General features: G+C 70.3%; 110 protein-coding genes and 14 pseudogenes (2 of these 124 running past the window's edge). 64 read left to right on the forward strand and 60 right to left on the reverse strand.

The window, feature by feature from the left end:
- A protein-coding gene (locus ACX25U_RS40530; protein ID WP_454387565.1) for an SgcJ/EcaC family oxidoreductase crosses the window boundary here: on the reverse strand, positions 1-111 show its beginning. Its footprint begins 894 nt before the window's first position; the window shows 111 of its 1005 coding nt (coding positions 1-111); its start codon is at positions 109-111; its stop codon lies beyond the left edge, outside the window.
- 26 nt (positions 112-137) lie between these two features.
- Positions 138-488, reverse strand: coding sequence for an ArsR/SmtB family transcription factor (locus tag ACX25U_RS40535; protein WP_454387567.1), 351 nt, complete (start codon positions 486-488; stop codon positions 138-140).
- A 693-nt stretch (positions 489-1181) separates the two neighbouring features.
- Here ACX25U_RS40535 and ACX25U_RS40540 point away from each other — a divergent pair.
- From ACX25U_RS40540 to ACX25U_RS40550, 3 genes are all read left to right on the forward strand, one after another.
- A complete protein-coding gene (locus ACX25U_RS40540; protein WP_454387569.1) occupies positions 1182-1442 on the forward strand; it encodes a hypothetical protein in 261 nt (86 codons plus the stop codon).
- Between the two features lie 290 nt (positions 1443-1732).
- A complete protein-coding gene (locus ACX25U_RS40545; RefSeq protein ID WP_454387571.1) occupies positions 1733-2266 on the forward strand; it encodes an RNA polymerase sigma factor in 534 nt (177 codons plus the stop codon).
- Position 2267: 1 nt separating this feature from the next.
- Complete coding sequence (locus ACX25U_RS40550) at positions 2268-3005, forward strand: hypothetical protein (RefSeq protein ID WP_454387573.1); 738 nt, start codon at positions 2268-2270, stop codon at positions 3003-3005.
- 222 nt (positions 3006-3227) lie between these two features.
- On the opposite strand, the pseudogene ACX25U_RS40555 reads toward ACX25U_RS40550, so the two are convergent.
- Positions 3228-3728 (reverse strand): annotated as a pseudogene (locus tag ACX25U_RS40555) (GNAT family N-acetyltransferase); the annotation flags it as partial.
- Between the two features lie 281 nt (positions 3729-4009).
- Between ACX25U_RS40555 and ACX25U_RS40560 the strand changes: the two are divergent.
- Both ACX25U_RS40560 and ACX25U_RS40565 read left to right on the forward strand, forming a co-directional pair.
- The gene (locus ACX25U_RS40560; RefSeq protein WP_454387575.1) at positions 4010-4558 is read left to right on the forward strand and encodes a DUF1062 domain-containing protein; all 549 of its coding nucleotides are present in this window, start codon (positions 4010-4012) and stop codon (positions 4556-4558) included.
- Between the two features lie 600 nt (positions 4559-5158).
- Positions 5159-5629 (forward strand): GNAT family N-acetyltransferase, encoded by a 471-nt coding sequence (locus ACX25U_RS40565; protein WP_454387577.1) that lies wholly within the window; start codon positions 5159-5161, stop codon positions 5627-5629.
- Positions 5630-5636: 7 nt separating this feature from the next.
- Here ACX25U_RS40565 and ACX25U_RS40570 read toward each other — a convergent pair whose 3' ends face one another.
- On the reverse strand, positions 5637-6065 hold the full coding sequence (locus ACX25U_RS40570) for a DUF6262 family protein (protein WP_454387579.1): 429 nt from the start codon (positions 6063-6065) through the stop codon (positions 5637-5639).
- 339 nt (positions 6066-6404) lie between these two features.
- On the opposite strand from ACX25U_RS40570, the gene ACX25U_RS40575 reads away from it, so the two are divergent.
- Positions 6405-7448 (forward strand): IS4 family transposase, encoded by a 1044-nt coding sequence (locus ACX25U_RS40575; RefSeq protein WP_454387581.1) that lies wholly within the window; start codon positions 6405-6407, stop codon positions 7446-7448.
- Positions 7403-8050, forward strand: a complete 648-nt coding sequence (locus tag ACX25U_RS40580; RefSeq protein ID WP_454387583.1) for a hypothetical protein — start codon at positions 7403-7405, stop codon at positions 8048-8050. Before ACX25U_RS40575 ends, ACX25U_RS40580 begins: the two co-directional genes overlap by 46 nt.
- Before the next feature lie 50 nt (positions 8051-8100).
- Here ACX25U_RS40580 and ACX25U_RS40585 read toward each other — a convergent pair.
- A protein-coding gene (locus tag ACX25U_RS40585) for an IS3 family transposase (RefSeq protein ID WP_454387585.1) occupies positions 8101-9332 on the reverse strand; the annotation gives its coding sequence in 2 pieces (ribosomal slippage) (positions 8101-9002 and positions 9002-9332; 1233 coding nt in all).
- On the opposite strand from ACX25U_RS40585, the gene ACX25U_RS40590 reads away from it, so the two are divergent.
- A complete protein-coding gene (locus tag ACX25U_RS40590) occupies positions 9261-9767 on the forward strand; it encodes a transposase (protein WP_454387587.1) in 507 nt (168 codons plus the stop codon). The genes ACX25U_RS40585 and ACX25U_RS40590 overlap by 72 nt on opposite strands.
- Positions 9768-9804: 37 nt before the next feature.
- Here the strand turns inward: ACX25U_RS40590 and ACX25U_RS40595 are convergent, their stop codons facing one another.
- Entirely contained in the window at positions 9805-10182 is a 378-nt protein-coding gene (locus ACX25U_RS40595) for a hypothetical protein (protein ID WP_454394865.1), read from the reverse strand.
- Positions 10183-10266: 84 nt separating this feature from the next.
- Between ACX25U_RS40595 and ACX25U_RS40600 the strand changes: the two are divergent.
- Positions 10267-10658, forward strand: a pseudogene (locus ACX25U_RS40600) (transposase); the annotation flags it as partial.
- 147 nt (positions 10659-10805) lie between these two features.
- Here the strand turns inward: ACX25U_RS40600 and ACX25U_RS40605 are convergent.
- Entirely contained in the window at positions 10806-11153 is a 348-nt protein-coding gene (locus ACX25U_RS40605; RefSeq protein WP_454387589.1) for a DUF1330 domain-containing protein, read from the reverse strand.
- Positions 11154-11460: 307 nt separating this feature from the next.
- Here ACX25U_RS40605 and ACX25U_RS40610 point away from each other — a divergent pair, with 307 nt between their 5' ends.
- Positions 11461-11688 (forward strand): hypothetical protein, encoded by a 228-nt coding sequence (locus tag ACX25U_RS40610; protein ID WP_454387591.1) that lies wholly within the window; start codon positions 11461-11463, stop codon positions 11686-11688.
- A 30-nt stretch (positions 11689-11718) separates the two neighbouring features.
- A pseudogene (locus ACX25U_RS40615) lies at positions 11719-11850 on the forward strand (DUF1259 domain-containing protein); the annotation flags it as partial.
- Positions 11851-11982: 132 nt separating this feature from the next.
- On the opposite strand, the gene ACX25U_RS40620 reads toward ACX25U_RS40615, so the two are convergent.
- The 5 genes from ACX25U_RS40620 to ACX25U_RS40640 all read right to left on the reverse strand — a co-directional run bounded on the left by ACX25U_RS40620 (position 11983) and on the right by ACX25U_RS40640 (position 17112).
- The gene (locus tag ACX25U_RS40620) at positions 11983-12573 is read right to left on the reverse strand and encodes a hemerythrin domain-containing protein (RefSeq protein WP_454387593.1); all 591 of its coding nucleotides are present in this window, start codon (positions 12571-12573) and stop codon (positions 11983-11985) included.
- 11 nt (positions 12574-12584) lie between these two features.
- Positions 12585-13784, reverse strand: coding sequence for a hypothetical protein (locus ACX25U_RS40625; RefSeq protein WP_454387595.1), 1200 nt, complete (start codon positions 13782-13784; stop codon positions 12585-12587).
- A 76-nt stretch (positions 13785-13860) separates the two neighbouring features.
- The gene (locus ACX25U_RS40630; protein WP_454394728.1) at positions 13861-14271 is read right to left on the reverse strand and encodes a Mu transposase domain-containing protein; all 411 of its coding nucleotides are present in this window, start codon (positions 14269-14271) and stop codon (positions 13861-13863) included.
- Positions 14272-14730: 459 nt separating this feature from the next.
- Positions 14731-16326, reverse strand: a complete 1596-nt coding sequence (locus ACX25U_RS40635; protein ID WP_454387597.1) for a tyrosine-type recombinase/integrase — start codon at positions 16324-16326, stop codon at positions 14731-14733.
- Positions 16327-16404: 78 nt separating this feature from the next.
- Entirely contained in the window at positions 16405-17112 is a 708-nt protein-coding gene (locus tag ACX25U_RS40640; protein WP_454387599.1) for a hypothetical protein, read from the reverse strand.
- Here ACX25U_RS40640 and ACX25U_RS40645 point away from each other — a divergent pair.
- Positions 17111-18363 (forward strand): IS3 family transposase gene (locus tag ACX25U_RS40645; protein WP_454387486.1). Its coding sequence is split into 2 segments (ribosomal slippage): positions 17111-17393 and positions 17393-18363, totalling 1254 coding nucleotides; the frame shifts between segments, so codons are not numbered across the junction. The genes ACX25U_RS40640 and ACX25U_RS40645 overlap by 2 nt on opposite strands.
- A 156-nt stretch (positions 18364-18519) precedes the next feature.
- On the opposite strand, the gene ACX25U_RS40650 is transcribed toward ACX25U_RS40645, so the two are convergent.
- The 3 genes from ACX25U_RS40650 to ACX25U_RS40660 all read right to left on the reverse strand — a co-directional run bounded on the left by ACX25U_RS40650 (position 18520) and on the right by ACX25U_RS40660 (position 20874).
- Positions 18520-19695, reverse strand: coding sequence for a tyrosine-type recombinase/integrase (locus tag ACX25U_RS40650; RefSeq protein WP_454387601.1), 1176 nt, complete (start codon positions 19693-19695; stop codon positions 18520-18522).
- Between the two features lie 74 nt (positions 19696-19769).
- A complete protein-coding gene (locus ACX25U_RS40655) occupies positions 19770-19937 on the reverse strand; it encodes a hypothetical protein (RefSeq protein ID WP_454387603.1) in 168 nt (55 codons plus the stop codon).
- Positions 19938-20559: 622 nt separating this feature from the next.
- A complete protein-coding gene (locus ACX25U_RS40660; RefSeq protein ID WP_454387605.1) occupies positions 20560-20874 on the reverse strand; it encodes a terminase gpP N-terminus-related DNA-binding protein in 315 nt (104 codons plus the stop codon).
- Positions 20875-21455: 581 nt separating this feature from the next.
- Here ACX25U_RS40660 and ACX25U_RS40665 point away from each other — a divergent pair.
- Positions 21456-22733, forward strand: coding sequence for a vanadium-dependent haloperoxidase (locus ACX25U_RS40665; protein ID WP_454387607.1), 1278 nt, complete (start codon positions 21456-21458; stop codon positions 22731-22733).
- Between the two features lie 229 nt (positions 22734-22962).
- Here ACX25U_RS40665 and ACX25U_RS40670 read toward each other — a convergent pair whose 3' ends face one another.
- A complete protein-coding gene (locus ACX25U_RS40670; protein ID WP_454387609.1) occupies positions 22963-23403 on the reverse strand; it encodes a transposase in 441 nt (146 codons plus the stop codon).
- A gap of 36 nt (positions 23404-23439) precedes the next feature.
- A complete protein-coding gene (locus ACX25U_RS40675; RefSeq protein WP_454387611.1) occupies positions 23440-23670 on the reverse strand; it encodes a transposase in 231 nt (76 codons plus the stop codon).
- Positions 23671-24001: 331 nt separating this feature from the next.
- Between ACX25U_RS40675 and ACX25U_RS40680 the strand changes: the two genes are divergently transcribed.
- The gene (locus ACX25U_RS40680) at positions 24002-24748 is read left to right on the forward strand and encodes a PP2C family protein-serine/threonine phosphatase (protein WP_454387613.1); all 747 of its coding nucleotides are present in this window, start codon (positions 24002-24004) and stop codon (positions 24746-24748) included.
- 155 nt (positions 24749-24903) lie between these two features.
- Here ACX25U_RS40680 and ACX25U_RS40685 read toward each other — a convergent pair whose 3' ends face one another.
- Positions 24904-26043 carry a site-2 protease family protein gene (locus ACX25U_RS40685; protein WP_454387615.1) on the reverse strand — a complete coding sequence of 380 codons (1140 nt, stop codon included), beginning with the start codon at positions 26041-26043 and terminating at the stop codon, positions 24904-24906.
- A 137-nt stretch (positions 26044-26180) separates the two neighbouring features.
- Between ACX25U_RS40685 and polX the strand changes: the two genes are divergently transcribed.
- Positions 26181-27908: a DNA polymerase/3'-5' exonuclease PolX gene (polX, locus tag ACX25U_RS40690; RefSeq protein ID WP_454387617.1), complete on the forward strand. Its 1728-nt coding sequence runs from the start codon at positions 26181-26183 to the stop codon at positions 27906-27908.
- Between the two features lie 31 nt (positions 27909-27939).
- On the opposite strand, the gene ACX25U_RS40695 is transcribed toward polX, so the two are convergent.
- Entirely contained in the window at positions 27940-28275 is a 336-nt protein-coding gene (locus tag ACX25U_RS40695; RefSeq protein WP_454387619.1) for an archease, read from the reverse strand.
- Positions 28276-28824: 549 nt separating this feature from the next.
- On the opposite strand from ACX25U_RS40695, the gene ACX25U_RS40700 reads away from it, so the two are divergent.
- The 3 genes and pseudogenes from ACX25U_RS40700 to ACX25U_RS40710 all read left to right on the forward strand — a co-directional run bounded on the left by ACX25U_RS40700 (position 28825) and on the right by ACX25U_RS40710 (position 29271).
- Positions 28825-29034 (forward strand): CBS domain-containing protein, encoded by a 210-nt coding sequence (locus ACX25U_RS40700; RefSeq protein ID WP_454394730.1) that lies wholly within the window; start codon positions 28825-28827, stop codon positions 29032-29034.
- Positions 29016-29120, forward strand: a pseudogene (locus tag ACX25U_RS40705) (hypothetical protein); the annotation flags it as partial. The gene ACX25U_RS40700 and the pseudogene ACX25U_RS40705, both read left to right, overlap by 19 nt.
- Before the next feature lie 19 nt (positions 29121-29139).
- Entirely contained in the window at positions 29140-29271 is a 132-nt protein-coding gene (locus tag ACX25U_RS40710) for a hypothetical protein (RefSeq protein WP_454394867.1), read from the forward strand.
- Between the two features lie 89 nt (positions 29272-29360).
- Here ACX25U_RS40710 and ACX25U_RS40715 read toward each other — a convergent pair whose 3' ends face one another.
- Complete coding sequence (locus tag ACX25U_RS40715) at positions 29361-30476, reverse strand: baeRF2 domain-containing protein (RefSeq protein ID WP_454387620.1); 1116 nt, start codon at positions 30474-30476, stop codon at positions 29361-29363.
- 304 nt (positions 30477-30780) lie between these two features.
- Between ACX25U_RS40715 and ACX25U_RS40720 the strand changes: the two genes are divergently transcribed.
- Positions 30781-32286: an AAA family ATPase gene (locus tag ACX25U_RS40720; protein ID WP_454387622.1), complete on the forward strand. Its 1506-nt coding sequence runs from the start codon at positions 30781-30783 to the stop codon at positions 32284-32286.
- Positions 32287-32314: 28 nt separating this feature from the next.
- Here ACX25U_RS40720 and ACX25U_RS40725 read toward each other — a convergent pair whose 3' ends face one another.
- Positions 32315-33628, reverse strand: a complete 1314-nt coding sequence (locus tag ACX25U_RS40725; RefSeq protein WP_454386051.1) for an IS701 family transposase — start codon at positions 33626-33628, stop codon at positions 32315-32317.
- A 500-nt stretch (positions 33629-34128) separates the two neighbouring features.
- Between ACX25U_RS40725 and ACX25U_RS40730 the strand changes: the two genes are divergently transcribed.
- The 5 genes and pseudogenes from ACX25U_RS40730 to ACX25U_RS40750 all read left to right on the forward strand — a co-directional run bounded on the left by ACX25U_RS40730 (position 34129) and on the right by ACX25U_RS40750 (position 37067).
- Positions 34129-34794 (forward strand): CBS domain-containing protein, encoded by a 666-nt coding sequence (locus tag ACX25U_RS40730; RefSeq protein WP_454387624.1) that lies wholly within the window; start codon positions 34129-34131, stop codon positions 34792-34794.
- Between the two features lie 163 nt (positions 34795-34957).
- The gene (locus tag ACX25U_RS40735; protein ID WP_454387626.1) at positions 34958-35623 is read left to right on the forward strand and encodes a lysophospholipid acyltransferase family protein; all 666 of its coding nucleotides are present in this window, start codon (positions 34958-34960) and stop codon (positions 35621-35623) included.
- Positions 35624-35682: 59 nt separating this feature from the next.
- Positions 35683-36168: a DUF6448 family protein gene (locus ACX25U_RS40740; RefSeq protein ID WP_454387628.1), complete on the forward strand. Its 486-nt coding sequence runs from the start codon at positions 35683-35685 to the stop codon at positions 36166-36168.
- 73 nt (positions 36169-36241) lie between these two features.
- Positions 36242-36369: pseudogene (locus ACX25U_RS40745) on the forward strand (regulator); the annotation flags it as partial.
- Between the two features lie 44 nt (positions 36370-36413).
- Complete coding sequence (locus ACX25U_RS40750; RefSeq protein WP_454394732.1) at positions 36414-37067, forward strand: CBS domain-containing protein; 654 nt, start codon at positions 36414-36416, stop codon at positions 37065-37067.
- Positions 37068-37593: 526 nt separating this feature from the next.
- On the opposite strand, the pseudogene ACX25U_RS40755 reads toward ACX25U_RS40750, so the two are convergent.
- Positions 37594-38471: pseudogene (locus ACX25U_RS40755) on the reverse strand (GAF domain-containing sensor histidine kinase); the annotation flags it as partial.
- On the opposite strand from ACX25U_RS40755, the pseudogene ACX25U_RS40760 reads away from it, so the two are divergent.
- From ACX25U_RS40760 to ACX25U_RS40770, 3 genes and pseudogenes are all read left to right on the forward strand, one after another.
- Positions 38466-38693, forward strand: a pseudogene (locus ACX25U_RS40760) (putative PEP-binding protein); the annotation flags it as partial. The pseudogenes ACX25U_RS40755 and ACX25U_RS40760 sit on opposite strands and share 6 nt — an antisense overlap.
- Positions 38694-38877: 184 nt before the next feature.
- Positions 38878-39336 carry a pyridoxamine 5'-phosphate oxidase family protein gene (locus ACX25U_RS40765; RefSeq protein WP_454387630.1) on the forward strand — a complete coding sequence of 153 codons (459 nt, stop codon included), beginning with the start codon at positions 38878-38880 and terminating at the stop codon, positions 39334-39336.
- A gap of 105 nt (positions 39337-39441) precedes the next feature.
- The gene (locus tag ACX25U_RS40770) at positions 39442-40014 is read left to right on the forward strand and encodes an Rv1733c family protein (RefSeq protein ID WP_454387632.1); all 573 of its coding nucleotides are present in this window, start codon (positions 39442-39444) and stop codon (positions 40012-40014) included.
- Between the two features lie 111 nt (positions 40015-40125).
- Here ACX25U_RS40770 and ACX25U_RS40775 read toward each other — a convergent pair whose 3' ends face one another.
- On the reverse strand, positions 40126-41031 hold the full coding sequence (locus ACX25U_RS40775; protein WP_454387634.1) for a universal stress protein: 906 nt from the start codon (positions 41029-41031) through the stop codon (positions 40126-40128).
- A gap of 217 nt (positions 41032-41248) precedes the next feature.
- Here ACX25U_RS40775 and ACX25U_RS40780 point away from each other — a divergent pair, with 217 nt between their 5' ends.
- Positions 41249-41905: a CBS domain-containing protein gene (locus tag ACX25U_RS40780; RefSeq protein WP_454387636.1), complete on the forward strand. Its 657-nt coding sequence runs from the start codon at positions 41249-41251 to the stop codon at positions 41903-41905.
- Between the two features lie 124 nt (positions 41906-42029).
- Positions 42030-42754 (forward strand): annotated as a pseudogene (locus tag ACX25U_RS40785) (response regulator).
- A gap of 20 nt (positions 42755-42774) precedes the next feature.
- Here the strand turns inward: ACX25U_RS40785 and ACX25U_RS40790 are convergent.
- Positions 42775-43641: a CBS domain-containing protein gene (locus ACX25U_RS40790; RefSeq protein WP_454387638.1), complete on the reverse strand. Its 867-nt coding sequence runs from the start codon at positions 43639-43641 to the stop codon at positions 42775-42777.
- Here ACX25U_RS40790 and ACX25U_RS40795 point away from each other — a divergent pair.
- Positions 43630-44109 carry a V-type ATP synthase subunit D gene (locus tag ACX25U_RS40795; RefSeq protein WP_454387640.1) on the forward strand — a complete coding sequence of 160 codons (480 nt, stop codon included), beginning with the start codon at positions 43630-43632 and terminating at the stop codon, positions 44107-44109. The two genes, ACX25U_RS40790 and ACX25U_RS40795, sit on opposite strands and share 12 nt — an antisense overlap.
- A gap of 127 nt (positions 44110-44236) precedes the next feature.
- Here the strand turns inward: ACX25U_RS40795 and ACX25U_RS40800 are convergent, their stop codons facing one another.
- The gene (locus tag ACX25U_RS40800) at positions 44237-44659 is read right to left on the reverse strand and encodes an Hsp20/alpha crystallin family protein (protein ID WP_454387642.1); all 423 of its coding nucleotides are present in this window, start codon (positions 44657-44659) and stop codon (positions 44237-44239) included.
- A gap of 173 nt (positions 44660-44832) precedes the next feature.
- Between ACX25U_RS40800 and ACX25U_RS40805 the strand changes: the two genes are divergently transcribed.
- Positions 44833-46227, forward strand: coding sequence for a nicotinate phosphoribosyltransferase (locus tag ACX25U_RS40805; RefSeq protein WP_454387644.1), 1395 nt, complete (start codon positions 44833-44835; stop codon positions 46225-46227).
- Between the two features lie 76 nt (positions 46228-46303).
- The gene (locus tag ACX25U_RS40810) at positions 46304-47293 is read left to right on the forward strand and encodes an Acg family FMN-binding oxidoreductase (protein WP_454387646.1); all 990 of its coding nucleotides are present in this window, start codon (positions 46304-46306) and stop codon (positions 47291-47293) included.
- A 49-nt stretch (positions 47294-47342) separates the two neighbouring features.
- Here ACX25U_RS40810 and ACX25U_RS40815 read toward each other — a convergent pair whose 3' ends face one another.
- Positions 47343-48551: an RNA-guided endonuclease InsQ/TnpB family protein gene (locus ACX25U_RS40815; protein ID WP_454387648.1), complete on the reverse strand. Its 1209-nt coding sequence runs from the start codon at positions 48549-48551 to the stop codon at positions 47343-47345.
- A gap of 182 nt (positions 48552-48733) precedes the next feature.
- Here ACX25U_RS40815 and ACX25U_RS40820 point away from each other — a divergent pair, with 182 nt between their 5' ends.
- The 5 genes and pseudogenes from ACX25U_RS40820 (at position 48734) to ACX25U_RS40840 (ending at position 52045) form a co-directional block, all read left to right on the forward strand.
- Entirely contained in the window at positions 48734-49192 is a 459-nt protein-coding gene (locus ACX25U_RS40820; RefSeq protein WP_454387650.1) for a CBS domain-containing protein, read from the forward strand.
- Positions 49182-49400: pseudogene (locus ACX25U_RS40825) on the forward strand (hypothetical protein); the annotation flags it as partial. The gene ACX25U_RS40820 and the pseudogene ACX25U_RS40825, both read left to right, overlap by 11 nt.
- Positions 49401-49425: 25 nt before the next feature.
- Positions 49426-50739, forward strand: a complete 1314-nt coding sequence (locus ACX25U_RS40830; protein ID WP_454387652.1) for a cation-translocating P-type ATPase — start codon at positions 49426-49428, stop codon at positions 50737-50739.
- A gap of 41 nt (positions 50740-50780) precedes the next feature.
- On the forward strand, positions 50781-51818 hold the full coding sequence (locus ACX25U_RS40835) for an HAD-IC family P-type ATPase (protein ID WP_454387654.1): 1038 nt from the start codon (positions 50781-50783) through the stop codon (positions 51816-51818).
- Entirely contained in the window at positions 51740-52045 is a 306-nt protein-coding gene (locus ACX25U_RS40840; RefSeq protein WP_454387656.1) for a TrkA C-terminal domain-containing protein, read from the forward strand. Before ACX25U_RS40835 ends, ACX25U_RS40840 begins: the two co-directional genes overlap by 79 nt.
- Positions 52046-52075: 30 nt before the next feature.
- Here the strand turns inward: ACX25U_RS40840 and ACX25U_RS40845 are convergent, their stop codons facing one another.
- On the reverse strand, positions 52076-52519 hold the full coding sequence (locus ACX25U_RS40845) for a universal stress protein (protein WP_454387658.1): 444 nt from the start codon (positions 52517-52519) through the stop codon (positions 52076-52078).
- A 124-nt stretch (positions 52520-52643) separates the two neighbouring features.
- A complete protein-coding gene (locus tag ACX25U_RS40850) occupies positions 52644-53135 on the reverse strand; it encodes a hypothetical protein (protein ID WP_454387660.1) in 492 nt (163 codons plus the stop codon).
- 350 nt (positions 53136-53485) lie between these two features.
- On the opposite strand from ACX25U_RS40850, the gene ACX25U_RS40855 reads away from it, so the two are divergent.
- Entirely contained in the window at positions 53486-53698 is a 213-nt protein-coding gene (locus tag ACX25U_RS40855) for a hypothetical protein (RefSeq protein WP_454387662.1), read from the forward strand.
- Between the two features lie 65 nt (positions 53699-53763).
- Here the strand turns inward: ACX25U_RS40855 and ACX25U_RS40860 are convergent, their stop codons facing one another.
- The 7 genes from ACX25U_RS40860 to ACX25U_RS40890 form a co-directional block, all read right to left on the reverse strand.
- On the reverse strand, positions 53764-54639 hold the full coding sequence (locus ACX25U_RS40860; protein ID WP_454387664.1) for a universal stress protein: 876 nt from the start codon (positions 54637-54639) through the stop codon (positions 53764-53766).
- Between the two features lie 122 nt (positions 54640-54761).
- Entirely contained in the window at positions 54762-55241 is a 480-nt protein-coding gene (locus tag ACX25U_RS40865) for a hydrogenase maturation protease (protein WP_454387666.1), read from the reverse strand.
- Complete coding sequence (locus tag ACX25U_RS40870; RefSeq protein WP_454387668.1) at positions 55238-56581, reverse strand: Ni/Fe hydrogenase subunit alpha; 1344 nt, start codon at positions 56579-56581, stop codon at positions 55238-55240. The genes ACX25U_RS40865 and ACX25U_RS40870 overlap by 4 nt, the downstream gene beginning before the upstream one ends.
- A gap of 24 nt (positions 56582-56605) precedes the next feature.
- Positions 56606-57454 carry an NADH-quinone oxidoreductase subunit B family protein gene (locus ACX25U_RS40875; RefSeq protein ID WP_454387670.1) on the reverse strand — a complete coding sequence of 283 codons (849 nt, stop codon included), beginning with the start codon at positions 57452-57454 and terminating at the stop codon, positions 56606-56608.
- Position 57455: 1 nt separating this feature from the next.
- Positions 57456-58274, reverse strand: coding sequence for an FAD/NAD(P)-binding protein (locus ACX25U_RS40880; protein ID WP_454387672.1), 819 nt, complete (start codon positions 58272-58274; stop codon positions 57456-57458).
- Positions 58275-58335: 61 nt separating this feature from the next.
- Positions 58336-59520 carry a 4Fe-4S dicluster domain-containing protein gene (locus ACX25U_RS40885; protein ID WP_454387674.1) on the reverse strand — a complete coding sequence of 395 codons (1185 nt, stop codon included), beginning with the start codon at positions 59518-59520 and terminating at the stop codon, positions 58336-58338.
- Between the two features lie 50 nt (positions 59521-59570).
- Positions 59571-60305, reverse strand: coding sequence for a hypothetical protein (locus tag ACX25U_RS40890; RefSeq protein WP_454387676.1), 735 nt, complete (start codon positions 60303-60305; stop codon positions 59571-59573).
- Positions 60306-60498: 193 nt separating this feature from the next.
- Between ACX25U_RS40890 and acsA the strand changes: the two genes are divergently transcribed.
- The 4 genes from acsA to ACX25U_RS40910 are packed head-to-tail and all read left to right on the forward strand — an operon-like array spanning position 60499 to position 65981.
- Positions 60499-62331 (forward strand): acetate--CoA ligase, encoded by a 1833-nt coding sequence (gene acsA / locus ACX25U_RS40895; RefSeq protein ID WP_454387678.1) that lies wholly within the window; start codon positions 60499-60501, stop codon positions 62329-62331.
- Positions 62328-63353 (forward strand): pyruvate dehydrogenase (acetyl-transferring) E1 component subunit alpha, encoded by a 1026-nt coding sequence (gene pdhA / locus ACX25U_RS40900; RefSeq protein WP_454387680.1) that lies wholly within the window; start codon positions 62328-62330, stop codon positions 63351-63353. Before acsA ends, pdhA begins: the two co-directional genes overlap by 4 nt.
- On the forward strand, positions 63350-64429 hold the full coding sequence (locus ACX25U_RS40905) for an alpha-ketoacid dehydrogenase subunit beta (RefSeq protein WP_454387682.1): 1080 nt from the start codon (positions 63350-63352) through the stop codon (positions 64427-64429). Before pdhA ends, ACX25U_RS40905 begins: the two co-directional genes overlap by 4 nt.
- A 1-nt stretch (position 64430) precedes the next feature.
- The gene (locus ACX25U_RS40910) at positions 64431-65981 is read left to right on the forward strand and encodes a 2-oxo acid dehydrogenase subunit E2 (protein WP_454387684.1); all 1551 of its coding nucleotides are present in this window, start codon (positions 64431-64433) and stop codon (positions 65979-65981) included.
- Position 65982: 1 nt separating this feature from the next.
- Here ACX25U_RS40910 and ACX25U_RS40915 read toward each other — a convergent pair whose 3' ends face one another.
- Complete coding sequence (locus tag ACX25U_RS40915) at positions 65983-67212, reverse strand: RNA-guided endonuclease InsQ/TnpB family protein (RefSeq protein WP_454387686.1); 1230 nt, start codon at positions 67210-67212, stop codon at positions 65983-65985.
- A gap of 182 nt (positions 67213-67394) precedes the next feature.
- On the opposite strand from ACX25U_RS40915, the gene ACX25U_RS40920 reads away from it, so the two are divergent.
- Positions 67395-67670, forward strand: a complete 276-nt coding sequence (locus tag ACX25U_RS40920) for an acyl carrier protein (RefSeq protein ID WP_454387688.1) — start codon at positions 67395-67397, stop codon at positions 67668-67670.
- Between the two features lie 35 nt (positions 67671-67705).
- Here ACX25U_RS40920 and ACX25U_RS40925 read toward each other — a convergent pair whose 3' ends face one another.
- The 5 genes and pseudogenes from ACX25U_RS40925 to ACX25U_RS40945 form a co-directional block, all read right to left on the reverse strand.
- Positions 67706-68017 (reverse strand): hypothetical protein, encoded by a 312-nt coding sequence (locus tag ACX25U_RS40925; RefSeq protein ID WP_454387689.1) that lies wholly within the window; start codon positions 68015-68017, stop codon positions 67706-67708.
- On the reverse strand, positions 68007-68363 hold the full coding sequence (locus tag ACX25U_RS40930) for a hypothetical protein (RefSeq protein ID WP_458633796.1): 357 nt from the start codon (positions 68361-68363) through the stop codon (positions 68007-68009). The genes ACX25U_RS40925 and ACX25U_RS40930 overlap by 11 nt, the downstream gene beginning before the upstream one ends.
- A 20-nt stretch (positions 68364-68383) precedes the next feature.
- Positions 68384-68635, reverse strand: coding sequence for an alcohol dehydrogenase catalytic domain-containing protein (locus ACX25U_RS40935; protein ID WP_454394734.1), 252 nt, complete (start codon positions 68633-68635; stop codon positions 68384-68386).
- Positions 68636-68803: 168 nt separating this feature from the next.
- Positions 68804-70372 (reverse strand): bifunctional aminoglycoside phosphotransferase/ATP-binding protein, encoded by a 1569-nt coding sequence (locus tag ACX25U_RS40940; protein ID WP_454387692.1) that lies wholly within the window; start codon positions 70370-70372, stop codon positions 68804-68806.
- Positions 70373-70451: 79 nt separating this feature from the next.
- Positions 70452-70670 (reverse strand): annotated as a pseudogene (locus tag ACX25U_RS40945) (universal stress protein); the annotation flags it as partial.
- A gap of 196 nt (positions 70671-70866) precedes the next feature.
- On the opposite strand from ACX25U_RS40945, the gene ACX25U_RS40950 reads away from it, so the two are divergent.
- Together ACX25U_RS40950 and ACX25U_RS40955 are read left to right on the forward strand one after the other, a co-directional pair.
- Positions 70867-71685 carry a universal stress protein gene (locus ACX25U_RS40950; RefSeq protein ID WP_454387693.1) on the forward strand — a complete coding sequence of 273 codons (819 nt, stop codon included), beginning with the start codon at positions 70867-70869 and terminating at the stop codon, positions 71683-71685.
- 238 nt (positions 71686-71923) lie between these two features.
- A complete protein-coding gene (locus tag ACX25U_RS40955; RefSeq protein ID WP_454387694.1) occupies positions 71924-72211 on the forward strand; it encodes a DUF1876 domain-containing protein in 288 nt (95 codons plus the stop codon).
- 35 nt (positions 72212-72246) lie between these two features.
- Here ACX25U_RS40955 and ACX25U_RS40960 read toward each other — a convergent pair whose 3' ends face one another.
- Entirely contained in the window at positions 72247-73473 is a 1227-nt protein-coding gene (locus tag ACX25U_RS40960; protein ID WP_454387696.1) for an RNA-guided endonuclease InsQ/TnpB family protein, read from the reverse strand.
- A 14-nt stretch (positions 73474-73487) separates the two neighbouring features.
- On the opposite strand from ACX25U_RS40960, the gene ACX25U_RS40965 reads away from it, so the two are divergent.
- Positions 73488-73646: an Arc family DNA-binding protein gene (locus ACX25U_RS40965; protein WP_454387698.1), complete on the forward strand. Its 159-nt coding sequence runs from the start codon at positions 73488-73490 to the stop codon at positions 73644-73646.
- 103 nt (positions 73647-73749) lie between these two features.
- On the opposite strand, the gene ACX25U_RS40970 is transcribed toward ACX25U_RS40965, so the two are convergent.
- Positions 73750-74427: a CBS domain-containing protein gene (locus ACX25U_RS40970; RefSeq protein ID WP_454387700.1), complete on the reverse strand. Its 678-nt coding sequence runs from the start codon at positions 74425-74427 to the stop codon at positions 73750-73752.
- Between the two features lie 116 nt (positions 74428-74543).
- On the opposite strand from ACX25U_RS40970, the gene ACX25U_RS40975 reads away from it, so the two are divergent.
- A complete protein-coding gene (locus ACX25U_RS40975) occupies positions 74544-75464 on the forward strand; it encodes a pyridoxamine 5'-phosphate oxidase family protein (protein WP_454387702.1) in 921 nt (306 codons plus the stop codon).
- Here ACX25U_RS40975 and ACX25U_RS40980 read toward each other — a convergent pair.
- Positions 75445-76141: pseudogene (locus tag ACX25U_RS40980) on the reverse strand (CBS domain-containing protein). The gene ACX25U_RS40975 and the pseudogene ACX25U_RS40980 overlap by 20 nt on opposite strands.
- A gap of 193 nt (positions 76142-76334) precedes the next feature.
- On the opposite strand from ACX25U_RS40980, the gene ACX25U_RS40985 reads away from it, so the two are divergent.
- From ACX25U_RS40985 to ACX25U_RS41005, 5 genes are all read left to right on the forward strand, one after another.
- Positions 76335-77210 carry a universal stress protein gene (locus ACX25U_RS40985; RefSeq protein WP_454387704.1) on the forward strand — a complete coding sequence of 292 codons (876 nt, stop codon included), beginning with the start codon at positions 76335-76337 and terminating at the stop codon, positions 77208-77210.
- Between the two features lie 54 nt (positions 77211-77264).
- Positions 77265-79664 (forward strand): glycoside hydrolase family 65 protein, encoded by a 2400-nt coding sequence (locus ACX25U_RS40990; protein ID WP_454387706.1) that lies wholly within the window; start codon positions 77265-77267, stop codon positions 79662-79664.
- A gap of 959 nt (positions 79665-80623) precedes the next feature.
- A complete protein-coding gene (locus tag ACX25U_RS40995) occupies positions 80624-85156 on the forward strand; it encodes an HAD-IC family P-type ATPase (protein ID WP_454387710.1) in 4533 nt (1510 codons plus the stop codon).
- A 521-nt stretch (positions 85157-85677) separates the two neighbouring features.
- Positions 85678-86682, forward strand: coding sequence for an anion permease (locus ACX25U_RS41000; protein ID WP_454387712.1), 1005 nt, complete (start codon positions 85678-85680; stop codon positions 86680-86682).
- Between the two features lie 21 nt (positions 86683-86703).
- Positions 86704-87306 (forward strand): hypothetical protein, encoded by a 603-nt coding sequence (locus ACX25U_RS41005; protein WP_454387714.1) that lies wholly within the window; start codon positions 86704-86706, stop codon positions 87304-87306.
- A 69-nt stretch (positions 87307-87375) separates the two neighbouring features.
- Here ACX25U_RS41005 and ACX25U_RS41010 read toward each other — a convergent pair whose 3' ends face one another.
- Positions 87376-87498 carry a hypothetical protein gene (locus ACX25U_RS41010; protein WP_454387716.1) on the reverse strand — a complete coding sequence of 41 codons (123 nt, stop codon included), beginning with the start codon at positions 87496-87498 and terminating at the stop codon, positions 87376-87378.
- Between the two features lie 42 nt (positions 87499-87540).
- Positions 87541-88053 (reverse strand): hypothetical protein, encoded by a 513-nt coding sequence (locus ACX25U_RS41015; protein WP_454387718.1) that lies wholly within the window; start codon positions 88051-88053, stop codon positions 87541-87543.
- Between the two features lie 211 nt (positions 88054-88264).
- Between ACX25U_RS41015 and ACX25U_RS41020 the strand changes: the two genes are divergently transcribed.
- Together ACX25U_RS41020 and ACX25U_RS41025 are read left to right on the forward strand one after the other, a co-directional pair.
- Positions 88265-89566 carry a magnesium transporter MgtE N-terminal domain-containing protein gene (locus tag ACX25U_RS41020; RefSeq protein WP_454387720.1) on the forward strand — a complete coding sequence of 434 codons (1302 nt, stop codon included), beginning with the start codon at positions 88265-88267 and terminating at the stop codon, positions 89564-89566.
- Positions 89563-91497 carry an Nramp family divalent metal transporter gene (locus tag ACX25U_RS41025; RefSeq protein WP_454387722.1) on the forward strand — a complete coding sequence of 645 codons (1935 nt, stop codon included), beginning with the start codon at positions 89563-89565 and terminating at the stop codon, positions 91495-91497. The genes ACX25U_RS41020 and ACX25U_RS41025 overlap by 4 nt, the downstream gene beginning before the upstream one ends.
- Before the next feature lie 57 nt (positions 91498-91554).
- Here the strand turns inward: ACX25U_RS41025 and ACX25U_RS41030 are convergent, their stop codons facing one another.
- Together ACX25U_RS41030 and ACX25U_RS41035 are read right to left on the reverse strand one after the other, a co-directional pair.
- The gene (locus ACX25U_RS41030; protein WP_454387724.1) at positions 91555-91830 is read right to left on the reverse strand and encodes a hypothetical protein; all 276 of its coding nucleotides are present in this window, start codon (positions 91828-91830) and stop codon (positions 91555-91557) included.
- 5 nt (positions 91831-91835) lie between these two features.
- Positions 91836-92000: a hypothetical protein gene (locus ACX25U_RS41035; protein ID WP_454387726.1), complete on the reverse strand. Its 165-nt coding sequence runs from the start codon at positions 91998-92000 to the stop codon at positions 91836-91838.
- 173 nt (positions 92001-92173) lie between these two features.
- Here ACX25U_RS41035 and ACX25U_RS41040 point away from each other — a divergent pair, with 173 nt between their 5' ends.
- A complete protein-coding gene (locus tag ACX25U_RS41040; protein ID WP_454387728.1) occupies positions 92174-92464 on the forward strand; it encodes a hypothetical protein in 291 nt (96 codons plus the stop codon).
- Between the two features lie 297 nt (positions 92465-92761).
- Positions 92762-92937: pseudogene (locus tag ACX25U_RS41045) on the forward strand (IS5/IS1182 family transposase); the annotation flags it as partial.
- Positions 92938-93046: 109 nt separating this feature from the next.
- On the opposite strand, the gene ACX25U_RS41050 reads toward ACX25U_RS41045, so the two are convergent.
- The gene (locus ACX25U_RS41050) at positions 93047-93346 is read right to left on the reverse strand and encodes a hypothetical protein (RefSeq protein WP_454387730.1); all 300 of its coding nucleotides are present in this window, start codon (positions 93344-93346) and stop codon (positions 93047-93049) included.
- Positions 93347-94143: 797 nt separating this feature from the next.
- On the reverse strand, positions 94144-95160 hold the full coding sequence (locus tag ACX25U_RS41055; RefSeq protein ID WP_454387732.1) for a DNA-directed RNA polymerase subunit alpha: 1017 nt from the start codon (positions 95158-95160) through the stop codon (positions 94144-94146).
- 218 nt (positions 95161-95378) lie between these two features.
- Between ACX25U_RS41055 and ACX25U_RS41060 the strand changes: the two genes are divergently transcribed.
- On the forward strand, positions 95379-95600 hold the full coding sequence (locus tag ACX25U_RS41060; RefSeq protein ID WP_454387734.1) for a hypothetical protein: 222 nt from the start codon (positions 95379-95381) through the stop codon (positions 95598-95600).
- Positions 95601-95872: 272 nt separating this feature from the next.
- Here ACX25U_RS41060 and ACX25U_RS41065 read toward each other — a convergent pair whose 3' ends face one another.
- From ACX25U_RS41065 to ACX25U_RS41075, 3 genes are all read right to left on the reverse strand, one after another.
- Positions 95873-96175 carry a transposase gene (locus ACX25U_RS41065; RefSeq protein ID WP_454387736.1) on the reverse strand — a complete coding sequence of 101 codons (303 nt, stop codon included), beginning with the start codon at positions 96173-96175 and terminating at the stop codon, positions 95873-95875.
- A 602-nt stretch (positions 96176-96777) separates the two neighbouring features.
- Positions 96778-97746 (reverse strand): hypothetical protein, encoded by a 969-nt coding sequence (locus ACX25U_RS41070; protein ID WP_454387738.1) that lies wholly within the window; start codon positions 97744-97746, stop codon positions 96778-96780.
- Positions 97743-99158, reverse strand: a complete 1416-nt coding sequence (locus ACX25U_RS41075) for a phenylacetate--CoA ligase family protein (protein WP_454387740.1) — start codon at positions 99156-99158, stop codon at positions 97743-97745. The genes ACX25U_RS41070 and ACX25U_RS41075 overlap by 4 nt, the downstream gene beginning before the upstream one ends.
- 881 nt (positions 99159-100039) lie before the next feature.
- On the opposite strand from ACX25U_RS41075, the gene ACX25U_RS41080 reads away from it, so the two are divergent.
- The 4 genes and pseudogenes from ACX25U_RS41080 (at position 100040) to ACX25U_RS41095 (ending at position 102906) form a co-directional block, all read left to right on the forward strand.
- Positions 100040-100213 carry a hypothetical protein gene (locus ACX25U_RS41080; RefSeq protein ID WP_454387742.1) on the forward strand — a complete coding sequence of 58 codons (174 nt, stop codon included), beginning with the start codon at positions 100040-100042 and terminating at the stop codon, positions 100211-100213.
- 370 nt (positions 100214-100583) lie between these two features.
- Positions 100584-101342, forward strand: a complete 759-nt coding sequence (locus ACX25U_RS41085; protein ID WP_454387744.1) for an SDR family NAD(P)-dependent oxidoreductase — start codon at positions 100584-100586, stop codon at positions 101340-101342.
- 184 nt (positions 101343-101526) lie between these two features.
- Positions 101527-102623, forward strand: a pseudogene (locus tag ACX25U_RS41090) (NAD(P)/FAD-dependent oxidoreductase).
- Positions 102624-102720: 97 nt separating this feature from the next.
- On the forward strand, positions 102721-102906 hold the full coding sequence (locus tag ACX25U_RS41095; protein ID WP_454387746.1) for a hypothetical protein: 186 nt from the start codon (positions 102721-102723) through the stop codon (positions 102904-102906).
- Positions 102907-103098: 192 nt separating this feature from the next.
- Here ACX25U_RS41095 and ACX25U_RS41100 read toward each other — a convergent pair whose 3' ends face one another.
- On the reverse strand, positions 103099-103968 hold the full coding sequence (locus ACX25U_RS41100; RefSeq protein ID WP_454387748.1) for an alpha/beta fold hydrolase: 870 nt from the start codon (positions 103966-103968) through the stop codon (positions 103099-103101).
- 26 nt (positions 103969-103994) lie between these two features.
- On the reverse strand, positions 103995-104387 hold the full coding sequence (locus tag ACX25U_RS41105; protein ID WP_454387750.1) for a hypothetical protein: 393 nt from the start codon (positions 104385-104387) through the stop codon (positions 103995-103997).
- A gap of 155 nt (positions 104388-104542) precedes the next feature.
- Here ACX25U_RS41105 and ACX25U_RS41110 point away from each other — a divergent pair, with 155 nt between their 5' ends.
- Positions 104543-105115, forward strand: coding sequence for a LysR family transcriptional regulator (locus ACX25U_RS41110; protein WP_454387752.1), 573 nt, complete (start codon positions 104543-104545; stop codon positions 105113-105115).
- Here ACX25U_RS41110 and ACX25U_RS41115 read toward each other — a convergent pair.
- Positions 105045-105317, reverse strand: coding sequence for a PfkB family carbohydrate kinase (locus ACX25U_RS41115; protein WP_454387754.1), 273 nt, complete (start codon positions 105315-105317; stop codon positions 105045-105047). The genes ACX25U_RS41110 and ACX25U_RS41115 overlap by 71 nt on opposite strands.
- A gap of 98 nt (positions 105318-105415) precedes the next feature.
- Here ACX25U_RS41115 and ACX25U_RS41120 point away from each other — a divergent pair, with 98 nt between their 5' ends.
- On the forward strand, positions 105416-105877 hold the full coding sequence (locus tag ACX25U_RS41120) for an HIT family protein (protein ID WP_454387756.1): 462 nt from the start codon (positions 105416-105418) through the stop codon (positions 105875-105877).
- A 263-nt stretch (positions 105878-106140) separates the two neighbouring features.
- On the opposite strand, the pseudogene ACX25U_RS41125 reads toward ACX25U_RS41120, so the two are convergent.
- The 4 genes and pseudogenes from ACX25U_RS41125 to ACX25U_RS41140 all read right to left on the reverse strand — a co-directional run.
- Positions 106141-106614 (reverse strand): annotated as a pseudogene (locus tag ACX25U_RS41125) (gluconokinase); the annotation flags it as partial.
- Positions 106615-106846: 232 nt separating this feature from the next.
- Positions 106847-108010, reverse strand: coding sequence for an ISAs1 family transposase (locus ACX25U_RS41130; protein WP_454387758.1), 1164 nt, complete (start codon positions 108008-108010; stop codon positions 106847-106849).
- A 155-nt stretch (positions 108011-108165) separates the two neighbouring features.
- Entirely contained in the window at positions 108166-108519 is a 354-nt protein-coding gene (locus ACX25U_RS41135) for a helix-turn-helix domain-containing protein (RefSeq protein ID WP_454387759.1), read from the reverse strand.
- Positions 108516-108899 (reverse strand): type II toxin-antitoxin system RelE/ParE family toxin, encoded by a 384-nt coding sequence (locus ACX25U_RS41140; RefSeq protein WP_454387761.1) that lies wholly within the window; start codon positions 108897-108899, stop codon positions 108516-108518. Before ACX25U_RS41140 ends, ACX25U_RS41135 begins: the two co-directional genes overlap by 4 nt.
- Before the next feature lie 439 nt (positions 108900-109338).
- Here ACX25U_RS41140 and ACX25U_RS41145 point away from each other — a divergent pair, with 439 nt between their 5' ends.
- A protein-coding gene (locus ACX25U_RS41145) for a multicopper oxidase domain-containing protein (RefSeq protein ID WP_454387763.1) crosses the window boundary here: on the forward strand, positions 109339-110063 show its 5' portion. It continues 28 nt past the right edge of the window; 725 of the gene's 753 nt are visible here — the first part of the coding sequence; the start codon lies at positions 109339-109341; its stop codon lies off the right edge, out of view.

Below are 110063 nucleotides of genomic sequence, written 5' to 3' on the forward strand. Positions count from 1 at the left end.
GGTGACCAGGGCCCAGACCCTGGCGATCGGGTGGTCGTAGACCCGCTCGAAGCGGACGGCGGAGCGGCCGTCGTCGAGTTTGAGGTAGGTGCCGGGGTTCGTGGTGGTCACGGTTGATCAAGCCTTTCAGTTGCTCTTTAGTCCGGCGCTGTGCTGCCGGGTTGGTCATTGCGCTGCTCTGCGCTGCGGGCGTCAAGGCGGCGGCCCAGCGCGTCAAGGCTGCTGTTCCACAACCGCCGATAGGGCGCCAGCCAGGCGTCCAACTCGGCCATCCGGCCGAGTTGGAGGGCATACAGCCTGCGCTGTGCGTCCACCTCAACGCGGACCAGGCCAGCCTCGCGCAGCACCCGCAGATGCTTCGACGTGCTCGGCTGGCTCAGGCCGCACCCCTCCACCAACTCGCTGACCGGGCGTGGGCCGTCCAGCAGCAGGTGGAGGATCACGCGCCGGTTCGGATCGGCCAGCGCGGTCCACACTGCGGTCTCCATGCAACGAGCATGCCTCATGGAGAATATAACCGTCAAGGAATATTCGTTGTCGTGCCGTCGACTCAGCAGCCAGCGCGGTGGAGGCGCCGGCAGGGTATGGGATCCGGGACCATCAACCCGTCGTCACGACGCCGACCACCGGGATCTGGCGACGGTGACTGACGAGGCGAAGGGCCCGCACGGGCGGACGCCTCTGGGACCACACGGCCCAGCAAGCGGCAGCGCACGATGAGTACCCGCTGCGACGAGCGCGCCGCCGGGTGCCCTAGCACGGATGCGATGCGTACCGGTCACCGACAGGCCGGAAAGACGCATCTGCTCCCCTTCGGGGACAAAGTGCCTTGGCGGTTACGGCCTGGTCCGCGAGTGATGGCGACCCGCAACGCAGTTCGCCTGTATGGGGTTGGCCCGGCATGCGCAATGACCCGGTCAAGCGGGAGGAGTTCGTATCCGGCGCCGAGCCGGTGGCCGCCCGCTGCCTGGACAGCGACCGACGCGGGGACCCGCGGGAGCGGACCGCCCCTGGTGCCGATCACTGCAACGGGCCCAAGAGGCGGCTGCCGTCAACCGGCGAATCGATCCGCCCGCCGCGCCAGAAGGCCACACCCCGTAGAGAGCCAAGCACGCAGGACATGCCAGGCGCGGGGCGGCGCGATTCGTGAAAAGGACCCACACACAGAACGGAGCACGATCATGCAGACCTTCACCGCAGCAGCCGATCAAGCGTGGGACCGAGCCCCGGCGTGTGACTCCCTGCTACCGCCGCCCCATCCCGCCAACCGCATTGCCTGCCGCATCGATCCGCGCGACCTGCGCCGCCTGGACCTGTACGCGGCGCTGACCGCGGCTGGGACCGCCCCCTGCCCAGGAGACCGGGAGGCGATCGAAGCACTCAGCGCACTGCCCGACAGCGTGCACGAAGCCCTGCACCGCTGGCTCAGCTCCGGCAGGTGACGCGCCGGACGCCGACACGGCCTGCCCTGCCGGCGTCTGTCGGCTGAATCGTGACCCACTTCGGGGCGCTTGAGAACCCAAGCGGCCCAAGTGGGGCACGATTCACCGCTGTGGCGGTCCAGCGTTCCCTCCCGGTCGGCGCACGCCTGGACGAGAGCGCACACCGACTCGAGGGCCTGGCCGTACAGTGCGGCCGTCTTCGGGGTGGAGTACGCGCCCGCGTCGAACGTTCCGCGCGGCTGGCGCGTCGTAGGGCAAGACGTGGGGCAGGGGCGGGAAGGGAGGGCGTGTTGCTGCGCAGAAGGACGAGCCGCGGCCGGGGACCGGACCACGGCGTGGGCGATCCGCTGGACGCGGCCCAGGAACGCCGGGTGCGGGCGGTGCTCGCACTCGGTGGAGTGCCGCAGGCGGACCTGCCGGACGGAGTACAGCAGGTCCGCCTGCGGCTGCTGGAGCGGGCCGCGAGCGGCCAGGAGGCGCCGCGCGACGTCTCCGCGTGGGCTGCGGTCGTCGCCTCCAACCTCGCCATGGACTGGCACCGCGCCAAGCACCGCCAGCAACGCCTCGGCGAGCGGCTGGCCTCGCTGCGGCAGGGGGAAAACCCCTCGGGTGAGGACACCCGGCTGCTCTCCCTCGCCGTCGCCCAGGGCCTGGACGAGCTGCCCGAGGCCCAACGCCAGGTCCTCATCCTGCGCTTCTACGCCGACCTGCCCGTCCGGGTGATCGCCGAACAGCTCGGCGTCCCCGAAGGCACGGTCAAGAGCCGGCTGCACACCGCCGTCCGCGCCCTGCGCGAACGGCTACACGAGGACGAGGTGGTGTGACGTGAGGGCCGAACACACGCGGGCCGACGGCCACGGCGAGGTGGACCCGCTGCTGGCCGCGATCCTGGACGAACCGCTGCCCCGCACGGCGTACTGTGACGCCGACCGCATGACCGAGTACCGCGCGGCCCGCGCCGACCTTGCCACGCTCCGCCGAGAGCTCACCTTCATCGCGGACGCGCTCACCGCCGAGGAGCCGGCGCAGCCCCCCGGCAGGGGAGCCGCCGGGCACCCGCAGCGGCCGAGGCCGCCCCGGCGGGCGCGTCGCGGCCGGGCCGTCGCGGTGGGCGGCCTTGCGGCGGCCCTTGTCGTCTGCGCAGTGTTCGGGCTGGTATGGCTCCTGGCCGTGGGCCGGACTGGGACGGGTTCGGCTGGTGGCACCGCCGACGCCAAGCTCACCCCCGGCGGGTACGTGGCCTGCGCCCGGCTGATCGCCGAGGGCACGGTCACCCAGGTCGCCCCCGAGCCCGGCACCGCACAGGACCGGATCAAACTTGCCGTTAACCACCGCTACAAGCCCCAGGCGGGCCCCGACCGGATCACCTTCCTGATGGACCACGACGTCTCGCCTCGCCTCCGCCCCGGTGACCGCGTCCTCATCGCCATCCCGGAACACGCAAGCAGCCCCGACCTCTGGAGCACCGGCGAAAAGCGGATCGCCCACGACCGCGCCTGGATCCTCGCAGGGCTCAAGGAGTCCCGCACGCTCACCTGCGACCAGGACCCCTCCTCCGACTGACCACCTTCCCCGCACAGCGCTCGGCACGATCCACACACAAGGGCGGGCACCCGCCGTCACCGGCGAGCGCCCGCCTCCCACTTTTGGGTGGGCCGCCTGGTGGTGGCAGAGCCGATGATCCGTGCTGGTGCGGTCCGTGTCGGCTCGCCGCACCAGCTTCCGGAGCCGTTCAACAACCGATCGGTTGTTGAACAGGCGTCTCGCTCGACCCTGCGGGCTGCGAAGGAGTACCTCGTCCAGGAACTCGCCCAGCACCCACGCCGAGGAGCGCAGTACGCCCTCGCGGATGAAGCCGTTGTGTTCGGCGGAGCGCAGCATGGCGTGGTTGTCCGCCAGCGTCTCAATCTGCAGCCGCTGCAGGCCGCGGACCACGAAACCGTAGTAGCAGAGCGTCGCGACCACGTCCGTGCCGTAGCCCTTGCCGCGTGCCGCCGACAGCAGCCCGAGTCCGATGTGGGCGGACCGGTGGTGGTTGTCGATGCCCCACAGCGTCGCGGTGCCGGCCAGGGCGCCTCCTTCCAACTCCACCACGGAGAACGCGACGCTGCCTTGCGCCGTGTCGTCCACCACGAGCCGCGGGTCCTTCGAACCGGGTGAGATCGGCCGCCACGGCCCGGCCTCGGCCCGCGCGGAGTTGACCACGTCGTCGTAGAGCTCGGTCCGCAGAGTGGGGATGTCGTCCTCGTGCCGGGCCCTCAGCCCGATCTTGCTGCCCTTTAGCATGCGGGCTTCCTATCCGGCTTGACTCGCCTACGACAAACGAATACATGGACAGCCCGAGTTGACGCGGTGGCGGCGGCAGCAGTCGTTGGGCGAGACGCCCGAAAACCGGTGGCACGGCCCCGTTGCGCGTCATTACCGTGCTGTCGGACCAAGTCGTCGAAGCGAGGATGAGCCCTTGTACACCCTGTGAGACCTCCCAAGCGCTGATTCGTCGCGCGTCGCGCACTGCGCGCCGTGCTGCTTCTTGCTGCGGACTTTCTCACTGAAACCGGTGTACTTCTTTGCTCACCAACTGGGTGGTCGCACCCACCTGCCTGCCCATCGTTCTCCGCCGTTGCCACACGTGCGCTTCCGGACGTTTCCGAACAAGCGGCAAGTTCCGTGTCAACGCCAACCACAAGCTCATCGACGCCTGGCTCCTCGCGCTCTGTTCCGACTGTGGGGACACCACGAAGATCACGGTCCTGGAGCGCATGAACGTCCGCTCCGTACGGCCTGATCTGCTGGAGCGGATGCACGACAACGACCCGGGTCTGGCAGCCGAGTTGCTGCAGGATCCGGTCGTGCGGCGCCGTAACCGCATCGCCCTCGACTGGGACGGAGCCTGGCGTCTCGACACGGACAGACCGGATCACTTGGACCACGAGGTGATCGATGTCTCGGTCCGCTTCGCGGCGCGGATTCCTGTCCGGCCGGTGCGGCTGATCGCCGAAGGGTTTGGTCTGTCACGGACCGAGGTCGAGAGGCTGATCACGGGGGGCGCACTCGTCTCGGCCGTGCGGCTGAGCGGCAAACGCTCCGGCGACTTCACCTTCCTGCTCAAGCGCTGAGCCCGGTCGGGGCCAGGGCCTGTTCGGCGGGTCCCGCCGAACAGGCCCTGGCCCCCGCTCACAGCAGACCGTCCAGCCGTCACACAGACGAGTGGCCGCCCATGCGCCGACGGGCAACGAGGGCTGCCTCCCAGCGGTCTGTGAGGCCGACCAGAAGGCGTCTGCACACCCCGGGGCACATGGGCATACCGCGCGGAGACGCTCGGGGTGCGGGCGTGAGTAGTTGAGGTGCAGGAAATCCCGGTGGGATTGATCTTGGTCGGCCGGCACACCGGGTGCGGGCACCGCCGGGGTTCGCGGAAAGCTCGCCGGACGGGCGTCGGTGCTGGTTACGGTCCCGCCGTGCCGGTGGAGTTTCTGACTGATGAGCAGGCTCTTATCTGTACTCATCAAGATCGTCTCGCTCGGTTAGCTTGAGCGGTACGTGGCTGACAGTGTCAGCAACGGGACTTCATACTGGCAGTTCAAACCGATGATCTGGCCAGCCTGTTGTAGGGCGATGAGCGTCGCCTGCCAGCCAGGCAGCCGACCCTGCACGGTGCGAGCGCTGGTTTCCGACGTGCGAAAAAATCACTTGATCCACCGGCTTATGGTTTCTGCATGACGTCTACGCTCCGCCTGGAGAAGATCACTGCCGACAACTTCGACGTAGCGATCGGCCTGAAGGTGCGTCCCGACCAGGAACATCTGGTTGCGCCGGTCGTGAAGTCGCTTGCTGAGGCGTACGTGTACCCCGGCATAGCTTGGCCTCGTCTCATCTTCGACGGCGACCGGCCTGTGGGCTTCCTCATGGCCTTCTTCGACATCGACTTCGCAGGTGACGGCAAGAACACCGACATCCGCTCGGGCCTCTGGCGCCTCAACATCGCGGCGGGTGAGCAAGGCCGCGGCTACGGCCGTTTCGCGGTCGAGTCCGTAGCCGTTGAAATCCGCCGCCGCGGCGGCACCCGGCTCACCGCCACGTGGCACCCAGGTGAGGACGGACCCGAGGGCTTCTATCTCGGGCTCGGGTTTCGGCTGACGGGAGAGATGAGCGGGGATCAAAAGGTAGGGGAGCTGGCACTGGGTTAGGCCCTGATCAGGGTCTCAGGGGCACCTGATCGGCAATCGGAGTGATGCCTCTTCGAAGGTCGCGGAGCTGCCCGAGCGTGACTGCGAGTTCGTTGCGGAGCCGTTCGTTCTCCTCACTCAGTTTCCGGTTGGCGTCCCGCAGGGCCTTCACCACCGTCTCGTGTGACTTGGTGGTGATCCGTTGCTGGTCGGGCAGGGCGGGTCGTCCCGTGGTGGGCTGCTTGTCGGCGAGGTCGCGCAGTCTGGCGAGCAATGGCGCCTGGGCAGCGTCGTAGAGAAAGGTCCGGGAGACTCTTGCCCGGGTGGCAACGCCGGCGACGGTCACCGCTCCGCCGTCGCGCTCCAGGGCGTCCAGGACGGCGTGGACACGCTCGATGCAGGCCAGACGCCGCCGTTGTGCGGCTTCGGCCAGGTGCGCCGAGTTGTCAGCCCGCATCGGCAGTCCTCTCCGTTCCGTCGCGGCTTGCCCCGGCGTCGTTCGGTGCCAGGGACAGCTCGTCGTGCTCCTGGTCGGTGATGCGCGTGATGACGTGCTCGACCGCGGCCGCCAACCGCTCGTTGACCTCGGCGGCGTGGGACCGGCCGGCTGCCGTGGCGTCGGCCTGCAGTTCGCGTGTGCGGGCGAGGGTGTCGCGGTGGATGGCACTTCCCCCAAGGCCGGGTAGTTAGCGCTTGGGCAGGTCATGCAACCCCGTTGAAGACGGGCCCGGCGTAGAGCAACGGAGCTCGTTGGTACAGGCAGTCGACCAAGACAGCTTGTATCCGAGGAGCTCCGTTGCCGTCTCATCATGTCCTGCCCGTCCCGGTGACGGCCATCACCCGTACGGTTACCGTGGCCGCCGGGAGGTTCGTTGCCGGGCATCTGGGTGGTCTGACCTCGTTTCTGCCCTTCGAATTGGTGGATGCCGTTCTGGAGGAGACCCGCGCGGTGCAGCATCGGCTGCGGGACCTGCCGTCCCGGGTCGGGGTGTACTTCCTGGTGGCGATGTGCCTGTTTCCGGAGGTCGGATACCGGCTGGTGTGGGACAAGCTGATCTCCGGGACCGGCGGCGTCCTGCCCGCCCCCAGTGCGAAGGGTCTGCGCGATCTGCGCCGCCGAGTGGGCTGTGCCCCGATGAAAGCCCTCTTCGAGGTGGTGGCTGGGGCGCTGGCTCAACCACGGACGCCGGGAGTGCGCTTCGGTCCTTACCGCACGGTCTCCTTCGACGGCTGCAGCTCGATCAAGACGCCCGACAGCGAGCGCAACCGAGGCTGGCTAGGGCGGTGCCCGCACGGCGGTTATCCCCAGATCGAGTTGATGACGCTGGTCGAGACCGGGACGCGCGCGGTGATCGGTGCAGTGTTCGGCCCCACCCGAGAAGGCGAAACCTCCTACGCCACCCGACTGTTGCATCACCTGAGCCCCGAGATGCTGGTGCTGTGGGACCGGGGCTTCGACGGCAACGACTTCCTCGCCGCCGTGCACGCCACCGGCGCACGCGTCGTTGGCCGCATCAGCCAGCGCCGCCGCCCACCGGTCCTGCAACCTCTCGCAGACTCCTCGTATCTCTCGGTCATCGGCGGTGTCGCCGTGCGCATCATCGAGGCCCAGGTGCGCGTCGCCTGCACGGACGGCAGCGGCTTCGACGGCTCCTACCGGCTGGTGACCACCCTGCTGGACTCCCAGCGCTACCCCGCCGACCGTCTCGTGCGCCTCTATCACGAACGCTGGGAGCACGAGAGCGCCTACTACGCCCTGCGTCACACCATTCTGCAGGGGCGAGTCCTGCGTTCGTGCGACACCCGGTCGGTGTCGAGCAGGAGATGTGGTCCCTGCTGACCCTCTACCAGCTGTTGCGCCGGGCCATGGTCGAGGCGGCGGAGTCCCGGCCGGGGACCGACCCCGACCGCTGTGGCTTCACGATTGCTCTCCAAACAGCCCGCGATCTGCTGGTACGTGCGGAAGGAATCGTCGAGCAGGGGATCGGGGCGATCGGACGGCGAGTTCTGTCGGCGCTGTCGCCGGAGCGTCGGCCTCGCGTCAGTACCAGGAAGGTGAAGTCGCCCATCTCGCGCTATGCGGAAAGGAAGATGGACGGCCGCCCCGACGGGAGCCGGACCGTGGCCTCCGTGACGATTGCCCTCCTGCAACCTCCGCCCTCTCCGCCCGCGCTGCCGACCACCATGGTCCGGGAGTACGTCGGCGCCGGCCAGGCCGGCCACCGCATGACACGCGTCCTCGCCGTGCTGCAGGCAGAGCCCGAGCGGCAGTGGCGGGCCAGAGAGATCGCCGAGCTCCTCGGTGACGTCACCCTCGTCACCACCTATCGACAACTTGCTCGCTGGACCGAAAGAGGACTGATCAGAAGAGTCCGAACGGGCCGCTACGCGGCAGCCGCCCCGACGAGGACCACGGCCTTGCGCCCCCGGCCCAAGCGCTAACTACCCGGCCTTGGCACTTCCCCCCGAAGGGTGGACACCAGTTCGTGTCGTTATGCAGCAAGCGTCATGCTACGTGATGCTTCGTAGGCGATAGGACTGAGCTGCCCGTTCGCCGAGTGGCGACGCCAGGTGTTGTACCGCGTCAGCCAGCGGAAGACCGTGCGTCGGCAGGCGTCGGACCCGCTGTAGCGGCGGGCGCCCTGGAGGGTCTCCCGTTTCAGGGACGCGTGGAAGGATTCGCAGGCGGCGTTGTCCGCGCTGGTGCCGACGGCGCCCATGGACTGTGTCACTCCCAACTCGCCGCACAGGCCCACGAATTCACGTGACGCGTACTGCGCCCCGTGATCGCTGTGAAAGACGGCGCCGTTCAGGCTGCCACGGATGTGGGCGGCCATCCTGAGCGCGTCGGCGACCAGAGAGGTGCGCATGTGGTCGGCGATGGACCAGCCGACCACTCGGCGGGAGAAGCAGTCGATGACGGTGGCGAGGTAGAGGAACTCACCGTCGCCGACGGGGAGATACGTCACATCGCCCATGTACTTCAGATTCGGCGCGGGGGCGGTGAAGTCCCGCTTGAACAGGTCCGGCACGGGCGTGGCGGACGGCTCCGGGACGGTGGTGCGGACCTTCCTGCGCGGGCGGAAACCGGCGATGCGGAACTTGCGCATCACGCGCGCGACCTTCTTCTCGTTGATCTTCATGCCGTGCGTGTCACGGAACTCGGCCGTGATGCGCGGGGCGCCGTAGGTGCCGTCCGACTCGGCATGGACAGACCGGATCTTCTCGGCCAGGGCCTCGTCGGCCCGCTCACGCTCAGCGCGGGCCGCCCGGCCCGCCCGCCACTTGTAATAGCTGGAGCGGGCGACGTCGAGTACCTGGCACAGCCGCTGGACCGGGTGGGTCGCACGGTGATCCTCAATGAACTGGCAGCGACTCACCAGGTCATCTCGGAGGCGAAAAACTTCGTCGCCTTCCGCAGGATGTCCCTCTCCTCGGCGAGCGTCGCCTTCTCCTTGCGTACCGCCTTCAGCTCCGCACGCAGGGCCGCGATCTCCGCCTCCAGCTCCTCCCGTGACTTCGTGGCCTCGCTCACCCTCGTGCTGCCCTTCACTCCCACGTCGCCGGCACCGCGGCGGGCCCGCTCAGCCCGCACCCAGTTACGCAGCGTCTCTCTGCTGATACCGAGGTCCTTGCTCACGCCCTCCAGCGTGTGGCCCGGATCCGACAGGTACAGCGCGACGGCGTCCGCCTTGAACTCCGCCGGGTACACCTTCATCACCATCGGGAACATCTCTTCCTCTGGACCTCACAGTCCAGTGTCCAGGATGTCCACCTACCAGGGGGAAGTGCCGACCTCCTTTCCCAGGCCACAAGGCGGCATCACCGGCTCCGCCGCGTGTGGGCGGACAGCGGATACACCGGCATGCTGGTGGGCTGGTGCGCGACCGTCCTGAACCTGATGCTGACCGTCATCCGCCGCAGCGACGACCACAAAGGCTTCGTCGTACTGCCCAAACGGTGGATCGCCGCGCGGGCCTTCGCCTGGCTCATCCGCTCCCGAGGCCCGGCCCGCGACTACGAGCGACTGCCGGCGAGTTCGGAGGCGATGATCCTGCGGTCGATGACCATGGTCATGACCCGCCGTCTGTGCCGTCGTGGCAGGCGAACCGGCCCGGCACCGGCTCGTGCGCCCATCCCCGCGCAGCGAGCCGCTTGAGCTTCACCCGCACGCCCTCGGTCTTCGCCGGAACCACTTACAGCCCCAACAGGCAAGTGATCTCACGGCAGTTCAGTGGCCCTGCGCCGGTGGCGCAGCGTTCGGCCAGCAGGCCCATGACCTGCTGATACTCCGGCGCCAGCACCTCGGCCGACAGCCCCTCCCGCCAGGGCGGAACCACCGACTCACACCTCGCCGCCGACGGCGCCGTGGCCTCGTTCCCGCCCGGCGCCCTGGCCGCCTCACCGTCTCGGCCTGCGGTTTCGCCCCCGCCCCACACCTCGTTGACCCGCCTGCGGGCGATCAGCCACTCGTCCCATTCCGACTGCGCGGCCTCCAGTTCGGCCTGCAACTCCTCCACCCGCTTCCGAGCCGCACGCTCCCGCTCCTCCAGCCGCCCCAGCACCGACGCCATCACGCACCTCCAGCACGCCACCACCACAGACGCACCGGACCTGCCTCACCCACCCCGGCACCATGCCTGACCAGCACAATCCCAAACACGCTGGCCGCGCTGAAGTCGATCCGCGCCGCCCGGCCCGACGGCGCCCCCATCTACGTGATCCTGGACAACCTGTCCGCCCACAAGGGCACCGACATCCGCCGCTGGGCGAAGAAGAACAAGGTCGAGCTGTGCTTCACCCCGACCTACGCCTCCTGGGCGAACCCCATCGAGGCCCACTTCGGCCCGCTGCGGCAGTTCACCATCGCCAACTCCCACCGCCCCAACCACACCGTGCAGACCCGGGCCCTGCACACCTACCTGCGGTGGCGCAACACGCCAACGCCCGCCACCGCGACGTCCTGGCCGCCGAACGCAAGGAACGTGCCCGCATCCGAAGCGAGAAAGGCATCCGCTGGGGCGGACGCCCCCTCGCAACCGCAGCCTGAACCCGGCGAACCTATGCGGTCACAGCACTAGCTGCGCGCTTGCAGCCGGGTTGTCACCGTGTGTGCCATGACGTGCTGACCGCACCTCCTCTGGCCCCTTGAGCGATGGGCCGGATTCTCTGCTGGGGCCCGGCCCGAGCCCGAGAGCTACTCGGCAGGCAGGGCCTCCCGCATCGCCTTTGCGGTGGCGGCCGGGTTGTAGTCCTCGGGGACGCCCGAGACCAGGATGATGTCGCCCTCGATGTGCCGCGAGCGCAGCGGTGCGATCTCCTGGTATGCGGGCGAGTCCCACCAGGCCCGCGCCTCGGCGATGCCGGGGAAGGAGATCACCACGACATGCCCGGGCCAGCTGCCCTCCTTCACCTCGTGCTGCGTGGCGTGCACGAGGAAACGGCCACCATACGGCTCGAAGGTGGCAGTGATGCGCTCGATGTACTCAGCGATCTCCGGGTGCGGAGCGGCCTCCTGCAAGTGTGCTATGGCGTAGGCGGGCATGGCGTCCTTCCGATCGATCGGGCTCCGTACACCGACGACCATGGCATGCGGGCCTGCTGGGGTCGATGACCTGACAGGTAAGCGCCCTCGGCACACGGCGCGGACCTGCCACCGCAAAGCGCGCCGGAGCCCTGCGGCCGGACCAGGGCGCTTTCACGCGTGGCTTCGCGATGGACCTGCGGTCACCCCGGGCAGGCTGCGCCTCTCCCGAGAGACGGTTTCAGCAGCCGGCCGTGGACCGTGGCCGGTAGCCCCCCGTTGGGTGCGGGCCTCCTTATGCAGGCCCGCCGCCTGTACGATGATCGACGTGACCGTCCGCCGCACCCTTGGCGCCGGCCCCGAGGCCCCCGCGCACAGCCTCCGCGCCGCCCAGGCCGACCTTCTCGACGAACTCCCCGGGGTCCGCCTCCCCGACCTTGACGAGTTGCGGGCCCGTGGAGTGCTCGGAGCCCACCCGGCGACGCCCCCGGCCCCGCGGCGGACCCTCGGAGCCGGTGGCTGCGCCGACGAAGAACCGCCTCGCCTCTCCACCTGATCTGCCCTCAGCACCAGTCTCCATTCCCCCCGCCGGGACACCGTCACCGACCGTCGGCACATCCTGCCCCCGGCCCTGGGCATCACCACCGCGGTCAACTTCCAGCCCCTCGGAAACCGCAAGGCCGCAATCAACGGCGACTTCGTCAAGCCCACCACCTGACGGGGTCGCGGCGCAGGAGACGCGATCCGCAATCTGTGTGCACCTTCGTGCAGCACGGGCCTGCCTTCAGAGCACGGAGCAAAGCCCGTGTCTGCTCCTGAAGGCAGGCCTCGGAAACCCAGGTCGTGAGGTTCAGTCCTTGCCCATGGCCTTGCGCACGGCGTCCCGGGTGCGGTCCATGACTGCGGCGAGCGGTCCGAGCGCTACATTGGCCGCGGCTGATTCGACACCCGGGTGGGGGCGGGTGGGTGCCATGGCCTCGGCGGCCTTGATGGCCTTGGCCATGGAGGCGAGGGCCGCGGTGGCGGCGGTGCGCCGGATGTGGATGAACTCGTACCGTTCTTCGGCCCGCGCGTGCTCTTGGACACCGGTGCGCAGGGCCAGGAGCCGGGGCATGAACTCGGGGTCGTCGGTGTCCATGTCGTCGAGGGCGGCGAGTGTCTCCTTCGCCTCGCGCTCCTCGGCCAGCCGGTCGTCCACGACCTGCTCACCGCCCGGCATGTTGCGGCGCGCGTAGGGGTGGATCACCTCCTCCTCCGCTGTCTCGTGCACCGCGAGGAGGCGTACCAGGCGGCGGAAGGCGTCGCGGCGTTCCTCGCCCGTGTTCTGCTCGACCTCGTCGAAGAGGGTGCGGATGTCTCCGTGCTGACGCATCAGCAGGGAGACGACGTCGGTGTCCTGGGCCTGGTCGTCGCCGGCCTGGGGGATGTGCAGCTCGGACATGGGCGACCGCCTCACTTCTCGCGCATGGCCGGGCTGGGGTGCTCGCCCTCGGACTCGACGCGGTACTCGCGGCCGAACATGTCGTCGTGCTCGGCCATGACCCGCTCGTTCGGCGGTTGTTCGCCGCCGTGGATCTGCTCCTGCATTTTCTCGAACCGTTCGTGCGCCTCCCGCACGTAGCCGGCGCCCAGCGTGGTCAGGTCGATCTGGGTGGCCAGCAGTTCGCGCAGGTAGGCCTTGTTCGGCTCGAAGGTGAGTACGTTCGGCAGCTCGGGTGCCAGGATCTCCTGCGGCTCGCGGCCGTCGTGGCGGCGCATCAGGTCGCAGGCGGTGTGCAGGTGCTCCAGCTCCATGTTCAGGTGCAGCTCCCAGATCGCCTTGACCTTCGGGTCGCTCTCCTGCTCCATGAACGAGTAGTACAGGTAGCACTCGTTGTACTCGTGGTTGACCAGCTGCTCCCACCAGGTCTCGCCCGGGTCCACGAGCGACTCGTAGTGGGTGACGTGCTCCTCCTCGATCAGCCCGATCTGCTGGTACAGCTGGCGGGCGATCGGTTCCATGTAGGTGGGGCCGGTGTTCAGGCAGAAGTTCATCGTCTGCTGCTCCGCGGACATGACGGTCAGTGCGTGCAGCTTCGACAGCGGGTTCGCCGTGTTCCTGTCGTAGGGGTCGCGGACGTTGTCGTACGGGTCGCGGTGGTGGAATCTGGTCGGTCGGCCCGGCATGACCTCGGTGAGGTTGTCGACGATCGACTCGGCCTTGCGGTGCTCGATCATCTCGTACAGGTTGGCGTACCGGTACAGGTGGTCGAAGTCCTCCAGCACGCCGAACTCGTAGGCCTGCTTCAGGTACGGGTCCGGCTCCATCCGCGCGATCCACGCGGTCAGGTCCACCGCCACCTGCTCGTAGGCGGTCGTGGTCTCCAGCACCGACGACACCCCCGGTAGCAGCCAGTTCACGGCTTTCTGCTGCTGTGCCTCGATGTATCTCGTCCGGGCCAGCTGCCGCTTGATCTCGGGATCGGCCGTGTGGCGGGCGAGGTGGTGGCTGAAGAGGATCGCCTCGATCTCGATGCCGTTCATGGTGATGATCCGGCACCGGGCGTACGGGGCGCAGTGGTCCGGGTCGATCGGCTGCACGTTCAGCTCACGCCAGTTGCGGACCTGACGCTCCAGCGGGATGCCACGCTGTTCCAGCGGATTGAAGGTCACATGCTGTCTCCTCGCAGACAGGGATTGATGAAGTACCCTCATGCCGGGCACGATGCAGAACCCGCTGGGCCGCCAGTCATGCTCTGTATGGCACGAGCCGCTCATCCCACCCCCACGCCGCACCGCTCCTGTTGGGTGCGGCTCCTCCGGTGGCGATGCTGACCACCTCCTCGCCCAGGCGGTGGACGACAAGGAGTCTTGCGCCGGGCAGGCCGGGCGGGACGGAGTAGAAGTTGCCCTCAAACTGGACCAGGCCCTGCGCACTCACGGTCCGCTCGACCGTCAACTCGGCCGGGAACGGTACGGAAGGAACCTCCAGCAGCCGCTCAGCCGCGGCCAGTTCACCCACCGTCGTCCGGGCCCCACCGACGGTGCGGCGGCGCTCGTCCACCCTCACAGCGAGCTTGTCGACGCCGGACTGGGCCTGCTCGACGGTGAGGTGATCGGGGACCGTGCGCCACCACCGCTGAGCGGCAGCGTGGTTCATCTTCTCCACGACCCCCTTGCGGTTGCCGCGGCGCGGCGGGCAGATGTCGACGCCGACGCCGTATTCTCTGAACTTGCGCTTATGGGGCCGATGTTGAGGGTATGGTCCGGGCAGTCTCTGGATGTCGGCTCTGGCCGGAGATTCCATGCGCTCGTGCGCTTGGGATGCCCAGTTTGCGTCGCCATCCAGCACAGTTCCCTCTCGGGGGATGAGCCTGGAGGTTGACGCATGCCCGTGTGGCTGCTGCGCCCGTTTCTCGTTGTGTTGTTCCTGCTCCCTCTCCTGGCAGTCGTATTACTGTCCGCGCCTGCATGGTTGACGTGGCCTTTTCTTCCGTCTCGGCGCCAAAGGATCGTGTTGGAGTTCCTTGACGGCCTTGTCCGGTGGACTCGGGCAGCGATGCCTCGTGCAGGTCGCGAAGCCGCCGATCCCGGCCGAACTGCCATTCTCTGAACTCGATCAACACGGTGTCCATGAGTCGGTTGGTGGCTCTGCGGGTGCTTTGGCCGGGGCAGGAATGCCCAGGTCGACGACGGTGCGGTTGTCGCGGCGGCGGTCGATCTGGGCAAGTTTGTCTTCTGCCCCGGCGAGGCTGACCCGCAGTCCCTCGACCTCGCCGAGCCAGCCTTCGCGGTCGGCTTCGGCGATGCGGGCGATGAGGTTGTCGCGGATCTCGACCAGCCGGTCGCGCTGGGCGGGGTCGGGCCAGAGCATCGGGCAGCGGACGCAGGCGTGTTCGTGGATGCAGGGGGTGCTGAAGGAGCGGCCGCAGGTGCCGATGGAGACCTTGCGCCGTTCGAAGTGGCCGAGGAACTCGGTCCACTCCTCGTCGGTGGGGACGCGATATTCATCGGTTGGCCGCATAGCTCGTCGGCGGGCCAGGAAGGCCAGGTGGGCTTGGACGGCCTCGTCGGGATAGACCGCCTTGTAGCCGAGAGTGACGTTGATGTCCTGATGTCCGGCGATGACCTGAGCAATGTGCGGGGGCAGGCCGCCGAGGACCGCGTCAGTGATGAACAGCCGGCGGAAGTCGTGCGGCGTGAAGTGCAACGGGCCGCCGGTGACGGAGTCCGTCAGCCCGGTGTGCGCGAGCGCAGTGGTGAGCATCTTCCGGATGGCGCCCGAGCTGATCGCCCGGTTCTCGTAGCCGCGGTGTCGCTGAAACAGCAGTGGTGCAGGCGGCAGCCAGGTGCGCTCGTAGTGGTCGTAGGCAGGGACCAGGGGAACTCGGCCGTTCTTGTCGCGGACCCGGCGGATGATCGTGGAGAGGACCTCGGCGAGCTCGGGGCTGACGACCAGGAGCCGTTCCGTGTCGGTCTTCGACGGAACGATCTGCAGCAACGGGATGAGCTCGCCGGTGGTGGGCAGCCGGTATTGGATCAGGCTGTGGTGGGAGAGCTCGGTGAGTTCCTCGACCCGGATGCCGGTGGCCCGCAGAACCTCGACGATGGCGAAGGCCCAGAAGGCGTGGTCCTCCTCGCGTCCGAGATCGCGGCGGTGCCCGGTGACGGGGTCCTCGGCCAGCACTTTGGCCGCTGCCGACCGCCGCGGGGCGACGCGTACCAATGTCTGCCCGGCGGCGGTGAACGTCTCGCCCGGTGCCGCCTCCTGGGCGGCGGCCAGCACGGTGGCGGCGTCCTTGCGCCGCCGGTCGACACTGCGGACCAGGACCGGCAGTACTGGCAGACGCTCGCGGGTGCGGGCGTCCATCCGTGATTTGCGGCGCCGCTTGTCCTTCTTGCGGTTGATCTCCTCGCTGCCGATCGGGCAGGGGGCAACCCAGTCGGCCCAGCGCGCGGGATCTTCGACGGCCCAGTGCGCCAGGTCCAGGTAGAAGGCTCGCACCGGGGTGAGGCACTCGCGGTAGTTGATCCGAGGTGCTTCGGTGGTGACCCGGCGGCCGTCCGGGGTGCGGACGGTCTTGGTGGTGGTGCGAAGCCGCTGCTTCCAGGCATCGGCGACATCGCTCGGCAGGTGCAGGCTGTCGATGCCTGGGTGGTGCCGTTCCAGGTCGGACCAGAACAGCTTAGCCAGGTAGTAGGACAGCGCATCCAAGCTGTTGTAGTCCAGTGCCGGCTGGCGTTCTCGCAGGTAGTCGACGAGAAGGTCGCGGACGGGGCGGCAGGCAATGCCCTAGCGGTCGATCAGCTCCTCGGGCGTGCGCTGTCCGCCCGTACGTAGTTCGCGCAGCGTCGCCGGGGCCTGATCGTCGAAGACATCCAGGTCGTGCAGGACCCGATAGAACAGGTGGGTGGCTCCGACGGAGGTGCCGCGCAGATCGGCCTCGATGTCCAGCAGCTCCAGGACGTCGCCCGGGACGATGTCGGCGATGATGCCGCCCTTGGCGACGAGGATCTGGGCAGCGCGATATGCGGTGCGGGTCGCCGCGGCCGTGTTGACGCTCGGATCCGTAGCGCAGCGCTCTCGTAGCCGGGCGAAGCCGGTCGGGTCGCGGTGCTGGGCGAGCATGCCGACGAGCGCGCTGCTGCGGAGTGACGAGGTGATCAGCCAGGGCAGCGAGGGCCGGATGAGGTCGGCGCAAAGAGCGGGGTGCACCGCCCGGAAGAAAGACTCCTGGCGCCAGGGGACCTCGTGTCCGCGCTCACGCATCCAACGCAGTGGAATCTCCCGCCAGTTGGCGCCGTCGTCGTCGGCGCCGCTGGCCAGCCAACGCTCCTGCCAGGTCGCGCCGGACTGATCGGTCAGCCAGTCCAGCAGCAGACCAAGCCCGAACTTGCGACCGTTGTTGTCGCAGGCCGGGGCGAAAGGCTCGGTGGCCAGCCGGCCCCTGAACCGCCCCGGGTCAGGTGGAGGCTCGATTCCATGTAAGGATTGAGTCATGGCACGACCCTCCCGTTACCCGCTTGAGCTCCGCCGTCGTGCGGTGCGCATGGTCGCCGAAGTGCGCGGCGACTACCCGAACGAGACAGCGGCCCTGCAGGCGGTCGCGGACAAGCTCGGCATCGGCTCCCGCGAGACACTGCGGAACTGGCTGAAGCAGCATGAGGTCGACGCGGGGACGCGGCCGGGGACGACGACGGAGGAGTCCGCCCAGCTCAAGGCGCTCAAGAAGGAGAACGCCGAACTCAAGCGGGCCAACGAGATCCTGAAGGCCGCGGCGAGTTTCTTCGCGGCCGAGCTCGACCGGCCACACACGCGCTCGTAGCCTTCATCGACGAGCACCGGGACCGCTTCGGCGGCGTCGAGCCGATCTGCAGGACGCTCACCGCACACGACTGCAAGATCGCCCCTTCCACCTACTACGCCCACAAGAAACGCCTCGAAACCCCCTCCGCCCGTTCCCTGCGCGATGCGGAGCTCAAGGAGCGGATCCAGGAGGTCTACACGTCCAACTACCGCGTCTACGGCGCCCGGAAGATCTGGCGCGAGCTGAACCGGCAGGGACATGCGGTGGCCCGCTGCACCGTCGAGCGCCTGATGCGCGAGATGGGTGTCCAGGGCGCGGTGCGCGGCAAGCGCGTCATCACCACGATCCCCGGCGGGCAGGTCGAGCGGGCCCCCGACCTGGTCGACCGCGACTTCGTCGCCGTCGCTCCGAACCGGTGCTGGGTGGCGGACTTCACCCATGTGAAGACCTGGTCCGGAACCGTCTACGTCGCGTTCGTCGTGGACACCTTCTCCCGCCGGATCGTCGGCTGGTCGGCCGCCACCGTGAAGGAGACCGTCTTCGTCCTGGACGCCCTGGAGATGGCCGTCTGGCAACGCGACCGCGACCAACAGTCTGTTCAGCCAGGCGAGTTGATCCATCACTCGGACGCCGGGTCGCAATACACATCGTTCAAGCTCGCCGAGCACCTGGACGCCGCCGGCATCGCGGCGAGCATCGGATCCGTCGGTGACGCGTACGACAACGCCCTGATGGAGTCCACGATCGGCCTGTTCAAAACCGAGTTGATTAAGCCCCAGCGGCCCTGGAAGACGCTCTCCCAGGTGGAGTTGGCCACCGCCGAGTGGGTCGACTGGTACAACCACCGAAGACTCCACGGTGAGATAGGCCACGTTCCGCCCGTCGAATACGAAGCCAACTACTACACCGAACTCACGAAATCCCAGGTCATCACCACAATCTGAGATCTCTACCGAACCCGGGGCGGTTCACCCAGACCTCTTCGCGGCTCTGCCCGGTCGCTGGCCAGACGTCCTTCCGCGGCCGTGCCCGGACCAACTCCGTGACCGGCCGCGGCGGCTTCGCCGCCGGGGCCTGCGCGGTGTTCAGCGTCATGGTCATCAGAGGGCCGTCCCGAACAGCACGTCCAGGGACTCGGCCGAGTAGCCAGGGGCAGCGGCAGGCACGGTGCGTGCGGCAGCCTGTCTCTTCTGCTCGGCGTGATGGGCCAGCAGTCTCCGGATGACCTCTTCCTTGCGGGGAGTGAGATAGATCTGGGTGGTGGTCAACTGGGCATGGCCAAGGACGAATTGGACATCAGTGAGGGGGAGACAGGGGTCCTCTGCCATGCGGTAGGCGGCGGTGTGCCGCAGCGCATGCAGCGTCGCCGCGGTGCCGGCCTTGCTGTTGGCCCGCTCGAACATCCGGTGTGCCGCATGATAGGTCAGCGGCCGAGACGGGTTGCGCAACGTCCACCACAGAGGAACCCGTCGCCCCCTCGGGATCGCGTCCTCCAGCTCCAGCTGATAAAGCCGCAGCCAGACGAACGCATCCGTCGAGGCCGGAAGCTCCTGGACCTCACCGGTGCCCTTGCGGACCACGCTGATCAGCTGGCGGCCCGGGTCGACCCCGCCCTGCCAGGCGGACAGCAACTCGCTGGCCCGGGCGCCGGTGGAAACGTAGAAGGCGACCAGGGCCCGGTCACGGTGGGAGGGTAGCCGCGCAAAAATCTCGTTGAACTCCGCGTCCGGGACGCTGCGAGGAATCCGCTGCGGCAGCCTCGGCCGGTAGAGGCCGACGCGCTCGTTGCGCGGCGCATCCATCGGGTTGTGGTGAGCATGCGCTCGCCGCCCCCGACGCGAGCGGTCCATCGGAAATGGATTGAGGACCGGCCCGGTGCCGGCGTCGCGGTGGAAGTCGTAGAAGGTCCGCAGCACCGTCTCGCTGTGCGTACGGACCGAGGTCGCGTACGGCTTCCCGCCGGCAGCCCACTGGCCAGCCTGGTCCGGGCGCCGCCAGTGCCGACGGGACGGCTGCCCAGCGATCTGCAGCCAGCGGGAGAAATCCCTCGCCTCGATGCGCTCGGCGCGATCCCACGGCACCTCGACAGCCCAGAGGAACCGGAACCAGCGCAGCAGGTCCATCCCGTAGGAACGAGCCGTAGTCGCTGGCCGACCGGCCGCCTGCAGATCTCGCAAGAAGACAGCGACTGCCTCAACCGGAATCCCCTCCGGACCGACAAGCCGGTAGGGCTCCCACGGATCGTCCGTGGCCACCAGTTCGCCGACCAAAGACACAGACAGGATCGACAGGTCTCTCGATGACTCCACGGCCAGCCCAACGACGATTCCGGCAAAGGGTCACTGACCTGCTAAAACGCCCCAACTAGTTCAGTCAACGGGTAGTACTTCGCGACACCGGCGAATGCCGCGGTGATCTGCCCGCTGGAGGCGTAACAGACCGTCGACATGCGGTCGAACCGCCACCGCCGTGCCGTCCCGCCCAGCTTGCGCAGCACGGCATCCAGGGCCTGGACCAAGTGCGGGAAGTCCTCGCACTCCGCCAGCTGAGCCCGCCAACGTCCTGAATGAGACAGAGCCCCGACCAACAAATGCGCGTGCTCTCCAACACCCCATTCATCCGGTGGTGTTGGCAGCTCCAGCCAGTCGAACTGGATCTCCTCGCCCGGCGGGTGGGCGATCACGGCCGTGTCGCGGCCCTTCGCCCCGTGACACGGCTCGCAATGTGGACGCACCTCATACCCGCGTTCGACGTAATTCGTCTCGCCTGGAGGCGCGAAGTACCAGCTGACCTGCTGACTCTCCACTTGCGGCCCGAATCGCCCGTTTCTCTAGGCATAGAGAAACGGGCAGGTCAGCGGCCTGGCCGATCGGGCCAACGGGCCAACAATGGGACGAAGAACGGTGGAGACAAACCCCTCTAAAGCGGGGCAAGTTGGCGACCGCAGGGCGAGGTCCGTGCTCGACGCCCTATCGTCGATCGCGGGACGGCTTGGCGACGGCATTCGGCCAGGTCCTCGGAGACCGCACCGGAGAGCCTCGCCACCTGCGGAAACGCGAGCGCCTAGAGAAACGACCTGGGGCAGCCGAGAAGGTGAAGCCGCAGGCCAGCGGGCATGCCGTTGCTCCAGAGGCTCCGAATTACGTCGAACCCCGGTCATACCGGCGCAGAGCCCGGGTGAACGTCGAGTATGCACCCTCATAGCCGAGTTCCCGCACCTCGTCGAACAGCGTGGTCGCCCACAGATGCGGATCATCGGCAAGCCGTCGCCGGCAGTACTCCACAAACGGCGCGAACGCATCCGGCGGCTGCCGCCGCTGCCCAGGAGTGATCTCCCCGTTCAGATAGGCGCGAATGGTCTTGCGGTCACGGCCCAGATGCCGGGCGATCGCCGAGATCGTCCACCCCTGCCGACGCAGAGCGTGAGCGTTCACGTCCTCCTCCAGCGTGAGCATCCGGGCCCCCGAACAGGCCGACCTTCAAGCGCACGCAGGCTGTCCACGACACACCAGGACCAAGACGACACGCCGACCAACATCACGTGAAGAGACCGAACAACGTCACAGTCCCTGGCCGGTGTTACGGCAGCTCGGCGTGCGCTACCGCCGTATGCGACCCGGGCCTATGACCACGATGCCGGAGTTGCGGCGTAGGTCGGGTCCCTGCAGGCTGTATCTGGCAAGCGACCTTGATGACGTGAAGAGGTGATCGGGTTGTAGGTCCATGCGCGCCCGGTCAGCCCTCCGAAACGTTGGTGTGGGTGACGCGTGCCGCCTCATGAGCTGGTATCCCGGTGAGTCCAGTGGTGATTCTTCAACGACCGGCCCAGCACAGGCATCAGTTGGACGGGAACCGGCTTCGCAATCCCCGTCCCACTCCGGAGCGGATGTCCGGAGTGCTTCTTTGTGGCACGCGCTGCGGGCTCCCCGCTTGATCCGTGGTGTGTGCTGACCGTGTGGTCCGCCGTGGCCCAAATGGGCGACGTGTACGACCACGGTCGCCACAGCCTGCCACCAGCGGCAAGGAGCCACAGAACATGGGTGGAAAGCAGAAGACACTCGCCATACTGACCGGAACCGCGCTGGCAGCCGGACTCACCAGCCCCGCCTTCGGATCCAGCGCCGCTCACTCGCCGGCCCTGCCCACCGCAGCCACGGGGTCGGGGACGTCGGTCGTGGAATGGAACCGCGAGCTCATCACCATCCTCAGCGATCCGAAGGCGCAGCCGGCCACCGTCCACCCCACGCGCAGCTTCGCGCTCCTCCAGGCTGCCGAGTACGACGCGGTGGTATCGATCACCCGGGCCGGCCCCGCCTACATGTTCTCGGTGTCGGCGCCGCGAGGCGCTCGTGCGGATGCCGCAGCGGACCAGGCAGCTCACGATGTGCTGGTCGCCCTGTACCCGGCCAAGCGCGCAGGCGTGGACCAGCGGCTGAGCAGCCAGTTGTCCGCGATTCCCAACGGCCCGGACAAGCAGGCGGGCATGGCTGTGGGAGCCGCGGTCGCCCGCCGACTGATCAGCCTGCGGTCCCACGACGGGTCCTCAGTGAAGCCGCCACGGTTCCGCCCCGGCGACAAGGCCGGTGACTACCGGCCGACCCCGCCCGACTTCCCGACACCGGTGTTCACCAACTGGGGCTCGGTCAAGCCGTTCGTGCTGGCCAGCGGACACCAATTCCGCCCGGCAGCGCCGCCGGCCGTGAGCAGCGCCGCGTACGCCACCGCCTTGAACGAGGTCAAGAGCCTGGGGAGCAAGACCAGTACCACCCGCACCCCCGATCAGACCGGGGCTGCGACGTTCTGGGCGGCGGCGCCCGTCTGGAACGTCTGGAACGAGATCGCGCAGAACCTTGTCACCTCCCAGAACGCGAGCCTGGAGAAGGCGGTGAAGGTCTTCGCCCGGCTCGACCTGTCCCTCGCCGACACCGCGATCGCGATGTACGACACCAAGTACGCCTACCGCGTATGGCGGCCCGTGACCGCCATCCGGCTTGGCGGTACGCACTACAACCCGCGCATCGTCGGCGATCCCAACTGGACCCCCCTGCTGACGACCGCCCCGGATCCGTCCTACCCCGGCGCTCACGGCGCCCTCAGCCAGGCGGCGGCAACGACGCTCGCCGGGTTCTACGGTGCGCGGCATCATCTCGCGGTGACGTCGAAAGGCATCACCCGAACCTTCGCAAGCTTCCAGGACGCCGCCACCGAAGCATGGCTCAGCCGGATCTGGTCCGGCCAGCACACCTCCCTCGACAACCGCGCAGGCCAGCAACTCGGCACGCACGTGGCCGACTTCGTGGCAGGTCATCTCTGACCGTCCGCACCGGGCGACATTCATGCGCAACATGGCGACGTGCCAGCCCTGGCCCTTACGAAGCCTGGTTATGACCGATGGCGTGCTCAACTACTCTCGACCTGGGCCCTTCACGGGCCCGGAAATGGGGGAGGACGGTATGGAGCCATCGGAACTCCGTCGCGCAGTTGAGGCAGAACGGCCCGACGACGAGCAGCTCGCCCGCATCACCGAGACACCCGCGGATGCCTCAGCCTGCCAGGCGGCTGCCGAACAAAACCCCACCGCCAACGCCCGGACATTCTCCCAGATCAACAAGGGCGACAGGTGCTGTCTCGTCACCAGTGAAGTTCCCCCCGGGTGCTGGACAGCGGGTGTTTACGCTGCGGGGGTGAGGTCCGTCCCGGGCGGCGTTGCGGTCCCCCGTCGAGGCGGGAGTGACCAGGACCGCCAGGATCAGGCCGAGGGTATCCACCACGATGTGCCGCTTACGGCCCTTGATTTTCTTCCCACCGTCATAGCCGCTGGTCGCGGCGGTGACCGTCGACGTGCCCTTCGCGGACTGCGAGTCGATCACCCCCGCCGTCGGCTCCGCATCCCGGCCTTCCGCTTCCCGGGTCGCGGCGCGGAGCCGGTCGTGGAACTCGCCGATCAGCCCCTGCTTGCGCCAGCGGGTGAAGAACCGGTGCACCGCCTTCCACGGAGGGCAGTCCGCAGGCAGAGCAGGCTACTTCACGCCGTTGTCCACCACATACCGGATCGCGTCGAGTATGTCGCGGTGGCAGTATTCCTCCGGCCGGCCGCCCCGGTCCTCACCCCATGCCGGCACCGGAATCATGCCGCGAACCGTGGTCCACTCCGCGTCCGTCATGTCGGTCGGACGGCAGTGCCCGCCGGACGGATTGTCCGCGGCGTTTCCGTACTGGTGGGCGAAGCAGTCGCACACCCGCGTGTCCAAAATGGACTCTTCCCCAGCAGACCGATACAACTGCGGCAACAGGGCCTCCCGGTGAGCAGTGGCGTCGACACCCTCTGTGCTACCGAGAGGCTCTGCCTTCATGCCCCTGCGCGGCCGCAATCACCTGAACAGCGCACCCGTACGGAACCCCCAGCCCCACACTCGGTTTCGAGAAGCCCTCTCACCGCAGCCGAGATGCACTGCCCAGTGGGCCACTTGAGAATGGTCACGGTACGGTCCGGCCCCGAATGCGCTGCCTGGCGCCCGCCCCAAGGCAGGCTGTCACGAGTCAGGCACCCATCGGCCCGGTAGGGGAAGGCGGTGGCGTCCGATGACGTACGTCGCGGTGAGTGCGCTCAGCCATCCGGGTCTGATCCGCGAGCGGAACGAGGACGGCCTGGTCGTCGGGCCGTGGGCCCTGTGCTCCACCGTCACCGAGAACCCGCAGACGCTGGTGTTCCCGCTCGGTACGCCGCTCGTCGTCGCGGTCGCCGACGGGCTCGGCGGCCGGCCCGGCGGCGAGGTGGCCGGTGCCCCGGTCGTCCACCGGCTCGCCACGACCGGGCCTCGTCCGACCGATGAGGACGAGGCCCGCGCGGCACTGCACGCCTGCAACCGCGCGGTGTACGCGGCCGCACGCGGCGACGGTGACGGACAGGCCACGATGGGCACGACCGTCGCGGGCGCCGTCGTCCTGCCCCGGTCGCTGCCGGCGTTCAACGTGGGCGTCGGCCGGGTCTTCGCGGCACCCCGGGACGGACTGCTCCAGGTCAGCGTGGACGACAACCCACCGCCCGAACCCGGGCGGCGCACCACCTCCCTCGTGACCCAGTCCCTCGACGGCACGGCGGGATACCGCGCCATCACCCCCCATGTGACGGCCGCTCCCCTCTCCCCCGGCGACAGGTACCTGATCTGCACCGACGGTTTGACCGACCCGCTGCCGAACGATGTCCTCGACGGCCTGCTGCGGGAGTACGACGACGGACGGGCCGCCTTCGAACTGTGGAAGGCCGCCGTCGAGGCCGGCGGACCCGGCAGCATCACGCTCGCCCTGGTACGCATTACGGACCAATGAGCCCCCTGCTCTCCAGCGCCTCACCGACGTGCTCAATCCGGTCGCCCGGACCATGCCGGGCAATCCGCCAGGCCCGTGCTTGTCAGGAAATGTGGCGACCAGATCCAAGCGGGACCCTGCCCCGCCCTGGCCCGCCCGGCGGTGCCGTGCCACGGTCACGGACCACTGCGCCGCCCGGCGGTGTTCATCAGCCAGGTCACCGTACGGCTCACGTCGGAGAGGGAGACGATCCCGACGAGCCTGCCCTGATCCACGACCAGGACCCGGTGCTCGGCGCCCGGCTCCATGCGTGGCAGCAGATCCGCCAGCGGGGTGTCCGGCCCGGCCACGGTGGTCTGCGACAGCGGCACCATCACCTCCCTCATGGCCACGGCACGGGCTTCGGCCTGCGGCATCCGTCTGGCGCTGTCGAGGGTCACCAGTCCGATGGGGGCCCCGTCCTCGGTCACCGGGAACGCCGAATGCCGGTAGCGGTAGCTCGGATCGGTGAGGAAGCCCGCGACCGTGGTGTCCACGGGGACCGTGAGCGGTTCGGGTGTCATGGCGTCCCGCACCGGGACGCCGGCGAGCACACTGCGCAGCTGGGCCTGCCGTCCCTCGGCGGTGGCGGCCGCGATGAGGAACCAGCCGATCAGCGCCAGCCACAGACCGCCGAACGCGCCGCTCCGCATGAACACGATCAGCCCGAGCACCACGAGCAGCCACCCGAAGACCCGCCCCGCCGCGGTCGCGCCGGCCGTCGCCCGCAGCCGGTCTCCCGTGCGCCACCACAGGAACGCGCGCAGCAGCCTGCCGCCGTCGAGCGGGGCGGCGGGCAGCGCGTTGAAGAGCGCGAGCAGCACATTGATGCCCGCCAGCCAGGACATCATCTCCACCACGACCCCGGACACGGAGGCCGCGTCGAGCAGCCAGGCACCGAGTGCGAAGAGCCCGCCCAGCAGGAGGCTGACGAGGGGGCCGACACCGGCGATCCTCAGCTCCGCGCCGGGACTGGACGCCTCGGACTTGAGCCGGGCCGCCCCGCCCAGCAGCCACAGCACGATGTCGTCCACCTCGACCCCGTTGCGCCGGGCCACGACGGCGTGCGCCAGCTCATGCGCGAGCAGGGAGGCGAAGAAGACCACGGCGGTGCAGAGGCCGGCCGCCCAGTACACCGCCCAGCCGAGCCCCGGATGTGCCTGCGGAAGGCGGCCCTGCGCCAGACCGAACGCGATGATCGCGAAGATGAACAGGACGCTCCAGTGCACGCCGACCCGGACCCCCGCGATCCGCCCCAGAACGAACGTCGCCCGCACCGATCTCTCCTCTTGCTCAAACCGTCACCCGCTCCAGTACACCCTCGGGCCCACGGCTTCGCGCGCCGGAGAGACCGGAGAGCGGCCCGCGGTGCGACCGCCTGGCTGCCGGACAGGTCCGTTCCTAGACTTGAGAGGTGGTCCGGCCCAACGAGGAGGTCGAGGCGCTCCTGCACGAGTACGCCGACCTCATCGCCATCACCGGAGGCGACGCGTTCAAGGCCCGCGCCTACGAGAAGGCCGCCCGCGCGATCGGCGGCTGTCCCGCCGACGTCTCCCACCTGGACGCCGCGGCCCTGAGGGAGATCCCGGGCGTGGGCAGGTCGATCGCCGAGAAGGTCGTCGAGTACTTCCGCACCGGCCGGGTCACGGCGGTCGAGGAGACCCGGGCCCAGATCCCCGCAGGGGTGCGGCAGCTCATCACCGTCCCCACGCTCGGCCCCAGAAAAGCGCTGGCACTCTACGAGAGCCTGCACATCTCCTCGGTGGACGAGCTGGCCGACGCCATCAGGGCACAGAAGCTGCGTGGTCTGAAGGGCTTCGGGCAGAAGACCGAGGCGAACATCCTGCACGGCATCGCCCTCATGCAGCAGGCAGGGGAGCGCATCCCGCTGAGCACCGCCACCGAGGCCGCCGAGGACATCGTCGCCGAACTCTCCCGGATCACCGGCTGCAAGCACTGCGCCTACGCCGGATCGCTGCGCCGCATGAAGGAGACCGTCGGCGACATCGACATTCTCGTCGCCGCCGGCCGGTCGGCCCCCTTCATGGACGCCCTCACCGAACTGCCCTCCACCGCCGAGGTCGTCGCCCACGGCGAGAAGAAGACCTCGGTCCGCACCGTCAAAGGCGTCCAGGTCGACCTGCGCGTGGTGCGACCGGACTCGTGGGGCGCCGGCCTGCAGTACTTCACCGGCTCGAAGGCGCACAACATCCGCACCCGCACGATCGCCGCCCACCTGGGCCTGAAGCTCTCCGAGTACGGCCTGTCCGCGGCCGAGGGCGGAAAACGGGTCGCCTCCCGCTCCGAGGACGAGGTGTACGCCCGGCTCGGCCTGCCCTGGATCCCGCCCACGCTGCGCGAGGACAGAGGAGAGATCGAAGCCGGCCTGCGCGGCGAACTGCCCGAGGTGGTGACCGAGCGGGACGTCCGCGGTGACCTGCACACCCACACCGACCTCACCGACGGCCTCGCCCCGCTGGAGGAGATGGTGGCGGCGGCCGCCGGGCGGGGCTACGCGTACTACGCGGTCACCGACCACGCACCGAACCTGCGCATGCAGCGCATGACCGACGAGAAGATCCTCACCCAGCGCGAGCAGGTGCGGTCACTGGACGGCAGGTACCACGGGATGCGGTTGCTGCACGGCACCGAGCTCAACATCGACCCCGACGGGGAGGTCGACTGGCCCGACGGCTTCCTCGCCGGTTTCGACATCTGCGTGGCCTCGGTGCACTCCCACTTCACCCTCGGCCGCACGGCGATGACCCGGCGGCTCGTGCGCGCCTGCGAGAACCCCCACATCAACGTCATCGGACACCCCACCACCCGACTGATCGGCAAACGGCCGGGCATCGACGCCGACCTCGACGAGGTCTTCGCCGCCTGCGCCCGCACCGGCACGGCCCTGGAGATCAACGCCCAGCCCGACCGCCTCGACCTGGGCGACGAGGACATCCTCCGGGCCAGGGGGCACGGGGTGAAGTTCGCCGTCGACACCGACGCCCACGCGATCCTCCAGCTCGCCCACCTCCGCTACGGAATCGGCACGGCACAACGCGGATGGCTCACCCCGGACGACGTGATCAACACGTGGCCCCTGCGCCGACTGCGCCGGTTCCTGCGCAAGGGCCGGGCGGACTGAGGCGTGGGGCGCCCCGGCAGCCGATGTGGGATCACACGTCGAGCGTCACCGAGCACGTCCAGCCCTCCGGCCCTCGAGTGAAGACGAGTTCGTGCAGCGTGACCGCCTTCGGCGCGGCCCCCGTCACCGGAAGCGACCCGGCATCAGCCATCCGCAGGCCGCACCGCAAGCCGCCGGTGACCGGGGTCGGTTCCACACCGACCGGCACCTCGCCCTCGGTGTCGAGCCAGTACACGACCTCTTCCAGCAAGGCGACCAGCACGTCCTCGTCCCTGTCCGCCCGTATCACGACGTCCCGTCGGCGGACACCGGCTGCTGCCGTCAGGGCCACGAACGACTCGCAGACAGCCCGCACCGCCTGCGCCATGCACTCCTCGCGCGTTGGGGGCCCATGCCTCCACCCGCAGGTCCACGGTGTGCGGAACGCTGCGATGCCCGGCGCTCAGCGCGGAACTCTCCGGTTCCATCGCATCCCCGTTCTCCTTTCATGGGTTTGCAGGAACGGTTTGTGCCTCCGTCGTCGTCCTGCGGGTAAGGGCACGCGCGTCGGCCTGGCCGGGTTGTCCCAGGTGCACGGTGGTGCGGTCGGCGCGAGAACGGATAGCTGGTTCAGGGCGTCACAGGGCCCGAAGATGTCCGTGTCCCGCGAACGCCGGTCCGTTCGATGACCGCAGGTGAACTGGCCCGGGGAAGCCGTCCATGGCAACGGCGGACACGGACACCGAACATGTACCGGAGACGAGGAGCGCGGCCGATTCGTCGAGGCCGTCAGCAGGCCCACCAACTCCTTCCCTCCCCGGAACCTGTGGACGTCCGTCAGTGACGACGCAGGCTGCAACGGGACGCTGCGGACGGCCTGCATCGACCCGACCCGCTTCAGGAGGCAGGGACTCCAACCGTGCAGATCCAGTACATGATGAACACGCTGCCGGCCAGTGTGCCCCGCACGACTTCCCTCGAGGAGGCGGCGCAGCATATGGCCCGTGCCGGCGTCGGGGCCCTGCCCGTGGTCGACGACGACCGGGGGCCGGCATCGTCACCGACCGCGATCTGGTCGTACGGGCGATGGCGCACGGGCTGTCACCACAGGCCAAAGTGGAAACGGTCATGTTCCACGCCCCGGTGACCGTGGATGCCGAGACAGCCGTCGCGGTCGCCCTTCTCGTCATGCGGTCGGTTCAGGGGCGTCATCTTCCGGTGGTGTCCGAGGGCCGCCTGGTCGGCACGGGGCATGAGCTCCTTCGACGACCTGTTCTGGCAGCTGGCACAGCAACTTTCAGGCCCGGCGGCCGTGGTCGACGTCGCCAGGAAGATCCCCGACCTTCTCCACGGCGCCCAGCAGGCTCCCCTGCCGCATGGCTGACCGATCGCGGCTTTGCAAGGGTCGGAGGCTCGGCAATTCCGGGCCGCGGACGGAGCGCGCCGTCGCAACTCCGGCCGGGCGACGGGGGCTCACGCGGGCGCCCCCGGGTCGGTGTGGTCGGTGTATCGCAGTAGCACGCCGACCCCGTCCTCCAGTGGCAGTTCCTCCCGTTCCACGACCACCAGCTCCGCGCCGGTGCGGACCAGGGCGCGGATGAGGGCCGCGCCGGGCGGTTCCTCCTGGAAGCCGAGTACGCCGAAGGACTCGAGGTCGGCGCCTGACAGGGCGATCTGGGTGGGTTCCGAGCCGGCCCACAGCCGCACGGGCGGATCGACGGGCGTGTTGAGCAGCAGTCCGCTTGCCTGGGCACGCTGCAATGCCGCCACGACCGCCACCATGCCCTCGCCCGCGCCGGTGTGCCGAGCTCGCCGTGCCCGGAACGTCTCCACCTGAGCCTGGTCCCGGGCGCGCATCCGGCCCCGGAAGACCTCGCTCAGCTCCTGCTCCAGCAGCGCTCGGCCTTCACCGTCACCAGCCACGTGCCCGTTTCCCGCGACGGTGACGACGCGCTCACGCAACGGCTCGGGCAGGCGGTTGACCAGCACGTTGCGCGCCCAGACCTCCCCGCCCAGCACGATCGCCTCGGCGCCGCCGCGGTGGGCCAGCTCCGCCAGTTCACCGGCGATCTCGGTGGCGGCATACGGCCACTCCGCCGCAGGACCGCTCCGATGGTGACACCTTCCAGGGGTGACCGCGCTGCTCGGCCACCTCCCCGTCTGGAAGTCCACCTGCAGTTCCTCCGGCTCGCCGGCCTCCGGGTGCGTCACGCGGTGCACGGTGGCGGCCGCATACGGGATGTCCGGCGCGTGCTGGACCGCGAGCGGCATCACGTCGGGCAGGGCGCCGAACCGGGCCGCGTCGTGCGCCGGCGGGTCGGGCAACTCCTCCACCAGGGCCAGACGGCCGTGGCTCGCGAAGATGGCCTGCCCGTGCCGCCCGGCAATCTCCTGGTCCGTGCCCGCCACGCCGGCGACAGCGGCCACGGTGGCGTCGTCGGCCCCTTTCCGGGCCAGGTGCTCACGCAGATGCCGGCGCCGCAGATTGATCGCCGCCTCCGGGTCGGGGATGTCACGTGAGGTGTCCAGGTAGGCACAGGCATAGGGTCCCGGCTGGGCGTACACGGGGTCGAGGAAGGTCAGCTCCACGATCGCTCCTCATCACGGTGGCCTGTTCACGCCGTCCCCGAACCGGTCCTCCTCCGCTCCCGGCCACCGCGTGCGGCAGCCCTCCCACCACCTCCGCTCTTTCAGTAGACCTCCCGGCCACTGGCTTTGCGCGCTGGGCAGTGCACCGCCCACTCACGGGGATCAGGGCATGCGCACCCGGATCCGCGGGGAAGATCTGCGGGTTGAGCTGACGGCGGAACGCGGCAACCGTCGAGTGCGTGTCCGCGCATGTCGCGGCGTCCGGCATTCGAGGTTGTACTGGTGGCAGGAGCGCTGCCGAGCGATGGGAGCAACTGTGTCGCCGTCCGACGATTCCCGCCCCGCGAAGCCGGAGACGGTCTTCGACCGCGACGCCGAGTGGGACGCGCTCGTCGCGTTCACCTGTGACGCGCGGCCCGGTGCCGGACTCGGTGTCGTGTCGGGACGGCTGCGGCAGGGAAAGACGTACCTCCTGAAGGCACTCACCGCCACCCTGGGCGGCTTCTGTTTCGGGGTGCAGCAGGCGGCCCGGGCCGAGTCTCTGCGCCGCCTCGGCGACGAGCTCGCCCGGTACACGGGCGCAGCGCCGTCCAGTCACCTGTCTCGCTGGGAGGACGCCGTCGACGCGCTGCTCGCGCTGGGTGACCGGGGGCGGCCCGTGCCGGTCGTCCTCGACGAGTTCCCCGACCTGGTACGGCAGAGCCCCGAACTCCCCTCCGTCATCCACAGCGCTTACCGGCGTCTGCGCGAGACGGGGCGGGACAACCGTATCCGCCTGCTGCTCAGCGGCAGTTCCCTGCCCGTAATGCACCGGCTGTTCGGCGCGGCCGCACCATTGCACGGACTGGCCGATCTGGAACTCACCCTCCGTCCGCTGGACTTCCGGCAGGCCGCGCGGTTCTGGGGCGTCGACGACCCCCGCCTCGCCCTGCTGGTCCACGCCGTCGTGGGCGGAACCCCCGCCTACCGGCACTACGTCGCAGACGACACCCCCAGCGGGCCGGACGACTTCGACGCCTGGGTGTGCAGAACCGTCCTCAACCCCCGAACTCCCCTGTTCCTGGAGTCACATCACCTGCTGCAGGAGGAAACCGACCACTGGGACCGCGCGCTGTGCCACTCCGCGCTCGCCGCCATCGCCACGGGCTTCCGGACCCAGGGCGAGATCGCAGAGTGTCTCGGCACGCCGCTCACCGACGCCTCACACTGTCTGGCGCTTCTGCAGGCGAACGGCCTGCTGTACGGCGAACCCGATGCCTTCCGCCCGAACCTGGTCCGGCTGCGTATCGCAGAGCCACTGCTCGCCTTCGAACACGCAGCCGTCTGGCCCCACCGCTCGGCGCTGGAACAGCAGGACGCCGTCGAGGTCTGGCGACGCGCACGTCCCGTCTTCGGCTCCACGGTGGCCGGCCCCCACTTCGCACAGATCTGCCGGGCCTGGGTCATGGACTACGCCGACCATGCCGTCTTCGGCGCACACCCCGCGACGGCGGCCCACGGCTCACTCCCCGATCCGGAGCAACGTGCCGGTCCGGACGCGGAAGCCGACGTAGTCGTACGCGGCCGGGCGGACGCCCGTTCCGGGCCTCTGCTGTCGGTGGGGTTGGCGCGCTGGGACGACATCATGGACCTGCACCACCTGGAACACATCCGTCGCCTCCTCACGCTGCTCGCCGCCAGCGGCGAGGACGTCACCCACACCCGCCCCGCCTGCTACAGCGGCGTCGGCTTCACTCCCGCGCTCCGTGCGGCCGAAGCCGACGGACAGGTGATGCTCGTCGACCTCGACCGGCTGTACCAGGGCGATTAGCGGTGGTCCGTTGTGATCGGGTCGGCGGTTACGGCGGTAGGTAGAGGTTGATGCCGCAGCCGCCGGCCAGGCCGGCGGTGAGCTGGTCGATCTCGTGTGGGACGCGGGCGAGGGCTCCGGATCGGATGATCCGGAGCAGGTCGTGGAACGGGACGAGCCAGGACCGGATCCGGCGCAGCCGCTGTGGCCAGGTGTCAGGTCGTGGTCCGTCCGGATCGGCGCCGGACGGCTGGACAGGCCCTCGGGACTTGTCGTTGTCGTTGCACCAGCAGAACGTGAACGCCAGCTTCACCAGGGTCCAGTGGCGCTGGATGGCCTCTGCGGAACGCACTTGGAAGTCGGCCCAGCCCAGTTCGCGTTTCACCTGCTTGTATTCCTGTTCGACCCAGTTGCGCAGGCTGTAGAGCCGCAGGACCTCCGCCGGGGTGGCCGGCGGATACGATCCGCGCCGAGGGCGGCGGGGCAGGTTCGTGGCCAGATAGCGGGTGCTTGTCCTGGGCAGGGTCTTCGGATCGACGGTGGCCACGATCATGCGCCGGGCACGGTCGGGGCCATAGGGGCCGCAGACGACGTCGGCGGCCCACCACTCCTCGGTGCGTCCGTCGCGCAGGTGCCGGGTGATCCGGTGCCAGCGGCCGGGCCTGGAGGGCGAACTGAACGGCACTTCGGCCGCTGCCCGGGCCGGGGTGAGCGGTGGACCGTCGTCGCGGTGGATCTGCGTGGTGGGACTGAAGGCCACGACGAAGGGCACTGCGGTGTGGTCCAGGTTGTCGACCACGACCGGGCCGCGGCTGGGTCCGTAGTCCGCGTCGGCGACCACCGCGCGAAAGCGGATCCCGGCGTCCCGTGCCCGGTGGACCAGCTCCGTGGCGATCCGGCTCTTGGTCCGAAACCCCGGGTCCTTCTTCCCGCCCGGCAGCCGCGCGGCCGGCTGGTAGGGCACGGTGTGCACCGGCCAGTACACCTTCTCATCGGCCCAGCAGGTGGTGACCGCCACGATCCCCTCCTCGACCTTGCCGCGCGAGCCGATGTACTGCCGGGCCACGTACTCGGTGGCATGCCCGGACTTCCGGTCCCCCGAATCGTCGATCACCAGCACCCCGTCACCATGTGCAGCCGTTCTCGGGTCCGCCATCAGCAGCTCGATCCGGCGGTCGTTGATCGCCTCGTGATCCCAGTGCGACTCCGACAGGAACCACTGCAGCCGCTGCTCCTCGCGGTGCTTGGAGCCGACCCCGGGCTCGGTCTCCGCCAGCGCCGTCAAGGTCTTGTTCCGCTCGCTCGGACGCAGCAGACCGGCCGTGTAGTCCCTGATGGCAGCCCGTTGAGCACGCGAAACCAACAACGGATCGAACAAGGCCAGGTACCCCTCCAACGGACCCGGCGCCGCAGCCACCGAAAGCCGATCGGTAACCATGATTCCCTCACCTGCCGCAGCGAACTCCTCTTCCCATCACACTGCGGCAAGCGCCCGATCACAACGGACCACCGTTAGTCCGGCAGCAACAGTGAAGACGCGCAGTGCCCGGCGGTGATCCGGTTCAGCCGGGGATTCCGTTCGACGTCCCGCACCTCGCAGCTTCCCGGTGCTCCCGGTGGACCTGTGCCAGGCCGTCGGCGAAGGGCTGTCGAACGCCGGATCGCCGAACGGAGTCGCCCGTTCCTGGCCTGGAAGCCGAGCGCCAGGCGTCTGCCTCGGCAAGGCGTTCGCGGCCGGTGACCGTGCCGCCCGCTCAGGCAGGCGAGCAGGGGTGGTCGGACGCGTCGGCAGTGCGGGCGCTCTCCAAGGGGCGGACAGTGGAGAGAGGACCTTGCCGCGAGCGTCCGAGGAGGGAGCGGGACATGCTGCATCGCCTGGTCGGAGACCTCATGACCTCGGCCGTCGTGAGTGTGCGGTGGGAGACGGGCTTCAAGGACATCGCCGAGCACCTCGCGGAGCACGACATCACCGCGGTACCCGTCGTCGACGACCAGGGCCGCCCGGTCGGCGTGGTGTCGGAGGCGGACCTGCTACGGAAGCAGGAGAGCCAGGCGGATCCGGGCGGACATCTGGCCGCCGGGCACCTGCAGCCCGCGGAACGCGCCAAGGCCCACGCGCTGACCGCCGAGGGACTGATGACCAGCCCGGCCATCACGGCCCGACCCCAGTGGTCGGTCGTGGAGGCAGCCCGTGTCATGGCCCGCCACCACGTCAAACGGCTGCCCGTCGTCGACGACGCCGGCCGACTGGTGGGCATCGTCAGCCGTAGCGACCTGCTGCGCGTCTTCCTGCGGCGCGACCTCACGATCGCCGAGGAAATCACGACGGACGTCCTGACCCGCACCCTCGGCCTGGCTCCCGGCGCGGTCACCGTTCAGGTCACCGACGGCCGGGTGACGCTCGGCGGCACCGTGCCCCAGGAGAGCCTCATCCCCATCGCGGTACGCCTGTCCGAGAGCGTCGACGGTGTCGTCGACGTCACGAATCACCTCCGCCCCGACACCACAGCCGGTACACCACGGCGGTGACCCGCCTCCGTGCCGAGTACGAGGTCCGCCACGCGCCGGGGGGCCAGCCGGGGCCCGGGGCATCCACCGGAGCAGTGCGTGGCGTCATGAGGTGATCACCGAAGCGCTCGCCGCCGCGACAACAAGGGCCACTGCTGGTGGTCGCCGCATTGAGGGTGGTGTCGTGCTCAGTCGCCTCGCAGGCATCGTGGTGCCCGTATTCGGCCGTCTGAAAGTCACCACGGAAACCGGTGCCGCACCGCCTGCGGGCAGCATCATCATCGCCAACCACACCTCCCTCAGCGATCCTGCGATCGTGCTCGCCGCGCTGCACCGCCTCGGCACCGAACCCACCGTCCTGGCGGCTGCGGGGCTGTGGCGCATCCCCGTGCTCGGCCGCGTCCTGACCTGGGAGGGGCACATCCCGGTTCACCGTCACGACCCGCGGGCCGCACAAGCACTGCAGGACGCCCAAGCCGCACTGGCCGCGGGCCGGTCCCTCCTGCTCTACCCGGAGGGCGGGCTCCCGCACCGCAAGGGCACCCGCGAAGCCCCGCCCCGGCCCTTCCATCCGGGCCTCTTCCACCTCGCGCACGCCACCGGCGCCCAGGTCGTGCCCCTTGGCCAGGCCGGGGCCCGTGCACTGGCATCGGGCAGACCCGCCGAACAGGTGGCCAGGCTACTCACCGCTCCGCTGCACCACCCGAGGCTGTACGTGCACGTCGGTGCACCGCCGCGCCTCGGCAGCGAACAGGCCCAGGCCCTCGCCGTGGCCCGCAGCGTGCTGACCCGGGCCTGGTACACCGCTGCCCGACGACTCGGCAAGCCGCTGAGGCTGGTCGGGTCCTGAAGCCTGGACAACCGGTGTCAGCCGATGATGGAGGTAAGCCGCGAAAGAGGTGATCGGCGATGCCACCGCACTGTGATTCTCTCGACGGTCCCGTCGTCACGGCCGCGCGCAAAGCCCTGGAAGGAAGGGATGTCGGCCAGATCCTGCCCTGTGTGCCCGAAGCAGGAGAGCCAGAAGTCCGCGAGGCGTTCAGCCTCACCACCAAGGCGCGGACTCTCGGCCGGGAGGCACAGGAAGTGGCCGACCGCTGGTTCTTCGAGACGGTCGTCCGCGTACACCGCTCCGGGGAAGGCGCTCCCTTCACGGGGCTCAAGCCGGCCGGGCTCAACGTCGGACCGGTGATACCGGCTGCCGAGCGTTCCCTCGACGCCGGCTCCGCGGACGAACTGACCGGGATACTTTGCGGGATCGTCCGTGAACAGGTGGAAGAGCGCCACGGCCGCGCCACGGCGCTCAAGAAGCATGCCGCGGGCCACTGCCGGCGCTTCCCGACCATGCCCAGGAAGCCACCTTCGTCGGCAACCACGCGGAACGGGAGTTTATAGCGCTCAGCCTGGCGACGGGCCAGATCCCGCACCCCAGGCCACTCGGTTTGTCCCAGGTCACAGTGCATGGCCCGCGGAGGGCGCCGAGTTCGGCAGGGCCATAGCGGTGTGGGTGGGACGTGTGGTCGCGCAGCGGCTGCATGCCTCGCGCATCCGGTTGCTCGACCTTACGCCCCCTTCGGCAGCGGAGGCCTGGCGTGACCGCACAGGTGCTTGGCCCAGCCGAGGAATTCGAGGAGGAGAACATGCACAGCAGCCCGCACCGGGTTGGTGACGTGATGACGCGCGCCGTCGTAGCGGTGGGCCGCAAGGCTCTGTTCAAGGACATCGTCGAGCGCATGGAGCAGTGGAAGGTCAGTGCCCTTCCGGTGCTGGAGGGCGACGGCCGGGTGATCGGGGTGGTCTCCGAGGCCGACCTACTGCCCAAGGAGGAATTCCGGGACAGCGCCCCGGACCGGTTCACCCAGCTGCGCCGGCTGACCGACCTCGCCAAGGCCGGGGCGGTCTCCGCCGAGGAGCTGATGAGCACGCCGGCCGTCACCGTCCACACGGACGCCACGCTCGCCGAGGCGGCACGCATCATGGCTCTGCGGCACGTCAAACGGCTGCCTGTGGTGAACACCGAGGGTGTGCTCGAAGGCGTGGTCAGCCGGGGCGATCTGCTGAAGGTGTTCCTGCGCCCGGACAACGAACTCGCCGACGAGATCCGCCGTGACATCGTCGACGTCCTCTTCCCGGCCCCGATCGAGCCCGTGCACATCATGGTGACCGGCGGCGTCGCGACCCTGACCGGACGCGTCGGGGAGTCCGCTCGGATTCCGCTGGCCACGCGCCTGGTCCGGGGTGTCGAAGGGGTCGTGGGCGTGGACTGTCATCTCACCTCCGCCGACGCCGAATGACCTGCTTCTTCCGCATCCGATTCGCTTGATTCTCTTGGCCATTGGGCCGGGTCTTCGACTCGGCCTCAGGGCTGGGCCTCGACGGTTGGGCTGGGCCGGCTGCGGCCGTTGGGGACGGAGTCGGCGGCGGTGGTCGCCCCCTGTCCCCGTTCAGGTTCCGCCACTCGGGGCCGATCTGCTTCCACTCCTCACCCCATTCGGCCAGGCGCCGCCGCAAAAGCCGCATACGGATCGGCCGGCCTCCGGCGCAGACCGTCGCGCCGGCCAGCAGAGCGACAAGGGCGCCGGCCAGAGCTGCCTGCAGCGTCGTCTCGGTCCCGCTGGGTGGTGGGGAGACGATCCGGCCGGTACGGTCCTGGCCGTCCTCCAGGGGACTGGGTGCCGTTCTACGACACCTACAGGCTGCGCCGACGAGCCGTCCCGGAGCATGGGTCGAGTGGCCCGTCCCAGGGGCCCTTCGCCCGGCCCGTCGATGCCTTGAGCTCCCTCGCCCCGACCCGGGCCCGCTCCCGGAGTGTTCCCCCGCCTACGTGACGGGGAGGGGCGCCCGCCAGCGCAGCGTGGCACCACCCCCGTCGGAGCTGCTGGACACGTCGAGGTGCCCGCCCAGTTGTTCCGCCCGCTCGGCCATGTTGCGCAGCCCGCTGCGCCGACCGTCGGACGGGATGCCCACACCGTTGTCCGAGACCGCCAAGGACACCTCGTGGCCGTCGGTCGTCAGCACGACTTGTGCCCGGTCGGCGTGGGCGTGGCGTGCGGTGTTGGTGAGTGCCTCGGAGAGGACGGCCACGATGTGGTCGGCGATCTCGCGCGGCACATCGGTGTCGACCAGGCCTTCCATGCGCACGCTGGGCGCGAATCCCAGCACCGGGGTTTCCTCGCCCACCACGCGCACGACCCGGGCCCGCAGCCCGCCACCGACGCCGCCCGTGCGGGCCCGCAGCCCGAAGATGGCCGACCTGATGATCTTGATGGTCTCGTCGAGGTCGTCCACGGCCCTCAGCACGCGTTCGGCGGCCTCCGGATGTTCGATGAAGCGGCCCGCGCTCTGCAGGGTCATGCCAGTGGCGAAGAGCCGCTGGATGGCCAGATCGTGCAGGTCCCGGGCGATCCGGTCACGGTCTTGCAGCACGGCGATCTGCTCGGCGTCCTTGCGGCGCTCGGCCAGTTCCATCGCGATCGCGGCCTGCGCGGCGAAGCCCCGCAGCATCTCGGTCTCCTTGCCCGAGAACGCCGGCGGCCCGCCTCACGGGCCACCAGCACCACGCCTCGGACGCCGCCTTCCCCGGTGCCGATGGGGACGGCCACGGCAGGGCCCAGCCCCTCAAAGCGCGGCGGCTCGGGAGAGATCCGCTCGTCCTGCTCCACGTCGTCGCTGGCGACCGGGGCGGCAGCGGAGAAGGCGTGGGCCGGCTGGTCGGGATCGCGGTCGAGGAGGGGCGTGCCGCCCGTCCGGATCTGCAGACGGGTGTCTGCGGCGAGCACGGCGGCGACCCGAAGTCGATCCACTTCTTCCATACCGCCGGACTGGACTACGTCTCGTGCTCGCCGTTCCGGGTCCCGGTGGCCCGTCTCGAGGCCGGCCGGGCGGCGCTGACCGGCACGGAGGCAAGTGACAGCAGGTGAGAGGGACGTCCGGCCCCTCCATCGGATCCGAATGGCACTGGAGAGCAGGCACGTCATGGAAGACAGTGAGAACAAGAGCGGCACCGGTCCCCCGCGGTGTCGCTCCGCCCGCATCGCACCCCGGCGTCCACGGACCAATCGGGGCCGGTGGGAGGGCAGCTGCGCACTGCCGAAGAAGCAGGCCATGACCCGCAATCACGACCCGGCGCACCGGCGCATCGACCTCGACCATGCCGAGGCGCTGCGGTTGCTGGGCAGCATGTCGCTGGGACGGATCGTCTTCACCCGGCAGGCCCTGCCCACCGTCCGCCTGGTCGACCACGTCCTGGACAACGGGGACATCGTCATCCGCACCCACGAGGGTGCGGCCCTGACGTCTCACGCCGAGGAAGCCGACGGCGCGGGCGTCGTCGTCGCCTACGAAGCCGACGTCATCGACCCTGACACCCACCTCGGCTGGAGCGTGGTCGTCACGGGATACGCCCACCTGGTGACCAGCCCGGCCCAACTGGCCCGCATCCAGGAATTGTTGCAACCCTGGGCACCCATGGATGGCATGGACCAGGCGGTGCGCATCCGTCCCGAGCTGGTCGCAGGTGTCCTCCTCACGAAGTCGAGCGGGGCGGCGACGGCACCCGGCTGACGGCTGCCGTGCACGGCGCCTGTCGGTGAGGCCCGTCGGCCCCTGTGGGCGCAGCCCCGCCGGAGTCAGGATCGAAGGAGTCACCATGACGAGGAAGTGTCCGTTATGAGCAGCACAAAGCGGCTGTGGCGGTGGCGGAGCAATCCGCTGCGGCGGCACGAGGACATCGTCGAGGCCTGGATCGTCCTGGCTGTCTGGGTGATCGTGGTGGTTGCCGGCGCCGTCGCCGGACTGGTGACGGCCCGCAGCGCCGAGCACGAGTTCGCGGAGCAGCGCGCCCACGGGCGTCCCGTCCGAGCGGTCCTGCTCGCCGACGCACCACACGGCATCACCGCGGACTGGTCGACGGACGGCCGTGTCCAGGGCTCGGTGCGCTGGACGGCTCCCGACGGCACCTCCCGTACCGGGCAGACGCTGGTGGACGGAGGCCTGAAGGCCGGAGCCCGGATGATGGTCTGGCAGGACGGCCAGGGTCGGCTCACGCTCTCGCAGCCGACTGGCCGGGCCGAAGGGTACGTCGAGGCCGCCCTCTTCGGCGCCGCTGCCGCCCTCGCCGTTGCCGCTCCGGTCTTCGGCGCGGGCGCCGTCGCACGAGCGCGGCTCGACCGGCGCCGCATGGCCCACTGGGACCAGGAGTGGGATCTGGTGGGACCGCAGTGGGGCCCGAAGACGGGCTGATTCGTGGCAACGAGAGCCGTACCTCTCGTACTCGCCGAGCGGGCCCGACGGTCCTCGACACGCAGGTGGAGGATGAGGCGGGGTTCAAGGTTTCTCCTCCTCGGGGGCGGGTCAGCTGTGCGCGATGACCGCGACGGGGGCGGCGATGTGGTGAAGGGCGGAGTGGGTGACATGGCCGATGTGGGCACCGAACGAGCCGGTGCGGATGCGCCGGCCGACAACCGCCAGGGAGGCGTCACGGGAATCGTTGACGAGGACCTGTGCAGCGCTGCCGCACCGGCTCGCCTCGATCACCTCGACGTCCGGGAACTTCTGCCGCCAGGGACGCAGCACCTTGCTCAAGAGGGGGGCCTGCCCGCGTTCGAGTGAGTCGTAGAGTTCGGCGTCACCGGAGAAGCGGTAGAAGGAGGTCGGCGGCTCGGGCCAGGCGTGGACGACCCGCAGGGGGGCTTTCCGGCGTGCGGCGGCGTCGAAGGCGAACTCCAGCAGCGTGTCGTCCGGATGATCGATGTCGAGGCCGAGCACGACGGGCTGGAAGGGGGCAGCAGCGGACGGCACGCCTGCCGGACCCATCTTGTGCTCGTCAGCGGCCTGTTCTCCCGCCCGCACCAGCACCACCGGACGCTCGGCGCGGGCCACGACGGCCAGACTGACCGAGCCGACCATGAACCCGCCGGGCCCGCCGAGGCTCCGTGAGCCCAGCACCAGCAGTTCGGCGAAGCCCGCCGCCTCGCAAAGGACGTCGGCCACGGTCCCCGTGAGCTGCTCGGTGGTCACCTCGATGCCCGGATGACGAAGCCGGATGCCGTCCGCGGACTCGTGTGCCATCCGCTCGGCCCAGTGCTGGTAACTCTCGAGGTCCAGCAGCGGGGTCCGAGCCACGTACCTGGGCGCCGGCTCCCGGACATGCACGATCTTCAGGGGCAGGCCACGCAGCAGCGCTTCGCGCGCCGCCCACTCGGCCGCGGCCCGGCTCTCGGGCGAGTCGTCGAGACCCACGGTGACGGTTCGGGACATGGCCTCCACCTCCCGGGTTGAGGGTTCCGATACCAGCGTGACGCTGCGGTGTTGTCGGGGTCAGGGGCCACACGACCCCATCGGGGGCCGACCACCCCTCTGCCGCGTGGAAGCCGGGCGGCCCGTCCGAGGGCCGGGCGGCCCCTGGCCCGTCCCCGGCCTCCCGGCACACCCTGGAAGGAGCCGGACACCCCATCGAGGCCCTTACGGAGTCACCATGTACGGCACCCCGCGCATCGTCAGCGATGTCATGACCCACACGGTCGTCGCCGTCGGCCCTCGGGCCCCCTTCAAGGAGATCGTGCAGCTGATGCAGGACTGGCAGGTCAGCGCCCTGCCCGTGATCGAGGGCGAGGGCCGGGTGGTCGGTGTGGTCTCCGAGGCCGACCTGCTGCCCAAGGAGGAACTCCGGGACGACTCCGATGCGGGCTATCTCCAGCTGCGTCAGCCCGTCGACGTGGCGAAGGCCGGCGCCCTCACCGCAGGAGAACTCATGTCCTCCCCCGCCGTCACGGTCCGGGCCGACGCCACCCTCGCCGAGGCCGCGCGCGCCATGGCGCACGAGGGGATCAAAAGGCTGCCGGTGGTGGACGACGCCGGTCTGCTGGCGGGCGTCGTCAGCCGGGCCGACCTGCTCAAGGTCTTCCTGCGCGGGGACGAGGACATCGCCGAGGAGGTGCGGCGCGAGGTCGCGTCGTACCTCTTCCCGCCACCGTCGTCGGCCGTGCAGGTGGACGTGCACGACGGTGTCGTGACGCTCACCGGCCGGATCCGTGACACCGCCCTCGTCCCCGTCGCCGCACGGCTGGTCAGGGCCGTCGGAGGGGTGGTGGACGTGGAGTTCGACCTCGCGCACGACAGCACGACGCGATAGCCGGGGGGAATACCGCCACGGGGTGACTGGGCCGGTCGGCCCTGGTGCAACCGGCACCGGCAGGTGACGATCGACCTCTAGGACAGTCGGCAGTCTGTCATCGTCCGCAGAACGTGGAATCGCCATGACCGGGACACGCACCTTCAGCGAGCAGGACCCGATCCGCGTGTTCCTGCTCGACGACCACGAGGTCGTACGACGCGATCTGGCCGACCTCCTCGACGCCGAACCGGACATCTCCGTGGTCGGCGACGCGGACACCGCCGACCACGCGCTCGTCCGGGCCCCGCCCTGCGCCCGCACGTCGCCGTCCTCGACGTCCGCCTGTCCGACGGCGACGGCGTTTCGGTCTGCCGGGAACTGCGCGATCGGATGCCGGAGCCGGCGTGCCTGATGCTGACCTCGTTCGACGACGAGGAAGCCCTGCCGGACGCCATCATGGCCGACGCGTCCGGATACGTCCTGAAGCAGATCAAGGGCTCGGGCCTGGTGTCGGCGGTGCGCACCGTCGCCTCGGGACAGTCGATACTGGACCCGGCGACGACCGCCCGGCTCATGCGTTCCCTGCGAACGGACCCGGCCGAGGTCCCGTCGTTGCCGCCCGAGCTGGCCGGCCTGTCGCCCCGGGAACGGGACATCCTGGCGCTGATCGGTGACGGTCTGGCCAACCGCGAGATCGGCGAGAAGCTCTACCTGTCGGAGAAGACCGTCAAGAACCACGTCTCACGACTGCCGGCCAAACTCGGGGTACAGCGCCGGGTCCAGGCAGCGATCCTCGCCTCTCACCTGGACCAGCACGAATCCGACCCGCACGATGCACACCACACCATGGACCACGCTCCCCGATGATCCGATGACGGTGGCCGGGGTCAGGCGGTGGTGAGCAGGTTCTTCACCTCGACGACGTCGGCGATCTCCTCGACCTCGGCCACCAGCCGGACCATCGTCGCCGAGGGCAGCCGCCCGGTCAGCTCCACGATGCCGTCGTGCACGGTCACGTCCACGGTCTCCCGGTCTGCTGGTGAACAGCAGGCTTCGATCGTGACCTGCACCTCCGCCTGAATGCCGACATCGTCCCTGATCAGTGCCTGCAGCAGCGCGTCACGGCGCACGACGCCCACCAGACGGCCCTTGCGATCGGTGACGGGCATTCGCTTCAACCGGGACAGAGCAGCGAGCCAGGCAGCCTCGGCAACCGTCGCGCCGGGCAGCACCGTGATCGCAGGGCTTGTCATCAGGTCGGCGGCCGTCTCACCACGGGCCTTGCCGTGCATTCGGCGCTCGCGCAGCCTGCCGATGCGTCCGGGCCGGTGGCCGGAGGCCTCGAAGGCGGCCTTCGCCAGCAGATCGGACTCCGAGACAACGCCGACCACATGGTCCTCGGCGTCCACGACCGGGAGCGCGCCCGCCTGCTCACGTGCCAGCAAGCGGGCGATGTCGCGATATGGCAGGTCTTCGCAGAGGGAGGCGGCGGGCACGTCCATCACGTCCTGCACCAAAGGCGCCCCGGGTTCGGGGAGTGCCGGCCGCGGCGTAGGCGTGGGGGCCAACGGTGCCTGCTCCTCAGTGTCCGAGTGCTTGGCCGCAGTGCCCGAGTGCTTGGCCGCGGCCGTGGCCACTGCACCAAGGTAGCGGAGCAGCATGTCCTGCCGTGTCGTTTCGTCGGGGCTCCTGGGGCGGGAGGGCACATCCCGCCGGGCCTCGGCCTCTGCGCGGAAGTTCTCGTGCGCGTTCATGGCGGCCTCCTGACTCCGTCGAGTTGTCCACCGTCCCAGTCTTTCGCTTTCCCTGCCCGTGCCAAGAGCCGAACGGCCCTGCGGGAGAGGCTGGCCGACGCGGAAACCTGGCTGCTGCGCGGGGTGTTGCTCGGCGGCGAACGCGCGCTGGCCGAGGCGGCGCCCGCGGACCGGGCGCGCGTCGGCGTCCAGTGGGCCGCCCTGATGGGCGTACGCCACCCGGCAGCGGTGGACTGGACAGACCCCTGTACGCTCCCCGGCGGAACCGACACCTCCCACACCGCCCTCGCTCGCGCCGAGACGGCCTGTCGTGCCGCGGTCCGCGCCGCGGCGGAGCTCGCCGTCCACCAGGCAGCCGCCGGACCGCTGGCCGCAGAAGCCGAACGGACGCGGCAGCGGGTCCGGGCCCCACGCCGGCACTGGATTCCTCGGCTGCAGGACGAACTGGCCGCGGTGGAGCCGGCGTAGGAGGAGGCCGAACATGAAGAAGCGGTACGACGCCGCTGGGCCGCCACCCGCACCGACCAATGACACCCTGCGCAAGGCGCGCCGACGGCGGGCCCGAGTGGGGCCCGCCGTACATCGTCCGCTGCTGTCACTTGCCGTGCTGGATCTCCACGTGCTTCGCCTCCGCCTTCGCGGCGCCCAGGCTCGCGCTGACGGTCAGCATGCCGTCGGTGTAGTCGGCCTTGACGCCGTCCTCTTCGGCGCCCGGCGGCAGCGACACGCTGCGGCTCGTCGCGCCGTACCGGATCTCGCTGTGATCCTTCGTGACGTCCTTCTCGGTGCGTTCGGCCTGGACCGTCAGCACTCCGTCACTGATGAAGACGTCGATGTCCTCGGGCGACATGCCCAAAAGCTCCGCCCGCATCACGTAGCGGCCGTCCTCCGTGTAGTCCTCGATCCGGATCGTGTACAGGTCACCCATCGTGGGCATCGCGAACCGGGCCGGAAGGTTCTCGAACCAGTCCGGCCTCTCCGGGAACGCGAACCTCTGCTTGCGTGTCGGTGTGGCCATCGGCCGTAATTCCTCGGCTGCTGTCCCGTCTGCGGACACCTCCGGTTCAGCGCGCAGAAATCCGTGTCGCTGAGGCCGAACAGCCCATGCGCGGGGGTCCTGAGGTCCCTTTCGTCCTGCGCGGTCGTGGTCAGACTGGAACCAAGGGACCACGACACTCGGCGGCGCTCACCATGTCCGACATCACCACCACCGACCTCTACGAAGTGACCATGGCCATGTCCTATCTCCAGGAGGACATGCGGGCCCCGGCCACCTTCAGCCTCTTCGTCCGCGACCTTCCGCCCGGCCGGGGTTTCCTGGTTGCCGCGGGCCTGGAGTCCGCCCTGGGCTTCCTGGCCGACTACCGCGTGGAGCGGGAGGATGTCGAGGAGTTCGCGACCGCCCTGCACCGCCGGGTACGAGACCTCGAACCGCTCCTCGCCCTCTCCTTCGAGGGCGAAGTGCGTGCGGTTCCGGAGGGCCATGTGGTGTTCGCCGGTGAGCCGTTGCTGGAGGTGACCGCCCCGCTGCCGCAGGCACAGCTCGTCGAGACGTACCTGCTGAACCAGCTCTGCCACCAGACGGTGGTGGCGTCCAAGGCGGCGCGCTGCGTCCTGGCCGCAGCAGGCAGGCCGGTCGTGGACTTCTCGCTGCGCCGCACGCATGGCCCGTGGGCGGGGCTGCAGGCTGCCCGGTTGGGCGCCCTGGTGGGCTTCGCCGGCACGAGCAATGTCGCCGCTGCCGCCTCCCTGGGCATCCCTGCCTCGGGCACCATGGCGCATTCCTACATCGAGGCCTTCCCCAGCGAGGAGGAGGCGTTCCGCGCCTTTGCGCACTGCCACCCCGGTCCGGTCACCTTCCTCGTCGACACCTACGACACCGAGGAGGGCGTGCGTGTCGCCGCCCGGGTCCTGACCGATCTGCGGCTCGGCCCTGGCTGCGCGATCCGCCTGGACAGCGGCGACCTCGACACCCTCTCGCGGCGGGCACGCGCCCTTCTGGACGCCGCCGGCCTGGCCGACGTACGGATCGTGGCCAGCGGCGGACTCGACGAATACGGCGTGGACCGGCTGGTACGCGCCGGTGCCCCGATCGATGTATACGCGGTGGGCACGCGGGTGGGCGTGGCTGCGGACGCCCCGTATCTGGACGCCGCGTACAAGCTCGTCGAGTATGACGGCCATCCCGTGATGAAGCTGTCCTCGGCAAAAGTCACGGCCCCGGGCCGCAAGCAGGTCTTCCGCCGGGCCGGACGGCCGGACGTCATCGCCCTGGCGCTGGAAGAACCGCCGGACTCCGCACAGCCGCTACTGCGCACGGTCATGCGGGGTGGGCGGCGGACGTGGTCGCCGGACCACTGGCAGGACGCGCGCAGGCGATTCCGCGAGGACATCGCCGGTCTGCCCGGATCGGCACGCCGGATCGAGAATCCCGAGCCGGTCCCGCCGGTCCGGTCCCAGGCTCTTGAACAGCTGACCGCCTCAGTGCGCGCCGGCATCGAAGCCCGCCTGGGCCCGGGGCATCGCGCCGCACCCCCGGACACGGCTGTTCCCCGCCCCTCCGCGTTCTCGGCCCACACGCAGTGACCGGTCCCGGTGCAGCGGAGGGTCGGCAGGCCCGCCGTGGGGACCAATGGCCCCTGCGGCACGAAGGGAAACCACCGTGACTGCACAACCCTCTGAGGTGAACACCGTCAAGGCGCTCGTTGCGGACGCCGCCGCGGCGCCCTCGCTGCACAACGCGCAGCCCTGGACCTTCCGCTATCTGCGGGACATCGGCGTCCTGCGTCTGTACGCCGACCTGGAGCGCACGCTCCCGCACACCGACCCCGAGAATCGCGGCCTGCACATGGGGTGCGGCGCCGCGCTGCTCAACCTGCGCGTGGCCGCCGCGGCGGCGGGGCTGGCGCCGGCCGTCCGGTTGCTGCCCGACCCCACATGCCCGCAGTTCCTCGCCGAGGTGCATCTGCGCGGCACGGGGCCACCCGACGGGGCGCTCGCCCGGCTGGGCCCTGCGATCCGTCGCCGTCACTCCAGCCGACTTCCCTTCCGCGACGAAGCAATCCCCGCCGCCGTGCGGGAGGGGCTGTACGAAGCGGCCCGCGCCGAGGACGCGCAGCTGTTGTTCCCCGGCGCCTGGCACATGCAGTCGATCCTGGAGTTGGCGCGGGACGCCGAGGGCAGGGAGGCACTCGACCCGCAAGTGCGCGGGGAAACGACGCAGTGGACGCACACAGAGCCGTCAGGTACCGCTGGGGCGGACGATGGCATCCCCGGCGAGGCGTTCGGTCCTCGCCGACGCGGTACCTCAGCCCCCGTGCGTGACTTCGCCGTCGGGCGGCCGATGCCCGGGCGCGGCTGGGCGCCCTTCGAGAAGAACCCGACCATCGCCCTGCTGGGCACGGCCCGCGACGAGCCTGTGGACTGGCTCCGTGCCGGTCAGGCACTGGAGCGGGTCCTGCTCCGGGCCACCACGGACGGGCTGGTCGCCTCGGTCACCTCCCAGCCCCTGGAGTGGCCGGAACTCCGGTGGGCCGTCCGCGACCCCGTCTCGGCCATGGGGCACGTCCAGATGGTGATCCGGCTCGGCTACGGCCCCGAAGGCCCCGCGAGCCCACGGCGGCCGGTGGCCGATCTGCTCGACGTCCTCTGACCCGGCCCCATCGGAGAGCGAGGAGTAGTCGCTTGGCTTCCTCCCCCGCCTAAGGGCGGGGGATTCCAGCGGTCGCCCGCTGGGTTTCCTGCTTCGCCGACGACCGCCCCGTCCGGGAGGACTCCCGTTGAGGTCTTACACCGTCTCCACAGGCGGATGCCGCCAGCCCGGCGGCCAGGATGTTGCGTGCCGCGTTCACGTCGCGGTCGTGCACGGTGCCGCACTCGCACGTCCACTCGCGGACGTTCAGCGGCAGTTTCTCGCGGACCGTGCCGCAGTTACCGCACAGCTTGCTGCTGGGGAACCAGCGGTCGATCACGACGAGTTCGCGCCCGTACCAGGCGCACTTGTACTCCAGCATGATGCGGAGGTCCGTCCAGGCCGCGTCCGAGATGGCGCGTGCGAGCCTGCCGTTCTTCAGCAGGTTGCGGACGGTGAGGTCCTCGATCACGACCGTTTGGTTCTCACGGACGAGCCGAGTGGTGAGCTGGTGGAGAAAGTCCCGGCGCCGATCGGCGATCCGCGCGTGGACGCGGGCCACCTTGCGGCGGGCCTTGGCCCGGTTGGCGGAGCCCTTCGCCTTGCGGGACAGCTCCCGTTGCGCCTTCGCCAGGCGGGCGCGGTCGCGGCGCTCGTGCTTCGGGTTGGCGATCTTCTCGCCGGTCGACAGGGTCACCAGGGACGTGATGCCCGCGTCCAGGCCGACCGCCCCGTCCGTGGCGGGGGCCGGGGCGACGGTGTCCTCGCAGAGCATCGAGACGAACCAGCGCCCCGCGCTGTCGCGGGAGACGGTCACCGTCGTGGGCTGCGCACCCTCCGGGAGGGGGCGCGACCAGCGGATGTCCAGGGGCTCGGCCATCTTCGCCAGCGTCAGCTTCCCGTCGCGCCACGTGAAGGCGCTGCGGGTGTACTCGGCCGACGCGCGGGACTTCTTCCGGCTCTTGAACCGCGGGTACTGGGCCCGCTTGGCGAAGAAGTTGGCGAACGCGGCCTGAAGGTGGCGGAGCGCCTGCTGGAGCGGGACGGAGGACACCTCCGCGAGGAAGGCGAGCTCCTCGGTCTTCTTCCACCGCGTCAGCGCGGCGGACGACTGCACGTAGGAGATGCGGCGCTGCTCGCCGTACCAGGCACGGGTGCGCTCCTGAAGCGCCTGGTTGTACACGAGGCGGACGCAGCCGAACGTGCGGGACAGCTCCGCTGCCTGCTCGTCCGTGGGGTAGAAGCGGTATTTGAATGCCCGCTTGACCTGCTGCGCCATTCCTCACATTCTACCAACTCCCGTATGAGTCAAGGGCGTCGACCGGTGGCCGGCAGACGCCGAATCGCCCCGGCGGCGATTCGGCTTTCCCTGACCTGCTCCGCAGGAGTCCGTTTCTCCCCCGCAAGCGGGAGGTACCCCCACCCCGGCCTGAAGGCCGGGGTATCCACGGAGGAATTCCGATGAAGGTCTCCGAGGTGATGACCGCCCCTCCGGTGTGCGTGGCACCCCACGTCCGGCTGATCGAGGTGACCCGACGGATGGTCGAGTGCGCCGTCGGGTCCGTCCTCGTGGTCGAGGACGGAGCACTGCACGGCATAGTCACCGACCGCGACCTCGCCGTACGCGGCATGGGCGGCGGCATGGACACGAACGCCCGGGTGGACGCGATCATGTCGCCACACGTCGTCACGGTCGAAGCCACCGACGACCTCCAGGTGGCCTACCGGACATTCCGTCGCACAGGGGTCCGCCGACTTCCGGTCCTGGACGCAGGCCGGGTGGTCGGCGTGCTGACGATCGACGACCTGTTTCTCGACGTCTTCCGGCGGCTCGCCGACCTGCTGGGTCCGGTCACCTGGAGCATCCTTCAGGAGCCGCCAGGGCCTCCTTCGGAGCCTGGAACCCCGCATGAGCCCTGAATCGGCTCGGCAGGGGACGGCCGCTCTCCGCAGGGGCGGTCCACCGACGGACGTCACGGCGACGGCGCCACCCCCAGACCAGCAGGAGGCCTCCACACCCTCCATCCCCGCTGTTCCGGTCCCCGACGTCTTCGCCGCCATGGGGAGCTCCCCTCGCGGTCTCAGGTCGGCCGAGACCGCCACACGACTGAACCGCTACGGCCCCAACGAGCTGCCCGGCATGGGCCACGGCCATGTGTGGCCGTCGACTGGTCGCACAGTTCACCGACCTTTTCGCGGTCGTCCTGCTCGTCTCCTCGACGGTCACGTTTCTCGCGTACGTGCTGGGGCAGCCCCGGGATCCAGCCACCCTCCAGCTGGCCTTGGCGATCCTCGGTGTGGTGCTGCTGAACGCCGGCATCGGTTTCGCACAGGAGTACTCCGCCGAGCGCACGGCGGAGTCCCTGCAGGCGATGGTGCCGCACGCCTGCCGCGTGCTGCGCGACGGGGAGCGGCGGGAGCTGCCCGTGCGGGATCTGGTGCCGGGCGACGTGGTGATTCTGGAGGCCGGGGATGCGGTGCCGGCCGACTGCCGGCTGGTCGAGGCCCAGGAAGCCGCCGTCAACAACGCCGCACTCACCGGCGAGAGCAATCCCGTCGCGCGGGTTGCGGAACCCGTCCCGTCGGGGCCGCCGCTGGAGGCGCGCGACTGCGTCTTCATGGGCACCGACCTGGTCGCGGGCGCGGGAAAGGCCGTCGTGTTCGCCACGGGTACGGCCACCGAGTTCGGGCGGATCTTCCGGCTCACCGCCGCCGCCCCGAGGCAGAAGACCCCGCTGCAACGCCAGGTCGCCGTCATGGCCCGCCGGGTCGCGGGTGTCGCACTCGCGACGGGAGCAATCCTGTTCGCGGTGCGCGTGCCCAGCGGGCAGCCGGTCGACACGTTCGTCTTCTCGCTGGGCGTGATGGTCGCTCTCGTGCCGGAGGGACTGCCGGCCACGCTCTCCGTGTCCCTGGCGATCGGTGTCCGCCGCATGGCCCGTCGGCACGCGCTCGTCAAGCAGTTGCTCGCGGTGGAGGCACTGGGTTCGACCAGCGTGATCTGCACCGACAAGACGGGCACCCTCACCCAGGCCGAGATGACCGTCGTACAGCTGTGGGCGGACGGTGTGTCGCACGCCGTGACCGGGGTGGGGTATGCGCCGGTCGGCGAGATGACCGACGCCGGGCCCGTACGGGGACTGCTGCGGGCGGCGGCTCTGTGCAGCAACACCCGGCTGGTGCCGCCGACCGGGCGGGACCAGTGGCGGGTGTTGGGAGACACCACCGAGGGGGCCCTGCTGGTGGCCGCTCTGAAAGCCGGTCTGGATCTGGCGGAGGAGGAGGCCCTGACGCCTCGGGTGGCGGAGTATCCCTTCGACTCCGCACGTAAGCTGATGAGCACCGCGCACCGCGCACCGTGCACCGCGACAGCGACGGCACGTACCTCGCGTATGTCAAAGGCGCACCGCTTGAGCTGCTTGCCCGCTGTGACGCCATCGACCGGGGTGGCACGCGGACACCACTGACGGACGCCGCCCGCACCCAAGTGGCGGCGGCCGCGGACGGCATGGCCGGACAGGGCCTGCGCGTACTGGCGGTCGCCCGGCGGCGGGTCGCCGGTCCTCGACCGCCACTGGGGGATGTCGAGTCGGAGCTGACGCTGCTGGGGCTCGCCGGGATGTACGACCCGTCCCGGCCGGAGGTCCGGGACGCAGTGGACGCGTGCCGACGGGCCGGCATCCGCATCGTCATGGTCACAGGCGACCACCCCCTGACCGCGGAAGCTGTCGCCCGCCGTGTCGGCATCGTGCGCCAGACGATCCCGACCGTGGCGACCGGCACCCAGTTGGACGGGCTGGACGCCAGCGGCCTGGACGCTCTGCTGGCAGGCTCCACCGAACTGCTGCTGTGCCGGGTCGGTCCCGAGCACAAGATGCGGGTGGTCACGGCGCTGCAACGGCTCGGCGAGGTCGTCGCCGTCACCGGCGACGGGGCCAACGACGCCCCGGCCCTCAAGCACGCCGACATCGGCGTCGCCATGGGCGCCTCCGGCACCGACGTCGCCCGCGAGGCCGCCGTGATGGTGCTGCTCGACGACTCCTTCGCCTCCATCACCACCGCGGTCGGACCGGGCCGCTCGGTCTACCGGAACATCCGCAAGTTCCTGATCTACCTCTTCAGCCACAACATCGCCGAACTCGTGCCGATCCTCGCGGCGACCTTCGCCGGGTTCCCGCTGGTGCCGATCACGGCCGTACAGATCCTCGCCATCGACCTCGGCTCGGACGTGCTGCCCGCCCTGGCGCTCGGCGCGGAACCGATGGAGCCCGACGTCATGAACAGCCCACCACGGCCCCGTCGGGAGCGGCTCTTCTCGACGGCTGTCATGGGCCGCATCCTCTTCCTCGGTGGCATCCAGGCCCTCGGCGTGTGCGCCGTCTTCTTCTGGCACATCCACGCCTCCCGCGCGTCAACGAGGCGGAGAACGCCTGGCTCTTCGACCAGCGGTGGGGCGTGGACGTGGACGTGCCCGCGGCCACCCCGCTGGTCTCCCTCATCGAGGAGGCCACCGGTGCCACGGACACGGTGGCGCTGCTGCGGCTGAGCAGGGCGGGCGTCGAGGTCATCGAGACCGCGATCACCGAACGGTCCCGGGCCGCGGGGCGCACACTCGGCGAGATCACCCTGCCCGTCGGCACCGTGGTCGCCACCGTCGTACGCGACGGCCGGCCCACGGTCCCCAGCCCCGAGATGCGGCTGCTCCCCGGCGACGAGCTCCTGCTCGTGTCGCACGAGGCGACCGAGCAGGAGATCCACGCGGCCTTCCAGTGAGCCGGGTCCGGCCCCGCCAGGGGCCTCGGATCACTGCTTCTCGGAGCGCACGATCACGACCGGGCAGCTCGCATGCTGCGACACATGCTGGCTGACGGAGCCGAGCAGGGCACGCGCGAACCCGCCCCTGCCCCGGCTGCCGACGACCAGGACATCAGCTCCTTCGGCGGCCCGCAGCAGAACGTCCGCAGGGTTGCCGTGCACCACATGGGTTCGAACCGAGCCCGCAGCGTCCGCACCAAGCACGTCGGTCAGCTCCTGGCTCATCTTCTGCCGGATCTCGTCCTCATCAACGTCCATGTCCACGGCGGGCGCCGACCAGCCGTACAGTCCCGGCAGCTCCCACACCGCGACCGCGTCCACGGTGCCGCCGACCAGGCCGGCGTAGCGCACGGCCCAGCGCAGGGCCTCGTACGAGGACTGCGACCCGTCGACACCGACCACCACCCGGCTCTCGGAAGCATCCTTGTCCATGCGTCCCACCTCTCCTTCGACCTGTGTCCACCGGGCCGGTCCGCCTCTGTTCTCCACGCTGCGGGACCCGTCGCCACACCGCCAGAGATGAGCATCCGGCGGCATGACGGACGTCGGCGCACGGTCAGCGCCCGTAGCGCGTCACCCATCCGGGTTCCACGCATTCCCACTCGCGGTTCCACTGGGCCATGCGGCGACGGCTGATGCCTCTGCCCACGGCCCGCCACACGCCGTAGGCGGTGGCCACGCCGGCCGTTGTCGCGAAGTCCCACCCCTCGGGCGGCGTGGCGATGGCCCCGCGGGCGTCGAGCCACACGGTCGCGGTGTCTCGCCGGTGCAGCCAGGCCCGCACCGGCGCGACGCCCGTATGGCTGCCTTCCCGGTCGCTCCAGCGCTCCAGCGCGTGGAAACCGGACTGCGCGCCCGGGCTGCCACCGGCCGACCAAGCGTCTATCAGCAGGCGCACGGTGACGGGGTGCAGTCGTGCCGACTGCACTTGCCGTACATGCGTGCAGTGGCTGTACACCACCTGTCCGGCGCCCCACGCCGCCAGCGGCAGAACCGCCGGGGCGACGGCCGTCAGGACGATGCGGAGCCTGCGTTCCAGCCGGTCCACCGGCCGCTCCAGGGGGCTCCGAGCGCCTTCGGGCCCGCGCGAGGGTTTCTTACCGGGCGGACCGGAGGCGGGCCGGTGACCGGGAGTCCGAGGTGTCCGCATGGCACGGCCCTCCGCTCTGGAGCCGTCGCCTCTGTGTGCCCTTTCACTGTCCCCCGTCAATGACCCGCCCGGTATGGGTCCCACGGTCCCCATAAGTGCCGTTCAGCCCCACCCAGCCGGGTGTCCATGAAGTGATGCCGGGGTGTGTCGCCAACGACCGTCTCGGCATGGTGACAGGCTCAACCGACGAGAGTCGAATGGTTGTTGCAGAGAGTGCCAAGGCGACGGAACCCGGAAGGGAGGGGACGATGAACCAGCGCGGCCAAGCCGATGCGCGGGCCGAGCGCCCCTGCTGCGGTGCCCCGTTGCGATCGGCCGGAAAGGCTCGCCGACGGCCCGCGCAGCCGGCCGCCGGCTCCGTCCGCTCGCGTGCTCGCAGCGCGGACGACGACCGGATGCTGCTGCCCGACGGCACCTGGCGGCGGGTCGAAACCATCCGGGTCCGGAGTCTGTTCGGCTGAGAGCGTGGCGCAGACCGCGCCGCCCCACGCTCTCGGCCCTGAGCCCGCGGTATGCCTCAAAGCACTCACTGTCGTTCGGGCACGACCGCGACCGGACACCGAGCATGGTGCAGGAGCGCGTGGCTCACGCAGCCGAGCTGAAATCCGAAGTGCCCCGTTCGGCGCCGTGCCCCGACGATCACGAGATCCGCGGCCGCCGACCGGTCCACGAGGATTTTGCCGGCTGGTCCCTCAAGCGTCGCCGGGCGCGTCCGGACGTGCGGATACTCGCCGATCGCGGCCTTGAGCCGAGCGTCGACAACGGCGGGGGCGCGCGCTTCGTACGTGTCCGCCGGTCCTTCGGCCGGTACCCGGCCGCCGTGCCTGTCGTAAGCGGGCCTGCGCCAGGCATGCACCACGTCCAGGACGCAACCCCACACCTCGGCCTCTCGGAAGGCGAACCGCACGGCCTCCGCGCTCGTGCCGGCTTCGCCGAGGCCGAGCAGGATCCGCTCACGCATGCCCGCCAGGCCCGTCCGATCGCCCCGGACCACGACCACCGGGCAGTGCGCCCGGGCGGAGACGGTCAGACCGACCGATCCGAGAAGCAGCCCCCTGAGCTCGCCACGACCACGTGAACCCGTCACCAGCGCGAAGGCCTCGTCGCCCTCACGTACGAGAGCGTCCACCGCGTCCTCCGGGATGATGTCGGTGGTGACCTTCACGTCCGGGTTGCGCCGTCCGGCGCGATCGGCCGCCGAGTCCACGATGTGCTCGGCCGGCACCTGCTCGGAGGGGCGCCCCGGGCCCACCGAAGGAAGGCCGGCCTCATAGCGCTCCCAGAGGGAGGCGTACACCAGCCTGAGCGGAAGGCCGTGGCGGGCGGCTTCGTCCACGGCCCAGTCGACCGCCGGCAGACACGAGTCCGATCCGTCGACGCCCACCACCAGAGGAAGTGTCATTGTCCCCACCGCCTTTCATGGGGCCGCCTGCCGTGCAGCGCATGGGGGTGACCTTCACCGTCGCACCCCTGCGGCCGGGGTCGCGAGGGCGTTTCGGCCCGTGCCGGGGGACCTTCGGCCCCCTACCACCCGTGGTTTCGCTCGTGTGCCTGTCGCACAGAAGCGGCGACCCGGTCGATCAATTCGGGGAGCGCCGACCGCACCGCTTCGCTCAGGCGCGCGCCGAGCTCGACGTCGGTCACCTCCATGGCGTGTACCACGAGCCTCGGCGGCAGTTGGTCGAGGGCCTCCGCCAGGGCGAGGCACTCCCCGAGGCCGAGCGCATGGGTACTCGCCGTACCCGCTGTTCGGGCGGCCGCGTCCGCCGCCGTGAGGGTGTGCAGCTCCCCTGGCCGGGCCGGCCGTGCCCGGAGAGCTTCCACCACGACCACCGTGTCCGCGCCGCGCCACAGGTCGAGCATGCGCGCGGGTTCACCGTCGCTGGCCATCAAGACGGTTCCGTCGGGAACACGGCCCCGCAAGGCCTCCACCGCTGCCGGGCCGACCCCGTCGTCACCGCGCAGGGGATTGCCCACACCGATCACCACGACCCGGCCGCTCATGGGCGTTCCACGGTCACGTCGAGGAAGTGGGTGGCGCAGGAGATGCAGGGATCGTGGTTGCGGATGGCCCGTTCGCACAAGTGGGTGAGCTCCTCGTCGTCAGCGGCGGGACCGGTGTCCAGGCGCGCCTGGACCGCTCTGCGCACGTCCTCCTCGATGGCCATCTGGTTCTGGGCCGTGGGCGGAACGATGCGGGCCTCGGTGAGCGTGCCGTCCGCCGTGAGGGCGTAGCGGTGGTACAGCAGCCCCCGGGGCGCCTCGGTGGCGCCGGCACCGACACCCTCGCGCGGCGGGACCTCGACGGCCGGCCGGGGAGGTCGTTCGTATCCGTCGATGATCCGCAGGGCTTCCTCGATGGCCTGTACCACTTCCACGGCGCGTACGACGATGCTCCGGAAGGGGTTGTCGCAGACGGCGCCGGTCACCGGGTCGCCCAGCCCGGCGTCCCGCGCCGCCTCGGCGGCCACGGGGTGCAGCCACCGGCCGTTGATCGCATAGCGGGCCAGCGGGCCGGTCAGGTAGCGGCGGCCGTCAAGAGTGGCCGTCAGGGCGGTGGAGTGCGGTGCCTGCCCTTCCTCGACGTGCTGTTCGAAGTCGGGCAGGGAAAAGTCGCGCAGCGCCGGCCCCTGGCCATGAGCGGCCATGACCGCCGGTGTTCCGGAATCGATGGCGTAGCGGCCGGGGTCACGCAGTGCGAACAGGTCGTGGTCGCACACGGCGTCGGGAAAGTCGAACGCCGCCACCCAGCGGACGGTCTCCAGTGCATCCTCCCGGGCCTGCCGCAGCCGCTCCGCCAGTGGCCGGAGTTCGTCCGGTGCCGGCGTCCGGTAGAAACCGCCGACCCGGACGTTGACCGGGTGGATCGGGCGGCCGCCGAGCTGCTGGAGGATCGCGTTGCCTGTCTGCTTGGTCCTCAGACCGCGTTCGACGGCGGCTCGCTGGGCGCGGGCGAGTTCCACGACGTCCGCACGCCCGAGGAAGTCCGGGGCGTGCAGCAGGTAGATGTGCAGGGTGTGGCTCTCGATCCACTCGCCGCAGTACAGCAGGCGGCGCAGTTCCGCGAGACCGCCGTCCACCGTGACACCGCAGGCGTTCTCGATCGCCTGGCATGCGCTCATCTGGTAGGCGACCGGGCAGATGCCGCAGATGCGAGCGGTGATGTCCGGGGGCTCGGTATGGCCTCGGCCGATCAGGAAGGCCTCGAAGAAGCGCGGCGGTTCGTAGATGCGCAGCCGCGTCTCGGTGACTGTGCCGCCGTCCACACGCAGGTGGAGGGCGGCCTCGCCTTCCACCCTGGCCAGCGCGTCCAGTCGCAGGACGCGGGTTCCGCGATGGTTCATGCGGGCCTTTCCGGGCGGGGTCCGTCAGGCCGGAGGGCTGTGCTGCTCCTCGGCCGTGAGGTCTGGTACGGGGGCATATTCCGGCGACGCGGCGTTGAAGGTGCGGAAGACACGCCGGATGTCCTGCTCGCTCATCCCGTCGCGGCGCAACTGGGCGACCATGGAGCGCAGGTTGGGCTTGCTCGACGGTCCGAAGCAGCCGTAGCAGCCGCGGCCGTAGGCGGGGCAGATGGCACCGCACCCCGCATGCGTGACCGGGCCCAGACAGGGGGTGCCGTGGGCGACGGTGATGCAGGTGGTGCCGCGCCTCTTGCACTCGAAGCAGACGCTGTGGCTCGGGATCCGGGGTTTGCGACCGGCCAGGTGGGCGGTGATGACTTCGAGGAGCTGGCGGCGGTCGATGGGGCACCCGCGCAGTTCGAAGTCGACCGGAACGTGGGCCGAGATCGGTGTCGAGGTCTCCAGCGTGGCGATGTACTCCGGCCGGGCGTAGACCGCGGCGATGAACTCGTCGACGTCGGCGAAGTTGCGCAGTGCCTGGATGCCGCCGGCGGTGGCACAGGCTCCGATGGTCACCAGGTACCGGGAGATGCGGCGGACGTGCTGGATCCGCTCGGCGTCCTCGGCAGTGGTGATCGACCCTTCGACCAGGGAGAGGTCGTACGGCCCCCGGCCCCCCGGCCGCGCGCGGTCCCCGTCGGTGCCCTCGGCGGGGGTCATCTCCAGGAAGTGGTCGATGCGTACGCGCTCGGTGAGGCCGAGGAGTTCGTCCTCGCAGTCGAGGAGGGTCAGTTGGCAGCCGTCGCAGGAGGCGAACTTCCACACGGCGAGCGTCGGCCGTGGGTCGGTGGCCGATCCGGATTCGGTGACCATGTCACAACTCCCTTACGAGGAGCAGGTGTGCCACACGGTCGTAGCCGACGACCGGCCCGTCCCGGCACAGCAGGAGCGGGCCGAGCTGGCAGTGGCCGCAGTGGCCGGTGGCGCAGTGCATGTTGCGTTCCAAGGACACCTGGACGCGATGCGGGACCAGTCCCCGGGCCACGAGGTCGCGTGCGGTGTGACGCATCATCACCTCGGGCCCGCACACCAGCGCGCAGGTCCGTTCGGGGCGTAGATCGAGGCGGTCCAGGAGCGTGGTGACCACACCCACCGCGCCCTGCCAGCCCGGACCGGGCCGGTCGACGGTCACCATCACCCGGGCCTGACTGCGCCAGCTCTCGATCTCGTCCCGGTAGACCAGATCGGCAGGGGTACGAGCACCGACCAGGACCGCGAGCCGACCGTACCCGGTCGGCCGGCCCAAGACCTCGTGTACGACCGGCCGCAACGGAGCCAGCCCAATGCCTCCGGCGACCACCAGTACGTCGTGGCCCGCTGCCGCCTCGAGGTCCCAGCCCGTGCCGTACGGCCCGCTGAGTCCGACGCTGTCACCAGGGCGCAGCCGGTACAGCGCGGTCGAGACCGCACCCACCGCGCGCACGGTGTGCACGAGACCCCCGTGGCGGCCGCGCAGTGCGCTGGCGGAGACGGGCACCTCACCGACCCCGAAGGCGTAGATCATCGCGAACTGCCCCGGCGAGAAGGGCGCGAGTCCTTCTCCGGCCGGTACCAGCTCGATCGACCGGGTGTCGCCGGTCTCGGCCCAAGTGTCGGCGACCCGGTACGGCAACGGGGGCGCCACGGTGCTCATGGTGACCCGCTTCCCGGCAGCCGTTCGGCCGCAGGAGAGTCCGGGCACGCGGGAAGCCCGGTCACGGCGCCGCCTCCTCCGATGCCGGTGTTCCAGACCGTGTCCAGTCGTGCAGAGCGGCGGCTTCCTCGGTGATGTCGATACCGACCGGGCACCATACGATGCAGCGTCCGCAGCCCACGCAGCCGGACGAGCCGAACTGGTCGTACCAGGTGCCGAGTTTGTGGGTCATCCACTGCCGGTAGCGGCTGCGCGAGGAGGCACGGACCGGGCCGCCGTGCAGGTGGGAGAAGTCCAGGTCGAAGCACGAGTCCCACAACCGCCACCGCTCCGCGTGGTCACCGGTGAGGTCCGTGACGTCCTCGGTGGTGGTGCAGAAGCAGGTGGGGCACACCATGGTGCAGTTGCCGCAGGTCAGGCACCGCCCGGCGACGTCGTCCCAGCGGGGCGCGTCGAGCGTTCCGGCCATCAGCTCCCGCAGATCGGCCTCGGGCATGGTCCGCCCCATGCGGTCCGCGGCGGCCGTGACGCCTGCGCGAGCCGTCTCCCGGGTTTCCGGGTCGGCCGGACGAGCGGGCAGCTCGGCCAGGATCTCCGCGCCCTCCTGACTGCCGCTGCGGACCCAGAAGCGGTGCCCGTCCTCGTCGATCACTTCGGTCATCACCAGGTCGTAGCCGGGACCGGCGGCGGGTCCGGTGCCCATCGAGACGCAGAAGCACGTGGCGCCGGGCTCCGTGCACTCGACCACGATCAGCAGTGCCCCGGAGCGTCGTCCCTGGTAAACGGGGTCGCGGTACGCCCCACCGGTCAGTACCCGGTCCTGGATGGCGATGGCCCGCAGATCGCAGGGGCGCACCCCCAGGAAGGCGTACCGAGAAGGTGCGGCCTGGTCGGCCGTGAGGACCAACTCGCCCTCCACCCGGTCGGCGCTCCACTCCCGCACCCGCGACGGATGCAGGAACGGTTTCCACGACTGGGGACCCGCCGCGTTCGCGAAGGCTGCGCCGTCCGAGCGCTCCCGCAGCCGGTACCGCCCCGCCTCCAGCTCCACGCCCCATCCGTAGGGCAACTCGTCGGCCGACCTCAGCTCCGCCAGCACGATGGCGCCGTCCCGCGCCGTGGGCCCTATGACGGTGAAACCGCGCCGGACCAGCACGTCCACGAGTGCGGTCATGCCGTCCTTGCCCATGACAAGCCCGTCGGAAGCGAGCGGCGGGGAGGCGTTCACGCCGGCGTAGGCACTCATGACCGGCCTCCTTCAGCACAGCGGACAGCACATGGGGCCGTGCCGTCCTTTCAGGCCCCGACCGAAGCATTTCCGGCCACGGCGGCCCGCCGATAGAGCCATGCGGGCAAGCGGGCAGGGTCATTGGTCCCCATGACCTCTGCCGAGCCGACGGCTGTGGCCCCAGTCGGGCGTCGTAGGCGCTCCACGACGTTCACCACAGTCTGCGATGCGGCGAGAGGAGGTACGTGTTCGCGGCCCCACTCCCCGAATTCAGGGGTCAGACCGGCGTCCATCGCTCGTAGACAGGGGCGGCCGATGTGCGCGTACACCAGGCGTCCGATCCGGTTCCGGGCCGCTTCAGCGCCGACTTCCCGCACGGGAGCGTGCCCGCCCACTCCGCCGCGGAAGCGGATGGGGCGGTCCCAGCACGAGGCCTCCGCGAACATCAGCTCCGCGTCCGCCGCCCAGGCCGGGAAGGTCCAGAACTCCGGTGCCCACACCATCGCACCCGTCCCTCCCCCGATCCGGTAACCGCACGTCGGATGAGAAGTGTGCGCGACCGGCGGCGCCCTGATGCGCAGCTCGCCCAGGTCCGCGTCCGTCATGCGCGGCACCAGCCCGCGCTCGGCGGCGAGACGCCGCAAGGCGGAGCGCAGCTCGGCCTGCTCGTCGGTGACGAGCCAGGCGTCCAGCCGGCCCTCCGGCGGCTCCGCCCCGGGGCCGCCGTCGAACGCGACCCGATGGCGGCCACAGGCGACCAGCAGACCGGCCGGTGCGAAGCGTGGCGACGCCATGGCGCCCACGCCCAGCAGTGTGAGCCGGAACCGACGCCCCGTACCCGTTCACCTCCCGGGAACCTGACTCGATCCATCGTCTCGGGCAAGCGACGCCGCCGCACCGGTGCCGTCCGGCCACGGACGGGGGCCCTTCGCCCCAGTGCGGGCGGGGCGGTCCGGGCGGATGATCGAAGCAGGCCCGAAGGAAGGAGGGGCCGGCATGCCATGGGAGACCATCCGGAAGGACATCCCGCTGCGCACCGCCCCCAATCTGCGCGACTACGACAAGGAGTGCGCGAGCTTCTCGTGGCAGGCGGCACGCAGCCGGCTGCAGGGGCTGACCGGCGGGCGGGGACTGAACATCGCGCACGAGGCCGTGGACCGGCACGCGGCATCGGACCGTGCGACAGCGGTCGCGCTGCGCTGTGTCGGGCGGGACGACTCCGTCACCTCGGTGACCTATGGGGATCTGGCCCGCTCGACGTCACGTTTCGCCAACGTGCTCCGCAGCCTCGGTATCGGGCGCGGCGACCGGGTGGTGACGCTGCTGGAGCGCTGTCCCGAGTTGTACACCGTGGTCCTCGGCACGCTGAAGAACACCAGTGTGCTGTGCCCGCTGTTCTCCGCCTTCGGACCGGACCCGGTGTTCCAGCGGATGACGCTGAGCGACGCGCGGGTGCTGGTCACCACGGCGGATTTGTACCGCAGGAAGGTCGCCGGGGGACGCCACGGCCTCGCCGCCCTGCGCCACGTACTGATCGTCGGCGACGGGGCGGACGACCTGCCCGGCACCCTGCCCCTCGCCGCGCTGATGGCCGACGCGGCCGACACCTTCGCGATCCCGCCGACCTCCCCGCACGACATGGCCCTGCTGCACTTCACGAGCGGCACGACGGGCATCCCCAAGGGCGCGGTGCACGTGCACGAGGCGGCCGTCGCCCACTTCATGACAGCGCTGTACGCCCTCGACCTACATGAGGACGACGTGTTCTGGTGCACCGCGGACCCGGGCTGGGTGACCGGGATGTCCTACGGGATCGTCGCACCGCTCATGCACGGCGTGACGGTCGTGGTGGACGAGGGCGACTACGACGCCCGCCGCTGGTACCGGACCCTCGCCGAACAGCGGGTGAGCGTCTGGTACACGGCGCCGACGGCTCTGCGCATGCTGATGCGGACGACGCCGAGGACGGGGCCGTACGACCTGCCCCGCTCGTTCGACCTGAGTGCGCTGCGGTTCATCGCGTCGGTCGGTGAGCCGCTCAACCCGGAGGCCGTGGTGTGGGGACGGGACGTGCTCGGACTGCCGGTGCACGACAACTGGTGGCAGACCGAAACCGGCGCCATCATGATCGCCAACTTCGCCGCCTGCGACATCCGCCCCGGCTCGATGGGACGCCCGCTGCCCGGTGTGGAGGCGGCGGTACTGCGACGCGGAGAGGACGGCCGGGCCGAGGTCTCCGACGGGCACGTCACCGTGCTGGAGGAGCCCGGCGTGGAGGGCGAGCTGGCGCTCCGGCCCGGCTGGCCGTCCATGTTCCGCGGCTATCTGCACGACGAGCCGCGTACTGCGGCGGCCTTCGCGGACGGCTGGTACCTCACCGGCGACCTGGTACGACGCGACGCAGACGGCTGGTACTGGTTCGTGGGCCGCGCCGACGACGTCATCAAATCGGCAGGACACCTCATCGGGCCGTTCGAGGTCGAGAGTGCCCTGATGGAACATCCGGCGGTCGCCGAGTCCGGGGTCATCGGCCGCCCCGATCCCGTGGCCGGGAACATCGTCAAGGCGTTCGTCGCGCTGCGGCCGGGCTTCGACGCGACCACCACGATGCGGCGGGAACTGCTGGCCTTCGCCAGGCGCCGACTGGGCCCGGCCGTGGCGCCCCGCGAGATCGCCTTCGACCAGCACCTGCCGCACACCCGCAGCGGCAAGGTCATGCGCCGCCTGCTGCGGGCCCGTGAGCTCGGCCTGCCCGAGGGCGACATCTCCACCCTGGAGGACTCCACCCCGGAAGCCTCCTCCACGGCGAGGACGGAGCGGTCCGCATGACCACCACCCGCACCCCGCGCACACCGCGGTCCGCGACCCGGCCGAACCGTCAAGTCGCGCACCGCCTGGCCCTGCTGGAGTCCATGCTGCGCGTCCGCCGGTTCGAGGAACGCTGTGTGGAGCTGTACAGCGCGGCACGTATCCGGGGTTTCATGCACCTCTACATCGGTGAGGAGGCCGTGGCCGTCGGCGTCAACGAGGCGCTCACGGACGACGACGCGGTCGTGTCGACGTACCGCGAACACGGGCACGCACTCGCCCGCGGGGTTCCGGCCGAGGCGATCATGGCCGAGATGTTCGGCAAGGTCACCGGCTGCAGCCGCGGCCGTGGCGGCTCGATGCACCTCTTCGACGCCGGCCGTCGCTTCTACGGCGGCAACGCGATCGTCGGCGGCGGGCTCCCGCTCGCGGCCGGCCTCGCCCTCGCCGACCGCATGACCGGCCGCAACCGCGTCACCTGCTGTTTCTTCGGCGACGGGGCCTTCGCCGAGGGCGAGTTCCACGAGACCGCGAACCTTGCCGCGCTCTGGCAACTGCCCCTGCTGCTGGTCTGCGAGAACAACCTGTACGCGATGGGCACTGCCCTGGCCCGTCACCAGGCCCAGACCGACCTCGCGCTGCGCGCGGCCGGGTACGGCATGGTCTCCTGGGCGGTCGACGGCATGGACGTCTTCGCCGTCGAGGACGCCGCCCGGCGGGCCGCCGAAGGGGTGCGTGCCGGTGGCGGGCCGCACTTCCTGGAGATGCGTACGTACCGCTTCCGCGCCCACTCCATGTACGACCCGGACCGTTACCGCGACAAGGCCGAGATCGAGCGCTGGAAGGAACGCGACCCGGTCGAGGGGCTCGCCCGGCAGCTGCGGGACGCGAAGGAGCTGACCGACAAGGCCCGCACGACCCTGGAGGACCGTCTGGCCGCCGAGATCGACGCGGTCGTGGAGGCGGCCGAGCAGGCTACGGAGGAGCCCGTCGAGGACCTGCTGAAGTACGTCACCAGCCCGGTGGAGGCGCCCCGGCCATGACCACGACCCACACCCCTACCGCCGAAGCCGCCGCGCCTTCCAACCGGAAGACGACCTATCGGGAGGCCATGCGCGAGGCCCTGCGCGAGGCGCTGCGCACCGACCAGCGTGTGTTCCTGATGGGCGAGGACGTCGGCCGGTACGGCGGCTGCTTCGGCGTCAGCCTCGGCCTGCTGGAGGAGTTCGGGCCTGAACGGATCCGCGACGCCCCGCTGTCCGAGTCGGCGTTCGTCGGCGCCGGCATCGGTGCGGCCCTGGCGGGCATGCGGCCGATCGTCGAGATCATGACGGTCAACTTCAGCCTGCTGGCCCTCGACCAGATCCTCAACAACGCGGCGACCCTGCTGCACATGTCGGGCGGCCAACTGCCCGTACCGATCGTGATCCGGATGACCACGGGCGCGGGACGGCAGCTCGCGGCCCAGCACTCGCACAGCCTGGAGGGCTGGTACGCGCACATCCCCGGACTGCGGGTCCTGGCCCCGGCGACCCTCACCGACGCCCGGTACATGCTGGCCCCCGCGCTCGCCGACCCCGACCCGGTACTGATCTTCGAGCACGGCAGCCTGTACAACGTCTCGGGCGGCCTGCCCGCCGACGCCGGGCCGGTCGACATCGGCCACGCGGCTGTTCGCCGGCCCGGTACGGACGTCTCCCTGATCACGTACGGCGGCTCCCTGCCCAAGGCACTGGCCGCCGCCGACGACCTCGCGAGCGACGGCATCAGCGCGGAGGTCGTCGACCTGCGCACCCTGCGCCCACTGGACGACGCCACCATCGGCGGCTCGGTGGCGCGCACGCACCGTGCCGTCGTGGTCGACGAGGGCTGGCGCACCGGCAGCCTCGCCGCGGAGATCTCGGCGCGTCTCACGGAACAGCACTTCTTCGACCTCGACGCCCCCGTCGAGCGTGTGTGCAGCGCCGAGGTGCCCATGCCGTACGCGCGCAGGCTGGAGGAGGCCGCGCTGCCCCAGGTGGGCGGAATCGTCGCCGCCGCGCAGCGCGCCGTCGGCGAGCCCGTGCCACTCGGATCCGACGGGGTGGAGCAGCGGCCGGTCACCGGGAGGTCGGGCTGAGATGACGGCGTTCACCATGCCCTCGCTCGGCGCCGACATGGACGAGGGAGTGCTGCAGGAGTGGCTCGTGAGTCCTGGGGACCGGGTGCACAAGGGCGACGTCGTGGCGGTCGTGGAGACGGACAAGGCGGCCATCGAGGTCGAGTGCTTCGAGTCCGGGACCGTGGGGCGGCTGCTCGTTGAGCCGGGGGCCCGCGTGCCGGTGGGGACACCGCTCGCGGTGATCGAGGGGGAGGCTGCGCCCGCCGTGCGGCCGCCGGGCACCCCCATGGAGCCGGTGACGGCCGGGGCGGAGGCGGTTCCGCCCAGAGCCGCCCAGCCGGTCGGGGAGGCAGTCCCGTACAAGACGCCCATGAGCGCGGAGGCCGACAGGGAACCGTCCGCACGGCACGAGCGGCCGAAACCTCGGCCGAAAGCGGCCCGCAGGCCCACACCCACCCGGGAGCCGGTACACACCGAATCCCGGAAACAGCCGACCGGACAGCACGCACCAGCGCCGCAGGAGCCGTCCGGCGAAGCCACGTCGGTCATCGGCGCCGGACCGCTCGTACGGCACCTGGCCGCGCTGCGGGGTGTCGACCTGACGACATTGCGCGGCACCGGCCGGGGCGGACGGATCACGCGTGCCGACGTGGAACATGTCCAGCCGCCCATCGCGCCCAGGGTGCGGGCCACCCCGTACGCACGGCGCCTCGCCCACGACCTCGGCGTCGACCTGACGGCGGTACGGGGCACCGGGGACGGCGGAGCCGTGCGGGCGGCGGACGTGCACACGGCCATGCACGCACGTGCCGGAGGAAACGAACCCGAGCAGCCCGATCGGCGCCCGCAGAACGACGAGCAGCGCCCGGCCGCGGCCGTACCGATCGACAGCCGCCCCGAGGACCGTACGGACACCGTACGCCGTGCCATCGCCGGCCTCATGAGCCGCTCCAAGCGGGAGATCCCGCATTACTACCTGTCCACCACCATCGACCTCACGGCGGCCGAGGACTGGTTGCGCCGGATCAACCGCGGTCGTCCGCCCGCCGACCGCCTCGTGCCCGCGGCCCTCCTGCTCAAGGCCGCCGCGGCGGCGGCGCGCGAGGTACCGGACCTCAACGGCTACTGGCAGAACGACGGATTCGCCCCCGCTTCCGAGGTCAATCTGGGCGTCGCGGTGTCGCTCCGGCAGGGCGGACTGCTCGCACCGGTGATCCACCGCGCCGACACACTGCCGCCCGACGCCCTCATGCCCCGTCTCAAGGACCTGGTCCAGCGCGCCCGCCGGGGAAGGCTGCGCGGGAGCGAGATGGCCGGCGCCACTCTGACCGTCACCAGCCTGGGCGACCAGGGCGTGGAGGCGGTGTTCGGGGTCATCCACCCGCCCCAAGTGACCCTGGTCGGCTTCGGAGCGGTCGTCGAGCGGCCCTGGGCCGCGGGCGGCATGCTCGGCGTGCGTCCGGTGGTGACCGCGACCCTGGCCGCCGACCATCGGGCCACGGACGGCGCCGTGGGCGCGCGCTACCTCACGGCGGTCGACCGGCTGCTGCAGAAACCCGAGGAGCTGTGAGTCAGTTGGCTTCCTCCCCCGCCTGAAGGCGGGGGATTCCAGCGGTCGCCCGCTGGGCTTCCTGCTTCGCCGACGACCGCCCCGTCCGGGAGGACTCCCGTTGAGGTCTTACACCGTCTCCACAGGCGGACGCCGCCAGCCCGGCGGCCAGGATGTTGCGTGCCGCGTTCACGTCGCGGTCGTGCACGGTGCCGCACTCGCACGCCCACTCCCGGACGTTCAGCGGCAGCTTCTCGCGGACCGTGCCGCAGGCCCCGCACAGCTTGCTGCTGGGGAACCAGCGGTCGATCACCACGAGTTCGCGCCCGTACCAGGCGCACTTGTACTCCAGCATGATGCGCAGTTCCGTCCAGGCCGCGTCCGAGACGGCGCGCGCGAGCCTGCCGTTCCTCAGCAGGTTGCGGACGGTGAGGTCCTCGATCACGACCGTTTGGTTCTCACGGACGAGACGAGTGGAGAGTTTGTGGAGAAAGTCCCGGCGGCGGTCGGTGATCCGCGCGTGGACGCGGGCCACCTTGCGGCGGGCCTTGGCCCGGTTGGTCGAGCCCTTCGCCTTCCGCGACAGTTCCCGTTGCGCCTTCGCCAGGCGGTCACGGTCGCGGCGCTCGTGCCGGGGGTTGACGATCTTCTCTCCGGTGGACAGGGTCACCAGGGAGGTGATCCCGGCGTCCAGGCCGACCGCCCCGTCCGTGGCCGGAGCCGACGCGATGGTGTCCTCACACAGCAGGGACACGAACCAGCGCCCCGCAGCATCGCGGGACACCGTCACCGTCGTGGGCTCTGCGCCCTCGGGCAGCGGACGCGACCAGCGGATGTCCAGCGGCCCGGCCATCTTCGCCAGCGTCAGCCGTCCGTCGCGCCACGTGAAAGCCGAGCGGGTGTACTCCGCCGATGCACGGGACTTCTTCCGGCTCTTGAAACGCGGGTACTTGGCGCGCTTGGCGAAGAAGTTGGCGAACGCCGTCTGCAGATGCCGGAGCGCCTGCTGGAGCGGGACGGAGGACACCTCGGCCAGGAAGGCGAGCTCCTCGGTCTTCTTCCACCGCGTCAGCGCGGCGGAGGACTGCACGTAGGAGATGCGGCGCTGCTCGCCGTACCAGGCGCGGGTGCGCTCCTGAAGCGCCTTGTTGTACACCAGGCGGACGCAGCCGAACGTGCGGGACAGCTCCGCTGCCTGCTCGTCCGTGGGGTAGAAGCGGTATTTGAACGCCCGCTTGACCTGCTGCGCCATTCCTCACATTCTACCAACTCCCGTATGAGTCAAGGGCGTCGACCGGTGGCCGACAGACGCCGGATCGCCCCGGCGGCGATTCGGCCTTCCCTGACCTGCTCCGCAGGAGTCCGTTTCTCCCCCGCAAGCGGGAGGTACCCCCACCCCGGCCTGAAGGCCGGGGTATCCACGGAGGAATTCCGATGAAGCCCCTGAACAAGGCGGAGGCTCTGTCAGTGATCAAGGAGTCGATCACGCAGATCATCCCCGACGCCGACTTCACTCTGGTCGAACCGGACGACAAGTTTCGCGACGTGCTCGAACTGGATTCGCTCGACTTCCTGAGCCTGGTCGAGCTGCTGTCCGAGCGCTCGGGAGTCCGTATCGACGAGGAGGACTACCCGGAACTGACCACGCTGTCGGATGCCACGCGGTTCCTGGTCAACAGGTCGAAGGACGGGACCAGCCCAGCGCCGTGAGCCCCGGCGTTCGTGCTCGCTCGGTGCCTCGGACCTCACTCGCGGTGCAGCACGACTTTCAGGGCGCCCTTGCTGGTGCCGTGTGCGAACACCCCGTAGGCGTCTTCCATTCGATCGAGACCGAAGGTGTGGGTGACCAACGAAGAGACGGGCAGGTGCCCGAACCTCATCAGCTCCGGCAGCCACGGTGTGGAGGAGGTGTCGACCTGACCCGTGTTGATCGTCGCGTTCTTGCGCCGGAGCGACTCCAGAGGCAACGTCGCCGGTTTGCCGTGCGTGCCGGCGATGTGCCCTCCCGTGCGGACGGCGCGCGTGGACAGCACGAAGCCGTCCGGATCACCTGACACCTCGATGACCAAGTCTGCGCCCGGTCCCTCGGACAGGCCGGCGATCATCTTCCCCGGCGATTCGGCGGCATCCGCCCCCCACCCGGGCAGCGGTCTCCAGCCGAGCGCCGACCAGGTCCACCACGATGATCCTGCAGGGCGAGTAGAGCCGCGCGACGACCACCGTGGCCAGGCCGACCGGGCCGGCGCCCACCACGACGACGGTGTCGCCCGGGCCGGCATGTCCGTTCCGGACCCCGACCTCGTAGGCGGTCGGGAGGAGCTCGGCGAGCAGCACCGCGCCATCGAGCGGGAAATCGGAGGAGCGCCGGGTGGCGGATTGATCGGCGAACGGCACACGCACCATCTCGGCCCGCGTGCCGTTGATCAGACTCCCCAGGATCCATCCGCCGCCCCGCGGCACTGTCCGTACCTGCCGTCGCGGCGCTCCCTGCAATGACCGCAGGCCGAGACGGACGACACGATCACCTGATCACCGGGGCGCAGGTGGTGGACCTGTCCGCCGATCTCCACGATCTCGCCGACGGCCTCGTGGCCGAGAACCGTCCCCGGCTTCACCCCGGGGAAGTCGCCCCGCCGGATGTGCGGATCACTGCCGCAGACGGTGGTGGCGTCGATTCACACGATCGCGTCGGTCGCCTCCTCGATCACAGGATCAGGGACGATGTCCCAGGAGGTGTGTGCCGGGCCGTGGTGGACGAGCGCTCGCAGCGAATTCACTTCCTCGCTCCCCCATCTTCACGGTCACCCCGCAGTGTCCGTGGGCAACACGGCCACCCGCACGCCTCAGTCCGGCTCCATGTAGGGGCGGCGGAAGAGCGGAGTCTGGCCGGTGCCCCACGGGCGTACGGCCGTCAGCACCTGAGCGACGGCGGACTCCAACGCGCCACTGGTGTCGACCGGGACGGCTTCGGGCCACGGTGGTTCCCTGGCAGCCATGACGGTGGCGATCTCGGGGCCGACGTCGGATGCGCCGGGGGCGCGTGTGCTCAGGCGGGCCGCCGACACGTCGCCCGGCACATGGCAGTGCAGCGCGACCAGGTCGGCGCCGGCGCGTTCGGCCACACGCACAGCGGCTTCACGCTGTGCGGCATCGGACCAGGTGGCGTCGAGGACGACCGATTCGCCGGAGGAGAGCAGCACGGCTGCGCGGTCGAGCAGGGTGGCGTACGTCCTGGCCGTCCTTTCGGGCGTGTACAGCCCTTCGCCGTAACCGGCCGCGGCGGACTGCTCCGTCGGGATGCCCGCCAGCTGCTTGCGGATGCGGTCGCTGCTGAGCAGGGTGACCCCCAGCCGGTCGGCCAGGGCTCCGGAGAGTGTGGACTTCCCGCTGCCCGGCAGTCCGCCGACGAGGGTGAGGCCGATGGCGGAGGTGCGCAGGTGGCGCAGCGCCATGGAAGCAAGCCGCCGCGACGCCGATTCGGCACCGGGCGTGCCCTGGCGGGTTTGAATCACCGAGACCTTGGCGCGGACGAAGGCGCGGTAGGCGACGTAGTGGTGCCACAGGGACGGGGGCGCGGGATCCCCGGAGTACTCGCCGTACCGGGCGAGGAAGTACGCCGCGGCCTCCGGGGCTCCGAGCTGTTCCAGGTCCATGGCGAGGAAGGCGGCGTCGTCCAGGCCGTCGACATGGCGGAGACGGTCGTCGAACTCCAGGCAGTCCAGGACGCGGGGACCGTCGTCGAGGCAGAAGACGTCCTCGGCGAGCAGGTCGCCGTGGCCGTCGACCACCCGTCCCTGCTCGATACGGGCGTCGAACAGCCGCTTGCGACCGGCGAGATAGCGGCGCACCAGCTGCTCGATCTCCGTCACCCCGTCGGGCACGACGCCGTCGGCGGCCAGCGCGTGAACCTGCGCGAAGCTCGCCTCCCAACGTGCCGACAAGGCATCCCGCGTGCCCTGTGCGTCCACGTCACGGCCGCGGGGTGCGGCCGCATGCCACGCGGCCAGGTGCCGGGCGACGGTTCGCAGGACATCGTCCACGGCAGCCCCTACGCGGACAAGGTGGGAGAGACGGCGATCCTCCGGCATGCGGCGCATCACCACGAGTGGTTCAGGTGCCTCCACATCGGGGCTGCGGAATTCGCCCAGGCCCACGTAGACGTCGGGGGCGAACCGACGGTTGAGGGCTATTTCGCGCTCGCACGCGGCCCGGCGCGCGGCGACCGTGGAGTAGTCCAGGAATCCCAGATCGACCGGTTTCTTCACCTTGTAGGCCCGGTCGCCGACGAAGAACAGCGTCGCGGTGTGGGTCTCGCACACACCGGCCCGCGACAGAGGCTCGCCGTCGTGCCGGGCAGCGGACTCGAGAGCGGACGTGTCGGCCCGCGACTCGCGGAGGCCGGGCTCAGTCATGAGGAACGACGGCGGCGGGGCAGCGCCCGTGATGGATGGCGGCCTGCGCCACCGGACCAAGGCAGGGCGCCAGACCGGCACGATCTTGCAGCTCCGCCTGCGCAGTGTGGACGAGGCGTTTCGCCCGGTAGTTCTGATCTGCTTCCGCAGGGACGCGGGTCGGTTCCGGACCAAGCATCGGCCACGCGTGCAGCAGCCGCAGCGGGAGTTTGCGCCTCTCGGCCTCGTCGGCGGCCCAACGTGCGGCGGCCAGACTCTCAGGCGAGCCGTCGAGGTCCATGGTGACGACTGGTTGCATGGCGGCGGCCTCCGTCTCGTAAGAAGCTGGAGGGAACGGTGCACGAGTCCGACTGTGCGGATGGTCCGGACGTCGCCTGCATACCCGGCGCGGTGAGTTCTCCCACTTCGAGGATCCCCCGGTCCTCGCCACGGCGCATGTGGACCCGTGAGGGGGGCCGGAGCCGTGGCATGCAGCAGGAGAGGAGACGGGCGCGGTGACGATTCCCCTCGTGGTGGGCGTCGACGGATCCGAGGCGAGCCTGGAGGCGGTCGACTGGGCCGCCGCCGAGGCGGCTCGGCACGGGGTCCCGCTCCATCTCCTGCACGCGGCGGCCGGTGAGCAGGAAGCGTCCGACGTGATCAGCACTGCCTCGGAGCGTGCCAGGAAGGGCGCACCAGCGGTACGGCTGTCCAGCGAGGTGTCGTACGAGAACGCGGCCTCCGCCCTGGTCGGCCATGGGCGCAACGCCTTCGCGCTGGTGCTGGGGGACAGGGGACTCGGAGATCTTTCCGGCATGCTCCTCGGCTCGGTCAGCCTCGCCGTGGCGGCACGCGCCGACTGCCCGGTCGTGGTGGTCCGGGGCACTCCGGACAATCGCGATGCCCGTTTCGGAAGTGTCGTCGTGGGTGTCGAGGACGGGGAGGGCAGCGGCACGGCCGTGGACTTCGCATTGCGCGAGGCCCATGTGCGGCGCTGCCAACTCGTGGCGCTGCACGCCTGGAGCGCACCGTCCGGTGCTTGTACGACACCGCAGGCCCCGTCGTGGCAGTTGGAAGCCCACCGGCGCCCGCCGGCCCAAGTGCTCGACGACGCCCTGCGCCGCCCTGCAGAAAAGTACCGTGACGCCACGGTGAGCCGGCGATTGATCGAGAAACCGGCACGCCCGGCACTTCTGGAGGCCGCGTCAACGGCGGATCTGCTGGTCGTGGGCGCCCGGCGGCGACTCGGACACCCGGGCCTGCAGCTCGGCCTGATCAATCACGCACTGCTGCATCACGCACCGTGTCCCGTCGCCGTCGTCCCCCAGATGTGACCGCCGCAGGACGAGAGAGACGGAGCGTCGGCTTCCGGGCCGGTCGCCGGTCCCACAGGGACCTTCGGCCCCGTGACCGAAGACAGCTGTCGTCCGATCGTGGGAAGACCAGGTACCGGCCAGTGGCCCGCTGGAGGCCGACCACCTGGTTCCGAGACATCCCGTCCGTCCGCTGATGGACATCAAGCGCCGCTGTCCGTAGTGGAGTTCAGCAGGTCGCGGAAGCGAGGAGAGAACGATGTCGCACACAGGGCAGTGGAAGGTACGTCTCGACCTCTTCGAGGAGGACGACGGAACGACGAAGGCACACCTGGTGCTGGACACTGGCACCACGGCGCTCACCGGCCACGGAACCGCGCACTGCAATCCGGCGGACACGAACGTCCCGGAGATCGGCGACGAACTGGCGGCGGGCAGGGCCATGATCGACCTCGCTCACCAGTTGCTGGAGACCGCCGAACACGACATCCAGGGCATGCCTGCCCTCCGGCCCAGCACCCGTCAGTCCACTGGACAACCCTCTTGACGTCCTCCCCGCCCTGAAGGGAGGGGATTCCTGGCTCAGGCCGCCTCTGGGAGCAGCGCCCCCGGGGGTCTTACGCCCTCGACACCAGCCGGGTTGAGACCAGCCCGGACCAGCATCACGCGGGCGGAGTTCTTGTCCCGGGAGGAGACGGCTCCGCACGCGGTGCAGGTATAGGTGCGTTCCGACAGCGGCAGTGCGTGCTTGGTTCTCGCTCCGCACGATCCGCAGTCCATGGTGGTGTGCGCGGGGTGCACCAGACGCACATCCCGCGCATGCTTGCGGCCCATCTCGATCAGCGCCGTCTTCGTGGCGCCGATCGCCGCGTCGGCGGCTTTGCGAGCCATGGTGGTCTTGGCGAGGAATTTCGGGCGGAAGTCCTCGACAGCGATCGCGTCGTGGTCGCGCACGACGCGCTTGGCCCACTTGCGGGCGGTGTCCTGCCGCTGCCGGGCCACCTTCTTGTGCAGCTTCGCGGTCTGCCGCTGGGCTTCGCGGTAGCCCTTGGACGCGGCCTGCCCCTTGGCGGGGCGGCGGCGGGCCATCATCCGCTGGTAGCGGGCGAGGCGTTGCGCCGCACGCTTGCCATGCCCGGCGTGGGGGAGGTCGTGGACATCGCTCGTGGTAGTGGCGGTTTCCTTGACGCCCCAGTCCACGCCGAGGACGGCTCCCGTCTCCGGGAGAGGCTGGGCTTCGGTGGCGACGACGAACGAGGCGTACCAGTGCCCGACCGCGTCACGGTACACGCGCACCGAGGATGGCGCGGACGGGAGTTCGCGGGACCACACCACGGTCAGGACGATGCCGCCGGCCAGGTGCAGGCGGCCGTCCTTCAGGCGGAAGCCCCGGGTCGTGTAGTTCAGCGTGGGCAGAGCCTCACGCTTCTTCTTCACCCTGGGCATGCCTGCGCGCTGCCGCATGGGCAGGCGCTTCTCGATGTCCTTCAGTGCCTTGGAGCGGGACTTGGCGAAGTCCCTGATGATCTGCTGTTGCGGTACCGAGGCACCGTCACGGAGCCACGACAGCTCGGCGCGGGCCTCGGTCAGCATCTTGTCGAGCTGGGCCGGGCCGCACGTCGGCTTGTCGTCCGGGTGCGCGCGGTTGTGGGCGTGTACCTGCCGGGACTTGGCGACGCATTCGTTCCAGATCCAGCGGCAGCGGCCCCATTCGGCAAGCAGCGCGGTGCGGGCGGTCGACGACACGCGAAGCCGGTAGGTGTACCGGGCACGCCCGGTATCCTCCTCAGCTTTCCGTGGTGTCGTCATGGCATCATTTTAGCATGGAAGACGAGAAGCGGATCTCTCTCCGCCTGCCAGCGGCCCTGCATACACGCCTCGTTGAGGAGGCGCGGGCCGACCGGCGGTCCCTCAACTCTGAGATCGTCCACCTGCTTGAGGTCGCGCTCGGCCCGGTTGGTGGAGACGACCAATCGCCCTGACGGCGATTGCTCTATCCCATGCCCCGCTACGCGGGAGCTTCGATTCCTCCCCGCCCTGAAGGACGGGGCATCCTCGAAGGAGACCAGGTGAATCCGCACAGAGTCAAAGCGTCCCGGTGGGTGAATTCCGGGTGTCGTCCGTCCGGAAGGCCATCTGCGTGGTGACTGAGACCACGCCGTCGACGCCCCGGCACAACTGCTCGATGACGGGGATCAGACTCCTCTGCTCCACGGTGCCTGCAAGGGTGACCCGCCCATCGCGCACCTCCGCGGTCACGTCTCGTGGATCGAGCCCCAAGGTGCGTCGCAAAAGATCCCCGGTGATCTCCTCGCGGATGGCCTCGTCACGGCGAAGGAAGATCCGCAGCAGATCACCACGACTGACGATGCCCAAGAGCCGATCGGCTTCGTCGACCACAGGCAGCCGTTTGACATCTTGGGTCTCCATGAGGCGGGCAGCCTCGACCACGGTCCACTCGGGCCGCGCGCACACCGCGGGAGCGGACATCAGCTCCTCGGCCCGGGCCCCCTCGGCCTTGGCACGCTCCCACGCCTCAAGATGCGGAATGGGGGTCCTGCCCGACGGGTCGGCCTGGTCGGCGCTCTTGCGAAGCAGATCGGCCTCGGACACCACGCCCATCGGACGGTCGAGCTCGTCCACCACGGGCACGGCGGTGACGTCGTTCTCCTCCAGCAGCCTGACGAGCTCCTTGAACGGCGTGTCGGGCCGTGCCCGGACGACGTCCCGGGACATGAGCTCCTCGACTGTTCGGTGGTGCATGTCGCCTCCCGGGTGCGGGACACCCACCTCGCGGATACGGGGCCGCCGCCCCGTGCGGCGGTGTGGCCCGCGTGGCAGGTTGGATACAGCACCATTCTGAGGAGAGGGCGGCGATCATGCGAGCTCACCTCGGCGACCAACTCATCATCGAGAGTCCGGCGACCGGCGTAGCCAGGCGCGACGGCGAGATCGTCGGCCTCCACCACGAGGATGGAACACCCCCCTACGACGTGCGCTGGTCGGACACGGACGAGGTGACGCTCGTGTTCCCCGGCCCCGACGCCCATATCCACCACCTTGAGCATGGGGAGCCCGTGGCCGCGCACCAGACAGTGCCGGACACGCAGAGGAGGGCTGCCGTCTCCACGGCGCCCCAGTCAAGCGGGCCGAACAATCCCGGCGACATTGGCCGACGCGTGGCCGTCGAACGCCGGCGGCGCGGGCTCAGCCGGGAGGAGACTGCCGGCCGCGCCCGGATGTCGCTCCATTACCTGGCCTACCTGGAGGAAAGGCCTGCCGACCCCACCTCGGCGACTCTCATCAGGCTGGCGGACGCCCTGGGCACCACGGTCGCCGCACTGCGTGGCGGAGGCATCGATCTCCCGCCCGGTCAGGGTCACGCCTTGCTGCACCCCCAGCTGCGCGACCTCGCCCCAAAGGAGTGCCGCACCCTGCTCTCCACGCACGGCGTGGGGCGCGTCGCGGTGTCGGCGTCCGACGGCCGCCCGGTGGTCGTCCCGGTCAATTACGAGGTCGTCGACGACGCCATCGTCTTCCGGACCGCGCCCGACTCCGTGACGGCGGCGGCAGCGGAGAGGGAGGTCGCCTTCGAGGTCGACCACGTGGACGAGGCCCTGAGCCAGGGCTGGAGCGTGCTCGCCGTCGGCCCGGCAAGTGTGGTGACGGACCCCGAGGCCGTGCGCAGGCTCATCCAGCACGCGCACACGACACCGTGGCCGGGCGGAGAGCGCGAGATGTGGGTGTCGATCCGGCCCACGAGCCTGACGGGTCGGCGGATCACTCCGGCCGATCAGTAGACGGCCACGGTTCACTCGGATCCTTGCCACTGAGCCGGGACTCGACGCCCACCACGCCCTCCAACCCGCTCACGAGGCGCTCGGCAACCCAGATCAGCCCAGATCAGCGAGGTGTCGTGGACAGGCCCGCGAAGCACGAGGACCCCGTCCCGCACAGACACGTGGATGGCATGGGCGTGCATGGGAAACAGGTAGGACACCACCGTGCGGCGGACCTCCTCCTCGATGTCCTCGTCCGACCGCAGGAAGACCTTCAACAGGTCGCCACGGCTGACGATGCCACGCAATCCGTCCTCGTCATCGACAACGGGGAGCCGCTTGATGCGATGCACGGCCATGAGCCGGGCCGCCTGGGAGAGGGTGTCGTCCGGGCTGACCGTGACAGCGGGCGTGCTCATCAGCTCCTCAGCAGTCATGCCCTCCGCCTTGGTCAGGTCCGCCCGGCGCCGGATCCGCTCGAAGCGGGTGAGCTCGTGGTCCCGGAACTCCTCCTTGGGCAGCAGGTCGGCCTCCGAGACCACACCGACCACCCGCCCCTCGCCACCCACGACCGGGACGGCACTCACATGCCGCTCGTCCATGGTTCGCACGATCTCCTTGAACCGCGCCTCGCGCCCGACGGCGACCGCGGGCGCGGTCATCACATCGCTCACGATGTGCGGGGCAGTGACAGGCATGTCCTCGGTCCTTGCAAGGCGTGCCGGAAGGGTGGGCTCGGCCATTTCCTCAAGCGTCATCGCGACCGGGCCCGCGGCCAACCGGCCGGACATCCCCCCTCCGGGCCCTGCGGCGTGTCGCGGCGCCGACCAGGCAGTGCGACGGTATTCACAGGGGGGCTCTCGCAGCCGGGCGGCGAAGGCGGTGACGGCGATGGAACTCCCACTGGTGGTCGGCGTCGACGGATCGGACTCCAGTCTGACGGCGGTCGACTGGGCGGTGGACGAGGCGGCACGGCACGGACTGCCCCTCCACCTTGTCCATGCCTCCCTGTGGGAGATCTACGAGGGAGCCCAGCCGTCCTTCAGCACCGACCGTCCGGCCGAGGAGGTCATGGCCGAGCACATCGTCGCTTCCTGCGTGGAACGCGCCCGGCGTCGCAATCCCGAGGTCAAGGTCACGAGCAAGGCACTGCCCGAGGACGCCGTGTCCGCGTTGTTGCGGGCGGGGCCCGAGGCATCTGCCCTGGTGACGGGCTCACGTGGGCGCGGAGAGATCGCCGGCATGCTGCTGGGATCCGTCAGTCTGGCGGTGGCGGCTCGCGCCGTGTGCCCGGTCATCGTGATTCGTGGTGCGGAACCCAACCGTCGGGGGGCCTTCGGCCGCATCGTGGTGGGGATCGGTGACGCGACCGGCGGTGCGGCGGCCGTACGGTTCGCCGTCCGCGAGGCCGAGGTGCGCGGCTGCGCCTTGATGGCCGTGAGGGCCTGGCGCAACCCGTCGCAGGAGCCCGTGGACCACATGCTGATCGCGGACGACGCCGCCCGGCTGCGGGAGGAGCGGGCCGCGACCGGTCTCGACGACGCACTGCGCGAGGCCATACGGGAGTCCCCCCAGGTCGATGTCCATCGTCGGCCGGTCGAAGGCCCCGCCCACCGCGTTCTCCTGAAGGCATCGGCCGAGGCCGACCTGGTCGTTGTCGGTGCTCAGCGCCGGCACGGCCACTTCGGCCTGCAACTCGGCAGGGTCGCTCACGCCCTGTTGCACCACTCGGACTGCCCGGTCGCCGTCGTCCCCCAGCCTGTCTGAGGCTCGCCGCTCGTGCCTGAGCCCCACGGCCTGCCGAGGAGAGGGAAGTGGCGGATGTCGGAATGGACATGGGAGTGGAAGGGCTACGACCCCACTGCCGAGCGGCTGCGTGAGTCCCTCTGCACCCTCGGCAACGGCTACTTCGCCACACGGGGCGCGCTGCCCGAATGTCGCGCCGGCCTGGTGCACTACCCAGGGACCTATGTGGCCGGTTGCTACAACCGTCTGGAGTCGACCGTGACCGGGCGGCAGGTGGTGAACGAGGACCTGGTCAACCTCCCGAACTGGCTGCTTCTCCGGTTCCGTATACGCCGTGCGCAAGGCGCGTGGGGCTCGTGGTTCTCCCCCAGCACGCACGCCTTCGTGGACCACCAGCACGTTCTGGATCTGCGACGCGGCACGCTCACCCGCTCCTTCCGCCACAGGAACGACGAGACGGGTCTGCTCAGCGTCGAGCAGACCCGCCTGGTGCACATGGGCGATCCCCACCTGGCCGCGCTGCGGACGGTCCTCACTGCCGAGGACTGGTCCGGGGAGATCGAGATCGAAAGCTCCCTGGACGGCGAGGTGATCAACGGCAATGTGCACCGCTACCGCGCCCTCGACCATCACCATGTCAGCCGTGTGCGAACCGGCACACGGGAGCCCCACACGGTGTGGCTGAGCTGCCGGACCAGCTCTTCGGACATCGCTGTCGCCCTGGCCTCGCGGACGACGGTCTTCGCCGACCAGGCTCCGGCCTTATCGGTGCTTCGTTCGACGCACCACCGTGCCGTTCACCGTCTGATCGTCCCGATCGCTCCTGGCCGGCCCGTCACCGTGGACAAGACCGTGGCGCTGCACACCTCACGGGACACGGCGATCAGCGACCCGCTCGGCGAAGCCGTCGACCGGGTCTCCACAGCGGCGGAGTTCCCCACCTTGCTGGACTCGCATGTCGCCGCATGGCAGCGGCTGTGGCGACGGGCGGACCTCCAGGTGCCCGGCGAGGCCGGCCGCATCCTGCGCTTCCATCTCTTCCACGTGCTGCAGACGCTCTCACCGCACACTGCGGACCTGGACGTGGGCGTCCCTGCCCGGGGACTGCACGGCGAGGCGTACCGGGGGCATGTCTTTTGGGACGAGCTCTTTGTCCTTCCCTATCTCAACCTGCACTTCCCGGAGGTCTCCCGGGGGCTGCTGAACTACCGCTACCGGCGGCTCCCCCGGGCCTGCAGAGCGGCGGCCTCGGTCGGCCGGGCAGGGGCGATGTATCCGTGGCAGAGCGGAAGCGACGGCCGTGAGGAGTCCCAGGAGTGGCATCTCAATCCGGCCTCGGGCCGCTGGCTGCCGGACCACTCCCGCCTCCAGCACCATGTGGGTTCGGCGATCGCCTACAACGTCTGGCAGTACTGCCAGGCCACCGGCGACACGGAGTACCTGTACACCAGGGGCGCGGAGATGCTGCTGCAGATCGCGCGCTTCTGGGCGGACTTCGCGGTCTTCGACTCCGACACGGGCCGCTACCGGATCCGCGGTGTCGTCGGCCCCGACGAATACCACGACAGCTACCCGGAGGCCGCGGAGCCGGGGCTGGACGACAACGCCTACACCAACATCACCGCCGCCTGGGTTCTGACCCGCACCCTGGAACTCCTGCGGCGACTTCCCGCATGGCGGCGCGAGGAACTGTTCCACCGGGTCCGGCTGGACGCCGGCGAGCCGGCGGCGTGGGAGGAGGTCTCCCACCGCTTGCGGGTGCCGTTCCACGAGGGCGTCATCAGCCAGTTCGAGGGCTACGACGACCTCGCCGAGCTCGACTGGGACGCCTACCGGGCGCGCTACGGCAGCATCCGGCGGCTGGACCGCATCCTCGAAGCCGAAGGGGACACCGTCAACCGCTACAAGGCGTCCAAGCAGGCCGACGTTCTCATGCTCGGCTACCTGCTCTCGCCCGCCGAGTTGCGGGCTCTGTTCCGGCGTCTCGGATACGACCTGGACGACGACGTCTGGCGCAGAACGGTGGACTACTACCTGCAGCGCACCAGCCATGGCTCGACCCTCAGCGAACTCGTCCACGGTCTGGTCCTCGCCAAGGCCAGGAGGGCGGACGCATGGCAGTACGTCCATGAGGCGCTGGAGGCGGACATCGCCGACATCCAGGGCGGCACCACCGGCGAGGGCATCCACCTCGGAGCCATGGCCGGAACCCTGGACTTGGTGCAGCGTGGTTTGACGGGCCTGGAGACACGCGAAGACGCGCTGTGGCTGGACCCGGTACCTCTCCCAGCTGTCTCCGAGTACGGGTTCACGGTGCACTACCGCGGTCATTGGGGCGTCGGCGTGCGACGCCGGAGCGAGCAACTGGAAATCAGCGTGCCGGACTCGGAGGAGTCTCCGATTCGCGTGATGCTGGCCGACCGCGCGGTGACCATCACACCCGGGGAAACCTGCTCGCTCGTAATACCGCAATGATTTCCGGTGCAGTGGCATGCTGTGTCGACGCAGACCGCTCTTACGGTAACGATCTGCCTGTCACGTCGGGACACTTGCTGTCAGCGCACCTTGTCGAAGAACTCGCGGACGTCGCCGGCGAGGAGCGGCCGGTTCCGCGGAGGCGCTACGCGGAACCGGATCACCATGCTTTGTCAACGGCCGTGCCGGCTTGCCACGGCCGCCGTCACAATGCTTCGCTCGGGGCTGGGCATGGGCGCTCTTGAGCGGGGAGGCGGGACCTATGCGGTGGCGTCTTTCCCGGCGGTGGTGCGAGTTTCGGCCTCAGGTGCAGGGGCCGGCGTGGCGGGTGCGGGGGTGAGCACTCCTCCGCGGCGCAGGACTGCGTATCCGATGGCGATGCCGGCGGCCACGGGCCATTCCAGGATGCCGACTGCACCGAGAGTTCCGAGGCCGAGGTAGAGGGGGAGTCCGCCTTTGGCGGGCAGAACGCGTTGAGCCACCCTGACGGGCGTCGTGGCAGCTTGGGTGACGGTGGAGACGGCGCGGCCGACGGGGATGGTGACGGTGAAGGTGTGCCAGTCGCGCCGGTGAGGGGAAAGCGGTGCCTCCTCGTGCCCGGCGGATGGGCCGCTCGGAGTTTCGGCAGTCTGGGTGGGGGTGTGCTGAGCGGGGGAGCTCACGGTTTCCTCCCAAGGACACTGTCTCTTTTGTGATTAAAGTTACGCATTTGGTGATTATCATGCTTTGAGGCTCGTGGTGCTGTCTGGGGGGTCCAGGGACCTCCGAATGGCGTCGGTGCCACGGGACTCGCCGTGCTCAGCCCATGTCCCTTGCCCACCCCAGAGCAGGAGGTGCCGGTGCCGCTGTGGAGTGGAGTTCTGCCACCCGTGTCTGGCCTGGTCTCCCCACCGGCCCCGTGGAGCGTGCTGGGCGGGACCGTGGAAGGCGCTGCTGGTGTGGTCCGCCGGAGCCGGCAAGTGGTGGGGGATGCCCTGCGCGGTCTGCCGACCGGTCTTGCCGAGGTGGCCGCTGTGCTGGGGGATGCCGGCCAGGGCCGCGCACGGCGGCGGGTGTGGTCGTGTGGGGGCAGGGCGCATATCGAGGTACGCGGTCTGAGTGGACGCGGGGAGCGGCATGACCGGCTGGTCTGCGGGCTGCGCACGGCGTTGCGCGCGGTGGAGGGGGTGCGCTGGGCGGAGGTGAACGCGGTGCTGGGGCAGGTGGTGGTCGACGCCGACGAAGGCCGCGTCGGCGTCGACCGGCTGGTGGAGCTGGTGGGGCGGGTGGAAGAGGCGCACGGCAGTGGCGGGGAGCCGTTCGCGGGCCATCGTCCGTATCCGCCGTTCGATACGGCGCCGGCGGTGCTGACCGGGGTGTCGCTGGCCGCGGACTGCCTGGGGCTGGTGGTGGCTGCGGCTCGTCGGGTGATGCCGCTGCCCGCACTTCCGCCCGGGCTGCGGGTGCCGGTGGTGGTGGCGGAGACCCAGCCACGGCTGCGCCGCATGCTGGAGGAGCGGCTGGGCCCGGCGCATGCCGCGATGCTGTTGGGGGTGGCCAACGCAGTGGTGCACTCCCTGACCAAGGGGGCGGCGCCGTTGGCCCTGGATGCGGTGCAGCGTCTGTGTCAGCTTGCTGAGATCCGCAGTCGGCAGGCCGTGTGGCGCCTGCGGGAGGGCGAACTGGTGGGGACCGGCCAGGGGCTGCCGCGCCGGGCGCCCGAGCCGAGGCCCCGGCCGGTGCCGCTGCCCGCCGGCCCGGTGGAGAGGTGCGGGCAGCGGACCTCGCTGGCCGCGCTGCTGGGAGCTGGAGGGGTGCTGGCGTGGACCCGCAGTCCCGAGCAGGCCGCGCAGGCGATCTTGGCGACCGTGCCGAAGGCCGCGGGCATGGGCCGGGAGGCCTTCAGCGCACGGCTGGGCCGTGACCTGGCCCGCGACGGCGTGGTGCCCATGGACGGGACCGCCTTGCGACTGCTGGACCGGGTCTCGACCGTCCTGATCGACTCGGCCGTCCTGTGCGCCTCCCGCCCCCGGCTGCTGTCGGCCGCCGCCACCGGCTACCTGGACGAGGCCGACGTGTGGGGCGCCGCGCAGGCCGCGCTGGCTGACCGGTCCCTGCAGGAGCTGTGCGGGCAGGGGCCGTGGAGCTGCGACGGGTGGCGGCTGGAGCGCCCCGCCGACGCACCCCGAGGGCGACCGGATGCCCCCTCGGGACTGCCGTTGGACCTGCGCGACCCAAGCGGGCGGTGCCAGGGCCGGATCCTGGTCGGCTGCGAACTCGACCCCCTGGCCGAGGCCCTGCTCGCAGCGGCCCGCTCCCACACCCGCCGCCTGCTGCTCACCGAGCACGCAAGCGCCGGGGAACTGCTTCCCTGGGCCGATCAGGCCCTGCCGGTGTCCGCCCCGCTCCCCGAGGAGGTGCGGCGCCTGCAAGGCAACGGGCAGGTCGTCCTGGTGCTCACTGCCGCCCAGGACCAGGCGCTGGCCGCCGCGGACATCGGAGTCACCGTGCTGCCCAACCCCAGCCCCGGCGTCGGCGCTGCAGGCGGGGTGTGCTGGTCGGCGGACCTGATCTGCGGCCCCGGCCTGACGCAGGCCTGGCGCATCCTGGCCGCCTTGGACGAAGCCCACCAGGTCAGCAGCACCTCCGCTCGCCTGTCCCAGGGCGGCTCCGCCCTGGGAGCGCTGATCGCCGCCTCCCGCACCCGCCGTACGGTGGCCGGCCTGACCACCTCACCGATCCATGGCGCGGCCTTCCTCGCCCAGCTCGGTGGTCTCCGTGCGGCCCACCGCCTGGCCCGCCGGCCCCTGCCACCGGCCCGCATCCGCATCGCTTGGCACGCCTTGGGGGCCCGCGAGGCCTTCGACATCCTCCACGAAGCCCTCGGCGAAAGCCCGGCCGGTCGGCAGACGGCCGAGTCCCCTGCCGTACCGCCCCGTCCCTCGCGTGGCGTCCTCCGCGACACCATCCACGCCGCGGCCGGGGCCGTCGGCCGGGCCACGGCGGCCCGGGGGGCCGCCCAGTTACTGACCGCGGTACGCGAGGAACTGCGCGACCCCCTCACCCCCGTGCTGGCCCTGGGCGCTGCCGCCTCCGCCGCCGTGGGCTCCAGCATCGACTCGGTCCTGGTCGGCGGCGTGATGGCCGGCAACGCCGTGATCAGCGGCGTCCAGCGGCTGCACGCCGAACGCGCCCTGCACGGCCTGCTCCTGGAAGAACAGCAGACCGCCCGACGAGCCTGCTGGACGCCTCCTGCCGCCGCGGCGGCTTTGGATCGGTCCCGGTTCTTCACCGGCTTGGCCGGCGCCCCCGTGCGGACCGTCCCCGCCCGGGATCTGCGGGTCGGGGACATCATCGCGCTGGGGCCCTCGGACGTCGTCCCGACCGACGCCCGGTTGCTGGTCGGCGACCGCCTGGAGATCGACGAGGCGAGCCTGACCGGCGAGTCCGTCCCGGTCGCCAAGGGCCCGGCGGCCACCCCCGGCGCCGACCTGGCCGAGCGGTCCTGCATGGTCTACCAGGGATGCACCGTGCTGGCCGGCACCGGCTACGCCGTGGTGGTGGCCACCGGGGCCCAGACCGAGGCCGGCCGCGCCGCCGACCTGGCCGGCACCGCCACCACCCCACCCGGCATCGAAGGCCACCTGGCCGCACTGACCCGGACCGCGCTGCCCGCGGTCGGCATCGGCGGCGCTGCCGTCACCCTCCTGGGCCTGCTGCGCGGGGTGCCGGTCCGCCAAGCGCTCGCCTCCGGGGTGGCCATCGCGGTCGCCGCCGTCCCCGAAGGCCTCCCGCTGGTCGCCACCGTCGCCCAGTCCGCCGCCGCCCGCCGCCTGGCCCGGCACGGGATCCTGACCCGCTCCGCCCGTGTCCTGGAAGCCCTCGGCCGCCTCGACGTCGTCTGCTTCGACAAGACCGGCACCCTCACCCAAGGCCGACTGACCGTCACCCGCCTGGCCACAGGCGACCACGATCTGCACATGGACAGCCCACCCGGCCGTCACCTGCTGCAGACCGCGGCCCGCGCCTGCCCGAAGCCCGAGACCGGCCAGGCGTTGCCCCACGCCACCGACCAGGCCGTCCTTGACGCCACCACCACCCACGGCGGTCCAGACCCCACCTGGCAACCGGTCACCGAGCTGCCCTTCGAAGCCGGCCGCGGCTACTCCGCCTGCCTGGGCACCGAATCCGGGACCCCCTACCTCGCCGTCAAAGGAGCACCCGAGACCGTCCTCGCCCGATGCACCACCACCCTCACCACACCCCCCGAACCCGGCCGCGACAGCACCGTCCCCCTCGACCCGGCCCGGCGCCGCGCCGCCCATCACCTGGTGCGGCGCCTGGCCTCCCACGGGCTGCGGGTCCTCGCGGTCGCCCAGAGCAGGCCGGCCTCACCCGCAAGCCTCAGCAGCGAGGTGGACGAGCTGGCCCACGACCTGACCCTGCTCGGCTTCCTCGCCCTGGCCGACCCCCCGCGCCCCGGAGCCGCGGAAACCGTCAAACGCCTGACAAAAGCCGGGGTCCGGACCGTCATGATCACCGGCGACCACCCCGCCACCGCCGCCACCATCGCCCGCGAACTGGGCATCCCCCAGGCCGACACCCCCCTCACCGGCGCCGAACTGGACACCCTGCCCGAACCGGTCCGTCTCCAGCGGATCGCCCAGACCGCGGTCTTCGCCCGCGTCTCCCCCGAACACAAGGTCCGCATCGTCCACGCCCTGCAACGCGCCGGGCACGTCGTGGCCATGACCGGCGACGGCGCCAACGACGCCGCCGCCATCCGCCTGGCCGACGTCGGCATCGGCCTGTCTGCCCACGGCTCCACCTCCGCCCGCGCCGCCGCCGACCTCGTGCTGGCCGACCCCGACCCCACCCGCATCCTCCATGCCCTCACCGAGGGCCGTACCCTGTGGCGCAGCGTGCGCGACGCGGTCGCGGTCCTGGTCGGCGGCAACGCCGGCGAGGTTGCCTTCACCGTGCTCGGCACCGCCCTGTCCGGCCGCGCTCCCCTGGGCACCCGCCAGCTGTTGCTGGTCAACCTGCTCACCGACATGCTGCCCGCCCTGGCCGTCGCCCTCGCCCCGGCCCACAAGTCCCAACCCGGCGAAGACCCCCTGGCCGACGGGCCTGTCGCCTCCTCACTCGGACAGGACCTGGCCCGCGTCCTGGCCGTGCGCGGCGCCGCCACCACCCTCGGCGCCATCGCCGCCTGGCAGGTCGGCCGCATCACCGGCCTGCCACGGCGCGCCGACACCATGGGCCTGGCCGCGCTGGTGGGCACCCAACTCGGCCAGACCCTCATCACCGACTGGCGCAGCCCTCTCGTCCTGGCCACTGCCGCCCTATCCGCAGCAGTACTCCTCGCCGTCGTGGAAACCCCCGGCATCAGTCACTTCTTCGGCTGCACCCCCCTGGGCCCCCTCGCCTGGGCCACCGTCGCCGCCTGCTCGGCCACCGCCACCCTCGCAGCCGCCTTCGCCCCCCGCCTCCTCACCCACCAGCCCGCCTGAACAACCCTGGAAACGGCAGCCACGGCCGACCAAGCAACCTGCTCGCCGGGAGCACGGTCCAAGGACGCCCTGCCACCACTGTTCCCTCTATGCAGACGTCGACAGCCCCCGGCCTCCTTTGTGGGCAGGGGCGGTGACCGTGGTCCCCCCAGTCGTGGTCGTGGGGCAGCCGAGCGCGCCGGGCCGGAACCGGGCGCGGATGCGGTCCATGTCCTCTTCGGCGACCAGGCGCGCCCGCGAGCCCGGTCGGGACTGATCTGCCGGGCCGCCCGGTCGGCGTCGACGAGGTCGGCGACCTCGACCCGTCCCGCACGCCGCCGCTCGGTTCCCCATGGGACGCGGTGCGGGTCGCGTCCCTGGCGTGGGTGAGCGAGCATCTGCCGGCCGGCCGGCGAGCCGCTCTGCGCAGTCGCTGCCCCGCGCCGTACCGCTCCCCCCCCATTTACCCCATTTCCCCCATTCATGGACGAGTGCCCATGATGTAGGGGTAGCGGGGCTTTCAGTGGACGGAGTCGGGCTCGATGAACGCGAATCTGGCTGCCCTGGTGGCCGTGGTGGTCATCGCCTTGGCGTTCGACTTCACCAACGGCTTCCACGACGCCGCGAACGCGATCGCGACGTCGGTCTCCACCCGCGCGCTGACCCCGGCTGCCGCGCTGGCGCTCGCGGCGTGCATGAACTTCGCCGGGGCGGCGCTGGGCACCGGGGTGGCCAAGACGGTCGGCGCGGGCATCATCGCCACACCGACCAGCTCCCACGGTCTGAGCGTGGTGTTCGCCGCCCTGATCGGCGCCATCTGCTGGAACCTGATCACCTGGCGGCTGGGGCTGCCCACCTCCTCCTCCCACGCCCTGATCGGCGGCCTGGTCGGCGCCGCGCTCGCCGCGGCCAGCGGCGTGCACTGGAGCGGGGTGGTGGACAAGGTCGTCCTGCCGATGCTCTTCTCGCCCCTGCTCGGGGCCGTGCTCGGCTACCTGGTGCACACGGTGATCCTGTGGCTCTTCCGCCGCGCCCGGCCGGCGAAGGCGACGCACGGTTTCCGCATCGCGCAGTCCGTCTCGGCGGCCGGGATGGGCCTGGGACACGGCCTGCAGGACGCGCAGAAGACGATGGGCGTGATCGTTCTCGCGCTGGTCACCGCCGGGCAGCAGGCCACGTTCGACGTGCCGTGGTGGGTCATCGGAGCGGTCGCCGCCTCCATGGCCGCGGGAACCTACACGGGCGGCTGGCGCATCATCCGCACGCTGGGACGGCGGATCGTGCACCTCGACCCGCCGCGCGGTTTCGCCGCCGAGTCGGCCGCCGCGAGCGTGCTGTACGCGACGGCGTTCATCTGGCAGGCGCCGATCTCGACCACGCACACCATCACCTCCGCGATCCTCGGCGCCGGCGCCACCCGGCGGCTGTCCGCGGTGCGCTGGGGCATGGCCCGCAACATCGCCACCGCCTGGCTGCTGACCATGCCCGGCGCCGGACTGGCCGCGGCCGCCACCTACGCGCTCATCCACCTGGCCCTGGGGACCTGAACCGCAAATGAGGTGCGTGCGATGAACGACTTCGGCGCACACCCCGTCGTGCTCCAGCGGTACACGCACCTGAGCCCGGCGGACGGGATGTGCCTCATGGAATACGTCTCGCTCCTGGCCGGCACCGGCTTCACCGACCGCCCGGCGTGCACCGATGCCCTCCTGGCGGCCCTCGCCCGGATGGTCAACGACGCCGTGAGCGATGCCGGCCGCGGCCGGCTGATCCACCTCGCCCCCCTGCTGGTCCGCGGCGCGCCGGATGCGGCAGTGCGCGACCGGATCGTCTTCCACTGCTGGGACGCGGTCGGCGCCGCCGCGGCGCCCGGCAGCCGGGCCGAACGGCGCGCGCGCCGCCGGCGCGACACGGCCCGCGCCCGGCTTCAGGCCTGCCGGCGGGAGGGGAGGGTGCCGGCCTGGCTGCGCCTGCACGGCCCGGCCCGCCGCGCCGCAGAAACCGCGGTACGGGTGCTGTCAGCCCTGCCCCCCGCCGAAGCCGACCGGGCACTGCTCCGGCTGCTGACCGTGTGCGCCACACAGACGGCACCGCACGACAGGCAGGAGCCAGGACGCCGCCCGGCAGGCACGAGCGGGGCGCGTCAGGAGCCGGAGAGGTCCAGGACCTGACGCACCCGGCGCAGTCCGAGCCACGGACTCGTTCAGCACAGCCATCAGGCCCGGCACCACCTGCCCGGCTCACCCTCCGGCTCCGGCACCTGTGGCGGTTCTCCGGTCCTCGCGCCCGGCCTCGGTGATCTCCTCCAGGGCCTCGGTGCGGATGGCGCGGAACTCCGGATCGTCCAGGTCCTGGCGGCCCATGCCCTCCATGAGCATGACCGCCCGGTCGATCTCGTCGCCGGTTCAGGAACCGGCTTGCCGGGCGGCGGGTGCGCGAGCGGCGCGGCGAGCGGCCGCGGCGGCCCACGGCAGGGCGATCGGGCTCGCGGTGTGCGCGGGAGTGAGGGCGTGGAAGACGCCGCGCCTGCGCCCCAAGAAGGCGAACAGGGTTCCGCGCACCGAAGCCGCAAGGGCCGGCCGGACGGAGCGTGCAGAGACCCTGCGGGCCGCGATCACCGCCCGCAGGACACGCCATGCGTCCCGCAGACCCTCCGGGCAGACCGGACCCGCCGGCCAGGACGCCTCGGCACCGGGTTCACCGGGAACTGCGACCGCGATGTCCGCGACGGCCGGCGCCTCCACGTCCGTAGCGAAGACCACCAGAACGCCCTCACCCTGTCTCCGCAGCTCGCACACCAGGTCGGCGAGGCGTTCGCCCGCGCCGGTGACCTGGTCGGCCGAGGACAGCAGCCTGCGGGCGCGCCCGTCGTCGGTGAGCACGAGGCGTGCACCGGTGGAGCGAGCCGCGGCCAGCACGGGCGCGGCCAGGATGCCCGGACCGCCCTCCGACCCCTGGTCACCCCGGTCGCCGCACCGCCGGCCATCCTGACCACGCCCAGCCCCACGCTTCCGGCCGCGCGGACGCCCACCCTGCCCGCGAGGCCGCACAAGCCATACGCTGCCGGACTCCAGGGCACATCACCAGCCCCTCTGTCCCTGTTGGTGACCATATGTCTAGCGTGGAGGCGTGGATCGCGTTGTGCACCTCGCTCAGCTTCTCCACCGGCCGGTGGTGGGGGGTGACGGCGAGGTGGTGGGCAGGCTCGCCGACGTCATCGTGCGGCTACGGGGGCGCGACTATCCGCTGGTCACCGGGCTGGTCGCACGGGTGGGCGGGCGCGAGGTCTTCCTTCCCGCCGAGCAGGTCGCAGACCTGGACAGGGAGAAGATCACGCTGGCGAGCCCGCGGGTGGACCTGCGCCACTTCGAACGGCGTGAGGGCGAGGTGCTGCTGCGGGCGGACGTGCTGGGCCACCGGGTCATCGACGTGGCCGACGTCGAGCTGGTCCGCGCGTACGACATCGCGCTGGAGCAGCGGCTGGACCAATGGGTTCTGACCTGCCTGGACACGCGGAGGCCGCCGCGCTTGCGGGGTCTACTCAGGGGGCGTGCCGCTCAGCCCGACTGGCGGGACTGGAAGTCCTTCGAGCCGTTGGTCGGCCATGCCCGCTCCGCCCGGGTCCGCGGGCCGTTCGCCCGTCTCGGGCGGCTGAAGCCGGCGGACCTCGCCGATCTGCTGGAGGATGCCAACCGCACCGAGTCGCACGAGATCCTGCAGACCGTCCACGCCGACCCCGAGCTCGAAGCCGATGTGTTCGAGGAGCTGGAGCCGGACTCGCAGACCCGGCTGCTGGGCGAACGCAGCGACGCCGAAATCGCTCAGGTGCTCGGCCGCATGCGTGCCGACGACGCCGCGGACGCCATCAACGACCTGCCGCAGAGCCGGCGCCAGCCCGTCCTGGACGCACTCCCCGCCGGGCAGCGCACCAAGGTGCTGACACTGATGGGCTTCAACCCCTCCAGCGCAGGGGGGCTGATGGCGCTCGACGTCCTCTCCATGGCGGGCAACAGCACCGTCGCCGAGGCGCTGCGGTCGGTGGGTGAGGCCCGCGCCCTGCAGTCCCAGGCGCTGACCAGCGTGTACGTGGTCGGGGAGGAGCAGCGGCTGCTCGGCGTGGTCACCCTCGTGGAGTTGCTGCAGGCCGATCCGGCCGCGCGGCTGGACGAGGTGGCCGACCGTGATCCGGTCCGTGCCGGGCCGGACACCGATGTCGAGGACGTCGCCCTGCTCATGACCGACTACAACCTGCTCACCGTCCCGGTCATCGACGGCGAGGACCACATCCTGGGTGTCATCACGGTCGACGACGTCCTCGAGGTGGTCATCCCGGAGGACTGGCGCCGACGCGAGCCGGCCCCGCACCCGACCCACCACGTGGAGGAGCCCGGTCTCGAACACGCCCCGCACAACAGGCCACCCGGATCATGAGCGCGGACGACCGGCCCACCGGCGGGGCGGGCCGCCCCGAGCCCCCGGCTCTCCCCGGCCGGCCCGCCCGGCCGGAGCCCACGGCCCGCTGCCCCGGACCGGAGCATCCCAAGCCTGCGAGCCGCGCCGGCCTCCCCGCCGAACCGGCGAAGCCCCGCCCGGCGGAGCACGAACGACCCCCGGAGCCGCCGAAGCGGAAGCGTCCACCGGGGCCGCCTCCGAAGCGCCCCGCCGAAGCCCCCGCGAAGGGGACCACCGGCCGTCCCGCCCGACCCTCCGTAAGGAAGGCCGCCGCCCATCCCGCCGCGTCACCGTCCCGCCCGGTGCGGCCCGGCGCCGTGCTCGACGAGGCCCACCTCGGCGAGATCCAGGGCGCCTTCGGCCACGTCCCCCGCGCCCACGTCGAGGAGCGTCCCGGGTTCAAGACCCGGCTGCTGACCCTGCTGGCCATCGTCGGCCCCGGCATCATCGTGATGGTCGGCGACAACGACGCCGGCGGCATCGCCACATACGCACAGGCGGGCCAGAACTACGGCTACTCACTCCTGTGGGTACTGCTCCTGCTCATCCCCGTCCTGATCGTCAATCAGGAGATGGTCGTGCGGCTGGGTGCGGTCACCGGCGTCGGCCACGCACGCCTGATCACCGAGCGGTTCGGCCGCTTCTGGGGCTGGTTCAGCGTCGGCGATCTCTTCCTGCTCAACTTCCTCACCCTTGTGACCGAGTTCATCGGCATCTCCCTGGCCTCCGAACACCTCGGCGTCTCGCGGTACGTCGTCGTTCCGGTGGCCGCCGTCGTCCTCGTCGCCGTGACCGCCAGCGGTTCCTTCCGCCGCTGGGAGCGCGCCATGTTCGCCTTCATCGGCGCCAGCCTGCTGCTGATCCCGCTGGCCCTCATGTCCCAGCCGCAGTGGGGACGGGCGGCACACGACTTCGTGGTGCCCGGCATCCAGGGCGGCGTCACCAGCGAGGCCGTCCTGCTGATCATCGCGATCGTCGGCACCACCGTCGCCCCGTGGCAGCTCTTCTTCCAGCAGTCCAACGTGATCGACAAGCGCATCACCCCGCGCTTCATCGGCTACGAGCGTGCCGACACGGTGATCGGCTCCCTCGTGGTCGTCGCGGGCGCCGCCGCGTTGATCATGATCGCCGACTTCGCGGTCCGGGGCACCGCCGCCCACGGCCACTTCACCGACGCCGCCGGAGTCGCCGACGCCCTCGGCCGCCACGGCCCTGTGCTGGGCGTGCTGTTCGCGATCGTCCTGCTGGACGCCGGCATCATCGGAGCGGCCGCCGTCACCCTGGCCACCAGCTACGCCTTCGGCGACGTCTTCAACCTGCGCCACTCCCTGCACCGCAGCTTCGGCGAGGCCAAGCAGTTCTACGCCTCCTACAGCCTGCTGGTCCTGGTCGCGGCCGCCATCGTCCTCATCCCGGGCGCGCCGCTCGGCCTGATCACCGAGGCCGTCCAGGCCCTTGCCGGACTGCTGCTGCCCTCCGCGAGCGTGTTCCTGCTCCTGCTGTGCAACGACACCGAAGTGCTCGGCCCCTGGGTCAACCCGCGCTGGCTGAACATGCTCGCCACCGTCATCATCTCCGTCCTGCTGATGCTCTCCGGCACGCTGATGACCACCACGCTCTTCCCGAAGGTCAACGTCACCCGGCTCACCATCTGGCCGACGACCGTACTGGTCACGGGCCTGGTCACCACCGCTGTCACCATCCGGGTCCTCCGGCGCCGCATGCCTGCGCGGCAGGTACCGGCGATGTCGCAAGCCGAGAAACTCGCCTGGCGCATGCCGCCCCTGGCACTCCTTCAGCCGGTGCGCTGGTCGGCCGGCACCCGACTGGGCATGATGGCGCTGCGCGGCTATCTGATCCTCAGCGCCCTGCTTCTGCTCATCAAGGCGATCCGGCTCGGCAACTCCTGACCAGGTCCTGACCGGGGACTTTCCCCGATGCCGGCCCTGCCGCAGAACACCAGTCGGTCAGTGACGCCGACGTGCGGCCCCGACCAGGAGCCGGGTGACGTCGGCAGGCAGGTCCAGGTGGCGCTCGATCCACCCGGCGTCCTGGCCATGGGTGGCGAAGATCCACGCGGTGTGGAGGTGGTCGAGACCGGGCGCGCCCTTGCCGAGCAGATGCGGGCGCACGGCCTCCATGGGGAAACCGTCCAGCGTGCGGGCGGTGAACCACGACTCGTCGACCGTCTCCGGCCGGTGCTGCCGGGCCGGGCGGGCGGCCTTCCGGCGGCTGTGCCACATGGCCGTCACCACGACGAACGCGGCGGCGGCTGCGCCGATGAGCGCCCGCCGACGATCGGCCGGTCCCGGGCCGGCGCGGTCACCAGCGCGGTCGTCTCCAGCACGATCAGCGTGAGCAGCCCCGGCACGGCGGCCCCCTCGCCGGTGCGCGGGTGAGGCAGGGCCCTCATGACACGTTCCCTTCCGATTCCGTCCTGGCCTGTCAGTGCGCCGTTGTCCTGGGGCCACAGGGCCCGTTCCGGGCCGCGGGGCAGGGGGCGCTGCCGATCAGGTCTTCAACGCGACCAACGGCGACCAGTTCCGCTGGTCCGGCCTCTGGCCGCGGTTCGCCGAGCACTTCGGCATGGGCTACGCCCCGCCCCAGCAGATGTCGCTCACCGAGGCCATGCCGACCCGCGCGGACGTGTGGCAACGACTCGTCGACCGTCACGGCCTGGTCCCCACGCCGTACGAGAAGCTCGTCGCCTGGCCGGTCGGGGACTTCCTGTTTCACCACGAGGCGGACAACATCACGTCCACCGTGAAGATCCGCCAGGCGGGATTCGCGGACGCGCTCGACACCGAGACGCGGCTGCTGCAGCTGTTCGACCGTCTGGTGGAGCAGAAAGTGCTGCCGCCGTTCCGCGACCGCTGAATCGCATACGCGGCGTAGTTCACATCTACCAGGCCCTGGGCAAGCACTGGACGCTCCTCGCGCACTGGCAGCTGCACGACGCGGTGCACGAGCCGGCCGGGTACCCGCCGCACCGGCCCCAGCCCCGGCCCGTCCTCGGCCGAACCCCGGAATCGGGCAGGCAGCCACCTCGGGCATGAGTCGGGCCCGGCACCCCGTACGCGGGGATGCTGTTGGTTGATTCGGGCCCTCGCGTGACGTCGGCTCCCAAGACCAGGTTGTGGTCTTGGGAGCCGACGTCGTTTTGGGAGGGTGCCAATGTCGGTGCGGCCGGAGGGGCTGGGGGAGATTCCGGCGGAGACGGTGCGGGTGGCACGGGCGGTTTCCCGAAGGGGAGTCTGGCGATCCGGGTGCGAGGCGAACTGGGGCCGTTGTTCGGTGACGAGCAGTTCGCGGGCCTGTTCCCGGCGCGGGGGAGGCCTGCCTGGTCGCCGGGGAGCGCCGGGTGGCGGAGCCGTGCGGCTCCGCCACCCGGTACACCCACGCCCTCTCGGTGCCCATCGCACCGAGCCTGTCACCGTGAGGAGCCTCACGCCCCGGAGATCACGCTGCGTCGATGTCCGACCGGGGCCGGACCTCCACGATGAAGTCCGCATCCTCCATGTCGCCTGCCTCGTCGTGCCAGAGGAAGACCCGCACGTGCATCGCGTGATGGAGGCCGACCCTCTCCCACTCGGTCATCAGATCGCCGACGATGCGGCCGATGGCGTACTTGGCGCCCTCGGTCGAGTCGGGGGCGGTGATCGCGCCCTGCCACCGTTCGGGGTCGCTGCCATAGGGGCGCCAGCCCTCGGAGCCGTGCGGCTCGAACACCCGGTACACCCAATCCGTCTCGGTGTTCATAACACCGATCCTGTCACCGGGGAGTCCCATGCGCCGCATCGGATCCACCCACGCCGAGCGGCGGAAGAGCCCCGGCAAGCGGGCTGTGCTGCTTCTTGCCGGGGCTTTGGGTGGCGGCGAGGTGATCAGCCGGGGCCGCCGCCACCACCGCCGGGGCCGCCGTTTCCGCCACCTGCGCAGCCGGTGCGGCCGAGCACAGCGCCAGGCGGGCCGCAGTTGCCCGGGGTGTCGGCGAACACCCCGGACCCGATCAACTACACCGTGTCGGACTCGTTGCAGATGCCGCCGCCTCCGTCTCCGCCCGCGGCCGTGGCGGTGTTGTGGTCCACCGTGGAGCCGGTCAACGTGACACAGCATTTCCGTCGGAGTCGGGCCACGTCATCAACACGTTGCTGTGCTGCTCGTCGGTGAGGGTGATGCGGGCGCCGGGCATACTGCCGTACTCCCCCACCCACGCCGAGAACCTGCGGCGGGCGGTCTCCTTGCCCCCGGGGGCACTGTGTCTGACCAGGAAATATGTATCGAACAAGCCCCCTCGGAGCGATCTCCGAGGGGGCTTGTTCGTGCCCCGGGGTACCAGCGGGGGACAGCGCGTCGGGCGGCGTTCTCGGCCGCACCCGGGGGACGGAAGGCGGGACAAGTCAGCGATGGCGGCCGCCTTCGCCATCCTGATCAGGCGCGGAGGGCCTGGGCGTCTGCATCTTTGCCGGTGGGCCCTCGGGGAGCCGGGTGCGGTCGGCCGGTGCTCATCGCCGGCTCCTCCGCCTTCCTGGCTCCCCCGCGACCCGGCGCAGCGTTCAGTACTGCTCGGTCTCCACGAAACCCGTGCTCGCGTTGTCGTCCGCGTCGAAGGCGGCGGCGGTCGGGTCGAATCCGGGCGGGCTGTCCTTCAGGGCCAGACCCAGGCCGGCCAGCTTCGCCTTGACCTCGTCGATGGACTTCGCACCGAAGTTGCGGATGTCCAGCAGGTCGGCCTCGGAGCGCGCCAGGAGCTCACCCACCGAGTGGACGCCCTCACGCTTGAGGCAGTTGTAGGAGCGGACCGTCAGCTCGAGCTCCTCGATCGGCAGCGCCATGTCGGCGGCCAGCGCGGCGTCCGTCGGGGACGGACCCATGTCGATGCCCTCGGCGTCGATGTTCAGCTCGCGGGCGAGGCCGAACAGCTCCACCAGGGTCTTGCCGGCGGAGGCCATGGCGTCACGCGGACGCATCGCCTGCTTGGTCTCGACGTCGACGATCAGCTTGTCGAAGTCGGTGCGCTGCTCGACACGGGTCGCCTCGACCTTGTACGTGACCTTCAGCACCGGCGAGTAGATCGAGTCGACCGGGACACGGCCGATCTCCTGACCCACCTGCTTGTTCTGCACGGCGGAGACGTAGCCGCGACCGCGCTCGACGGTCAGCTCCACCTCCAGCCTGCCCTTGCCGTTGAGCGTGGCGAGGACCAGGTCGGGGTTGTGCACCTCGACACCGGCCGGGGGCGCGATGTCGGCGGCGGTGACCAGATCCGGGCCCTGCTTGCGCAGGTACATCACCACCGGCTCGTCGTGCTCGGAGGAGACGACCAGCTGCTTGATGTTGAGGATCAGGTCGGTGACGTCCTCCTTGACGCCCGGCACGGTGGTGAACTCGTGCAGGACGCCGTCGATGCGGATGCTGGTGACAGCAGCGCCGGGGATCGACGACAGGAGGGTACGGCGGAGGGAGTTGCCGAGGGTGTAGCCGAAGCCCGGCTCCAGCGGCTCGATCACGAACCGGGAGCGGAACTCGTCGACGACCTCTTCGGTCAGTGACGGACGCTGAGCAATCAGCACGAGGTATGGCCTCCAGTGTTTGGCGCCCGCTATGTGACGCCGTAGACACCACAAAGGGTACGGGCGGTTCGGCCTCCTATGAAGCCGAACCGCCCGACCCCGCCCGTCTGCCGGTCGGTCGGCAGGCTCAGCTCTTGCTGGAGTGGACTCCAACGATCAGCTACTCCTGCCCCTGGGAGCCGGCCACCAGCGCAGTTCGTAGGTGCATACTGGGGGCAATGACAAAGTCTGCTGCACCGAAGCGTCATTTGCCTACCAGCCCCTTCAAGGCCCCGGTCACACCGGCTCCCAAGCACTTCGCCGTGGGCGACCAGGTCACACACGACATGTACGGCCTCGGCCGGGTGATCGGCATCGAGGCCGGAATCGCGGCGCTCGTGGATTTCGGCTCGGCGCAAATGCGGATCTTGAGCCCGTACGCCAAGATGACCAAACTGTAGGACCGCTGTGCCCGGTCCCGGCACACCAGGCCCCGTCAGGGACCTGTAGCGAAAGGGAGACCTCCCATCGACATGACGTCGCTGTTCTCCGCCCTGGAAGGGCAACCCCGCCGCCCCGCGGCAGCATCGCCGCCTCCGACGACCAACCCCTTCCAGGCCCCGGACTTCGGGGAAGACGAGACCTTGCCGCTCGAGGACGCACAGGAGCCCGCCTCGGGCATACGTGCGGCGCGGCCCGAGGCGGCTTAGAGACTGCGCGGAGAGGCACGTGCTCATGGGCGGCGGTTCGGGTGGTTGTCCCAGCGGCGGGTCGTCCACGCCCTGCGGAGCAGGCTGCGGGCGGTGATGATCGTGTCGGCGAGGTCGAAGAAGGCGTCGATGACCGCGGCGCGGCGTTCGTAGCAGCGGGCGCGCCGGTGGAAGGCGTTCTGCCAGGCGTAGGTGCGCTCGACGTGCCACCGCCGGCTCGCCTGGATCGACGCCTTCTCACCCTTGTGCGCGATGCGGCCGTGCAGGCTGCGCGCGGCGATTTCGGCACGGGTCTTGTCCGAGTCGTAGCCGGCGTCCAGGTGCACGGTGATGTCCTGAGGTCCGTGGCCGCACAGGCCTTCCACGCCCCGGCCACCCGGTTCGGCCGCCGTCAACGGCGCCGCCCCGCCGAGCCCGCGGCAAGCGCAAGCGCCGACCACCCACCCGAAAGTCCACCCACGCGCCATCGACAAATCCCTCAGGCGCATCGGGCTGCAGGCCAGCCGCTTGCGCATCGACCGGGTCCCCGATGAGGCCGGCACACCGCCCACCCGGTCCATCTCATCCGGCTGTTCGGCCTATCGCCGGTCACGGCCATGCGGTGTGTGCGCGCCGCGCACCCGGACCAGTACCAGCCGCCTCCCCATCATGCCGGCGCTGGGCGCGGGAGATCCGGCCCGGGTACCCGAAGCCATGGGGATGATCCGGGGTTCGAAACGCAACCCGTCACGGCGGGCCCCGGTGCTCTTCGGAAACCGCCTCGCGGACTGTGCGGACGGACCACTCGAAGCACTGCCGTACCGCAGCATCCCGGGCCTCGGCTCCCCGACGGCATCAAGGAGGCCAACCAGCCGCCGGAACCCCTCCGTTCGACGATCACGGAGCCGCTCCATCACTGATCCCGACACCGCAAGCCCACCTGGCCTGGTCAGCTGCCGACCTGGGAGCGTTCTCCTGGGAAACGCTCCCAGGGCTCGGCGGCGGTGGCCGGGCTCGCGGGCTCCTGCTGTACGTGGGCTGTCACGAACCGCGCGGGCGGCCGGACGTCGGCCATGCGCCGCTCCGGGCCGCGCCGCCGCAGCACGAGGTACCCGCAGAACGCGGCCGGGCCGAAGAAGATCTGCGCGGGCACGATCTGCGGAAGGTGTCCGGTGAGCGCCTCGACCGTGACGGGTGTCAGCGTCGGGACGAGCGCGCCGAACACGGCGACCAGCCCAAGAGCCCAGGTCAGCCCCGCTCGTCCGTACGCCTTGTAGGCCACGGTGGTGAAGAGGGCGTACACCAGGAGGTCGCCCATGCCCACGACGGCGCCGAACTCGCCGACGCGCAGCCCGGCCGACGGCGCGAAGGCGTAGCCCTGCACCGCGTCGAACAGCTTCTGGGTGAGGGGGACGACGGTGGCGAAGAACAGGTCGTACACGGCGAGCGCCAGCGCGAACCGGGAGACGTGCCGCAGTTTCAGGCCGCCCTGCGCGTTGAGGTTGGCGGCGCCGACCGCCATCAGCATGATGACCAGGCTGTTGACCAGCCAGTACGGCGTGGCATGGGTGGGATCGTCCTCGGCGCTGCGCGCGGTGAGCCAGTCGGCGACCAGCAGACCGGCGATGAGCGACCAGCGCACCGGTCCCCGGAGGACGACCGGCCCGTAGCCGACCGCGAGACCGCCGGCCAGGGTCAGCCCCAGCACGGGCGGCAGCAGCCAGCCCGGAAGGGAGAGATACAGGAAGGGCAGTACGACGACGAAGCCCATCATGACGACCATGTCGTTGCCGTTGAACACGCCGACGGCCGGCCGGGGCAGGGTGACCCGCCGGAAGTAGGCGACCGAGGCGAGCGAGACGCCCAGGGCGACGGCGAGGGTCACGAGGACGAAGAACGCGCTCTGTGCGGCGGTCATGCGGTCCGCCCGGCGGAAGCGAAGCTGTTCTCGACCAGATCGCAGCGGTAGCGCCGCAACTCACGTCCTTCTCCCGGTACGACGTCGACGGTGGCGTCGATGCCGGCCTCGGCGAAGTGACGCGCGATGTCGCTCGTCTCCGGCACGGATGAGGCGGCCACCTCCATATGCAGCCGCCCGTCCACCACGTCGGCGCGGTGGCGCACGGGCCAGCACGCGCCGGGCAGCGCGTCGAGGACCTCGATGATCTCGCGCGGGGTCACCGGGCCGTCCTGGGTGCGCAGCACATGGTCCGCCTTTCCGAGGATGTGCGAGGTCGCCGGCACGTTCGCCATCTCGCAGGTGCGCGGCGCGTCGGGCAACTGTCGCACCAGGTCTCGGGTGTCGTAGCGGAAGAGCGGCATGCACTCCCGGTACGGGAAGAAGGGGGTGGCGACGATCGTGCCGAGCGCTCCGGGCGCGGCCGGTGCCCCGGTGTCGAGGTCGCACACCTCCACGAGGCCGATGCCGGCGTCGATGTGAAGGTGCCGCTGTCGGCAGATCGCGCCGGCCACCGGTGTCACCTCGGTCATGCCGTAGCCGTCGTGGACGGGAGCGCCGAAGGTCTTTTCGGCGGCCTCCGCGAGGGCGGGCGAGAGCACTTCGCTGCCGACGTTGATGCGGCGCAGCCGGAAGTCCGCGGGGCCGAGTCCCCGTTCGCGGGCCAGGCGGGTCAGCTGTCCCAGATAGCTCGGGTAGGTGACCATCAGGGTCGGCGCCGATGGGTCGGTTCCCGCCATGAGGTCCAGCGTCTCAGCCGGTGGGACCAGGCCCACCATGCGGATCGCCGCCCCTGCCAGGCGGGCGACCTGCATCTCCGCGTACGCCGTGCCGGTCGCCCGGGAGCTGATGTTGAACTGGACCAGGTCGGTGGTGCGGACGGTGCCGCGCAGCACCTGGGAGAGGGCGACGAGCGCGGGCCACAGGCGTTCCTCGTAGCGGGAGTACCAGACCTCGGTGGGCCGGCCTGTCGTCCCGGTGGTCCGGGAAGCGAGGAAGGGCTCGCTGCACAGGAAGTCGCGGGCCCGCTCGACCAGGTCGGCCTTGGTGGTGACGGGCACGGCGGTGATGTTCTCGACGGTCAGTGCGGCCGGGTCGACTCTTGCTGCCGCGAAGTGGTCGGCGTAGAAGGGCGACTTGGCCGCGAGGCGTTTCGCGGTGCGGCACAGGGCCTTGTTCGTGAGGTCGGTACGCATCTGCGGGTCTGCGGCGGCGCCGCGCAGCAACTGTTCGACGTCCTCGCCGGGGGAGCCGAACTCGGCAAGTGTCGCCAGCGCGTCGTCGACGAGCCTTTCGGCGGAGCGAACATTGATCGGACGGCCGAGCACCATGGCCAGCGCCATCCGGAACTGCCGTATCCCCGCGTCGAACATGGTCCTCCCCCGCCCGTCCCGACCCCTCACCATGCCGGGGTGGGCGGCCATGACCGCCCACCCCGTTCCCGCGTCAGCTGGGGCAGTTCGTGAACAGCACCGCAGCCAGGGAACCCATGACGTACTTCGTGTGCTTGAGCGTGGAAACGATCGCGGACATACGAAAACCCCCTTGTATCGCTCAAAACTGAGCCCCCACCGGTCAGCGAAGGCACACAGATCTTCAAGTGGCGCAACGTCTGCTGTCAAGGATTCGCCACACGATCAAACTTCCGTCGCCAAACATTCAATTGCCCTGTTTTTACGGCGAGTTCGCGCCTTGGCGTGATCCGGAATCCGGGCCGCGGTCGCCCCACGCCTCGTCGGCGGCGATCAGCTCCCCGTCCACCAGGCGGCGCCGCTCCAACCGGAACCGGGCCAGGCCCGTCGCACACAACTGTGCGAAGCGGGCACCGGGACGGTCAGGCGGTCCTCGCAAGGTCGTGAACCGGGTCGTGTCCCTTGTCGTGCAACACCGTTGCGCTATGCCGACTGGCGCTTTGTCAAGTCGATGAACGAGAGGACGGGCCCTGGTAGATCCCCGCCGAAGGGACTCTCGATGTGGTCCGGACCGGGATCACGCGGTTGTTTCGGGGACGCATGCCTGCGTTGATGCCGGCCACGTACCTGGCGAGATGCGCAGGGTTCCGGCCCGGCCGTCCATGTGCGAACAGGTGCTGTCGCCGGGTGGGATCGGCTTTCCCACCCTCCATGTCCATAGGAAATTGTCTCTCTGTATGACTTCTCGGCTCGGTTCGAGCATGAGAGGCGACCAAGGCTTCGAGGGCCGGAAGAGGGTTCCGGACGCCGCCTTTCGGTCTCCCGGCAGAGAGAAGATCATCATGTGTGAGTACACCGAGCTGTACATCGACGGCACTCGGCGAAAGCCCGGGCAGGGTTCCGTCCTGGAACTGGCCCACCCCGCGACAGGCGCGGTCACGGGCCGAGTGGCCCTGGGCGGGGAGGCCGATGTCGACCTTGCGGTCGCTGCGGCCAAGCGGGCTTTCGGTTCGTAGGCTTCGACAACGTGAGCCGGTCCACTCGGCAGTGGGATTCAGCCCCACTCAGCGATCTTTCAGGCATGATCCGGCAATGGGAATGGGTCCCACCCATGCCGCGCGGCATGCCGATCCGGCACGCCCCTGGTGACCGTCAGATACAGCCGGCCATGCCCGGAGCCAGGAGGTCGCTCGCCCTCGACCCGCCTCCTGGCTGTGGCGGGAGGCGGTCTCGGGCCACGTGGTGCAAGCTGCGAGAGGAGGCGGCACCCCGCCGGCCGTGGTGGGATGCGGCGGCGTGTGCGATCTGTGAAGGGCGGACATGGGTGTGAGGGATCCGAATGCCGGACGCGCGGGGGCTGCGGATCAGAACAACACGGTGCCGGGCGTGGACGCCGAAGCGCCATTGTCGGGATGCGCGGCTTTGGTGACCGGTGCATCCAGCGGCATCGGTGCGGTGACTGCCTGGCAACTGGCTCGGCAGGGCGCGGCTGTGGCAGTGGTCGCCCGGCGTACCGGGCGGCTGGAGGAACTGGCCACAAGGATCCGTGATCAGGGCGGCTCGTGCGCCGTCCTCACCGCTGACCTGGGGGATGCGGTGCAGGCACGTCAGGCCGTCGAGGACGCTGTCGGTCGCTTCGCACGGTTGGACGTGCTGGTGAACAACGCCGGTTATGTGGCCATGGCTCCCATCGAGGAGGGTGACCCGGCGGACTGGAAGCGGATGGTCGACCTCAACTTCAACGCCGTCCTGCACATGTCGCAGTCGGCGTTGCCACACCTGCTGCGGGCGGCAGCGGACGGGCCACGCGGGATCGCCGATCTCGTGAACGTCAGCTCGGTCGGAGGCAGGGTGGTGCGAAGGAACAACGCCGTCTATTCGGCGACGAAGCACGCGGTGTGCGCGTTCAGCGAGGCCCTGCGCCAGGAGGTGACCGGAAGGGGTGTCCGGGTAGGGCTGATCGAACCGGGTATGACCATGACGGAGATGGCGGTCGGCGCCGGGCGCCTCGCCGCCCGTGACCTGCCGCAGGATGCCTGGCTGCGTGCCGAGGACATCGCCCGCGCCATCACCTTCATGATCGCTCAGCCCTCGCACGCCGCGATCAACGAGATCATGATGCGCCCGACAGCCCAGGAACACTGACCACCAGCGCGGCAGATCTCGGTGGCGATGCGGGCACGGCGTTCGACGGTGGGCAACTACTTCGCCGGAGTCGGTGCGGCGGCGACGACCACCAGAGTTGACATGCACCTGATCGCACCTTGGGTGCGGCGACGCATGGGGGTGTGCGGTGAGAAGAAGTCGGTCGAACCAGGAGGAGCAGAAGATGCAAGTGGTGGTCGTCGGCAGCGGCATCGTCGGTGCGGCAGCCGATTACGAGCCGGTCCGGACCGGGGTGGACGTGGTCCTGGTGGACTCGCTGACTCCAGGCCGCGCGACGTCGGCCGGTGCCGGCATCGCCTGCCCGTGGTCCTCCCGGGTGGACGATCCGGACTGGTACCGGATCGCGGTCGCCGGGGCGGCGCACTACCAGGAGCCGCCGGCAGCGTTGGCCACTGGTGGGGAGACCGGGTTCGGCTGCCGGCGGGTCGGCTCGCTGCGGCTGGTCTCCGAAGCCGAATCCGAGGAGGCGCTACGGCGCGTGGCCGGGCGCGCCGTGGAGTCCCCGATGGCCGACGAGGTGGAGTTGATCAGCGCTCGCCGGGCCCGCGGGCTCTTCCCACCCCTCGAACGCGACGGCCCAGCGATCCACATCCCAGGAGCAGCGCGCCTGGACGGCCGCTCGGTCCGCGACGCGATGTGACGCGCCGCGGTCCAGCGCGGCGCTCGGATCATCAACGGCACGGCCGCGATCGTCGCCGACAGCGCGGTCCGCGGAGTGCAGGTCGACGATGTGTTCGTCGGCGCGGACGCCGTGACCGCAGCGGCCGGTGCTTGGTCGCCGCAGATGCTCGAACCAATCGGCGTCCAGGTGCGGGTCACGCCGCAGCGCGGCCAGATCATGCACCTGCGGCTGCCGGCGTGGAAACCGCGAACCGACCGGTCGTGCTGCCGCGGTCGCGGCACTACCTCCTGTCCTTCGACGACTCGCGGGTCGTGGTCGGCGCAACCCGCGAGGACGACTCCGGCTTCGACCACCGGGTGACCGCGGCCGGGATGGCGGAGGTGCTCGGCAAAGCGCTGTCGGTGGCCCCTGGGCCGGCCGGCGCCACGCACGTGGAGACCCGCCTCGGGTTCCGTCCGACGGGACCCGACGTCCGACCGCCACTCGGCGCGGTTCCGCAGGCTGCCGGGTTGGTCGTGGTCAACGGCCTGGGGGCATCCGGTCTGACGATCGGCCCATACACGGGTTCGGTCGCGGCGCGATTGGCCCACCAGGTCGATCCGGGGATCGGCCTGGCGCCTTACGACCCGCTGCGTTGAGGGCTCAGCCCGCGCCAGGTCAGCAGCGGGCCGCGGCTGCTGACCTGGCGCACGGTGCCACGAGAGGCTGGGCCTGGACGTGCGGCCGACGACCGGCGTGATCGATTCGCAGTCGGTCAAGGCGGACGCCGTCGTCGGCGCCGACAGCAGGCGTTTCGTCTTCGACCGCGGCGCCTCCACCCGCGCCGGCACCACCTCCGTGCCAAACACCGCGGCCGTCTCCTGGCAGGTCAGCGGCCTCTGGCCCAGCCGGGCCCGGTCCGCGAGCGCCCACTCCTCCTGACTCACGAGGGGGCCACGAACATGGCACGCGACCTGCTGTTTCGCATCTGGTGCGGCGCCGCCGCTGTCGGAGACCCGGTGGACTGCACCACTGGGTTGCTTCTCGTCGGTCTCCGCCTCGGACACGGCCGGGCACTCGCGGCGGAACCACAGGCGCGCCCGGGCCGTGGTTTCGGGTCGGGGCGAAGGCTGCTCAGCCGGGGAGGCTGGTCCGTTCTTCGATTCGCTGCAGTGCGTGCTTGAGGTACTGCGCGAACCGCGGGTAGTTCTCGCTCATCGGGAAGTGCCCGATGTCCTTCATCTCGATGAATTCCGCGCCGCGGATCTGCTTGGCGGTGCGCTCGCCGTCCTCGGGGGTGGTGAGGTAGTCGTACTCGCCGGTGAGCATGATCACCGGGCACGCGTCGCCGTCGATGTCGCCGAGGCGGTCACGCAGGTCGTGGTCGACCGAGTAGAAGTACAGGTCGCCCTTGAACGCCTCGGACCCCTGGCTGTAGTAGAACCACGTGGCCCAGCGGTCCCGCTCCGGGGACTGCGGCGCCATGAGGTCCCACACACCGCTGGCGCACACCTGAGCCGCGTTGGCGTGCGGGTGCTGCCACCAGTCGAGGTAGAAGCCGGGCGAGTAGTCGGCGCCCTCGACCGGGATGACGGCCTTGAAGCGGTCCGGGTGGCGCAGCGCCAGTTGCAGTGCGACGTTGCCGCCGAAGGAGGAGCCCATGAAGATCGGGTCTTCCAGCCCGAGAGCGTCGCAGAATGCGGTGATGAATGCCACGAAGTGGTCGGCGGTGAGCTTGTACTCTTCCTTCCACCAGTCCGTATTCCGTGGCGGGTCGGACTTTCCGTGGCGGGTGAGGTCGTACGCGATGACGCGGTAATTGCTGGTGATCTCCTCGTCTTCCAGGAGATCGCGCCACTGGTGGTTGTGAGCGCCGGCGGTGTGCTGGCAGACGAGCGGCTGGCCCTCGCCGTTCTCCAGATAGAACACCTTGTACTCGACGCCTTCGACGTCAATGGTGACGTAGTGGCCGGTAACCGGAGAGATACGGGAGTTGTTGCTCATCGGTTTTCTTTCGGCGGAGTGATCGGTCAGCCCAACGGGCCGGTGACGCGCAGCAGTTCCAGCTGCCGGGTCAGGCAGCGCAGGTTCTGCATGAGGACCAGCAGGTCCCCCTCGAGCCGCATGCCCCGCCGGAAGGTGGCCGCCCAGATGCCGTGGTACATGGGACCGGGCGTCGGCTGGCAGAACCCCTGCCAGGTCTCGGCGGTCGCGCGGATCGCGAAGTCGTAGGCCACCAGCGGCTCCGGGTCGACGATCAGTTCTTCGATGCGCCCGTGGTGCACGCGGACGAGAAAGGAATGCTTCTCCATGTCGAGCAGGTAGCTGCACGAGAAATACTTCCCATGCGCCTGGATTTCCGCGTCGCCGTCACTGAGCTGACGGAACCGATCCACTGACTTCTGCGCCGTTGCTGTTGCCATTTACCTCTCCTCGGTAACGCCGATGTTTCCGCAAAGCTAATGCGGTGCGGCAATACGGTCCAATAAAAGTTCGCCCCGATCGATAGTCCAGGGCTATTGATGGAGTGGCGACATGCTTCTGTGCCAGCAGACGACCCGGCGGTATCACTCCGGCCATGGAGCTGGACCGGCGTCTGCTGAAGTACTTCACAGCCGTCGCCGAGGACCTGCACTTCGGACAGGCAGCACGGCACCTGCACATCTCTCAGCCTGCCCTCAGCGTCCAGATCCGCAAGCTGGAGCACATTTTCGGCGCGGAGCCGTTCCGCCGTACCAGCAGGCATGTCGAGCTGACCGCGGCTGGTGAGGCGGTCCTCATCGAGGCACGCAAGACGCCGGCTGCCGCAGACCGAACCATCGCTGCGGCGCGCAGCGCCGCCCGCGGCAAGGCGAGCCACTTGACGGTGGGGTTCGTGGCCAACGCTGCCACGGAGTTGACGCCTGCGATCCTCGAGGAGTTCGGCCGCCGGCACCCGCACGTCGACGTCCGGATACGCGGCGTGGCGTCCCGCGGGCCTCTCCCCCTGGGCACCCGGCGGTGCGATGCCGGGCGGCCCCGCGGAGGGGAGCCCCCTGTGCTCCAGGCAGCCGTCGTCGGTGGACGCGGCAGCGCGCGGCTCACCTCTGCTCGCGCGGATGGCGGGACTGCAGCAGGATGCAGGGGCCGGTGGGGGCGTCGTCGCACGTGATCCGGCTTCGCACCCCTTCTGTCCGCAGGCGCCGCTCGATGAGGTCTCCCACGCTGTCGCCGCCCAGACGGCCCGCCCACGTCACGTCCGCGCCGAGACGGACCGCGGCGACAGCGACGTTGCTCTCCGCTCCCCCGACCGAGAGCGTGAACGTCCGAAAGACGTCCAGAAGGCCGATCCGGTCAGCGGTGATACGTCCCATCGCCCCGCCGAAGGTGACGAGCCTCCCTCGCCGCACTCCCACGCGCAGGTCAGCCCGGTCAGGAGCGGCTCCGGGAGCGGTTGTCGCATGCTGTGTCCATGGGGTTGTTCGCCGGGGATCCGACCTGTGTCTTCTGCGGCATCCTCTCCGGCCGGGTGCCGGCCAGCCGCGTGTACGAGGACGAGCTGGTCCTGTCCTTCATGGACATCCACCCGGCTGCGCCCGGAGACCTCCTCGTCATCCCCAAGATGCACGCGGCAGGTCTGGAGAACATCGATGAGACCCTGATGGCCCATCTGTTCCGCGTCGTCCACCTGCTGGCGCGGGCTCTGCGGCGCTCGGGGCTGCCATGCGAGGGAGTGAACGTATTCCTCGCCGACGGTGAGGCCGCCGATCAGACGGTCTTCCACCTCCACGTGCACGTCTTCCCCCGCACCGCGGACGACCGGTTCCGCTTGGAGGTCAGGTGGCAGGAGCGGTCCCGTGCCGCCCTCGACCACGACGCCGTACTGATCAGAGCGCGCCTGAGCCGCGGCGAAGACCGCCGTGGAACTCCCTGACGTGCTGACGTGCCGGGCGGCGGGGCGGGCTGCTCACCGCACCTGCCAACGCCGAATCGCCGACGTTCCGGGTCTTCGCCGTGATCTGCGCTCTCGGCGTGGTGTTCGTCGCCCAGTGGGTCCCCGAGACGCGCGGCCGTCACGCCGACGAGGTGGGTGAGGACCTCCGCCGGCGGTGGAACGTGCGGGCGAAGTGACCTCCGTGCGCGGAGCGCGTGCCCGGGGTGGGGCTGCTCGTCCGGGGTGACGGCGGAGGACCGTCCCAGGTCGCGCAGCACGTCCACGACGCGGTCGGTGATCTCCTCGGGGCCGCCCGACACGTCCACCGTGACCCCCGCCTCGTCCGGCTCCAGCGGCTGGAGCGCGGCGAGCCGGGAGCCGAGCGGCGTCGTGCGCGTGAAGTGCCCCCGCAGGCGGGCCGGCCGCTCCTCGACGCGGGCGCGGTCGCCCGTGAGGTGCACGAACACGATGCCGGGAGCCGCGGCCCGCACCCGGTCGCGGCAGGCCCTCCTCGGCGCCGAGCCGCCGATCACCCCACCGAGCCCCGCCCGCCCGCACGCCCAAGCGCCGATCGCGTCCAGCCAGGGCCGGCGGTCCTCGTCGGTGAGCGGCACACCGGCCGACATCCTGGCGATGCCGGCCCGCGGGCGGAAGCCGTCGCCCGCGGCGTACGGAACGCCGAGCCGGGCCGCGGACAGGACACCGACGGTGGTCCTGCCGGTGCCCGCGGCGCCCATGACCACCACGACCCGGGGGGCGTGTGCGCGATGCCGGACCCCCAGATGCTGCGGGGAGCCCTCGCCGTAAAGAGTGTCGGTGACGGTGGCGCCGAGCGGAGCAAAGGCAAGGCAGCAGGCGATCCCGTCGAAGTGGAGGCAGGGTCGGCGGATGATGCGCGGGAAGGTGCCCAGCCGACTCAGGCTGCGTCGGTGCGGCAGGGTCCTTTGCATGATCGGGTTCTGTCCGGGTTCATCCGGTGAGACCGAGGGAGGCCAGGGGGCGGTGGTAGTCGCGGGCGGCCTGGCGGAGGGCGGCGGCGATGTTGGTGTGGCCGCCCTGGCGATGGACGCCGATGGCGAGGTTGCGCAGTCCGGCCATGACCCGGGGAAGACGGCCGGTGCGGATCTTGGAGTCGTCTTCGCGGAAGGTGCGGTCCCGGACGTGGTGGAGAAGATTTTCGATCTTCCAGTGGCCGCGGATCCAGGCGGCGAGTTGGGCGCCGGTCGCGGCGCCGGGCGGCAGGCTGGTGATCAGGTAGACGCGTTCGATGGTGAGCTTGCCGGTGGTGAAGTCCTGCCTCCAGCGCACGACTTGGAGGGCCTGCTGAGCGTCGGGGTAGTCGAGGTGAGCGAAGGCAGCGGTCTTCAGGCGCCGGATCTCGTGGCGGTGGTGGGCCCGGGCGCGGTCGTAGTGGTCGAGAACGATATCGCGCCAGGGCAGACGGCGGACCGTGTCGAACAGACCGGGGTGGTTGGCCTTGACCTGCGCGATGTAGTGGGCGCCGCGGCCTCGGAGGTAGGTGCCGTGGGCGTGCTGGGTGTGCAGGGCGTCGGCGGTGATGACAGTGCCGGTGAGGTCGATGCTGTCCAGCAGCGGGGCGAAGGCGGGGATCTCGTTGCTCTTGTCGGCGACCTGCCGTTGAGCGAGGACGCTTCCGGTGTGGTCCATCGCGGCGAGCAGGGCGACGGCCGGGATGGTGGCGGTGCGCGAGCCGCGCAACACTTTCCCGTCGACCGCGATGGCCCGCAGCCCGGAGCTGTCCGGCGCGGCGCGGGCGGTGAGGAAGGCGCCCACCGCTTGGTCCAGGGCATCACCGTCGAGTTGGACCAGCAGGCGGCGCAGGGTGTGGGGGTGCGGGACGGACACCGTGCCGGTCAGCGGGTCGACCGGGAAGCCGAGGGCCCGGCAGGCCCACGCGGGAGCGTCGGATATCCACTCGGTGATCGCGGTCAGCGACCGGGCACCGGCCGGCACACTCGCTGCGGCAGCGGCCACCAGCGCGGACAGCGGATAGCGACGGCCGCGGACACCTCGCGGATCAGGCACCAGGCCCAGAAATCCGGACAGACGGACCGCGTCCGCCAGCGGGGCCGGGGCGGAAGCCCGGGCCAGTTGGCCCAGGCCGGCGGGCATGAGGGAAGATGCAGGAGCAGGCACGGACTCGCCAAGTGTTCATGGGACTTCGACACTCACATGATCACCGAGACCGTGCCTGTACTGCGTTCACTCCCTGTCCGAACGGGGACACTCTGCCTGTTTCCATGCCACTCCGGCGAACCGGACGAAGCTCAATCTTGCAAGGGACCCTGGTCGGTGCGGTGCGCGGTGAAAGTCACCTGGGTGTCGTCGTTGTCGAGGGCGATGTTCAGAGTCGCGTCCAAAGCCGTGGCCAGCTTGGCGAGGAGCGGCAGCGTGGGGACGGTGTCGGAGCCTTCGATCCGGGAGATCTTCGCCTGGGTGAGGCCCGCGCGGTCGGCCAGTTCAGTCTGGGTGAGCCCGAGCTCGGTGCGCCGGTTGTACACAGCTTTCGCCAAGGCCATGGACAGCCGGATCTCGCGACGGGCCTCGACCACGTCCTCCGGCTCGGTAAAGCCCTCGGCGAGCTTACGCTCGCGCAGGGTCTTCCAGCGGCTGTGGCTCATTGCTCCACCTCTCCTTCCTCGATGGTGCGGGTGAACTCCTCGTGGGCCGGATCGTGTTCGGCCTCGCATACCTTCTGCGCGAGTTTGGCACGCCTGACCTCGGTTTCCTCCCGCATTCTCGTCTTGCGGAAGACGGTCAGCAGGACAGCCGTGCGGTTCGGGGTGAGCCAGTACGTGATGCGTATGGCAGCGCCGTCGAGGGTCGGACGCAGCTCCCGGACTCCGTCGCCGAGATAGCGGGCGTAAGGCTCGCCGAGCGCGGCGGCGTGTTCGGCGAGCAGTCCGACATATTCGTCGATCCTGAGGAAGTGCTTGGCCGGCAGGGCCTCCAGCCAGTCCCGCACCTCGGGCTCGAGCTCGATGGTGAAGAGTGCATCCACCTCCACAACATTATATGTCGCCTACGACATATTCAAGGCAGCGTTGGCACAGCGGAGCGAAGAAGGTGAACGCGCCGAAGACCGGATGGCTGCCTGCGGAGGCGATACGCCAGGCCATCGTGGGGGTGCGCTGGTCGGGAGCAGCCTGGTGGGCCGGGTGCTTACCGCTGTGCCACGCGAGGGAGGCCGGTGGCAGAACGTATCGGGTGTCGACCTCGTCACCAAAGGCGACCGGTGGGTGGTGGTTTCCGCCGCCGGCAGAGCCGCGCCGTGCGCGATGCGGCTCCGTGCGCCGGGCATTGCGGCTGTCCCGACCAGCGGCATCAGGTTCCGCCATGGCCGTTTACATGTCTTACGTGATGAAACTGGGATATATGGTGCGACGTCGGAGTGCCTGGCATCAGCCGGGTGCGTCCTGGGACCGGGAAGAGAGCAGACCGTGCAGATCACTCGTCGCGATGTTCTCAAGCTGGGTGGCCTGACTTTGCTGGCCGGGGGCGGCGCCAGTGCGGTCTCCGCCCGTGCCTCCACGGCGTCGTCCGCCTTGCCCGATGCCTCGGGCAAGGCGGATTACACGGTGCGGATCGCGACCGGGCTCGTCGAGCTCGCGCCGGACACGATCGTGTCCACCACGACGTACAACGGACAGTTCCCCGGCCCGCTGCTGCGGTTCACCGAGGGCCGCCCGGTCGTGGTCGACGTCCACAACGACACCGGCACCCCCGAGCTGCTCCACTGGCACGGCCAGCGGGTTCCCGCCGAAGTGGACGGGGCCGCGGAGGAGGGCACCCCGTACATCCCCGCGCACGGGATGCGGCGCCTGTCGTTCACGCCCGGACCGGCCGGTTTCCGCTTTTACCACACCCATGTGGCGGCACATGATGACCTGGCCCGGGGTACCTACACCGGTCAGGCGGGCCCGGTCTACATCGAGCCGAAAGCCCACCTCGGCGCCTACGACCAGGAGGCCTTCCTGGTGCTGAAGGAGTTCGGGCCCGCCTTCAGCCAGGGCGGGGACATGGCCCAGAACTTCCTGGCCGGCTCCGAGGTGCCGTACCTGAAGCGCAGGGGCGAGAAGGCGATGGCCGACTCGCTGGCCCGGGGCATGCCGCACGGCTACGAGGTCGGCTACACCGCCTTCAGCGTCAACGGCCGCAAACTGGG

The organism is Streptomyces sp. JNUCC 63, assembly GCF_054366325.1.

Excerpts from the sequence above, each read along its gene's own strand:
- ACX25U_RS40540 (WP_454387569.1), top strand. The coding sequence starts at position 1,182 with ATGCAGACCTTCACCGCAGCAGCCGATCAAGCGTGGGACCGAGCCCCG.
- ACX25U_RS41000 (WP_454387712.1), top strand. The coding sequence starts at position 85,678 with ATGAACGCGAATCTGGCTGCCCTGGTGGCCGTGGTGGTCATCGCCTTG.
- ACX25U_RS41005 (WP_454387714.1), top strand. The coding sequence starts at position 86,704 with ATGAACGACTTCGGCGCACACCCCGTCGTGCTCCAGCGGTACACGCAC.
- ACX25U_RS40865 (WP_454387666.1), bottom strand. The coding sequence starts at position 55,241 with ATGAGCGGCCGGGTCGTGGTGATCGGTGTGGGCAATCCCCTGCGCGGT.
- ACX25U_RS41010 (WP_454387716.1), bottom strand. The coding sequence starts at position 87,498 with ATGGGCCGCCAGGACCTGGACGATCCGGAGTTCCGCGCCATCCGCACC.
- ACX25U_RS40955 (WP_454387694.1), top strand. The coding sequence starts at position 71,924 with ATGTCGCACACAGGGCAGTGGAAGGTACGTCTCGACCTCTTCGAGGAG.
- ACX25U_RS40695 (WP_454387619.1), bottom strand. The coding sequence starts at position 28,275 with ATGGCGCAGGCGGTGCGGGCTGTCTGCGAGTCGTTCGTGGCCCTGACG.
- ACX25U_RS41030 (WP_454387724.1), bottom strand. The coding sequence starts at position 91,830 with ATGTGGCACAGCCGCCGGAAGGCCGCCCGCCCGGCCCGGCAGCACCGG.
- ACX25U_RS40930 (WP_458633796.1), bottom strand. The coding sequence starts at position 68,363 with ATGGTGCGTGTGCCGTTCGCCGATCAATCCGCCACCCGGCGCTCCTCC.
- ACX25U_RS40805 (WP_454387644.1), top strand. The coding sequence starts at position 44,833 with ATGTCCGACATCACCACCACCGACCTCTACGAAGTGACCATGGCCATG.
- ACX25U_RS40820 (WP_454387650.1), top strand. The coding sequence starts at position 48,734 with ATGAAGGTCTCCGAGGTGATGACCGCCCCTCCGGTGTGCGTGGCACCC.
- ACX25U_RS41110 (WP_454387752.1), top strand. The coding sequence starts at position 104,543 with ATGGAGCTGGACCGGCGTCTGCTGAAGTACTTCACAGCCGTCGCCGAG.
- ACX25U_RS40630 (WP_454394728.1), bottom strand. The coding sequence starts at position 14,271 with ATGAACCACGCTGCCGCTCAGCGGTGGTGGCGCACGGTCCCCGATCAC.
- ACX25U_RS41050 (WP_454387730.1), bottom strand. The coding sequence starts at position 93,346 with ATGAACACCGAGACGGATTGGGTGTACCGGGTGTTCGAGCCGCACGGC.
- ACX25U_RS40775 (WP_454387634.1), bottom strand. The coding sequence starts at position 41,031 with ATGTCCCGAACCGTCACCGTGGGTCTCGACGACTCGCCCGAGAGCCGG.
- ACX25U_RS40960 (WP_454387696.1), bottom strand. The coding sequence starts at position 73,473 with ATGACGACACCACGGAAAGCTGAGGAGGATACCGGGCGTGCCCGGTAC.
- ACX25U_RS41115 (WP_454387754.1), bottom strand. The coding sequence starts at position 105,317 with ATGGGACGTATCACCGCTGACCGGATCGGCCTTCTGGACGTCTTTCGG.
- ACX25U_RS40790 (WP_454387638.1), bottom strand. The coding sequence starts at position 43,641 with ATGAACGCGCACGAGAACTTCCGCGCAGAGGCCGAGGCCCGGCGGGAT.
- ACX25U_RS41060 (WP_454387734.1), top strand. The coding sequence starts at position 95,379 with ATGACAAAGTCTGCTGCACCGAAGCGTCATTTGCCTACCAGCCCCTTC.
- ACX25U_RS40595 (WP_454394865.1), bottom strand. The coding sequence starts at position 10,182 with ATGGCGTCGGTGCTGGGGCGGCTGGAGGAGCGGGAGCGTGCGGCTCGG.
- ACX25U_RS40970 (WP_454387700.1), bottom strand. The coding sequence starts at position 74,427 with ATGCACCACCGAACAGTCGAGGAGCTCATGTCCCGGGACGTCGTCCGG.
- ACX25U_RS40920 (WP_454387688.1), top strand. The coding sequence starts at position 67,395 with ATGAAGCCCCTGAACAAGGCGGAGGCTCTGTCAGTGATCAAGGAGTCG.
- ACX25U_RS40875 (WP_454387670.1), bottom strand. The coding sequence starts at position 57,454 with ATGGTCACCGAATCCGGATCGGCCACCGACCCACGGCCGACGCTCGCC.
- ACX25U_RS41070 (WP_454387738.1), bottom strand. The coding sequence starts at position 97,746 with ATGACCGCCGCACAGAGCGCGTTCTTCGTCCTCGTGACCCTCGCCGTC.
- ACX25U_RS41105 (WP_454387750.1), bottom strand. The coding sequence starts at position 104,387 with ATGGCAACAGCAACGGCGCAGAAGTCAGTGGATCGGTTCCGTCAGCTC.
- acsA (WP_454387678.1), top strand. The coding sequence starts at position 60,499 with ATGCCATGGGAGACCATCCGGAAGGACATCCCGCTGCGCACCGCCCCC.
- ACX25U_RS40910 (WP_454387684.1), top strand. The coding sequence starts at position 64,431 with ATGACGGCGTTCACCATGCCCTCGCTCGGCGCCGACATGGACGAGGGA.
- ACX25U_RS40780 (WP_454387636.1), top strand. The coding sequence starts at position 41,249 with ATGTACGGCACCCCGCGCATCGTCAGCGATGTCATGACCCACACGGTC.
- ACX25U_RS40710 (WP_454394867.1), top strand. The coding sequence starts at position 29,140 with ATGAGCTCCTTCGACGACCTGTTCTGGCAGCTGGCACAGCAACTTTCA.
- ACX25U_RS41130 (WP_454387758.1), bottom strand. The coding sequence starts at position 108,010 with ATGCCCGCCGGCCTGGGCCAACTGGCCCGGGCTTCCGCCCCGGCCCCG.
- ACX25U_RS40720 (WP_454387622.1), top strand. The coding sequence starts at position 30,781 with ATGGGAGCAACTGTGTCGCCGTCCGACGATTCCCGCCCCGCGAAGCCG.
- ACX25U_RS40565 (WP_454387577.1), top strand. The coding sequence starts at position 5,159 with ATGACGTCTACGCTCCGCCTGGAGAAGATCACTGCCGACAACTTCGAC.
- ACX25U_RS40640 (WP_454387599.1), bottom strand. The coding sequence starts at position 17,112 with ATGACTCAATCCTTACATGGAATCGAGCCTCCACCTGACCCGGGGCGG.
- ACX25U_RS41120 (WP_454387756.1), top strand. The coding sequence starts at position 105,416 with ATGGGGTTGTTCGCCGGGGATCCGACCTGTGTCTTCTGCGGCATCCTC.
- ACX25U_RS40750 (WP_454394732.1), top strand. The coding sequence starts at position 36,414 with ATGCACAGCAGCCCGCACCGGGTTGGTGACGTGATGACGCGCGCCGTC.
- ACX25U_RS40870 (WP_454387668.1), bottom strand. The coding sequence starts at position 56,581 with ATGAACCATCGCGGAACCCGCGTCCTGCGACTGGACGCGCTGGCCAGG.
- ACX25U_RS40740 (WP_454387628.1), top strand. The coding sequence starts at position 35,683 with ATGCCACCGCACTGTGATTCTCTCGACGGTCCCGTCGTCACGGCCGCG.
- ACX25U_RS41040 (WP_454387728.1), top strand. The coding sequence starts at position 92,174 with ATGGGCTACGCCCCGCCCCAGCAGATGTCGCTCACCGAGGCCATGCCG.
- ACX25U_RS40660 (WP_454387605.1), bottom strand. The coding sequence starts at position 20,874 with ATGCTCACGCTGGAGGAGGACGTGAACGCTCACGCTCTGCGTCGGCAG.
- ACX25U_RS40815 (WP_454387648.1), bottom strand. The coding sequence starts at position 48,551 with ATGGCGCAGCAGGTCAAGCGGGCATTCAAATACCGCTTCTACCCCACG.
- pdhA (WP_454387680.1), top strand. The coding sequence starts at position 62,328 with ATGACCACCACCCGCACCCCGCGCACACCGCGGTCCGCGACCCGGCCG.
- ACX25U_RS40620 (WP_454387593.1), bottom strand. The coding sequence starts at position 12,573 with ATGTCCGAGCTGCACATCCCCCAGGCCGGCGACGACCAGGCCCAGGAC.
- ACX25U_RS40680 (WP_454387613.1), top strand. The coding sequence starts at position 24,002 with ATGACGTACGTCGCGGTGAGTGCGCTCAGCCATCCGGGTCTGATCCGC.
- ACX25U_RS40800 (WP_454387642.1), bottom strand. The coding sequence starts at position 44,659 with ATGGCCACACCGACACGCAAGCAGAGGTTCGCGTTCCCGGAGAGGCCG.
- ACX25U_RS41075 (WP_454387740.1), bottom strand. The coding sequence starts at position 99,158 with ATGTTCGACGCGGGGATACGGCAGTTCCGGATGGCGCTGGCCATGGTG.
- ACX25U_RS40990 (WP_454387706.1), top strand. The coding sequence starts at position 77,265 with ATGTCGGAATGGACATGGGAGTGGAAGGGCTACGACCCCACTGCCGAG.
- ACX25U_RS40905 (WP_454387682.1), top strand. The coding sequence starts at position 63,350 with ATGACCACGACCCACACCCCTACCGCCGAAGCCGCCGCGCCTTCCAAC.
- ACX25U_RS41100 (WP_454387748.1), bottom strand. The coding sequence starts at position 103,968 with ATGAGCAACAACTCCCGTATCTCTCCGGTTACCGGCCACTACGTCACC.
- ACX25U_RS40770 (WP_454387632.1), top strand. The coding sequence starts at position 39,442 with ATGAGCAGCACAAAGCGGCTGTGGCGGTGGCGGAGCAATCCGCTGCGG.
- ACX25U_RS41035 (WP_454387726.1), bottom strand. The coding sequence starts at position 92,000 with ATGAGGGCCCTGCCTCACCCGCGCACCGGCGAGGGGGCCGCCGTGCCG.
- ACX25U_RS40975 (WP_454387702.1), top strand. The coding sequence starts at position 74,544 with ATGCGAGCTCACCTCGGCGACCAACTCATCATCGAGAGTCCGGCGACC.
- ACX25U_RS40605 (WP_454387589.1), bottom strand. The coding sequence starts at position 11,153 with ATGCCCGCCTACGCCATAGCACACTTGCAGGAGGCCGCTCCGCACCCG.
- ACX25U_RS41080 (WP_454387742.1), top strand. The coding sequence starts at position 100,040 with ATGTGTGAGTACACCGAGCTGTACATCGACGGCACTCGGCGAAAGCCC.
- ACX25U_RS40860 (WP_454387664.1), bottom strand. The coding sequence starts at position 54,639 with ATGACACTTCCTCTGGTGGTGGGCGTCGACGGATCGGACTCGTGTCTG.
- ACX25U_RS40835 (WP_454387654.1), top strand. The coding sequence starts at position 50,781 with ATGGCCGGACAGGGCCTGCGCGTACTGGCGGTCGCCCGGCGGCGGGTC.
- ACX25U_RS40845 (WP_454387658.1), bottom strand. The coding sequence starts at position 52,519 with ATGGACAAGGATGCTTCCGAGAGCCGGGTGGTGGTCGGTGTCGACGGG.
- ACX25U_RS40535 (WP_454387567.1), bottom strand. The coding sequence starts at position 488 with ATGGAGACCGCAGTGTGGACCGCGCTGGCCGATCCGAACCGGCGCGTG.
- ACX25U_RS40985 (WP_454387704.1), top strand. The coding sequence starts at position 76,335 with ATGGAACTCCCACTGGTGGTCGGCGTCGACGGATCGGACTCCAGTCTG.
- ACX25U_RS40570 (WP_454387579.1), bottom strand. The coding sequence starts at position 6,065 with ATGCGGGCTGACAACTCGGCGCACCTGGCCGAAGCCGCACAACGGCGG.
- ACX25U_RS40730 (WP_454387624.1), top strand. The coding sequence starts at position 34,129 with ATGCTGCATCGCCTGGTCGGAGACCTCATGACCTCGGCCGTCGTGAGT.
- ACX25U_RS40765 (WP_454387630.1), top strand. The coding sequence starts at position 38,878 with ATGACCCGCAATCACGACCCGGCGCACCGGCGCATCGACCTCGACCAT.
- ACX25U_RS40915 (WP_454387686.1), bottom strand. The coding sequence starts at position 67,212 with ATGGCGCAGCAGGTCAAGCGGGCGTTCAAATACCGCTTCTACCCCACG.
- ACX25U_RS41135 (WP_454387759.1), bottom strand. The coding sequence starts at position 108,519 with ATGAGCCACAGCCGCTGGAAGACCCTGCGCGAGCGTAAGCTCGCCGAG.
- ACX25U_RS40880 (WP_454387672.1), bottom strand. The coding sequence starts at position 58,274 with ATGAGCACCGTGGCGCCCCCGTTGCCGTACCGGGTCGCCGACACTTGG.
- ACX25U_RS41025 (WP_454387722.1), top strand. The coding sequence starts at position 89,563 with ATGAGCGCGGACGACCGGCCCACCGGCGGGGCGGGCCGCCCCGAGCCC.
- ACX25U_RS40965 (WP_454387698.1), top strand. The coding sequence starts at position 73,488 with ATGGAAGACGAGAAGCGGATCTCTCTCCGCCTGCCAGCGGCCCTGCAT.
- ACX25U_RS40885 (WP_454387674.1), bottom strand. The coding sequence starts at position 59,520 with ATGAGTGCCTACGCCGGCGTGAACGCCTCCCCGCCGCTCGCTTCCGAC.
- ACX25U_RS40855 (WP_454387662.1), top strand. The coding sequence starts at position 53,486 with ATGAACCAGCGCGGCCAAGCCGATGCGCGGGCCGAGCGCCCCTGCTGC.
- ACX25U_RS40830 (WP_454387652.1), top strand. The coding sequence starts at position 49,426 with ATGTGTGGCCGTCGACTGGTCGCACAGTTCACCGACCTTTTCGCGGTC.
- ACX25U_RS40940 (WP_454387692.1), bottom strand. The coding sequence starts at position 70,372 with ATGACTGAGCCCGGCCTCCGCGAGTCGCGGGCCGACACGTCCGCTCTC.
- ACX25U_RS40665 (WP_454387607.1), top strand. The coding sequence starts at position 21,456 with ATGGGTGGAAAGCAGAAGACACTCGCCATACTGACCGGAACCGCGCTG.
- ACX25U_RS40700 (WP_454394730.1), top strand. The coding sequence starts at position 28,825 with ATGAACACGCTGCCGGCCAGTGTGCCCCGCACGACTTCCCTCGAGGAG.